The organism is Pseudarthrobacter chlorophenolicus (genome assembly GCF_000962805.1).
GTDB lineage: Bacteria > Actinomycetota > Actinomycetes > Actinomycetales > Micrococcaceae > Arthrobacter > Arthrobacter chlorophenolicus_A.
Map to the genome: position 1 here is coordinate 57,447 of NZ_JZTW01000001.1, position 112,147 is coordinate 169,593.

The following is a 112,147-nucleotide window of genomic DNA, read 5'->3' on the forward strand; positions in this document are numbered from 1 at the left end:
GCGTACGCCGAAACCCCGTTCTCCGGGGACCCGCTGCGCGAAGAGACCGTGAAGATGCTCTCCGGCAGCCAGGATGCCAAAACCACGGTGGACAACATCGTGAAGCTCTACAACGGCGCCTAAACCAGTGGCCAACCCAACCATCAGCACTACGGCGGCTCCCGCGAAGCCCCCCACAGGGACGGTCCGGAGCAAGTCGCAGCAGAAGCGCCGCAACCGCTACGTCATCGCACCGCTGGTCCTGGTGGGCGTCAACGTGGTGCTCTTCCTGGTCTTCTTCGTCTGGCCGGGCGCCCTGGGGATGCTGTACTCCTTCACGGACTACCGCGGGGTGGGCAAGCTCCACTTCATTGGCCTGGCCAACTTCCAGAAGCTCCTCGCGGACAGCACGTTCTACGCGGCGCTGGGCAGGACATTCGTCTACACGGTCCTGTCCGTGCCGCTGGTGTACCTGTGCTCGCTGGGCGTGGCCTCGCTGCTGGTCAGCAAGGCCGTCCGCGGCCGCACGGCGGCGAAGATGGTGATCTTCCTGCCCTGGCTGATCTCGCCCATCGTGGTGGGTGTCATCTGGAAGTGGCTGTTCGGCCAGGACTTCGGCTTCGTCAACTTCCTGATCACCGGCGCCGGCGGCAACGCGCTGCCCTGGTCCAGCAACGGCAACCTGGCCCTCGCAGTGGTCATCTTCGCCTCGGCCTGGGGCGGCACGGCCTTCAACATGCTCCTCTTCATCGCCGCGCTGAAGAACATCCCCGAAGCCCTGCTGGAGGCAGCCGAGCTGGACGGGGCAAACGCGTGGCAGCGCTTCCTGCACGTCACGCTTCCGGGCATCGCGCCGACGTCGTTCATGGTCATCCTGCTCTCCACCATCCATGCGATGAAGGAATTCGCCATGATCCAGGCCCTCACCAACGGCGGCCCCGGTACGGAGAACACCCTCATCGTGCAGTACATCTACAAGACCGGCTTCGAGCAGTCCAAGGTGGGATACGCCAGCGCCGCCTCCATGGTGCTGATGGTGGTCCTGCTGGCCATCGCGCTGATCCAGCTGCGGTTCAACCGGAAGAAGGGCTGACCCATGGCAACAGCTGCCAACCTGCCTCCCGCCGTCGCCGGGGAAGCGGCCATCGGGGCGGGCCAAACCCCCGCTGCGCCGCCCGCCGACCCGCGGAAGAAGCCGCGGGGAAACCGGGAGGCCCGCGCCAAGGCATCCGTCCCGCTCACCGTAGTGACGTGGCTGATCGCCGCGATTTATGCTTTCCCGCTGCTCTGGTTCCTGCTCAGCTCCTTCAAGCCCGGCAGCGAACTCTTCAGCTACCCGCTCTCCATGATTCCGCGCGAATGGACCTTCCAGGGCTTCGTGGACGCCTGGGAACGGGTGGACTTCGCCCAGTACTTCCTGAACACGGCGACGGTTTCCATCGTCACCACGGTCCTCACGGTCTTCTTCAGCGCCTGCACGGGTTACGCCCTGGCCAAGTACAACAACAAGGGCACCCGGCTGTTCTTCGTGTGCATCCTGGCCACCACCATGCTGCCCACCGAGGTCATCCTGAATCCCACGTTCTCGGTCATCCGGGATTTGGGCCTCTATAACTCGCTGGCCGGCATCATCGTGCCCTCAGTGCTGACGGCCACCGGCGTCTTCATGTTCCGGCAGTTCTTCCTCACCGTCCCGGACGACCTGCTGCACTCCGCCAGGATCGACGGCGCCAGTGAGCTGGCCATCTTCTTCCGGATCATGCTCCCGCTGTCCAGGCCCATCCTGTTCACGCTGGCCATCTTCTCGTTCCAGTGGCGCTGGAACGACTACATCTGGCCCTTGATCGTGCTCAACGATCCCAAGTGGTACACACTGCAGGTGGCGCTGCGCAGCATCGTCGGCGCCGAAAACATCGACTGGCCGGTGCTGCTGGGCGCCTCGGTGATTTCCCTCCTGCCGCTGGTGCTGGTGTTCTTCGTGTTCCAGAAGTACGTGCTCAACGCCGATGTCAGCGCCGGACTGAAGGATTAGGACCGTGGAAACAACAACGACCGACACCGCTTTCCGCACCCGGGTGGTGGAAGCGGCGGACAGGAGCGTTGCAGCGTTCCTGGCCACGCACGACGACGACGCCACGGCCCTTCCGCACCGCGCCGCCATGGGCAGGCTGCTGGCTTTGGCCACGGTCACCACGGAGCCCGGCTCCGGCTTCTACGCCGCCGGTGGGAAGGGTGCCGGGGAACCCGGCTCCGCTGGCGGATCCGGTGCTGACGGCACCGGTGCCGCGATGCGCCGGTGCCTGGACCGGCTTGAACAGCTGCAGGGCCCCACCGGCCTGTTCGACGGCACCAACCTCTGTTCGCCGCCGGATTCCGCCTTCACCCTCAACGATGCGTGCATCGCCCTGGGCATCATTCGTGCCCTGGAAACGCCTGGAGAGGCACTCGCGGACGCGGAGGCCCGGCTGGCCGGCATCATTTCCCGCGCCACCGAGGCGCTGGTGGCCGGCGGAGTCCACACCCCCAACCACCGCTGGGAACTGAGTGCCGCCCTGGCCAGGATCAACGCGCTGCAGCCGCGGCAGGACATTGCGGACCGGATCAGCGAATGGCTGGCCGAAGGCATCGACCAGCTGCCGGACGGCATGTACTCCGAGCGCAGCGCGCTGTACGCCTCGGCCGTGACCAACCCGTCCCTGCTGGCCATCGCGGACCATGCGGGCCGTACTGAACTGCTGGACCACGTCCGCCGGAACCTCACGGCATTCCTGCCCTGGTTCAACCCGGACGGAACACTGGAATCCGTGTTCTCCCGACGGCAGGACCAATGGATGGATTTCGGGGCGGCCCCCTTCCTTCCGCTCTACCGGCGCCTGGCCAACCAGGATGCCAACCCGGACTTTGCCGCAGCGGCAGCCTGGCTGGGGACGCTCCCGCTGCATGAACCCGCCAAACTGCTGGCCCTCCTGCGGCTGGACCCCTGGCTGCAGGCCGTACTTCCGGACGCGCCGCCGTCGGACGCCATTCTCGCGGACGTCCTCACCCCGGCGGCCGCCGCACTGGAAACCTGCGGCGCCTACCGGTTCCGGGCAGCCGGGTCCGCCACCACCGTGTTCGGCGGCTGTGATGAGCTAATCCCGGGCGTAGTGTCCGGGCTGGCGAGCAACCCCACGTTCCTGCGGTTCGCCCAGGGAGCAGCGGTCCTGTCCGATGTGCGGCTGTCCCGCAGCTTCTTCGACCTGGGCCCGTTCCGCAGCCAGCACACGGTACGGGACGGCGCCACTGTCCGGCTGTCCGAGGAGCTTTCAGCGAACTTCTACCTGCCACTGCCCGCCGCCCGCAGGCGGGAGGACGGCATCTACGCCCTGGGCCACGAAGGCCGGTTCAGCGCCAGCATGGACTTTCCCGGCCGGCCTACGGTGGTCCACCGGCTGGCCACGGAGATCACCGTCCGGGCCGAGCCGGGGCAGACCGTCCTGGAGCTGGACTTCGACGGTGCGGACACCGCCTTTGCGCTGGAATTGACCTTCCGGCCCGGGGGAGTGCTCGACGGCGTGATCCCGGCGTTGGGCACGCCCGGAGCCTTCCAGTTGGTACAGGAGACCGGCAGTTACCGGGTGGGCTCGGACACCATCGAATTCGGGCCCGGACTTCCGGCTGATCCGGACGCTCCGCCCGCGTACAACCCGGGTGAAAATTACCGCTACCTGGCGGGGACCAACGCCTCGGAAGGGGTCAAGGTCTTCATCACGGGACGGACCGCGGGCAGCCACCTCCTGATACTGCGGGGGAGCAGCGGAACGTCCTAGGAACCAGGCTTAGAAATCAGGCCTGGGCCTGCTGGAGCTGTTCAAAGAGCTCCGGCGGGATGGCGTAGATGAAGACCACCGCCAGCAGGTTCTTGGCAGCGTGGACGAAGTAGGAGAACATCACGTTCCGGCCGGTCCAGACGTAGACGAACACCAGGGTGGCGCCCATGGCCAGGTAGGGGAGCAGGGCGGTCAGGGTGATGGCCTCCTGGCCGGCGATATGGATGCCGGCGAACACCACCACGGACAGGGCGCAGCACAGCCAGATGTTCAGCCGCCTGCTGAGTTTGCCGATCAGGAGGTGCCGGAAGATGTACTCCTCCACGAACGGGCCCACCACCACCAGGACGGGCACGATCAGCCAGGCCGGGACCTGCTGCATCAGCGCCTGCAGGCCTGCCTGGTTGGCGGAAGTCTGTGCCTCACCGCCCGCAGCCACCACCACGGCGGTGAGGATCATCATCACGATCACCGAGGCCGGAACCATCAGCAGCGTGAACCACGGGCGGGTGGCCAGGACCCTCAGGTCCCGCGCTACCACCCGGCGGGCAGCTAGGAACGCCAGGACTGCCACGGAGCCGTAGAAGATCAGGTTGACCAGGTAGGACGCTGCCGCCGGGGAAGGTGCCAGCTGCTGAAGCGCCGGCGCCAGGAGCTCGCCTGCAACGGTGAACGCGCCGGCGATGGCCACATAGGTGGCAAGTGCGGCGAAATCCAGGGGAGCGAACCGGTACAGCTCCGGCTGCGGTGCGGGCGGGCGGCGGTGCATGGTAGCCATGGCTTCAGCCTAGCCTTCGGAGGCTACTTGAGGGTTTCTGGAGGGAGCGCCCCGGGCCGGCCGGTTCCTAGGACTGCCCGGCGATGGTCAGGGCGATCAGGACGCAGTTCAGTCCCACGATCAGCGTGGCGCTGGTCCAGCCGGCGATCTTCAGCGCGCGGGAGTCAACGTGGATGCCCATGATCTCGCGCTTGCCGGTCAGCCGGATGAGCGGGATCAGTGCAAAGGGAATGCCGAAACTGAGCAGCACCTGGCTGAGGACCAGGGCGAGCGTCGGCTCGATTCCGGCCCCGAGGATCACCAGGGCGGGGATGAGGGTGATGACCCGCCGGACCAGCAGCGGAATCCTGACCTTCAGCAGGCCGCCCATGATGGTGGCGCCGGCGTAGCAGCCCACCGAGGTGGAGGCCAGGCCGGATGCCAGGAGCCCCACGGCGAACACGACGCCGATGGCGGGCCCCAGGGCGGCGGAGACGGCGGCGTGGGCCCCGGCGATGGTGTCCGTTCCTTCAATGCCGCGCAGGCTGGAGGCAGCCAGCAGCAGCATCGAGATGTTGACCACGCCGGCCAGCAGCAGTGCGCCCAGCACATCGAACCGGGTGGCCCGGATCAGGCGGGTCCGCACGGCCGGGTCCGGGGAAAAGCCGAACCGGTCACGGGCCAGCGCGGAGTGCAGGTAGATTGCGTGCGGCATCACCGTGGCGCCGAGCATGCTGGCGGCGAGCAGGACGGTGTCCGTTCCTTCGAAACGCGGAACCAGTCCGCCCAGGGCGCTGCCGGCGTCGGGCGGGTTGACGAACAGTCCGGACATGAAGCCGACGGCGATCACGCCAAGGAGGATCAGGACCGCGTATTCGAAGGTCCGTTGGCCGCGGGCAGTCTGCAGCGCCAGCAGCAGCATGGAGGCGATGCCGATGATGACCCCGCCCAGCAGGAGCGGCAGGCCGAACAGCAGGTTCAGCGCCACTGCGCCGCCAATGACTTCGGCCATGTCGGTGGCGCCGGCAACCACCTCGGCCTGCACCCAGTAGAGGCGCCGGGAGCGGGTTCCCAGCCGCTTGCCGAGGATTTCCGGCAGGCTCAGGCCGGTGGCAAGGCCCAGTTTCGCGGACTGGTACTGCACCAGGACCGCCATGGCGTTGGCCATCACCAGCACCCAGACCAGCAGGTAGCCGTAGTTCGCGCCGGCGGTCAGGTTGGCGGCGACATTTCCGGGATCCACGTAGGCGATGGCGGCGACGAACGCCGGTCCCAGCAGCAGGAGCCGTGACCACAGCCTGCCTGCCACCGGCCGTACTTGCAGGGTGGGTGCTGCCATGATCATCTCCTCGCCGTTGCGGTAATGACATGAGAATAGCGCAAATTTAGGCATGCCGAAAAGTATCTTTACGGGTGCCCGTAGCAGAGCCGGTGTAGTGCGCGTCACGTGGCACCCGGATGGATCTTGTACGATGGATAGGCCGCGCGAAGCTTCGGCAAGACGAGGACTTACGCTCACAAACGGCCGCCCCAACGGCTGAAGGCCGAATTATGTGAGCTGGATCATTCGCTTCCGAATGCGGCCAACCCCCAACCCACAAGGAACCGTTGTGCCTCAAAGTACCCCGCCCGAAATCAAGAACAGCACGGCAGCATCCACCGCCGTCGACCCGTCCCTCAGCGCCGAGGGCTACAGCAAAACGCTGGGCAGGCGCCACGTCACCATGATCGCCATGGGCGGCGCCATCGGCGTAGGCCTCTTCATGGGAGCCGGCGGCCGCCTCGCCTCCACCGGCCCGGCCCTCATCTTTTCCTACGCCATTGCCGGCGTCATCGCCTACCTGCTGATGCGGGCCCTGGGCGAACTCATCATGTACCGCCAAACTTCCGGCTCGTTCGTCAGCTACGCCGGTGAAATGTTCGGCCGCAAGGGCGCCTACCTGTCCGGCTGGATGTACTTCATCAACTGGGCCATGACCGGCATCGCCGAACTCATCGCAATCGGCCTCTACTTCCAGTTCTTCTTCCCCAACGTCCCCGTTGAACTGTCCGCCATCGCCGCGCTGGTGCTGCTGGTGGCCGTGAACCTCTTCAGCGTCAAAGCCTTCGGCGAATTCGAATTCTGGGCCTCCTGCCTCAAGGTCGCCGCGATCGTCATCTTCCTGGCCGTGGGCACCTTCATGGTGGTCACCAACGCCAAGGTGGGCGACGGACACGCCTCCGTGGCAAACCTCTTCCATGACGAGGGCGGCATGTTCCCCAAGGGCGCGCTGGTCATGATCCTCGTGCTGAACGCCGTCATCTTCGCCTACAACGCCATCGAGCTGGTGGGCATCACCGCCGGTGAAATGCAGAACCCGGAACGCGAAGTCCCCAAGGCGATCCGCGCCGTCGTCTTCCGCATCGTGGTGTTCTACGTCGGATCGGTGTCCCTGCTGGCCATGCTGCTGCCCTCGGACCAGTACGTGGCCGGGACCTCCCCGTTCGTCACAGTCTTCGGCCAGATGGGCCTGGGCTGGATGGGCGACGTCATGAACATGATCGTTATCACCGCTGCCCTGTCCTCCTGCAATTCGGGCCTGTACTCGATCGGCCGTATTTTCCGCACCATGGCCAACAACGGCCACGCACCGCAGTGGCTGACCCGTATGTCCACCCGCAGGGTCCCGTACATGGCCATCCTCGCCATCGGCGCCGTCTACCTGGTCGGCATCCTGCTGAACATCTGGCTGGGCGGTTCACACGCCTTCGATCTCGCCCTGAATACCGCCTCCATCGGCGTGATCTTCACCTGGGGCTCCATCTTCGCCAGCCAGATCGCGCTGCGGAAGAAGAAGGGCAGCGTGTCCACCCTGCCCATGCCCGGCTCCCCGTGGACCAGCTGGGCCGGCCTCATTGCCCTGCTCGTTATCACCGTCCTGATCGGCTTCGACACCATGACCAGCAAGGACGGCGAGGTGTTCTACCTGGGCCTGTGGACCCTGGCCACCATCCCGTTCTTCGCCCTGGTCCTCTGGCTCGGCTGGCAGAAGGTCAAGAACAACGCGCCCAAGAGCGAGCTCTACAGCTAGCCCTTCCGCTCCAAGCAGTACGACGACGGCGCCGGCCACCTTCCCCAGGTGGCTGGCGCCGTCGTCGTTCATTGCGTGCTTTCCTGCCCAGTTTGTCCGCCCGGCCGGCCTTTCGCGCCGGCGTGTCCGGGCCCGTTCGCGGGTATGCGGCCACTAACCGGGCGGGAACGCACGAAAAGATGGGGCCGTCAGTCCTTCAAGTACCGCGCAAAGTAGTCCTCGATCCGCCGCCACGCCTCCGGGGCGGAGTCCGGATCGGGGCCCACTCCCATGACGCGCATCAGGGGCCGGAGGAGTGCCGGGCCCATCTCTTCGTCATTGAGGAAGCTGTGGCCGGCGCCTGGGAATTCCTGCACGCTGTGCTCTATGCCCAGCTGGTCGAGGGCTGAGTTCAGCCGCGCTGCCGCTCCTTTCAGGGACCTGTCGGCGCCGCCGTAGTTGGCCACGATGGGGCAGGCGCCGCGCAGGGCTTCCACCAGGTCCTTTTGCTCTCCGGGGAGCCGTCCATAGTTGACCGACGCTGCCTGGAACCCGTCCTTGGCTGCCAGCAGGGCGAAGCCGCCGCCCATGCAGAACCCGATCACGCCGGTCATGCCGTTGCTGAGGTCCGATGCCGCAAGCCAGGTGCGGGCCGTGGCGATGTCGGTGAAGGGCCGGCCCGTGCGGGCCGCCATGGCGCGCATGGTTCCCACCAGGCACCGCCGCGCCCCGCCGTCGCTGTACAGGTCCAGCGCCAAGGCGAGGTAGCCGGCCCGGGCCAGCCGGTCCGCATGCCGGCGGGTCTGGTCATCCAGGCCGAAGGCTTCATGAATCACTACGACGGCGGGAAACGGGCCGTCGCCCTCGGGTACGGCAAGGTAGCCGCTAAGGGAGGGTGATCCGCCGGCGGCAATGCTCTCGGTGCTCAGGTCCACGTTCGTCATGGCCCAAGGCTAGCCGCCCGTGGGGAAGGCTGGTGCCGGGCAGCGGCGCGGGGCAGACTGGGGCATGTGGGCGAACCCTGGGTGCTGCATGTGGATCTGGACCAGTTCATCGCGGCTGTGGAAGTGCTCCGCCGCCCCGAGCTTGCCGGCAAGCCCGTGATCGTGGGTGGACGTGGCGATCCCACCGAACGGGCCGTCGTCTCCACCGCCTCCTACGAAGCCCGCGCCTATGGCGTCGGATCCGGGATGCCGCTGCGCATCGCCGCGCGGAAAGTTCCTGACGCCGTCATTCTGCCCGTGGACCAGGAGGCCTACCTCCAGGCCTCAGGGGCGGTGATGGGCGTACTGCGCTCCCGGCCCGGCGCAGTTGTCCAGGTGCTCGGCTGGGACGAAGCGTTCGTCGGCGTGCAGTCCAGTGATCCCGAGGCCTACGCCCGTCAACTGCAGAAGGCGGTACTTGAGGCCACGAGTCTGCACTGCAGCGTGGGCATCGGCGACACTCTGGTCCGCGCCAAGGTGGCGACGACATTCGGCAAACCTGCCGGTGTCTTCCGGCTCACGGCGGAGAACTGGCTGGACGTCATGGGAAACCGGCCCACCATCGACCTGTGGGGAGTGGGAACCAAGGTGTCCCGCCGGCTGGCAGCGCTGGGGATCACTGTGGTTTCTGAACTGGCGGCAGTGGATCCGGACTTCCTTGTCCCCGAGTTCGGTCCCAAAATGGGGCCCTGGTACGCGCAGCTCGGCCGGGGAGACGGTTCCTCGGAGGTGGACGACACCCCGTGGGTGGCGCGCGGCCACAGCCGGGAGACCACGTTCCAGCGCGACCTCACCGAAGCGGCACAGGTGGATGAAGCTGTCCGGGAACTGGTGGCGGCGGTGCTGGAGGATGTTGCCGCTGAAGGAAGGCCCGTGGTGGGGCTGACCCTCAAGGTCCGCTATGCCCCGTTTACTACCAAAACCTATGCCCGCAAGATTCCCGAGACTGCCGACCCCGCGGAAGTACTGGCCCGCGCCCTCGACCTCAGGGGCAAGATTGAACCGGAACGGCCCATCCGGCTGCTGGGGCTGCGGGCTGAGATGACGATGCCTGACGACTCGCGGCAGGGGCATACGCCAACCCGCAGCGGCTGGTGACCCGCCAGGTGACAGTGGTTCCCGGGCAGCAGAATGGCGGCGGATCCGGGGGATCCGCCGCCATTGTCTACCGGTTCAGCACGCCGTTCGCTGCGGCTGCCCCGGCAAAGGACTAGTTGCGCTTGAACTCGTCCTTGACATTTTCGCCGACCTTCTTTGCATCAGCCTTGACCTGGTCGGTCTGGCCTTCTGCCTTCAGGCGGTCGTTGTCGGTTGCGTTGCCAGCAGCTTCCTTGGCCTTGCCGCCCATATCTTCTGCTGCGTTACTGATCTTGTCTCCGAGGCCCATGGTGTGGCCTCCTTTCGTTTCCGTCGACCAAACAATGCCCTTTCACACTAACACGAAGCATGCTTACTAAATCAAGCCGGCCTGCCGCGGGAGTGCCGCGGGCGGCTGGCCGGCCTGCCTTTGTCCGCCTGCGGCGATAGGCTCGACGTCATGGACCAAAGCCTCAGCCTGACCCAGCACATCCATGCTTCGCCGGAAACGGTGTGGGCGGTGATCACGGATATCCGGAACGCGCCCGGGACGCTGTCCGGGGTGGAAGCGGTCCAGCTCCTGACGGACGGTGCCTACGGCGAGGGCACCCGCTGGAAGGAAACGCGCAAGATGTTCGGCAGGTCTGAAACCGTCGAGATGTGGGTGGACAGCGCCGAACCGCCCCGCACCACCACCGTGAAGGCCGCCCAGGGCGGGGCCGATTACAGCACCAGGTTCAGCCTGGCCAGCCGCGACGGCGGAACCGACCTGACGCTGACCTTTGGTGCCACAATGTCCAAGCCCACGGCGGCCGGCCGGGTCCTCGCCGCGGTGTTCGGGAGGCTGGGTATGGCGGCAAGTCGCAAGGCACTTGCCAAGGACCTGGCGGACATCGCGGCAAAAGCGGAATCCGCCCGGTGAGCGGGTCCGGAACCAGGCGGCCCAAGGCTGCCGTCACCTCCCCGCGGCTTTCGCCGGTCCGCCTTGAGGACCTTGAGGACCGCGGCCTGGACTTCCGGCGCGGCGGGCGCCATGAGGGTGCCCGCTACAGCCGCCTGGACGCGGACGGGCTGGAACTTTCCGGTGCCGACTTCTCTGAGTGCGAACTCCAGGGGGTCTCCCTCAATGAAGCCCAACTCCGGGGCGCCGGATTCCGCGACACCGTCATCACCGAGTTGTACGCTCCTGTTTTCCGGGCCGCCCGCACCACCTGGCGGGACGTTGAGATCAGCAACCCCCGGCTCGGGTCGGCCGAACTCTACGAATCGGGGTGGCAGTCCGTACGGATTGAAGGCGGCAAGCTGGACTACCTGAACCTCCGCGGAGCGAAGCTGACGGACGTGGTCATCACCGACTGCATCATCAACGAACTGGACCTCGGTTCGGCAGCGGCAACCAGGGTGGCCCTGAAGGGCTGCACCATCGGAGCGCTGGACCTTACCGGCGCCAGGCTCAAGGACTTCGACCTCCGCGGCGCTGACTTCCGCAGCGCCAGCGGCATCGGCAACCTGGCCGGCGTCGTCATCGACCAATACCAGCTGGGACTGCTGGCGCCGCTGCTGGCCGCGCACCTGGGCGTGACGGTCCTCTAAGCGGGGCTACGCGCGGCCGTGCCTGCCGTGTACTATTTACAGAACGAACGGTCGGTAAGTGGCGCACTTCGCCATGCCGGCCGCCGGTGACAGAGCTGTTAATCGCGTGAAGGGTGTTTCCATGGCTGCAAGCGCAGGTCCGCAGGCTTTCCTGGTAGGCGGGGTCCGGACTCCGGTGGGCAGGTACGGAGGTGCACTCTCCGCAGTCCGCCCTGATGACCTGGCTGCGCTGGTGGTCCGCGAAGCCGTGCAGCGCGCCGGCCTGGACCCTGACAGCATCGACGAGGTGATTCTTGGCAACGCGAACGGCGCCGGCGAGGAGAACCGGAACGTCGCCCGGATGGCCGTCCTGCTGGCCGGGTTGCCGCTGCACATCCCCGGAATAACCGTCAACAGGCTCTGCGCGTCCGGGTTGAGCGCCATCATCCAGGCCAGCCACATGATCAAGGCCGGCGCCGCGGACATCGTGATTGCCGGCGGCGTGGAATCAATGAGCCGTGCGCCGTGGGTCCAGGAGAAGCCGACTGCCGCGTTCGCCAAACCCGGGCAGATCTTCGACACCTCCATCGGGTGGCGCTTCATTAACCCCCAGTTCCAGAACGGTGCACTGTCCCGGGACGGCAAGATGACCTATTCAATGCCCGAAACCGCTGAGGAAGTGGCACGGGTGGACGGTATCTCCCGCGACGATGCCGACGCCTTTGCCGTCCGCTCGCACGAACGTGCGCTCGCCGCCATCGACGCCGGCCGGTTCAAGGACGAGATCGTCCCGGTCACCGTCAAGACCCGCAAGGCCGAAACCGTGGTGGACACCGATGAGGGTCCCCGCGCCGGCACCACCGCAGACGTGCTGGCAAAGCTCAAGCCAGTGGCGCACGGTGGATCGGTGGTCACCGCCGGGAACTCCTCGTCGTTGAACGACGGCGCCTCCGCGATCATCATCGCGTCCGAAGCCGCCATCGAGCGGCTCGGCCTCACGCCGCGTGCCCGGATCATCGATGGTGCGTCGGCGGGGTGCGAGCCCGAAATCATGGGCATCGGCCCGGTCCCGGCCACGCAGAAGGTCCTGAAGCGGTCCGGCCTGAGCGTCGGTGACCTGTCCGCCGTCGAACTCAACGAAGCGTTCGCCACCCAATCCCTCGCCTGCATCCGCCGGCTTGGCCTTGACCCGGAGATCGTGAACAACGACGGCGGCGCCATCGCTTTGGGCCATCCGCTCGGTTCCAGCGGCTCACGGATTGCCATCACCTTGCTGGGCCGCATGGAACGCGAGGACCTCAAGGTGGGACTCGCCACCATGTGCATCGGCGTCGGCCAGGGCACAGCCATGCTGCTGGAGAAGATCTGATGCCGGGCGCAGTGGATCTGGCGGCCGAGAAGTTCTCCGCGCTCCTGGTGGAAGAGCAGGGCGACCGTGTGGTGGTCCTGCTGAACCGGCCCGAGGTGCGCAACGCCATGGACCAGCAGATGGTGGATGAGCTGCACACTGTCTGTGCTGCGCTGGAACAAAATCCCAAGGTCCTGATCATCGCCGGCGTGGAGGGGGTGTTCGCCTCCGGCGCGGACATCGCCCAGCTCCGTGAGCGGCGGCGGGATGACGCCCTGCAGGGGATCAACTCCACCATTTTCGTGCGGATCGCCAAGCTGCCCATGCCCGTCATCGCAGCCGTGGACGGCTACTGCCTGGGTGGCGGCGCGGAGCTGGCGTATGCGGCAGATTTCCGGATCGGAACCCCGGATGTCCGGATCGGCAACCCGGAGACCGGACTGGGGATCCTGGCCGCCGCCGGTGCAAGCTGGCGGCTCAAGGAACTGGTGGGGGAGCCGGTGGCCAAGCAGATCCTCCTGGCAGGCAAAGTGCTGGGCGCCGACGAAGCCCTGGCCGTCAACCTCATCACCGAAATCCACAGCGCCGACGCACTCCTCGGAGCCGCGCACAGCCTCGCCGACAGGATCGCCCGGCAGGACCCGCTCGCCGTCCGCATCACCAAATCCGTGTTCCACGCCCCGGCCGAAGCGCACCCGCTGATCGACCAGCTGGCCCAGGGGATCCTGTTCGAATCGCAGGCCAAGTTCGACCGCATGCAGAAGTTCCTGGACCGCAACGCGGCCAAGAAGGCTGCGTTCTCCGAGACCGCTGACGGAAAGTAGAAACCCATGAGCAACTCCGAACTTATTGCCGGCCTGCCCGCCAGGGTGGGTGTCCTGGGCGGTGGCCGCATGGGCGCCGGCATCGCGCACGCATTCCTGATCAAAGGTGTTCACGTCCTGGTGGTGGAGCGTGACGAGCAGTCTGCCGAGGCCGCCCGGGAACGGGTGGAGTCCGCAGCGGCCAAGAGCATCGAGCGCGGCGTCGTGGACGCAAACCTGGATGAGATGGCTTCGCGGCTGACCGTGGGCGTGGATTATGACGCGTTCAAGGACCGCCAGCTGGTGGTCGAGGCCGTGCCGGAGGACTGGGATTTGAAGGTTTCTTCGCTGCGCGGGATCGAGGAGCGGCTGGCTCCGGAGGCGTATCTGGCGTCCAACACGTCCTCGCTCTCCGTGAACGGGCTGGCGAAGGAGCTGCAGCGGCCCGGGAACTTCCTGGGGCTGCACTTCTTCAACCCCGTCCCCGCCTCGACCCTGATCGAAGTGGTGCTCGGCGAACAAACCGCACCGGGACTCGCTGATGCGGCGAAAAGCTGGGTGGCGGCACTGGGGAAGACCGCCGTCGTCGTCAACGATGCTCCCGGGTTTGCGTCGTCACGGCTTGGCGTGGCGATTGCCTTGGAAGCGATGCGGATGGTGGAGGAAGGCGTGGCGTCCGCGGAGGATATCGATAACGCCATGGTCCTGGGTTACAAGCACCCCACGGGTCCGCTGCGCACCACCGACATCGTGGGCCTGGACGTGCGGCTGGGCATCGCCGAGTACCTGCAGTCCACCCTCGGTGACCGGTTCGCCCCGCCGCAGATCCTCCGCGACAAAGTGGCCCGCGGTGAACTCGGCCGCAAGACCGGCAAGGGCTTCTTCGACTGGTCCAGCTAGGACAACCCCGGAGTGGCGTGGCGCCTAGTCGAAGAAGCCGACGATGTAGCCGATGAAATACAGCAGGAACAGCAGCACGCCCGCGCCGATGGCCCCGATCCAGAAAATCTGCTGGCCCCTCCCGGAACCGGGCTGGCGGGGCTCTTGGGTGCCCGCCACCGAGCCTTCCCCGGGCGGGGTTTCGCCCGGGGGAACTCCGCCGCCGGGTTCCAGTCCGGTGATCTTGTCGTCTTCCGGGTCCGGATTGGTTCCTGACACGTTAACTCCCTTGCTCGCGGTCTGGGGCTTTCCCAGCGTAACCGGCCCGGCTGGTTGGTCCTAGGCTGGTGCAGTGACTTTCCTTGAACCCCTTACCCTGACCGGCCGGTACGTAATCCTCGAGCCCCTCGACCCAGCCCACCACGACGGGCTGGTGCGGGCGGCCGAGGACGGCGAGCTGTGGAAACTCTGGTACACCTCCGTGCCGTCTCCAGCCGGGATGGCGGGCGAGATCAGGCGCCGCCTGACGCTACAGGAGCAGGGGTCCATGCTGCCGTTCACCACGCGGCTGATCGACCCGGAGACCGGCGGCCCGGGTCGCATCATCGGCATGACCACCTATATGAATATCGACGCCGGCACTCCCCGCGTGGAGATCGGTTCCACGTGGAATGCGGCGTCAGCGCAGGGGAGCGGAACGAATCCTGACTCCAAGCTCCTGCTGCTGCGGCACGCGTTCGAGACGCTGGGCTGCCCGGCCGTGGAGTTCCGCACGCACTGGCTGAACCACCAGTCCCGCGAGGCCATCGCCCGGCTGGGCGCCAAGCAGGACGGGGTCCTCCGCAGCCACTCCCGGACCAGCGACGGCCTGCTGCGTGACACCGTGGTGTTCTCCATCCTGGAACACGAATGGCCCATGGTCCGCGCCGGGCTCGAATACCGGCTGGACCGGCGCGGGTAGGGAGATGGCTGCGGCTAGGGGCGTGCCAGTTTGTTGAGGTCCACCGCTTCGGACAGCGCGTCGACGTAAGCCTGGTGGCCGGCAGCGGTTGGATGGAAGTTTTGCAGGGAGAAGGGATCTGCCGGGTTGAAGTTGATCCACGGATAGGCGGAGTTAACCGCGTGGTTTTCGAAGGCTTGCGTGACGTCGACATATACCGCTTTGGCCTTCACCCTCGGGGCATCGGTGGCTTGGGCAATGGCGCTGTCAAGGGCCAGCGTGCCTGCGTTGACCAGCTTTTGCGCGTCCCTGCCCAGCAGTGTCTGCCGGCCGTAGGGATCGAACAGGAGCGGATAGCCGAAGACCGCTATGGTGGCGTGCGGAGCAGCCTTGCGAATGGCAGTCAGGGCTTCCACCAGGCTGGCCTGCATGGCGGGGAACTTGGCCTTGACTGCCTGTACTGCCTGCGCACAGACGTCGAGCGGTGATCCTGCACAGGCTTTCAGCGGCATGGTGAAGTCAATGTCGTTCGCACCCGCGGTCACGGTGACCAGTTCGGTCCGGACAGAGAGTGTGCCGGACGCCGTCAGGGCGGCAATCTGCTCCAGCACGCTGGGTGCAGTGTCGGCCGGTTTGTCAATGATGACCGCCCCCGCGCATGCTGCGTTCGTGCTGCTGTCGTCCACCATGGGCAGGGCTTTAAGCAGGGTCACGTACCCGCCGTTGGTCTGGGTGCAGGACGAAAGTGTGGTGTACCCGGCTCCGATACCGGCCGTGTACGAGTCGCCCACCGCCACAAGGTCCACATCCTTGTCCGGCGGCGCCGCTCCGGCGGGAAGGGCCGTGGAACCAAGTGCCATGGCCAGGGCGGCGAGGCTGGCCGCGAAAGCAGTGCGCCGCCGTCGTAATGCTGTAGTGCCCATCGCAGATCTCCCTTGAACATGCCCCGGAGCGGGGACAGACACATGTGAGGCTACGCCAGGCCAAGGTCCGTTTCATCCGTGCCCGGTACCCACCTTTCGCAGTTCCCGTACCTGTTTGTGACATGCGGGGTTCACAGGCTTGTGGTTAGCTGTGCGGATGAAGAAAGCTGGCGGACCCATGGACTGGGATGGTGCTGTCAATGCGTGGCATGTTGCCGGCGGCGTGTACCGCATGGGCCGGCGGGAATGGCTCACGGAAGACGGCTGGCGGCAGGCCTACGACGACGGCGTCCGTACGGTGGTGGATCTCCGTAACGCGGCAGAAGCCCGGCGCCGGGACACCGATCCTGTGGTTCCGGCGGCTGCGCTGCAGGGCCTGGCTGTGGTGTCGGCTCCTACAGAGGAGGCCAATCACGAGCAGTTTGCCGCGCTGACCGGCCCCTACCTGAACGACCCCGCTTACTACGCGGACAACGCCCGGCTGTTCCCGGACAGGATCGTGGGAGTCTTCCGCGCCCTCGCAGTCGCCGCAGGCCGGGGGAGCGTGGTGCTGCACTGCGCTGCCGGCCGCGACCGCAGCGGCCTGGTGGCCGCCATGGTGCAGGACCTTGCGGGGGACTCGGACCACCAGATCGCCGAAGGCTACCGGCGCGCAGCACGCGGCATCAACGAGCGGTACCGGACCCATGGGCCGCCGCACAGCCGGGAACGCTACCTTGCCGACGACGAACTGGCGCCGCTGCTGGATCAGCGCGGGAAAGCGGTGGTGGACTTCGTCCGGACCCTGGACACCCGTGGCTACCTCCTGAAGAACGGACTCAGCGACGCCGAACTCGACGCAGTGCTGTCCCTGTGTGGAGCGGGTGTGGCCCGATGACCCCGGCGTCAGTGCGCAGGTACCTCTCCCTGGGTGCCGTTGCAGGCATCCTGGCGTCCTCGGCCTACATGGCTGCGCCAGCCTGGGCTGCCGATGGTCAGGCCGCAGCCACCGACTCAACGGAGGTGCCCGCCGGTACTTCTGGGGGTGGACAACCAACCGCTGGAACACAGGGCTCCGGCCTGTCGGAGGAAGCCCTCGACGACGCCGTCCAGCGGGACCTCGGACTCACCCCTGGGCAGTTCGCCGCTGCCGGTGAGCTCGGCGCCCAGGCGGCAGCCGCGGCAGCCCAGTTGCGTGACGTCCCCGGTTACGCCGGGATCCGGCTGGACGACGGTCACGTGGTGGTCACCGGATCCGGTCCGGATTTCCTCGCCAAAGTCGCAGCGCTGGCCGGCACACTTCCGGACCTCGCCGTGGAAGCCCCGCAGGCCCGGCGTGCCAACGGAGGCGCAGAACCGTCCGGCGGGCTAGCTGATGGCTCGCAGCTGGCGGTCAGCACCGAGCAGCTCTTTCAGGCGTACGTGCGCGACGTCGGTCCCGAAGGCCTGCAGGCAATCATGGCCGCGGACGGGAAGTTCGTCATCCGCACCGGGGCGCTGAACGTACCCGAGGCAGCGGGACCGTCCGGTGCTGTGGTGGTTGAGGCAACAACCGCCGAAGCAGCAACCGCGCCGGGAACGACGCCGGCCGGCGGCTCCGGGAGGGTCTCGCCGGCTGATTTCGTGGCCCGGTACGCCAACGTGGAGCTCGACGGTGCCGCTCCCCTCAGGTCCGAAGCCGATGTACCCGGCGGCGTGGGCTACATCGCCGATACCGGCTGGATCTGCTCCACCGGGTTCTCCGCCTTCGACCCCGCCGGACTGCCTGCCGTCCTCAGCGCAGGGCACTGCGCCTCGGACGGGCAGGCGGCAACGGCAACCCTGGAGTTCCAGTTCGTCCGGAAGGACCAGCTGGGCGACTTCGGGTTCAGCCAGTTCGGCGGACCCGGAAACTCCCGGATTATCGAGAACCCCGTGGACCCCGACAAACCCGGAAACGTGGGCACGGACATCTCGGTGATCCACAACATCCCGAAGGGCCTGGATCCGCTGCCCGCCGCCAGTACCTGGGGCGATCCTTCGCAGCCAGGCCCGGACGTGAAGATCATCGGCACCGCCGCTCCTGTTCTGGGCATGCCCATCTGCCGCTCCGGCCGGACCTCGGCCTGGTCCTGCGGCACAGTGGACGCCGTGGGAATCTTCGTGGTGCCCGGCCCGGACTTCGCAGCAGACCCCACAGACCTCCGCGCCTTCCGCGGATTCCTCTCCTACGGTGTCCAATCCAGCGGCGGCGACTCCGGAGGCCCCTACGTCAGCGGCAACTACGCCGTGGGAACGCACGCCGCCGGTGACGCGCCCCCCGCGCCAGGGGAGCCGGCTCCCGAAAACTTCGCCGTGGGGGCCACCCTCTCGGAAAGCCTGGCCGTCCTCCCCGGCTACCAGCTGGAACTGTTCCTCAACAAGCCGGCCGTCAGCTCGCCCGCCCCTGGCGGAACCTACGAACCAGGGCAGGCCATCAACGGCAACGTCCCGGCAGCCCCGGCCTCCGCCGTCGCCGCAGGCTCCACGGTCAGGATCACGGTTGAGGGCGAGGACCCGGTGGAGGCTCCGGTGGACGCCGCGGGCAACTGGAGCTTCACCGCACCGGAAAGCAACGGCGCCCTCCGCTTCACGGCCGAGACAGCTAACGGCTTCAGCACATCGGGCGCCGCTGAGTTTGAGTTCGCCAAGGCAACCGCTCAGCCGCCTGCGCCGGAGCAGCCTGCCCCCGGCAACCCGGGTCCCGTTGTTCCTGCCCCCGAACCGCCCGCACCGGAACAACCCAATCCAGTGCCCGCGGACCCGGCAGCCGTTCCAGCCGCTCCCGCTGACCCCGCCCCGGCTGTGCCAGCCCCCGCGGCGCCGCAGCCGCCCGCGGCAGCCGGCATCGTCGTCGTACCTTTCGATGCCGGTCCGGGCCCGGCCGACCTGGCGAACACCGGAGCCTCGGGGCTGGTTCCCGCAGCCCTCGCAGCGGCCGCGGTGCTCGCCGTCGGGGTCATACTGACAGTCCTGGTGCGCCGCAGGGGCCGGCGTCCGGCCAAATAAACAGCGGAAGGGCGGGATGCGTAAAGCACCCCGCCCTTCCGGCATAGATAGCGGTTTGGCTGGCGGTCAGTGGCGGCCGTGCCACCGCTTTTCGCCGTCAACCACCTGCACCGCCACGCCCAGGGTGCCGTCAGCCAGGCTTCCCCACGCATAGACGATGGTGTTCTTCCCGCCCTCGACGGTGACGTCCGCCGGGCCGATCACGGGATCGGTGGTGCCGGCCGCAGCCACCGAAGCCGAGTAGGTGCCAGCCTTGAGCTTCAGCGTGGCCTCGTCAGGATTGCTCAGGCCTTCGACGATTGCTTTCCCGCCGGCCAGGACGTCGACGGCGGGAGCTGCCGCTACGTGCCGGACCGTCAGTTTGCCCTTGCGGTCGTTGCGGGGAGCCCTGGTGTCGTTGTCGAAGAGCGTAGCGGTGGGGGCACCATCGGCACTGAGGTGGGCAACGGCGGTGTAGTTGCCGCCTTCTTCGAGCTCCACGTCCACAGGCCCGATGACAGGATTGTCGGCACTGGTGGCGTCGGCGGCGGTGATGGCGATCTGGTAGTCGCCGGCGGCCAGTTCCAGCGGCCCTGCCAGGGTGCCGGGCTTGAAGTCATCCAGCGTGAGGGCCCCGTTAACCCACACATCCACGGTCAGGCCGGGAACGCCGTGCAGGACGGACAGCTGGGCGGGATCGTCGTCATGGTGCCATCCGCCGGCATTGGCGGGGGCGGCAAAGGCCAGCGAAGCGGCAAGTGAAAGTGCTCCGGCGGCGTAACCCATTTTGCGCATGTCAAACTCCTTGATGGATGCCCGGTGGCCGGGCTGTTTGTACTTACGCGGTTAATACCTCGGGAACGGCGTTCTTGGATGCAGGGCCGGGAACATTCTTGTGGCCTAGTGTTTGTGCTTCCTCAGCAGGTTGGTGATGCGCAGGGTGCAGAGCCGCTGGCCGGCCTCGTTGGTGATGAGGACTTCATGCGTGGTCAGTGTGCCGCCCAGGTGGATGGGCGTAGCCGTGATGGTGATCTGGCCTTCCCGGGCCGAGCGGTGGTGCGTCGCGGAGACGTCCACGCCCACCGCCGTCTTGCCCATGGTGCTGGCGTGGATCACCGCCGCCCAGGACCCTACGGCTTCGCCCACCGCCAGCGAAGCGCCACCGTGCAGCAGGCCGAAGGACTGCCGGTTCCCTTCCACGGGCATGGTGGCGACTACCCGCTCCACGGACTCCTCCAGGATCTTCACCCCCATCTTCTCGTCGAGCTCACCGAGGGTGATCTTCCACAGTTCATGCTCTGTGGGGGAGTGGTGCGGGGCGGCGTCGCTCATGTGCTCTCCTAGTGCGCAGCGGGGACATTCCTGTATGGTACTTATATTACCGAACGGACGGTCAGTAATCATTGCTGTATCCACTGCCCGTTTGTCTGCCCCTTTTGTTGGAAGGACCCGTCAACGATGACCACCACTGCCACAGCGCCCCACGCCACGCTCGATACCGTGGAGACGGTGCCCAGCTTCATTATGGACTCCTGGTGGACGCCCGAAACCGGCGCCGCCGCTGCCACTCCGGTGCGCGACGCCAGCACGGGCGAGCTCCTGGCGAAAGTGAGCACCGAGGGGCTGGACCTGGCGGCGGCTGTGGAATTCGGCCGGACCACCGGGCAGGCCGAGCTGGGCAAGCTGACCTTCCACCAGCGCGCCCTCAAGCTCAAGGAACTGGCGCAGTACCTGAACGCCCGGCGCGAACACTTCTACGGCTTCTCCTACCAGACCGGCGCCACCAAGATCGATTCCATGGTGGACATCGACGGCGGCATCGGCGTCCTCTTCACCTTCGGGTCCAAGGGCCGGCGTGAACTGCCCAACTCGCAGGTGGTGGTGGACGGCCCCATGGAGGTGCTGTCCAAGGACGGTTCCTTCGCCGGCGAACACATCTACACCCGCATCCCCGGTGTCGCGGTACAGATCAACGCCTTCAACTTCCCGGTCTGGGGCATGCTGGAAAAGTTCGCCCCCGCGTTCATTGCCGGCGTCCCCACCATCGTCAAGCCCGCCACCCCCACCGGCTACGTTGCCGCCGCCGTGGTGAAGGCCATTGTGGAGTCCAACATCCTCCCCAAGGGATCGCTGCAGCTGGTCTCCGGTTCGGTCCGCGGACTGCTGGACGTGCTGGACTACCGGGACCTCGTGTCCTTCACCGGGTCCGCCGCCACCGCCAAGTCCCTGAAGGCGCACCCGAACGTGGTGGAGGGCGGCGTCCGGTTCACCTCCGAAACCGACTCCCTCAACGCCGCCATCCTGGGCCCGGACGCCGTGGAGGGCACCCCGGAATTCGAAGCCTTCGTCAAGTCCGTGGTCACCGAGATGACCGTCAAGGCGGGCCAGAAGTGCACCGCCATCCGCCGCGCCATCGTGCCGCAGGAGCTTGTGCCCGCGGTTTCTGCCGCGATCGGCAGGCGCATCCAGGAGCGCGTAGTGGTGGGCGATCCGCGCGCCGAGGGCGTCACCATGGGTGCGCTGGCGTCGGTGGAACAGCTGGAGGACGTCCGGGCCGCCGTGCAGTCCATGCTCGACGCCGGCGGCGAGCTCGCGTACGGAACCCTCGATTCGCCGTCGGTCACCTCCGCCGACGGAACCACCGGCGTGGTGGACGCCGGCGCATTCATGGCACCTGTGGTCCTGACCTGGGACAACCCGGAAGCTGAGGCCATCCACTCGCTCGAGGCGTTCGGGCCTGTGTCGTCCGTGATTGGCTACAAGGACCTGGCCGATGCCGTCCGCCTCGCCGCCCGTGGCGGCGGCTCGCTGGTAGCGTCGGTCTGCACCAACGATCCCGACGTGGCGCGTGAACTGGTCACCGGCATCGCCGCGCACCACGGCCGCGTCCTCATGCTGAACCGCGAGGACGCCCGCACCTCAACCGGCCACGGCTCACCTGTTCCGCACCTGGTGCACGGCGGCCCGGGCCGTGCCGGCGGCGGCGAGGAACTCGGCGGAATCCGCTCCGTCCTGCACCACATGCAGCGCACCGCCATCCAGGGCTCACCCAACATGCTCACCGCCGTCACCGACGTCTGGCACACCGGGGCGGACCGCAACTTCACCGTCGACACCGAAGGAACCCACCCGTTCCGGAAGCACCTGTCCACCCTGCGCATCGGCGATGCCGTCCGCTCGGACCTGCGGCAGGTCTCCCTGGAGGACATCACGGCGTTCGCCAACACCACCGGCGACACCTTCTACGCCCACACCAACCAGGAGGCCGCCGAGGCCAACCCGTTCTTCCCGGGCATCGTGGCGCACGGCTACCTCCTGCTGGCCTGGGGCGCAGGCCTGTTCGTTGAACCCGCGCCGGGCCCCGTCCTGGCCAACTACGGGCTGGAGAACCTGCGTTTCATCACTCCTGTGGCCGCCGGCGACTCCATCCGGGTGACCCTCACCGCGAAGAAGATCACGCCGCGGGAAACTGACGAATACGGCGAGGTGGCCTGGGACGCCGTCCTGACCAACCAGGACGACGAGACCGTGGCCACCTACGACGTCCTCACCCTCGTCGAGAAGTAGCCGCCTCCCAAACCCCGCACGTCCTCGTTGCCCTATCACTTTTGGTCCCTAAACCGCGGGTTTAGGGACCAAAAGTGATAGGGCAACAGGGGTGTGGGATTAATGGGGGAGGGTGTTTCGCGGCTCGCCGGCGTAAGATTCTGCCTCGTAGGAGGTGGCCACATGACCCTCAAAATGAGCACAGCCACAACCATCCTGCCGGTCGATGACGCATCGCGCGCCCGCAGTTTCTACACCGGGAAACTCGGACTTCCGCACCGCGGCATGACAGACGATGGAAGCGAATTACTCGGCACCGACGGCGGCCCGATGCTGCAGCTGATGCCGGTTTCGGACGGCAAGCATTCCGAGCACACGGCTTTGAGCTTCGAGGTGACTGACATCGAACGGACCGTCCGCGACATGGAAGCCATGGGCGTGCGGTTCCAGGATTACGACCTGCCCAACCTTCGGACCGAAAACCACATCTGCACCACCGACTCGGAAAAGTGCGCGTGGTTCATGGACACCGAGCACAACATCCTCTGCGTCCACGAGCGGCTGACCGGCCAGCCGGAGTACCAGGTCTAGGAAGCGTTAACAGCAGCAGGGACGCTCCGGTCGGATCGGGGCGCCCCTGCGTTTGTTTTTGCCAAGCCCGATGGCGGGCCGGGCTGGTCCCTACTTGGACCAGACGATCGGGTTCTTGCGGTACGGGTTGTCGCTGGAGCTTGCGTAACTGAAACCAGAATCGGCGTAGTCAGCGGAGACGATCTCGTCGCCGGCGGGGGCGAGGAAGACCTGGCAGGAGATCATGGTGCTGCCCACCTTGTAGCTCAGGTTGTCACTCGAACCGGTGGTCTCAAACCGCTTGGTGGGGCACTGGTCCAGGGAGCCGAGAATGATCAGCTTCTGGGCATCCGTCCCATCCTTCAGCTGGGCGTTCAGGCGGGGCTCGCTGATGCCTGCGGAGGGCTTGCTCAGGCTGTCCAGGGTGTGTTCGGTGAAGACGTAGTAGGGCGTCTGTCCGGCGAACTTCGCGGCGTCCTTCAGTGCGGCGAGATCGGCCTCGGTTCCCGCGGTGATCTTCGTGACGCTGGTGGTGTAGGTGGCTTCGGTGTACTTGGCGTCAGCCGGATCCTTACCCGTGTTGGTGTGGGTGACTGCCTTTTCGCCCAGGCCGAGCTTTGTCCCGGGAGCTGTCAGCTCCTTGGCCGTTCCGGAGGCGCCGGCCGGGGCGGCAGCAGAAGCGCTTGCTGACGCGCTGGCGGAGCTGCTGGGTGACGCCGAAGCAGCTGTGGCCGCCTCGGTTGACGGCTGGGTTTCTGAAGCCGCAGGCGCCTCCGCGGCACAGGCGGACAGGCCGAGGCCCAGGACGGCGGCGACGCCGAGGGCAATAAATGGGCGCGAAGAAGTGTGGTTCCGGATCATGGTTTCCCCCTGAAGATGTGATGCGAACACGGTAACTATAACGTATGGATTTATTGCACCGTAAGCGTGCTGGGCAGTTTCAGCGATGCTCGGTGGATTGGTTCAATTCTAAGGCGCAGCAGAAAGCCCCGCGATGGGCAGTGCTGCCCATCGCGGGGCCTTGTGGCTACGCTGCGCGCGCTCCGTGCAGGGCTGCGCCGGTTACGTGTCCGTCAGGACTCGGCGCCGCCGTGCAGCCCGTCGTCGCTGCTGTCATCCTCGCGCCCCGTGCCCTTGCCGGCTTCGCTGCGGTCGGAGAGGTCCATGTTGCCGCGGGCTTCGTCCATGGTGGGGCCGCCGGCGGGGACGCTGTAGGTGTCCGGCCGGATGCCGTGGGCCTGCTCCTCGATCAGTGCCTGCTCCTCGCTGAAGCGGATGGCGTTGGCCTCGTCGCCGGCGTCGCCGGGGATGTCTTCCCGGAGCTTCGACGGATCCGGAACGATGAATCCTGCGTCGGGCTCTTCCTTGTGGGTGCTCATCTTCCCTACCTCCCTGTAATCAGTGGCTTTCTACCACCGTAGCCGTCAAGCGGAGAAAATACCAAGCACCCTTATTACTTGCTGGGGTGCGTCAGGGCGGGGCGATGACCGTCGTGTCAGGCGGTGGGGGAGGCGTGCCCGTGCAGGCCGTCGAACGCCATGGTGATGACGTCGTCGGCGAGTCTCTGGGGCGAGAGGGAACCGCCCGGCTTGTACCACTCCACGATGGAGTTGATCATGCCGAACAGAAGGCGGGTAACCGTGCGCGGGTCAATGTCCTGGCGCAGCGATCCCTCATCGCGGGCGGCGGAAATCAGCGCGGCAACCTTGTGGTCGAATGTTCGGCGGCGTTCCAGTGCGTCCCGCTCGATCTCCGTGTTGCCCCGCAGCCGGAGCAGCAGCGTGACGAACGGCAGGCGCTCCACGAGGACCGCCACGGTGCGCCGCAGCACGAACTCCAGCCGGGCATCGGCAGCCCCTGAAGTTGCCTCGGGCTGTTCGAGAATGGACTCCAGCCCGCCCAGTGCGTGGTCCAGGGCGAGCTTGAGCAGGTCGCCCTTGGACGGCACATGGTGGTAGATGGCCGACTTGGAGATGCCCAGGTTGTCAGCGAGGATCCCCATGGAGGTCGCATCGTAGCCATGGCGGTTGAAGACGTCGACGGCGATGCGCAGCACGGATTGCTGGTCGTAGCCGGGGCGGCCGCGCTTGGCCGCGCCGTTGGCTGACGTGCCGTTGGCGGCTGCGCCGCTGGTGCTGGTGGTCTGGCTGGGCATAGTGGCTAGTTTCTCATGAACGGTCGGTCGGCCCGGACCGGAGCCCGGACCTGCCGGCTCCGTCTAACCCTTGGGCCGCATGTCGTAGATGCGGCGGAGCTTGCCGTTGGAACGCTCAAGCGACCCGGGATCCACCACGTCCACCGTGCACGAAGAACCCACGTGGATCTTGATCTGTTCCTTCAAGGCGCGTGCCGCCGTCGTGCTCTGCTCAATGGTGACGGCGTCCCGCCGTTCGATCCGGACGGTCAGCTGGTCCATCCGCTGCCCTTCCGGGCGGGTGAGCTCGAGCTGGAAGTGCGGGCTGAGCTCGGGGATGCGGAGGGCGATTTCCTCGATCTGGGACGGGAAGAGGTTCACGCCGCGGAGGATGATCATGTCGTCGCTGCGGCCGGTGATGCGGCCCATCCGGCGGTGCGCCGGGCGGGCGGTGCCGGGCAGGAGCCGGGTGAGGTCCTTGGTGCGGTAGCGGATGATCGGCAGGGCTTCCTTGGTGAGCGAGGTGAAGACGAGTTCGCCGTGCTCGCCGTCGCGCAGGACATTTTCCTTGCCCGCCAGCGGGTTGAAGGGGTCGATGATTTCCGGGCGGAAATGGTCCTCCCAGATGTGGCTGCCGTCCTGCGTCTCCACGGCCTCGCCGGCCACGCCCGGGCCCATCACCTCGGACAGGCCGTAGATGTCGCAGGCCTTGATGTTCATCATGACCTCAAGTTCGTGCCGCATTTCCTGGGTCCACGGCTCGGCGCCGAGTACGGCGAACTTCAGCGACGTGGAGGCGGGGTCGATGCCCATGTGCGCCATGGCGTCGGCGATGGTGAGCAGGTAGGTGGGCGTAGCCAGGATGGCGTCCGGCTTGAAGTCCTGGATGAGCTGGATCTGGCGTTCGGTCTGGCCGCCGGACATCGGGATGACGGTGCAGCCCAGGGCTTCGGCGCCGGCATGCGCGCCCAGTCCGCCGGTGAACAGGCCGTAGCCGTAGGCGTTGTGGACCTTCATGCCGGGGCGGATGCCGGAGGCGCGGAAGCTGCGGGCAACGAGCTTGGCCCAGTCGGCCAGGTCCTGCTTGGTGTAGCCGACGACGGTGGGGCGGCCGGTGGTGCCCGAGCTGGCGTGGATGCGGGCTACTTCGCTTTGCGGCACGGCGAACATGCCGAACGGGTATTCGGCGCGGAGGTCGTCCTTGGTGGTGAAGGGGAAGTTGCCGAGGTCGGCCAGCTCGCGGAGGTCGTTCGGGTGGATGCCGGCCTCGTCGAACTTGCGCTTGTATAGCGGCACGCGCTCGTAGGCGTAGGAGACGGTGTGCTGGAGGCGGCTGAGCTGGAGCGCCTCGAGTTCGTCGCGGGAGATGGTTTCCTCGCGGTCCAGGACGGCATCGGTGCCGGTGGCTGCGGTGTCCACGGCGGCGGCAGGGGATTCGGGGGCATGCAGGGTCATGGTTTTCCTACTTCTTGGGGATGGTGCGGCTGCGTCCGCGGAACTCGGCGATGAGCTCGCCCGGGGTGCTGGTGGCGGGGTCCGCGCCGGGGGTGTGGGCGTCGGTGGCGAAGATCTGGATGTCGTAGAGGCCGCTGCGGCCGGCGCTGGAACGGCGGTCTGCCACGGCGGTGAGGACCTGGCCGCGGAAGGCCGGCTTGAGGAAATTGATATCGACGCCGGAGGCAACGGTGATGGTGTTTTCCTCGCCGGGCGCGGGGCTGATCGGGTTGCACGCGAGGGCGAAGGCGGTGTCGCCGAAGGCGAAGATCATTCCACCGTGGGCCATGCCGAAGCCGTTGAGCATTTCCTGCCGGAGCGTCATCCGGATGGTGGCGTGGCCGTCGCTGAGCGCCAGGACCTCGATGCCCATCCACTCGGAGGCGTAGTCGTTTTCCAGGATGGGGTGGGTGGCCCCGGAGAGTGTTGCTTCAGCCATGCGTCATTGCCTCCAGCTTTATTTACCGAATGTTCATTAGGTAATCCCATAAGGGGGTCCGGTGTCAAGGGTGGGGCCGCCCGGCCCGGGCCTTCCCGCCCAGTTGCTCGGCCGCTCCGGGCGCCTAAGCGGGGGACACGCCGTCGTCCGCGGCGCGCCGCTCGGTGGGAGGGAAAGCAACCGGGCTGGAACGCACGACGGCGGCGCTCACCTTTGTTCTTTGGGGCGCCGGAGGTGCAAGGATGGGAGGACCGGCACCAGCAAGAACAGCAAAGGGCGGACCATGGCCAAAGGCATCTACGTCAGCGCAACCACCCCGGGCTCGGGCAAGTCCCTTGTGGCACTCGGCCTGGCGGACACCCTGCACCGGCACGCGGACCGGATCGGCTTCTTCAAGCCAGTGGTCCAGGGCCCGGCGGCCAGCGAGGATCCCATGGTCACGCTGATGAAATCCCGGTTCGCCCTTGAGGATGAACGCTGCCGCGGCGGCCTCACCTTCGAGGAAGTCCGGACGCTGCTGGCCGAGGGGCAGCGCGAGGAGATCGACGCCCGCTGCGTGGAAATCTTCGCCGACATTGCCCGGCACTGCGACGTGGTGATCGTGGAGGGGACGGACCTCACGGGCCAGGACGCCGCCGTCGAATTCGACCTCAACGCGCGCCTGGCCAACAACCTCGCTGCCCCCATCGTTGCCGTGGTGGGCGCCAAGGGAAGGACCGTCGCGGAGGCTGCTGCCGCCGTCGAGGTTGCCCGCAAGGAACTCGCCGCGGAGAAATGCTCGCTCCTGGCCATCTTGGTCAACCGGGCGGACCCGGACGACCTCGACGCCATCGCCGCCGCCATCAAGCCGGGGGCCTCCAAGCGTCCCGTCTACGTCCTGCCGGAGCTGGAGGAGATCGCCCGGCCCACCACCGGTGAGGTGGCCGCCGCACTGGGCGTCCGGCAGATCGCCGGCCGGGCGGACATGGAACGCGACGTCAAGGACATCAAGGTCGCCGCCATGAACGTGGGCAACTTCCTCAACGTGCTGGACGAGGGCGCCCTGGTGATCGTTCCGGGGGACCGGGCGGATGTGATGGTGGCCTGCCTGGCGTCGTCGTTCTCGCCGGAGTTTCCGGTGGCCTCAGCCCTCATCCTCACCGGCGGCCTGGCCCCGGACGCCAACATCTACCCGCTCCTGGCCCAGGCACCCTTCCCCGTTTTTGCCGCCGGTGCGGACACCTACACCACCGCCCGGCGTGTGTCCGAGGTCCGCAGCGAGATCTGGTCCGGGCACCGCCGCAAGGTGGCCTCGGCATTGGGCCTGTGGTCCCGGCGCGTGGACGAAGCCGAGCTGGTGGAGCGGCTGCACCTGCCCCGGCCCGAACGGATGACGCCGCTGCGCTTCCTGCACGACCTGATCGAACGTGCCCGCGCCCAGCGCCGCCACGTGGTCCTGCCGGAGGGCACGGACGTCCGCATCCTGCGCGCCGCCGAGATCCTGCACCGCCGCGACGTCTGCGACCTCACGGTCCTCGGCCCGGAATCAGACGTCCGGGAGCTGGCGGCTTCCCGCGGGATCGACCTCACCGGCATCAACATCGTGGACCCGGCAACCTCCGAGCTGCGGCAGCAGTTCGCCGAAAAGTACGCCGAACTCCGCGCGCACAAGGGCGTTGACCTGGCCAAGGCGCTCGAAATCATGCAGGACGTCAGCTACTTCGGCACCATGATGGTCCAGCTGGGCGTGGTGGACGGCATGGTGTCCGGTGCCGCGCACACCACCGCCCACACCATCCGGCCGGCCCTGGAATTCGTGAAGACCCGGGAGGGCGTGAAGATCGTCTCCTCGGTGTTCCTGATGCTCATGCCGGACCGGGTGCTGGTCTACGGCGACTGCGCCGTCAACCCGGACCCCAACGTGGAGCAGCTGGCGGACATCGCGCTTGCGTCGGCGGAGACGGCAGCACAGTTCGGGGTGGAGCCCAGGGTGGCCATGCTGTCCTACTCCACCGGCGGGTCCGGTTCAGGCGAGGCCGTGGACGAGGTGCGGCAGGCCACCGAGCTGGTGCGGGAGCGCCGGCCGGACCTCGCCGTCGAAGGGCCCATCCAGTACGACGCCGCTGTGGACGCCTCAATCGCCGAGTCCAAGATGCCCGGCTCGTCCGTGGCGGGGCAGGCGACCGTTTTCATCTTCCCGGACCTGAACACCGGCAACAACACGTACAAGGCCGTTCAGCAGAGCTCCGGGGCTGTCGCCGTCGGGCCTGTCCTGCAGGGCCTGCGGAAGCCGGTCAACGACCTCTCCCGCGGCTGCACGGTGGAGGACATCGTCAATACGGTGGCCATCACGGCCATCCAGGCGCAGGCCTGACGGTGGTTGAGCTTGTCGAAACCGCGTTCCAAGGGTTTCGACAGGCTCAACCATCGGCAATGGTGCCTAGCTGTTGTCCGGCTTGGCGAGGCTGTCGCTGTCCTCTTCCTTGGCCGGCTCATCGGAGAGCCCCTGCGGGGTCAGGTCCAGGCCTTCGCGGTCCTCGGGCGCTTCGGGGGCGTCGCCGGTTTCGGAAGCCTTCAGGCCGCCCGTGTCATCCAGTGCCGGGTTGGCGCCTTCCACCCCGGTGGGGTCCTTGGAACCGGAGCCTGAGCCCTGGTCGGAGCCAAGCGGCGCGGTGCTGCTGGATCCGGTGTTGGTGGGATCGTTCTCTTCGCTCGGAGTGGGGTCGTTCGTCATTGGGGAAGTCCTCTCGACGTGGTCCAGCCTGTCCGCCGACCATAGGCACAGCCGGGGTCCAGGCGCAAGGAACCCGGCAGCGGCAAACCGCTGTCAGTGCCGCCACCTATAGTGGGGGTTGAACTGCAGAAGCAAGCCCCAGGAGGCCCCGCATGCTCGTGCTCGTCATCAACTCCGGTTCGTCCTCGCTCAAATACCAGGTGCGCGATGTGGCCGCCGGGACGGTGCTGACCGAGGGGCTGATCGAGAAGATCGGCATGGGCAATGGCGGTGACGGTGACGGTGAAATCGTGGGCCCGAGGGACCACGCGGAGGCGTTGGAACAGGTGGAAGCTGCCATCCATGACGAGCTGGGCGACCTGGAGCTCGGCGCCGTGGGTCACCGGGTGGTGCATGGCGGGGAGCGGTTCGCCGAACCGGTGCTGATCGATAACGAGATCACCCGCGCCATCGAGCGCCTCAACCCGCTGGCACCCCTGCACAACCCCGCCAACGTCCTGGGCATCCGCGCCATCACCAGAAAATGGCCGGACATGCCGCAGGTGGCCGTGTTCGACACCGCCTTCCACCGGACGCTTCCCGAACACGCCTGGCGGTACGCCGTCCCGGACGAGCTCTACACCAACCACGGCATCCGCCGGTATGGCTTCCACGGCACCTCGCACGAGTACGTTGCACGCCGCGCCGCCGCGCTGCTGGACCTGCCCGTGGAGGAGTTCGACGCCGTCATCGCCCACCTGGGCAACGGCGCCTCCGTCACGGCCATCCAGGGCGGCCGCTCGGTGGATACGTCCATGGGCTTCACCCCGCTCGAGGGCCTGGTGATGGGCACGCGTTCCGGCGACCTGGACCCGTCCATCCTGGTGTTCCTGGGCCGTGCCGGCTGGACCCCCGAAGACCTGGATTCCATGCTCAACCGGGAGTCCGGGCTCAAGGGCCTGGCCGGCAACAACGACATGCGCTCGGTGGTGGAGGCCTCCGAGGACGGCGATGCCAAAGCCACCATGGCGCTCGCCGTCACCTCCTACCGGCTGGCCAAGTACGTCGGCGGCTACCACGTGGCCGTTGGCGGGGCCAAGGCGCTGGTGTTCACAGCGGGCATCGGCGAGAATTCCCACCAGTTCCGCGCGCTGGTGGCCGATCGCCTGGGCGCGCTGGGCATCGAGGTCGACGCCGGCCTGAATGCTGCCCGGTCCAAGGAACCGCGCATCATTTCCACGCCGCAGTCCGCCATCCCCGTCCTGGTGGTTCCCACCGACGAGGAACGCGCCATCGCGGAGGCCACGGCCGCCGTCGCAGGTGCCGGCCGGTAACCGCCACCGTGGTGGACATCGCGCTACCCATCCATACGGAGCGCCTGGTCCTGCGGCGCTTCGAAGCCGGAGACCTGGAGGCCTTCCACGCCTACCACTCGCTGGCGGAGACCGCCCGTTTCCTGCCCGGGCCGGCCAAGAGCTACACCAAATCGATGGAGTCGGTGGGAAAGTACGCCAACTTCGTTTATGAGAAGGAAGGCGACTGGCTCTGCCTGGCCATCGAAGCCAACGCTGAGCCCGGGCTGCTCGGAGAAGTGGTGCTGAAGTGGCTTCCAGGCCGGGGCCAGGCGGAAGTCGGGTGGTCCATGGCGCCGCAGGCACGCGGCAAGGGCTACGCCACCGAAGCCGCGGCGGCGGTCCTGGACCTCGGCTTCGGAGAGCTTGGCCTGCGCCGGATTGAAGCAAGGCTGGACGAACTCAACACCGCCTCCGCCGCGCTCTGCAAGCGCCTGGGCATGCGGCTGGAGGGCCGCCACGTGGACAAATGGTTCTACAAGGACCAATGGGCCACGGAGATGATCTACGCGGTCCTCGCCGACGAGTGGCGTGGAGGTGCTGCAGGAGGCCCTACGCCCGCCCCTTGAGGATCAGGTTCCAGTAGACCTGCGGAAAGATGTCGCGGTCCACCACCCAGGACGCTTTGCTTTCGTTCCAGGTGGGGATCCGGGGAATGGTGGGCATGGGCCGGTACCGGTCGTCGAATTCGGCGAACACCACGGTGTCGCGTGAAACGGTGAACGGGCAGACCGAGTAGCCGTTGTACTTCTGCGTGAGCGGCTTTCCCTTCCGGGCGGCCACCAGGTTCTTGGCCAAGACCTTGGTCTGCTTGCGCAATGCCCCGCCGGACTTTGAGTTGGTGGTGCCGGCGGCGTCACCCAGGGACCAGACGTTGGGGTACCGCAGGTGGCGGAGGGTCTGCCGGTCCACCTCCACGAAGCCGCCCTTGTCCGCCGGGGCCGGGAGGTCGGTGGCCTTCAGCCAGTCCGGGGCGGACTGCGGCGGCACTGCGTTGAGGACGTCGTACTGCAGGGTCTCGCTGCCGCCGGTGGAAACGTTGCGGATGGTCGCTTCCCTGCGTGCTGCATCCACGGACACCAGTTCGCTGTCCGTCCGCAGTTCGACGCCGTACTCGGCGATCTTCCGGTCCAGCTCGCGGTCCACTTCCGGCACACCGAACACGGTGGGGTAGGGCTGGACCATCACCACGCGGATCTTGTCCAGGACGCCCTGCTGCCGCCAGTAGTCGCAGGCCAGGTACATGGGCTTCTGGCTGGCTCCGCCGCATTTGATGGGCCCGGCAGGCATGGTGAAAACGGCCGTCCCCGAGGTCAGGCCGCTGAGGAGCGTCCAGGCTTTCGACGCCAGCTCGAACTCGTAGTGCGTGGCGCCATGCGGCGAATGGACAGCATCAGCCAGGCCCGGCACGGCGTCCCAGTCATACTGCAGCCCCGGGCAGACTACCAGCTGCCCGTAGCCAACCGTTGAACCGGATGCCAGCGTGACGGTGTTGGTGTTCGCGTCCACGTCCACGGCGGCGTCCCGGATCCATTCGACGCCGGGCGGCGTCACCGCGGCCTGGCTCCGGACGGCCTCCTTCGCCTGGGCGCGGCCGCCGGCAATGTGGGAGAACAGCGGCTGGTAGAAGTGGTGGTCCTTGGGCTCGATGAGGGCCACATCCTCCACCCCGTAACGCTCCAGCCGCGCCGCCAGCGATACCCCCGCGTTGCCGCCGCCAATGATGACCACTTCATGCAAAGCGGCCACGGCGCTACTTCTTTTCGGTCAGTGCCGACGCTTTGTGCGCTGCCCGGGCGCCGGTCTTGTCCGACTCCACCACGTACTGCGGCTCATCCTTGCTGGCACGGTGCGTGTTGCCGTCCAGTTCAAAGTCGCTGGTCTTCTTCTCCACGATCTTGCCGTGCGTCTTGCCCTGGGAGGTGTTCCACTCCACGTGCGTTCCCTTGCTGAGTGACATTGCTTGCTCCTTCGGATGCCGACGGCGGAAAACAACTGCCCAACAATAGTAAGCATGATGATCTTTTCTCGGGTACCCAAAGTTGGCGCACAGATATCCGCGCGGCCGGCTTTCCCCGGGCGCGGCGCCAAGGCCGGCATACGACGGCGGCGCCCACCCGCCGTCGTACGCCCTGCTTCAGCTGGACTGCTCCAGCCGGACTACTTCAGCCCGGCCCCCGGCAGCAGTTCCGTGGCGCCGAGCGAATCGGCGATGAACGCGTAGTCCCAGGCCCGTTCGCGCCACTGCACGTACCGCCCGGACGCGCCGCCGTGGCCGCCGTCCATTTCGATCTTCATGAGGATGGGCTCGGACCCGGTGGTGCGGGTCCGCAGTTCCTGCACCCATTTGGCGGGCTCCACGTAGAGGACCCGGGTGTCATTGAAGGACGTCACGGCGGCGATCTTGGGGTAGGCCACCTCCCGCACGTTTTCGTAGGGGGAGTAGGACTTCATGTACGCATACACATCGGCGTCGGTAATCGGGTTGCCCCATTCCTCCCACTCAAGGGCCGAGAGCGGCAGGTCCGGGTCCAGGATGCTGGTGAGCGGGTCCACGAACGGCACCTGGGCTACCACGGCCGCGTACTTTTCCGGTGCCATGTTGGCGATGGCGCCCATCAGCAAGCCGCCCGCCGAGCCGCCCAGTGCCGCGATCCGCGCCGGGTCCACCCACCCGGAATTGGCCAGCCAGTCCGTGGCGTCCACAAAATCCGTGAACGTGTTCTTCTTGGTGAGCTTCTTGCCGTCCTCGTACCAGTGCCGGCCCAGCTCACCGCCGCCGCGGATGTGGGCGATCACGAACACCACGCCGCGGTCCAGCAGCGAGAGCCGCGCGATGCCGAAGTTCGGATCCATGCTCAGCTCGTAGGAGCCGTACCCGTACACCAGGCCAGCCGCCGTCGAATCCTGCCTGACGCTTTTGTGCCGGAGGACGGACAGCGGGATGCGGGTGCCGTCCGCCGCCGTGGCCCATTCCCGGGTGGCCACGTAGTCGCTGCCGTCGTAGCCGCCTAGCACCGGGCTCTCTTTGCGCAGCAGCTGCTCGCCGGCGGGCTGCTCCGCGGTGGGCAGGACGAAGTCGTAAATGCGCGACGGCGTGAAGTAGGACGTGTAGCCCAGCCGGATCACGGGTGCCTCATAGTCCGAGCCGCCCACCCCGGCGGTGTAGAGCTCCTCGTCAAACGCCGGCTCCACCGGTTCCTGCTGCGCGGCCGTGCCCAGCCCGGCGAGTCCCATCACCTGGACGCGCTCGATGGTGTCCTTGCGGATGGAGACGATGAGGTGCGTGGAGGTGACGCCGGCGCCGTTGACGCGGACGTCGTCGGAATGTTCGACGACGGTCTGCCAGGCCTGCTCCGCCAGCGGCTTTGCCAGCTCGGCCGGGTCGGCCAGGGAGACCATGGAGTTGATGGCGCCGCGGTTGTGGGCGAGGAGGATCTTTTCGGCCTTGACGCCGTCCGGGCCGTCGAGCAGGAACGGCTCCGCCTCATACAGGACGCGCTCATCCCGGGAGATGACAGTGGTGACTTCCTGCGCGGGATCATCGAACCGGAGCAGGCGGGTTTCGCTGTACTCGGAGCAGCCGATTCCCAGTACCAGGTAGCGCCGGTCAGAGGAGAGCTCGAAGCCCAGCCACATGGCGGTGTCGTCCTCCTGGTAGATCACCGTGTCCTCGCTGACCGGGGTGCCCAGGACGTGCGCCTTCACCTGGTACGGGCGCCACGAGTCATCCACCACGGTGTAGAAAATACGGGTGCCGTCGGGGGAGAAGCTGACGCCGTAGAAGATGTTCTCAATGACGTCCGGCAGCAGCTCGCCGGTGCGGAGGTCCTTGATCCGGAGGGTGAAGCGTTCGTCGCCGGAATTGTCCACGGCGTAGGCGTAGAGGGTGCCGTCCACTGTCACAGCGGTGCCGCCCACGGAGAAGAAGGGCTTCCCCTCGGCCTCGATGTTGCCGTCCAGCAGGACTTCCTCACCGGGGATTTCGACGCCGGGCTCCACGGCCGGCGGGGTCCAGTCGGCGATCCTGTCACCGGTGTCGCTGGCGCGGACACGGCACTGGATGCCGTATTCCTTGCCCTCCACCGAGCGGCTGAAGTACCACCAGCCGTCCTTGCGGTGCGGAACCGAAAGGTCCGTTTCCTGGGTGCGGCCCTTGATCTCCTGGAAGATGGCTTCGCGCAGTGGCTCCTGGTGGGCGGTGACCGCTTCCTGGTAGGAATTCTCAGCCTTCAGGTGCGCTACCACCTCGGCAGACTCCTTGTCCCGCAGCCACTCGTAGTTGTCCACGAAGGTGTCCCCGTGGTGAGTCCTTTCGGTGGGCACCTTTTTGGCCACGGGCGGGGTGGCGGTTGATGCGGGCGTGCTGGCGGAATCGTGCAGCGGAGTGGAGGTCATGGACTCAATATATAGACCGGGCACCCCGCTGTGGCCGGCGTTCGCTACCGGGGAAGAACGCCCAGCAGTCGTGTTGCTCCATCACTTTTGGTTCCTAAAACCCGGGTTTAGGGACCAAAACTGATAGAGCAACCGGGGAGGGGAAGGGGGAGGGGAGCCTGTTGGGAGGGAGGGTGCAGGCGTATCGTGTTCAGTTCAAGGCACATCCGCCCAGCCTGAGAAGGGAAGTTCCATGACCATCCCGCCAGTGCACGAACCGTCGCCGTTCCCGCCGGAGCCCGGCCCGGATCCAACAGCGCCCGATCCCACGCAGCCCGGACACCCCGGTCCGCCTGCCCCCAGCCCTTTCCCGACGCCCGAACCGCCGGGGCCGCTGCCCGTGCCGGATCCGGGCCCGGCGCCGCTCCGCCCTGATCCCACCCGGGATTAGCCAGCACCACGAACCTGTCGAAGGGGCCCTCTGCACAACGTGCGGAAGGCCCCTTTTACTTGCCCCGGGGAGTACGGGCAGCGCTAAAAAATTGTCACCGGACGGGCTTGCGAACCTTCGCCGCTGGTGCTAAAAAATCTATATCAGCCACCATAGATCGGCTGAGAGAATCAGTGTTGGACCACCCTAAGAGGAGGAAAGCCATGTTGATGCGAACCGATCCGTTCCGCGAGCTGGACAGGCTGGCCCAGCAGGTCCTCGGCACAGCAGCCCGCCCGGCAGCGATGCCGATGGACGCCTGGCGGGAGGGCCATGACTTTGTTGTCGCATTTGACCTTCCCGGAGTGTCGCCCGAGTCGGTGGACCTGGATGTGGAACGGAACGTCCTGACCGTCCGGGCAGAACGGCCGGACCCCACCGGCAAGGACACCGAACTGATCGCTTCCGAACGGCCCCGCGGCGTCTTCAGCCGCCAGCTGATCCTCGGCGACACCCTGGATACGGAGAACGTAAAGGCCAGCTACGACGCCGGTGTCCTGACGTTGCGGATTCCTGTCGCAGAGAAGGCCAAGCCGCGCAAGATCGAGATTGAGACGAAGGGGACCAAGCAGGAAATCGCAGCCTAGTTTTTCCAGGATCGGGACGTCGGGGCCTTTGTGTTGACTGCCTCTTTGGGCGTTTCGCCACTCTGTGCACGCCACCGCGCCAGACAGCGCACCGGCAGCATGTGCGCTGATGTCCCGAGGCGGCGGCCCTCCGGCTCCGGCCGGGGGGCCGTCCAAGTTACCGGCGGGGATGCCTTGTGGTGACGGGCCCGCCGGTGTAGAACGAATGGACCGGGAGGATCCGAACGCGTTGTATCTGCCAGTCTTGGGCGGTTTGCCGTTAAGGAACGCCACAGCGCCGGTAGCGCATCGGCAGTTGCGAGTGATCCCCTCCGAATACGGTGGCCCTCCGCGATAACGCTGGGGGCCATCGCTTGCCCGGGGCGGAATCTAGGTGCCCAGCTCCAACATCAGTGCCGGCAATTCGAAGGCCAGTTCCCGGGCCAGGAAGCCCAGTGGCCCCATCCTGCTGGCCAGGCGGTCCGCCGCTGCCGCATGCAGGTGCGTTCCCCAGCAGGCGGCCTGAGCGGCGGTGGTGCCCCGGGCCCGCACGCCGGCGATCGCCCCGGCCAGGACATCCCCGCTGCCCGAGGTGCCCAGGCCGCCGTAGCCCGTGGTGATCTTCCACAGTTGGGACTCCTCCGGGCCAACGCCTGGCGGCCGCGCGATCAGCCCCTGGCAGCTCACCACCGCGCCGAACCGGCGGGCGATTTCGGCCACGTCCTTTTCCAGGTCATCGGCGTCCCGGCCCAGCAGGATCCCGGCCTCGGTGGGGTTCGGAGTCAGGAGGAGCCGTCCCCGCCACGGGTCAATCTGATCCTCCAGCTCCGCGAGCGCGGCCAGCGCGAACGCGTCGAGGACGACGGCGGGGCCTCCTTCGCTGCGGGCGGCGCCGGAGCCGGTGCCGCCGTCGTCGTTGTCGCCGGCTTCCTCCCGCGCGAGGAGGGCTTCAAGAAGCTCCCGTGCCAGGTCCGGGTGGTCAAGTCCGGGTCCCACCAGGATGGCATCGGCGGAGTCGAGGGAGGACCCGATCCTGTCCACACCGTCCGCGGTAACCGATCCGCCGGCGGTTTCCGGCAGTCCGATGGCGCCGCACTCGGGCAGGGCAACACCCATTTGGACCGCCACGGATTCGGCCACGGCGAGCGTCAGCTTCCCTGCGCCGGCCCGCAGTGCTGCGGTACCTGCCAGGAGCGCAGCCCCCGGGGTGTTCCGTGCACCGCCCACCACCAGAACCGAGCCGCGCGAGTACTTGTCCTCGCCGGGGGACGGCAGCGGCCAGTCCCGCAGCAGCGACGGCGTAACCAGCTGCGCACCGGAGTCAGCGCGGGCGGACACTGGCATCCCCGGCATGTTCGGTGACGGCAACGCCCTGCTCAGCCAGGTGGTCAGCCACATTGAAGCTCTCCAGCGTCCACGGCCCCTCGCCGGTAGGCCGCACATAGCGGGTCATCGACGCGTTCAGCACCGAGGTGCTGGACGCGAGATCCAGCAGTTCCTGCTCGGACATGCCCTCCAGCACGTAGCGGAACAGCAGGATCACGGCGTCGTGGCAGACCAGCATGACGCGGTGTCCGGTGCCCAGGTTGTTCAGCTCATCCAGCACGGAGCGAAGCCGGAGCGCCACATCAGCCCAGGATTCCCCGCCCGGCGGCCGGTAGTACAGCTTGCCCTGCCAGGACCGGCGCTCGGCTTCCTCCGGGTATCGGGTCTCCACACCCAGCCGGGTCAGTCGGTCAAGGATGCCCAGCTCACGGTCGCGCAGCCGCTCATCCACCTGCACCTTCACGGGCCAGCCCGCCGTCTCCACCGCGATCTGCGCCGTCTGGTGGGCCCTTTCGTAGGGGGAGGACACCACCGCATCCGGCCGCGATTCCTCAGCGATCCGGGCCAGCGCCATACCCAAGGCGGTCGCCTGCTCCCGGCCCACCCCGGAGAGGTTCACGTCGGCGTCCCGCGCCGGAACCTCGATGATCTCCGCGCCCGCCAGGTTCGCCTCCGTGGCGGCCACGTTGCCTTCGCTCTCGCCGTGCCGCATGAGCAGCAGCTCCACCGCCCCGGCCTCCTGCACCGCTTCGGTCAGTCCGTCGTCGTTCACGAATACCCACTCCCGTCCGCTTGTGCGCCGAATCGAGGAACACTACCAGCGGCGTACCCAGTGGGCGGAAGAACTAAACGGACGACGTTGGCGGCGCACCCGGGTGCGCCTGCCGCACCTGGGGTGAAGCTACCGCTCCGGGGTCAGCACCTTGGAGAACACCGTGGCGCCGTTGGCGTTCCGCAGGCTCACCGTGAAGCTGTTGTCCTCGCCGAGCTGGACGTGCCCGAAGAACTGGTTTTCGCCGTCGCGCGGTGATTCGCCGGCAAAGCGGCCCGCTTTGGAAAATACCACCTCGGGGCCGAATGTGCCGTCCATGGCGTTGGGCCCGAAGGAGCCGGCGGCGATGGGCCCGGCCACGAACTCCCAGAACGGATCGAAGTCGGTGAACGCGGCCCGCCCGGGCGAGTAGTGGTGGGCGGCGCAGTAGTGCACGTCGGCGGTCAGCCACACCACGTTCTTCACCCGGTTCTTCTTGAACGCGCTCAGCACCCCGGCGATCTCGAGCTCACGGCCAAGGGGAGCTCCGTCGTCGCGGTTGGCCAGGCTCTCCTGGTTGACGGCGCCGTCCGGCACGATGATGCCCAGCGGCAGGTCCGCAGCAATGACCTTCCAGGTCGCCTTGGACTTGGAGACCTCCCGGATCAGCCAGGCCACCTGTTCCTGGCCCAGGATGTTGGTGGCGTAGGTTTCCTTGCCGTCCGTGTTGGGGGACTTGAAGGTGCGCATGTCCAGGCAGAAGATGTCCAGCTGCGGGCCGCGGGAGATCTTCCGGTAGATCCGGGCCGGCTGGTACTGCCCGGCATCGTCGAACGTTCCGGGCCGCCACAGCGCGCTGCTGTCCGCGATGGGCATGTTCTCCTGCCAGGCCTGCCGGCCGCGCGCCGCGAGGGTGTTGACGTTCCGGACGGTGTACCGCGGATCGTCCAGGATCTCGCCGGGGTACCAGTTGTTGGTGGTCTCGTGGTCGTCCCAGTTGGCGATCACCGGCACGTCGGCGAACATGGCCCGCATGTTGGCGTCCATCATGTTGTAGCGGTGCCGGCCGCGGAACTCGGTGAGCGTCTCGGCCACCTTGGACACCTCCTCGGTCACCAGGTTCCGCCACACCCGCCTGTCCTTTTCCACCACAGTTTCCGTGAGCGGGCCGTCCGCGTACACGGTATCGCCCGAGTGGATGAAGAAGTCCGGCCGGGTCTGGTGCATGGCCCGGTAGCCTCGCATCCCGCCGATCTCCTCGTTGATGCCCCAGCCCTGGCCGGCGGTGTCTCCGGTCCAGACGAAGCTTTGCGCGTACGACGCCGGGACGTCACCTCCGTTGCTTGTGCCACCGGTGCGTCCCTTGCCGTTGACGGCGCCCCTGTCCGGTGCCGTGCGGAAGGTGCCCCGTGCGGCCTCACCAGCCGCGCCGCCGTCGTCCTCGAAGCTGATCTCCAAGGCGAATCGGGTGTTGGACGGGAGGTTGCCGGCATGGATCTTGGCAGTGAAGTCGGACGCCTGGGTGGCCCGGGGCCCGCGGATGACCCGCTCGAAGGCGCCCCGCCCGCGGAGGACCTCGCCGCCGTCGTCCACTGCCCGCAGCACCGCCGTCATGCGGCCGGCCTCCGAGGACCGGGACCACAGGACGGCCGAATCGGACGTGACGTCGCCGGTGGCGATGCCGCTGGGGAGCGTGAGCCGGTTGCGGACCAGGGCCACCCCGGCGGGTGACAGGGTGGGTGTGGCGGGCCCAGCGGCGTTTGCTGCGGCCGGGGCGGAAGCCAGTGCGGCGGCGAGCACGGAGCCCTTGACCATGGTGCGGCGCGAAATGTCAGTCATGCCCTCCACCCTTCAGGTGCCGTGCGCACAGGGCTTTTCGGCAAGGTGAACGGCGGGTAAGCCCGGGCTGAACAGCGCCCGGTTCGGTCCGCACCCGGAGTCTCGACCTGCACCTTCGGGTTAGACGCGCAGGTTCGTTGGCGCACCCCATATCTGGTCCGCGCCAGCGAACGTGCGCGTCGGCATCGGATTTGCGTGTCGCTGGAAGCCCGGCCGGCGCTGTTACTGCCTCGCGAGCTCGCCGATCCGGCCCTCTCGCAGGGCTGCACCCACCGCCGCGATGCCGCCGTAATCCGGGAACAGCACCGACTGCCCGGCAACGAACCCGGACCCCGCGGTGGGAAGCGTCATGCTGCGGATCGCGTTGGCATCCAGGTTCCTCAGGCTGTAGGCCAGGATGGCGGCCTGGACCGGGTCGAAGCCCTTGTCCACGGTGAGGCAGCAGGACGCGAACTCCACGAGGGACCGCACCGCCGTGACGTCATTCAGCGCCCCGCCGCCGGTGAGGCGGGCCAGGATGGCGCGGAGCATGATCTGCTGGTCCCGGACCCGCTGGAAGTCGCCGTCGGCAAAGGCGTAGCGCTCGCGGACGAACTCCAGCGCCGCCTGCCCGTCCAGGTGGTTCATGCCCGCGGGGAACACATGCTGGGTCTCGATGGTGGACTGGAAAGCGATGGGCACGTCCACGTCGATGCCGTTCAGGCCGTCCACCAGGAGCTTGAACCCGCCGAAGTCCAGCATCAGGGTGTGGTTGATGGTGATGCCCAGCAGTTCCTGGACGGCGGCGGTCTGCATGTCGATGCCGCCGTATTCCAGCCCGGCGTTGATCTTGGCGCCGCCGTAGCCGGGGATGTTCACCCACGTGTCGCGGTTGATGGAGATGAGGTAAAGCGTGCTGCGGTCGGCCGGGACGTGGACCACCATCAGGGTGTCCGCCCGGTGGTCCTGCGCTTCGCCGGTGGCCGCCGTGTGCGCAGCGGCATCTTTTGCCGGTGTGCCGCCGCGGATGTCGCTGCCGATCACCAGGATGTTCATGGCCCCGGGCGGCAGTTCCGCGATGGGTGGGGGCGGCGGAGGAGCCGCCGGTGCCGGCGGCGGGGGCGTTTCGGACGGGGTCAGTGACGGCGTGGGGGAGGCGGATTCGCTTTGGGTGGCGGTGCCCTGGGCGGCTGGCGGCGTGACGTTGCCGGCCCGGTTGAGGCTCACCACAGCCACGACGGCGGCGGCCACCAGGACCAGGGCCAGCAACGCGGCGATCCACCGGCGGCGGCCGTGCGCCACCATCCAGCGGCCGTGCTGTGAGGTGCCCGGGTTGGTGGGTCCTGCAGGACCTGATGGGTCAGAACCGCCTGGTGTGCTCATAGTGCCCCTCATCTCACCGTGACTGTGGTGGGATCAGTGTCCGCCCGCCGGTGCCCGGTTGGCTACAGCCGTGGCCAAACTGTCACCTGCGGGGTGGTCACGTGCCGGACACAGCCGGGTGCCGCCGTCGTCATAGCAGCTGTATATCAGGAGCCAGGCCTTGCGGGAACGCTACAGCGAGTTGGGGACGTTCCCGCGAACCGGAGAGTTGAGGCGGGCATGCCGCAGGATGGACACGATGGCGGGGGCCAGCTCGTCCTCCATCTGCCGGTACACCTCGGGGGAGCGCCGGTACGGGTCAATGATGTCGTTCTCCGCGGAATCCGCCGGCAGGGCCAGGTGGCGGACACCCGCGGCACGGGCCGGAAGGGTCCGCCAGTACGCGGTGTTCGCGGCCAGCGGGTCGGCGCCGTGATTCTCGGCGGGGGGTTCGGTGGCGCGGCCGTCCAGCACGTCGAGCATCCTTGCGAACTCGCGGATGGTGAACGTCCGTTTGAGCATCGACGCGTCCTGCTGCAGCACCTCACCGCGGTGGCCGGACGTCATGGTGAGCACCAGGTCAACGCCGCGAAGGATCCTGGAGTTGAGCTGCCGGGCCTCGAACCCGTCCGGAGTCCCGCCGTAGGTCCGCACGATGTCGGCCGAAATGGGCTGCATGGGGTCTCCCACCATGGCCCGGGTTCCGGCACTGGCCACCTCGAACCCGCCGGGCACCACCTGGTTGAGTCCTGTTTGCAGCAGCCGTTCGGCCACAGGGGAGCGGCAGATGTTGCCCGTGCAGACGGTCAGGATTCTTACTGGTGCGGGGATATCCAAGGGAAGTTACTCTTTCCAGCCGGTGCCGGGACCGTACAGTCCGTGCCTCTCAACTTAACACGCACACGCCCGACGGCGGCCGCCCCACCCCGCACGCGCGCCCACCACTGGCGGGCGCGCGACGGAGCAAAGTAGTCATAGGCCGGCCAGGAGTTCTTTCATCTCAGTGATTTCGGCTTCCTGGGCTTTGATGATGTCCCGGGCCAGCTGGATGGTCTGCGGGTACTTGCCGGAGCCGATTTCCTGCCGGGCCATGTCGATGGCGCCCTCGTGGTGCCCGGTCATCTGCTGGAGGAAGAGGCGGGCGGCGTCGGTGCCCTGTGCGGCCTTAAGGCGGGCAATGCCGTCGTCGTCAACCATGCCGCCCATGCCGTGGCCGGAGTGGTCGCCCATCATGGTGGGCACGTTCCAGCCTTCCAGCCAGCCGGTCATCTGCTTGATCTCGGGCGTCTGCGCGTCCTTGATCCGGGTGGCCAGCGAGGCCACCGGGGCGGGGATATCAGGCTTTGCCAGCAGGATGTCGCTCATCTCCACGGCCTGCTGGTGGTGCGGGATCATCATCTGGGAAAACATGATGTCCGCCTGGTTATGGTCCGCGTTGGCGTCCGGCATCATGCTGGACATCGGCGCGGAGCTGCCGTGGTCCATGGGCATGGTGTTTCCGCCGGAGCTGCCGGATCCGGTGGCACAGCCTGCCAGGCCAAGGGAGGCTGCAAGGGCGGCGGCGAGGGTCAGGGTCTTGAATTTGGTGGTCATTGGTGGTCCTTCAGGGGAGTAGTTGAACTGGCTTGGTGCGCGGGGGGGGCCGCGCGGCGCAGTCGGCTTACGTCCGGCTGATGGACAGCTCGCAGGGCGACGGGCTGGGAGCGATGTGGGAATAGCCGGTGACAGTGCCGGCGCTGGCTGGCCGTCCGGCACTGTGACTGTGCATTGCCGTGGGCGGCTCGGCAGAGAGCGACCCCGTCTTGGCCAGCGGGGTGCAGGAGGCCGCGGCATCCTGGCCGCCGGGGTGCGACGGCGTGCAGGCTGCCGGCTCGGCCACGTACGGGCGAGCCACTAAATCTCCGGGGACGGAACGCTGGTCAGCGGAGCGCACGGCATCAGGGGAAGGCGCGACGCCGGCGTTCCCGGCCAGGTGCGCATGGTGCCCGGCCGGATGCCTGTCAGCGGCGGGCATCCCGGCGTCAACAGCGGACTGTGCAGCGCCGGGATCCGGTGCGGCACCGGCGTGCGCCGCATGCGAGGTGTGGCCCGCCGTCATGACGTGCATTCCGAAGATCCCCGCCACCACCGCCAGCACCGCAGCCAGCAGCGTCGAGCGGCGGAGCAGCGCCGCCACGCGACGGGAAACCGGAAGACCGGACGGCATCAGCGCACCTCGGCGGGGTTGAGCCGGAGCCGCCGCAGCAGCTGGGCGTTCAGCGCCACCACGATGGTGGAGGCGCTCATCAGGACGGCGCCGGCGGCCGGTGAGAGGACCACGCCGGCGAAGGCGAGCACGCCGGCGGCCAGCGGCACGGACAGGATGTTGTAACCGGTGGCCCACACCAGGTTCTGCCACATCTTGCGGTAGCTCGCCCGGGAGAGGTCCACCATGGACAACACCGCACGCGGATCGTTGCCGGCCAGCACCACGCCCGCCGACTCCATGGCCACATCCGTCCCGGCGCCGATGGCGATGCCCACCTCGGCGCGGGCCAGCGCCGGGGAGTCGTTCACGCCGTCGCCCACCATGGCAACCTTGAGTCCGCGGCCCTGCAGCTCCGCCACTTTCTTGTCCTTGTCCGCCGGCAGTACCTCGGCGAACACCTCGTCGATCTTCAGGTCCGCGGCCACGGCCTGCGCCACCTGCCGGGCGTCGCCGGTGATCATGGCTACCTTGACGCCGCGGTTCTGCAGCGCCGCAACTGCCTGCCGCGATTCCGGCCGTACGGCGTCCTCCAGGCTGACGGCACCCAGGACGCGGCCGCCGTCGAGCACGTGCAGGACAGAGGCGCCACGCTCCCGCCAGCCGCGCGTTGCCTCGGCCAGGCCGGAAGGCTCGACGGCGCCAAGCTCGCGCAGGAGCGCCGGCCCGCCCACGTACAGCGGGCGGCCGGCCACGGTTGCCTGTACCCCGCGGCCCGCCAGCGCCGAGAAGCCGGACGCGGCAGGGACGGTGAGGCCGCGGTTCCGCGCCGCGCGGACGATGGCCCGGGCGGCGGGATGCTCGCTGTCGGATTCAACGGCGGCGGCGAGGGACAGCAGGCTGTCAGCGTCCAGGGACCCTGTTGTTGCGATGTCCCGGAGCTCGGGCTCGCCCTTGGTGAGGGTGCCGGTCTTGTCGAAGAGCACCACATCAATGGTCCGCATGCGCTCCAGCGCCATCCGGCTCTTGATCAGCACCCCGGCGCGGGCGGCCTGTTCCGTGGAGATCGCGATCACCAGCGGGATGGCCAGGCCCAGGGCGTGCGGGCAGGCGATGACCAGCACCGTCACCGTCCGGGTGACCGCTTCCGGCACGCTGCCCAGCAGGGTCCAGGCGATGAACGTCAGGACACCTGCGCCGGCGGCGAAGTAGAAGAGGAAGGCTGCGGCACGGTCGGCCAGGGCCTGGGCGCGGGAGGACGACGCCTGGGCTTCGGCCACCAGCCGCTGGATGCCGGCCAGCGCGGTGTCTTCCCCCACGGCTGTGACGCGGACGCGCACCCCTGAGTCGGTGGCCACGGTTCCCGCCACCACGGCGTCACCGGGTCCGCGCGGAACGGTCTTGGATTCGCCGGTGATCATGGACTCGTCGAACTCGGCGCGGCCCTCAGCCACCGTGCCGTCGGCGGGCATCCGGGCTCCTGGGCGGACCAGGACCAGGTCGCCTGGCCGCAGTTCGGACACGGGGACGGTCTCGGTGCCGGATGCCGTGACGCGTTCGGCGTCGTCCGGCAGCAGTGCGGCGAGGGCGTCCAATGCTCCCTGCGCCGATCCGAGGGCACGCATCTCGATCCAGTGGCCCAGCAGCATGATGGCCACCAGGAGCGCCAGCTCCCACCAGAAATCCAGGTCGAAGCCGCCCAGGCCCAGGCTGGTGACCCAGGAGGCGGTGAACGCCACTGTGATGGCCATGGCGATCAGCAGCATCATGCCGGGCTGGCGGTCCTTCAGCTCCTGCAGGCCGCCCTTGAGGAATGGCTGGCCGCCGTAGAGGAAGATGACGGTTCCCAGGACCGGCGGGATCCAGGCCGAGCCCGGAAACATGGGCGCCATGTAGCCCAGGAGATGGCCCACCATGGGGCTGAAGAAGACCACGGGAACCGACAGGGCAAGCGTGAGCCAGAACCTGTTCTTGAACATGGCGGTGCTGTGCCCAGCGTGCTGGCCGGAGGTATGGACGGTGTGGCCGTCATCGGGGTGCGGGTGGGCGCCGTCCTGCAGGGATGCCGCAGCGTTGGTGTGGCCGGGAGCTTGCCCGTGCCCGGCAGGGGCAGCAGCAGCCCGGGCATCGGTGACCGTGCCGGCGGATTCACGGCCGGCGTCGTGATGGTGACGGGAATGGTCTTGCATGGGAGTCAGGTCCTTTTCTTGGCGAAGGAAGAATCCTTATGGACAAGCAGGCGCTGGGGTTGAACGGCTGTGAAAGCGGAGCGCTTGGAAACGCCGGCCGGGACATACCACTTCACTGACAACACACACAACATACCCCTAGGGGGTATTTCAGTCAAGCGTTCCGTGCAGCGTGTGACCGAGGGGAGGGGCGCCCCGGCCTACCAACTTAATCTGGCTCTTGTCATACTGGTATAAAGGCCCACACGGGCGGAGCATGCCTGTGCGGCGGAACGGATGCTACACGGAGGTGGCCCCTGTGAAGGACGTGCCCGGCCCTTACACGTACTCGAGCGCTTTGGGGGACGACGACTGCATCGCCGGCACCTACACGGCCGAGGTGGACGGCTGGAAACTCTCTTGGTCCGACGGGATGTACCAGCTGCATGGCTACCGCCGCGGGGACGTGGTTCCCACCCTGGACCTGCTGTTCGCCCACAAGCACCCCAAGGACCGGCCGCGCTGCGAAGCCATCGTGGCCCAGGTTGCCCAGACCGGCGGGTATTTCTGCATGTACCACCGGATCATCGATGCCAAAGGCAAAACCAAGCGCGTGCTGTCCTCCGGCGAGGGCATCGTTGGCCCGGACGGCAAGGTCACCGTGATTGAGGGAGTGATGGTGGACCTCACCTCAACCCTGCAGCGCGAAACCGAGCAGACCGCACGCGATGCGGTGGCGGGCGCCACCGCATCGCGAACCGTCATCGACCAGGCGAGGGGAATCCTCATGGGCCTGCTCGGCATCGGCTCCGATGAAGCGTTCCAGCAGCTGGTGGCCACCAGCAGCCACCGGAACGTCAAGCTCGTGGCAGTGGCGGCGGAGCTGGTGCAGCTGGCCAACTCGGAGGATGCCCGGGAATACCTGGTCAGGGCCGTCAGGGCAATTGCCGACCGGTTGCCCGCAGCGTCGGGGAGCCAGGACAAGTCCAGGGAACACCAGGCTGCCCGGGATCGCCGGGCAACACCGGAGCGCCGGGCCGCACCCGCACCGTCCGCGGTAGCTGCCGCGCGCTCCGCCGTCCCCGGGCCCGCGCCCCGCCCTCCGGCGGTACGCCCGGGACCCGGGCGCCGCCCCGCAGGCTGACGCCGGGCGGGCGTTCCCGGGGCGGGCTGAAACCCCAATGCCGCACCCATCCGAAGGTCAGCATGCTGCCGAATGACTGGAGTTCGGACTTCAACCGAAGCCCGGAAACCGCATATCGGAAGGTCAGCCATGACCGAAGTTACCGCCCACCACGGGCTGTTCAAGGACACCAACCTGCATGTGGACGATGCCGGCGGAGCGGGCCGCCCGGTGGTCCTCATCCACGGATGGCCGCTCTCCGGGAAATCATTCGAGGAGCAGATCCCGGCGCTGCAGGAGGCCGGTTACCGCCCCATCACCTATGACCGCAGGGGGTTTGGCCTCAGCAGCAAGCCGCCGGCAGGCTACAACTACGATGTCCTGGCCGAGGACCTGCAGAAGGTCCTGGTGGAACTGGACCTGACGGACGTGACCCTGGTGGGCTTTTCCATGGGCGGCGGTGAGGTGGCACGCTACCTCGGCCTGTACGGACCGGCGAGGATCCGCAGCGTGGTCTTCGCCTCCGCCGTGACGCCCTACCTTCTGCAGACGGACGACAACCCGGACGGTCCCCTGACCCCTGAGCAGGCGGACGGCATGGCCGAGGACCTCGTCAAGGACGAGACAGCTTTCTACGATTCCTTCACCCGCGAGTTCTTCTCAGTGGACGGAGTCCTCAAGGTCAGCGAGGTGCAGCGAAAAGAAGCCGGTGCCATGTGCGGGCAGGCTAACCAGAACGCGGCCCTGGCCTGCATGGCGGCCTTCGGCGGGACCGACTTCCGGGGCGACCTCGCGGATGTCACCGTCCCGGCATTGGTGATCCACGGCGACGGCGATGCCACCGTACCGTTCGAAGGTTCCGGCCAGCGGACGCACGCCGCGCTGGCGAACAGCGAGGTCCATGTCATCAAGGATGCGCCGCATGGCTGCAACGTGAGCCACGCGGCGGAGTGGAACAGGGTGCTGATCGAATTCCTGGCGAAATAGGCCGGCTACTGGCCCACGTACACGTTCTGGTGGATACGCCTCAGGCCTTCGGATTCCAGTTGGACGGCGTCGGCATAGTCCGGCACCAGGACGGCGGGCCTCTTGTCGGTTCCGCTGACGGTCACGATCTTGTTGCTGGAGCTGCCGGCTGCCACCGCGCATCCCGCGTAATCGGTGACTCGCTGGTTCACGTTGACCACGGCAAGGCAGGCCTGGGCGCCATCAGAGCTCTGCGCTGCAAAGAACTTCCGGCCGTCATCTTCCACCAGGAAACGCAAGGTGGCGGGATCAACCTGTTCCAGGAAGTTGGCATCGTACGGGAGCACATCCTCAGGTCCGGCAGGTGCTTTCAGCGCATCAATGCCGTATCCGTCGCTCGCGCAGCCGCCGAGCAGCAGCGGAACCGTCAGCACGGCCACCGTCGCCGCGGGTTTGAGCTTCATCATCTGTTCCCCCAGGATCGTGAATACCGTGCCAATGACGCTAGCGCACCGTTTCCGGCAGGTCTTGTCATACGCAAGCAGGCCGTTTCGTGTGCACCGCCCAAAGGCCGTTACGATGGTTGAAGGTGCGCCGGGAAGTCTGGTCGGCATAGTTTCGCCGACCCCCAAAGTCAGGACCCTGCCATGACCTCCGCCCCGCAGCCCCCGCACAAGCACCAACCCCAGCCCCGCCGTCCGATCCTGGCCCGCGGCTCCTACGCCGAGGCCCTGCGGATCGGCGAGATCCTGCGCAAGGAAACGGTGGGCGGTGCCCTGCTGGTGGCCGCTGCCGTGATAGCCCTCATCTGGGCCAACTCACCTGCGTCGGACAGCTACTTCGCCCTTCGTGACATCACCGTGGGCTACGCGCCCTGGCACCTCGAGCTGAGTCTTGGCGCCTGGGCGGCCGACGGGCTCCTGGCGGTCTTCTTCTTCCTGGTGGGACTCGAGCTCAAGCGCGAATTCGTGGCGGGCGACCTCCGCCAGATCAGCACGTCCATCGTCCCGGTGCTGGCCGCCGCCGGAGGTGTGCTGGCCCCCGCGGTGATCTATGTCGTCGTCAATGCCGCCAACCCGGACACGCTCCGCGGCTGGGCCATCCCCACCGCCACGGACATCGCGTTCGCCGTGGCCGTGCTGGCCGTCATCGGATCGCACCTGCCCAGCGCGCTGCGGATCTTCCTGCTGACCCTGGCCGTGGTGGACGACCTGATCGCCATCAGCATCATCGCGTTCTTCTATTCCAGCGACCTCCAGATTGTGCCGCTGCTCCTGGCGCTGGTCCCGCTGGGCATCTTCACATTCCTGGTCCAGAAGTACCGCCGGTTCTTCGGCACCCATGCCGCCGCGGCCTGGCTGATCCTGCTGCCGCTGGGTTTCGCCGCCTGGGCGCTGGTGCACGCCTCCGGCATCCACGCCACCGTTGCCGGCGTGCTGCTGGGCTTCGCGGTGCCGGTGCTCCGGTCGCAGGCCAGCGGCGGGCCGGAGGCCGGCCCGGGGCTCGCGGAAATCTTCGAGCACCGGTTCCGGCCCATCTCCGCTGGTGTTGCCGTCCCCGTGTTCGCCTTCTTCTCGGCCGGGGTAGCGGTGGGCGGATGGGACGGTTTCGTGTCGGCGCTCGCGGACCCGGTGGCGCTGGGCATCATCCTGGCGCTGGTCCTGGGCAAGCCGATCGGCATCCTGGGCACCACCTGGCTCGTGACCAAGACCACCAAGGCGAAGCTTGACGATTCCTACCGGTGGATCGACATCTTCGGCGTGGCACTGCTGGCCGGCATCGGCTTCACGGTGTCGCTCCTGGTGGCCGAGCTCAGCTTTGGCCAGGGCAGCCTCCACGACGACCACGCCAAGGTGGGCATCCTCACCGCATCGCTGCTTGCCGCCGTTCTGGCCAGCGTCATCCTCCGCACCCGGAACCGGCAGTACCGGCAGGCCGAGGAGCTGGAAAAGGTTGACGCGGACCAGGATGGCATCCCGGACGTCTACCAGGGCCGCGCCTGACCGGAGCCTTCAGGAACGCACGACGCCGGCACGCACCCGTGTGCCGGCGTCGTGGTTTATCTGTGGCCGGCTAGGCCGGGGCGAGTCCCAGCAGGGGGTCCGCGGGTGCCTCCACGTGGCGGATCTCCAGGGCCTCCGGGTCCAGCAGCTTGCGCGCGCCGGTCCGGGCGTCCAGGATCCAGAAAAGATCCAGCGCGGGCACCACCCCGGTCACCCGGCCGCTGTGGAACAGCTTGCCCCGGTGCCACGCCTCGATGTTGTCTCCAATACGGAGCTGAGCGGTACTGACTCCCTGTGCCTCCATGCGGGCTGCCTCCTGCTGGTTGTGTCCCCGTACGCCCAGCTTGCCGTAGCGAGGTTGCAGGAGTGTTTCCGCAGGGTGTTATTCCTGTGTCAGCTGAGGTTGGTGCGCCGGATGCTCAGCATGTGGAGCAGCAGGGCCCGCTGGGGCTGGCCCGGATTGCGGTCCACGAACAGGCTGAGGGAGGCGCGGGCACCGGCTTCTGCCGGGTCTGTGCCGCTCATGATTTCTTCGATGATTTCCAGCGCCTGCAGCTGGAGGTCCAGGAGCGCAACTTCCTCATGGACTGACAGCGGAGCTCTTGAATTTCCGGACATGGGGTTGCCGCCTTTGTGCTGGGAGCCCTCCCCGGGGAGGAGCAGCAGCCTCTCCCAAGCCCATCGGATCAATATACTAAGTGTACTTATAGGTCTGTGGGCGGCAAGGCTTTCCCGGAACCAGTTTCCGGGCCCACGCGGGCTGGTGCGGCGTCAGCTGCCCGGGAAGAACCCTCTCCGTTGCTCTATCACTTTTGGTCCCCAAATCGGCGGTTTGGGGACCAAAAGTGATAGAGCATCCGGGTTGCCGTGACGTTGACCCGGGATTGCCCGTGGCCGGCGGGGCGGCGGCGTCAGCTGTGCGTGGGTTCCTCCACCAGGGCGGTGGCGATGCTCGAGGCGTCGTCCAGGGCGGCCAGGTACCGCTCCGCATCCAGGGCCGCGGCGCAGCCGGTACCCGCGGCGGTAATGGCCTGGCGGTAGCGGTGGTCCACGGCGTCACCGCACGCGAAGACGCCGGAGAGGTTGGTGCACGTGGTGGGGGAGTCCACCTTGATGTAGCCCTCGTCATCCAGGTCCACCTGGCCCGTCAGAAGTTCGGTGCGCGGCAGGTGGCCGATCGCCACGAAGATCCCCGTGGCGCCGAGCTCCCTGGTTTCGCCGGAGCGGGTGTCCGCCAGGGTGACGCCGGTGACCTTGGTGTCGCCGTGGATGGCAGTGATGGCGGAGTTCCATTCGAACCGGATCTTGGGGTTGTCCTTGGCCCGCTGCGCCATGATGCGGGAGGCCCGCAGTTCGCCCTTGCGGACCACGACGGTCACGGACTTCCCGAAGCGGGTAAGGAAAGTTGCTTCCTCCATGGCGGAGTCGCCGCCGCCCACCACAATGATGTCCTGCTCGCGGAAGAAGAAACCGTCGCAGGTGGCGCACCAGGACACGCCGTGGCCGGACAGCTTCTTTTCCTCGGGCAGGCCCAGTTCCTTGTACGCGGAGCCGGTGGCCAGGATGACAGCAGGTGCCTCGTGGGTCTCCCCGGCGCCGGTGACCACGCGCTTGACCGAACCCTTCAGGTCAACGGACGTGACGTCGTCGAACACCACCTTGGCGCCGAACTTCTCGGCCTGCTGCTGCAGCCCGTCCATCAGTTCGGGACCCTGGATGCCGCCGGGGAAGCCGGGGAAGTTTTCCACCTCGGTGGTGTTCATCAGCGCACCGCCCGCGGTGACGGAACCGGCCAGCACCAGCGGGGCCAGGCCTGCCCGGGCGGCGTAAATGGCGGCGGTGTAGCCCGCGGGGCCGGAGCCGATGATGATCAGCTGTTCGTTGCTCATGGGGTTCTCCTTGAGAGGTAGCGGGCGTGCGCCCCTCCAGTGGAGCAATGGTCCTTGGCCCGTGTCAATCCGCTGCATAATGGGGCCATGACCCCACCGCCGATGACCGTGGCTGCACCGTGACCGGCGAGCCGGCAACCCCACGCCGCGGCTCGGCCTGGGAAGTGTTCGGCGTGTTCCTCAAACTGGGGGTTACCTCGTTTGGCGGCCCCATCGCGCACCTGGGTTATTTCCGCGACGAACTGGTCCGGCGCCGCAAATGGGTGGACGACAGGGAATACGCGGACCTGGTGGCGCTGTGCCAGTTCCTTCCCGGGCCTGCCTCCAGCCAGGTGGGCTTCGGCCTGGGGCTGCACCGCGCCGGCCCCCTTGGCGCCCTGGCCGCGTTCCTCGCCTTCACCCTCCCGTCCGCGGCGCTGCTGGTCGCCTTCGCGCTGGGTGCCGCGCTGTTCCAGGGCACCGTCGGCACCGGCATTCTCACCGGACTGAAGATCGTGGCGGTGGCCATCGTGGCCCAGGCGGTATGGGGCATGGCCAAAGCCCTCACTCCGGACCGGGAGCGGGCGGCGATCGCCGTGGTCGCTGCCCTGTCCGCCACGCTGCTGGCCGGGTCGCTCGGCCAGATAACGGCCATCCTGTTCGGCGCGCTCGCCGGGCTGCTGGTCTGCCGGCGGGGCACCACAGACCTGACCGGCCACCTGCGCTTTCCCGTCAGCCGGACCGCGGGAATCACCTGCCTGGTCCTGTTCGTGCTTTTGCTGCTGGGCCTGCCGGTACTGGCGCTGGCTACGGGTTCGGCCGGGATCACCCTGTTCGAGGCGTTCTACCGGGCCGGCGCACTGGTGTTCGGCGGCGGCCATGTGGTCCTGCCCCTGCTCCAGGCCGGCGTGGTGGATCCGGGCTGGGTCACCAGCCAGCAGTTCCTGGCAGGTTACGGCGCCGCGCAGGCGGTGCCGGGCCCGCTGTTCACCTTCGCGGCCTACCTGGGCACGGCGTCCGGGTACGGTCCGGGCGGCGTGGCGGGTGCCGCCGTCGCGCTCGCCGGCATCGTCCTGCCCGGGTTCCTGCTGCTCACCGGCGTGCTGCCGTTCTGGAACTCCTGGCGGTCCCGGCCCGGGGCACAGGCCCTGATGCGGGGCGCCAACGCTGCCGTGGTGGGCATCCTGGCCGCCGCCCTGTACAACCCGCTGTTCACCACCGCCGTCACCGGGCCGGGGCCGTTCTGCCTGGGCCTGCTCTGCTTCGTGCTGCTCATCGCGTGGAAGACGCCGCCCTGGGCCGTGGTGCTGGTGGGCGCGGCCGGCGGAGTGCTGCTGGCCCTGGCTGGCTGACGTCACTTCGCGCCCGCCGGCAACGCGCTGATGCGGCTTCGACGCGCTGATCCGGTTTCGACGCGCACATGCGGTTTCGACGCGCTGATCCGGTTTCGACGCGCAAGTTCGTTGACGTACCCCAGATATCCGGGGCGCCCAAGAAGGCGCGCGTCGGTGGCGGGGTTGCGCGTCGAAAAACAGGCAATGACACCGGCAAGGCGGCGAAGCCCTGCCGTGGGAGTAGGCTGGAATTGCCGTCCGGTCCTGGGCGGCTCGGGTCCCGGTTCAGTCCGTGGGAAGGTCTGCCGGGCAGCACCAGGAAGCCCTCCATGGCCACAGACAAAACCGACGAGCCGGTAGCCAAGCGCCTCGGCGAACTGGTCCTCACCAGTTCCCACGTTGAGGAATTCCTCCATGACCTGGCCGTCGAGGCCGCAGCCGAGCTGTCGTCCACCGGGCAGCAGGTGTCCTGTTCCGTTACCGTGGTGCGGCGGAAGAAGGCTGCAACGGCGGCCAGCAGCGATGGCCGCGCCCGGGCCATGGATGAGGTGCAGTACACCTTCAATGACGGCCCGTGCCTGTCTGCCATCCGCCTGGCCACCACCATCCATGTGCCGGACCTGCACAATGAGAGCCGCTGGCCGGAGTACCTGGAGGCCGTGAACGAAGGGACCCTCAAATCCATCCTGGCGGTGCCCGTCCCGGTGGACAGTGATGCCCGGGCAGCCCTGAATCTGTACTCCGACGGCAAGGATGCGTTCCCCGCCGACTCCGTGGCCTCCGCCGAACGGTTCGCCCGGGAAGCCAGTCAGTCCCTGCGTCTGGCACTGCGGATCGCCCACCTGACGGATGCGCGCGACGACCTCGCCGCCGCTATGGCTTCCCGTACCACCATCGACCTCGCAGCCGGGGCCATCATGGGCCAGAACCGGTGCAGCCAGGAAACGGCCATGGCCATCCTCAAGAGCGCCTCCAGCACCCGCAACATCAAGCTCCGGGACATAGCCGCCCGGGTCATCGCCTCAGTAGCCGCCGACGATACCGTCAGCACCCACTTCGACGCCTGAGGCCGCGGTCACAGCGCCGCGGTCATAGCGAACGGCGGGACGTACGACGCCGGCCTGCCGCCGCAGTGCGTCAGCCGCCTGAGAGTCAGGCGCCTTTGCGTCAGATGCCGGGAGGAGCGGGAGGGGCAGCCCCGGCCACCAGCTCCGTGCTGACCTCCGCCAGGGTGCCCCCGGAATTCCTGGCCGAGGCGATCAGCCGGCCCAGGGCGTCATCGTGGCCGATGCCGTGCCGCTCCATCAGCATCCCGCAGGCCCGGTTGATGGTGTCCCGGGTGGCCAGGGTGGTTTTGAGCTCGCCGGCCATCCGCAGCGGAACCTCGGTGCCCTGGATGTGCGCCAGCAGGGTGGCGGCAGTTCCGGCGAACAGGGGCAGCACCCGGCCGGTGGACTCGCCGTACTGGCCCGGCAGTGCGGAGTAGATGTTGAGGGCCCCCAGCGCCTGGCCGCCGGCCATCAGCGGAGCGCTGGCCACGGAACGGACTGCCGTGTCCAGGACAGCTGCACGCCAGTTGGGCCACCGCTGGTCAGTGCGGACGTCCTCCACAATCACCACTTCTTCGGCGGACCATGCGGTGAGGCACGGGCCTTCGTCGAGTTCGTACTGGACGGCGTCCAGCTGCTCCACGAGGGGATGGGTGGCGGCACTGCTGATCCGGTTGCCGCCGGCGTCCAGGATGGACACCCCGGCTTCGGGATTGCCGGGGAGGGATTCCTTGATGGCCCGGGCCATCAGGGCGACGGCGTGGCGTGCTTGTTCCTCGGTCAGCAGCAGCCCGTGGATGCGTGCGATGGTGTCCGAGAGGTCATCGAGGGGGAGCCGCTTCATGCTGGGCAGGCCTGTTCCGCGTCTGCATCCATTGCCGCCGGTGGACTGCAGCGGCTACTCGCGCCGGCCTGTGCAGAGGGAGCCGGGGAGGACAGGCCCTGGTGCCCGTCACGTTCCAGAAATGTACCGGCGTTCGCGGGGGAAGTACAGCGGGAAGCGGCCGGGGACAGCAGTGCACCCGGAGCGGAAGCCGCCCCGGGTGCACCATGCGTGAAATGCCGGGCTACGCGTGGGCGTAGGTAAGGCAGTCCGCGTTGTCCCTGCCCGGGCCGACATGGACCTCGGGCGCCTTGCACATCAGGTGGTCGTTGTGGACGCATTCGCTGCGCTGGCAGGCCCCGACGTCGGCGAGAACCTTGGGCAGGCCGCCGTGGACGCCCACCTCGATGAACGTGGCGCAGTGGGCGTGGTTTTCGTCGCCGCCCACGGTGATGGCGGCGGCGTTGCAGTTCGTGTGGTCGTTAAAGGAACAGTTCGTTACGCTGCAGTCCGCGACGTGCGTTGTCATGGAAAGTCCTCCTTGGCCGGCCACCCCGGGCGGGCAGCTCCGTTTGACCACCGTAGACCCGCGCGGGCCAATCAAAAAGACCCAATTGTCTTGCCTAATTGGCCGCTCACAGCGGGTGTTGCCAGCGGCTGCCCTGGCCTGCGCGCCCTTCCCGGCGGCCAATCCTCGTGCTTATCCTGTACTTCTCGGCGGCAAGCAGCGACCGTCAGCAGGTACCCACGGCGTGGCCAACGGGAAGGCTGGCATGAACGGGCAGGAAGCAGCAGGGCAGAACCCGCGGCAGCAGGACGGCACGACGGCGGCAAACAGCGTCCGGAGCAACGGCGCCGGGCGTCCCGCGCCCAGGACGTTCGGGGTTGAAGAGGAACTGCTGCTCGTGGACCCGGGCAGGGGTGACGCGGTGCCCATGGCCGGCGCGTTGCTGGACCTGTACGTCCGGCCGTTCGAATCCAGTTCCGGGCCGGTGCTGACGGCCGAGTTCCAGCAGGAAATGATCGAAGTGGTCACCCCGCCGCACTCCACTCTCGCCGGTCTGCGGGCTGACATCGTGGCGGGCCGGGACATTGCCCGGCAGGCCGCGGAGGATGTTGGCGTCCGGGTGGCCGCGCTGGGCACCTCGCCGCTGCCCAGCGATCCCCATCCGGTGCGGCTGCGCCGGTTCGCGGCCATGGTGGAGGAATACGGCCTGACCGCCCGGGAACAGCTGACCTGCGGCACCCACATCCATGTGTCGGTGGAGTCTGACGAAGAGGCTGTAGGGGTGCTGGACCGGATCCGGAACTGGCTGCCGGTGCTGGTGGCCCTCAGCGCCAACTCCCCGTTCTGGCACGGCGAGGACACCGGATACGCCAGCTACCGGTCCCAGGTGTGGAGCCGCTGGCCCTCCGCCGGGCCGCTGGACATCCTGGGCACCCCCGACGCCTACCACCAGCTGGTGCACGACATGGTGAGCACCGGCGTCGCCATGGATGAAGGCATGATCTACTTCGACGCCCGGCTGTCCCGGCACTATCCCACCGTGGAGGTGCGGATCGCCGACGTCTGCATGATGCCGGAGAACACAGTGCTGCTGGCCGGGATCGTCCGCGGGCTGGTGGAAACGGCCGCCCGTGAATGGCGGGCCGGGACGGACCCCGCCCCGGTGCCCACCGCCCTGCTTCGGCTGGCCGCGTGGAAGGCCAGCCGCTGGGGGCTGCGCGGGGAACTCCTGGATCCGGTGAGCAGCAGGCCCGGGCCGGCCCTCGGCGTCGTCAATTCCCTCCTGCACCATATCCATGGGGCGCTGGAGGACATGGGCGACCTGCAGCGGGTGGAGGAACTGACGGACCAGCTCCTGCACACCGGCACCGGAGCCGTCCGCCAGCTTGAGGTCCTGCACCGGACCGGTGACCTGGAGGACGTGGTGGACGACGCCGCCAACTGTACGGTGGGGTCCGAAATCCAGGGTGCACGGCGGGGGATCCCGGGGGATTGACAGCGGCCCCTCCCGGGCGCACGCTGTTACCGCTGGGGCCTGCATTGGTGCGGCCTGGATGCCGGCGCGGCTGATCAAAGCCCGGCGTGGAACCTGTGGCGTTGAACCCCACGGGCGGGCGGCCAACCATCCCGGAGCTGCCCCGGCGCCCCGGACGAACAGTTGAAAATGCTCCCTGTCTGGAGAACGAAAATGGCCGGAGAAACTGCCGCAGCGCTTGAAGCGAAATCCTTTGATGAACCCGACGAAAAGCGCCGTCCCCCGAACACCGTGGTGGATGTGGTGCACCTTGGCGGCACCACCCTGGCCCGGCTTACCTTTGAGCGCGGCTGGCGCTGGTCCGAGACTGTCAAGACCGTGGTCCACACGGACAGCTGCCAGGTGAACCACGTGGGCATCTGCACCGCGGGGACACTGACCGTCCAAATGGACGACGGCTCACGGACCACCATCAGCGCAGGCCACGCCTACGCCGTTCCGCCGGGGCACGACGCCTGGGTGGAAGGCGATGAGACCTTCGTGGGCTACGAGATCCTGAGCGCAGCCGCGTACGCCAAGCCCGAATGAGCCGCGCCTGATTCCCGCCTGATCCCGCCCACCGGGCCGTCCGCGCATGTTCCGCCTCAGGGGAGCCACCGACGCCGAGCTTCGGAAGAAGCCCCGGCGCGGGTTGCGCCGGGCCGGGTTGGTCCTGCTCGCCGTCGTGGGCCTGCTTCTGGCCTCCACGCTGCTGAACCTGTTCCTGGAGTCCCGGGAGCGGGCCACCGTCCAGCCGTACGGGGAACGGGTGGCGGTGGCCGGCGGCAGCCTGAACGTGGTGCGGAACGGTCAGCAGGGCCAGGCCATCGTGCTCCTGAGCGGGCTGGGAACCCCGGCCCCCGGCCTGGACTTCCAGCCGCTGGTCCGTGAGCTCAGCGGCTTCGACGTCATAGTGGTGGAGGGGTTCGGCTACGGTTACAGCGACATGGAGGCCGGGCCGCGGAGTAACGGGAACATCAGCAACGAACTCCACCAGGCGCTGGAGTCGCTCCAGGTTCCCCGGCCGTATGTCCTGGCCGGCCACTCCATCTCCGGGTTCTACCTGCTGGACTATGCCAACCGGTACCGCAGCGAGGTGGCGGCCGTGATCGGCATCGACGCCTCCATCCCCAAACCCGGGGACGGGCCTGTCGCGGAGCCGGATCCGGGCGTCAACTGGGCCCGGATCCTGTCCGCCACCGGGCTGGTGCGGGCCGTGGCCTCGGTGGCTCCCGCCGTCGTGGATCCGGACAGCACCGCCTTTACCGATGACGAACTGAAGCGCATGCGCATGATGAGCTCGTGGAATTACGGCAACCCCGCCGTGGCGGATGAGACCGCCCGGATCGCCAACAATGCCGCGGCGCTGCGGGGCGTCACCTACCCGGATGACCTGCCGGTCCAGGCCTTCATTGCCGATGAACACACGGACCGGACCGCGGAAAAGGTTTCTGCCGCCGAGAACTTGCTCAAGAACGTGGCGCGGCACCAGGTGCTGCCCCTTGAGGGAGGGCATTACCTGCACTGGACGCAGGCGCCGCGGATGTCCGAGGCTATCCGGGAGTTCCTCGGCCCGGCCGGCTGAAGGACATCACGGACTACCGCACAGGCCGGACGGGGTGCCCCGCGCCGGGCCGTGGGGCCGCTTCCGTGGACGCACGGTGGCGCCGTTCAAGCACGACGACGTCACGGCCAAAGGAGAACAGGAGCAGCGGGAGTGCCACGGCCGGAGCGGCGGCAGCTAAGGCGGGCGGCATGCCAGGGACCTGGGCGATGACCAGCGCAAGAAGCAGGGCCAGCGGCTGGACGGCGCCGATCACCTTGCGTGCCGTGCTCCGCGGCAGCGGCTCACGCAGGTGCGGCCGGACAATCCCCGCCGCCGCCACCAGGTAGTACATGGCGCCGATGGCCAGCGTCCACGGGCCCACCACCGTGACGGTGGCAATGGACAGGACCAGCACCAGGAAGGCATCCGTGGCGGAATCGAACCGGGCTCCCGCGTCCGAGGCGGTTCCGGTCCGCCGCGCCACCGGACCGTCCACGGCGTCGAGCAGGAGTGCCGTGCTGCCCAGCACCACCAGAAGCAGGCCGGGCACCTGGCCCGGAACGTCCCCGGTGAACAGCGGCGGGATGGCCAGCACGGCGCAGACGGCGGCGAGGGTGGCACGGACCAGGGTGATCCGGTCGGCCGGCGTCGGGCGCCAGGTAGTGATGGTCTCCACCACTCAAGTATCCCGGCGCAGAGTTCCCGGACGCGCGGCCTCCGGAATGCTGCTTCGGTTGCCGCCGTGCCGGCCCCGGCTGCTGCGGGCAAGGCCCACCGCGGCCAGGATAGTTCCGGCGCCTTCGGCAACAGCGCTGAGGGTCTTCGAGAAAAACCAGACGGGATCGTACATGGCAGGGAACGGGCCGAACGCCGGGACATCAACGTACCGGTAGAGCATCACGGCGGCGAACGCGCTGAAGGCCACCACCAGGGCCGCGGCATAGGAGGCGCGGCTGCCGCGGACCAGCACCCACAGCCCCACCAGGACTGCGGCGGCGGCCTCGAACAGGAACAGGGTGCCTTGGCTGATGACGCCGGACGGCGCGTCCTGATGGCCCGGGGCGAGGAAAAGGTGCACCCCGGCGTCGATGAACAATGCCACAGCCGTCAGAATTCGGAGGACCACATTAGTAAGACGCCCAGAACGCCGAAGTGGTTCACCGCGGGTAGCGGTGAACCATTCCAACCGGCTGTGGTCAGCCGGACTTCCTGCGGTAGATGAATGTCGCGAACCCGTAGGCGACGGCCAGGATGCCCACCAGCCAGGCCAGGGCAACCCAGATGCCGCCGCCCACCGGTTCCTGGGCGAGCAGCGCACGGATGGTGTCCACAATGGAGGTGACCGGCTGGTTCTCGGCGAACCAGGCCACCGGGCCCGGCATGGACGCAGTGGGGACGAACGCCGAGCTGATGAACGGGAGGAAGATCAGCGGGTAGCTGAAGCCGCTGGCCCCGTCCACGGTCTTGGCCAGCAGGCCGGCGATCACGGCGATCCACGTCAGCGCCAGGGTGAAGAGCGCGAGGATCCCGACGACGGCGAGCCACGCCGCCACGGACGCACCGGACCGGAAGCCCATCACCAAGGCCACGCCCACCACAATCGCCACGGCGGCAAGGTTTGCGGCCAGCGAAGTAAGCACATGGGCCCAGAGGACGCTGGGCCTGGCCACGGGCATGGACCGGAACCGTTCGAAGATGCCGCCCTGCAGGTCCAGGAACAGCCGGTACGCGGTGTAGGCCACGCCGGAGGAAATGGTGATCAGCAGGATGCCGGGCAGCAGATAGTTGACGTACGGTCCTCCCGCACCGGTGCTGATGGCCCCGCCGAACACGTAAACGAACAGCAGCATCATGGCCACCGGGGTCACCGCCGTGGTGATGATGGTGTCCGGGCTGCGGAGGATGTGGCGCAGCGACCGGCCGGTGAGGACGCGGGTGTCGCTGAGGACGTGGGTGCTCATCACAGTCGCTTTCCGACGAGGGCCAGGAAGACGTCCTCGAGGGAGGGCTGCTTCTCGACGTATTCCACCGTGGCGGGCGGCAGGAGTTGCTTGAGCTCGGTGAGCGTGCCGTTTTGGATGATGGTGCCCTGGTGCAGGATGGCAATCCGGTCTGCCAAATGTTCTGCTTCGTCAAGGTACTGCGTGGTGAGCAGCACCGTGGTGCCCTGCCCGGCGAGCTGGCGGACGGTCTGCCACACCTCCAGGCGGGCCTGTGGGTCCAGGCCGGTGGTGGGCTCGTCGAGGAAGATGACGGGCGGTTTGCCAATCAGGCTCATGGCGATGTCCAGCCGGCGGCGCATGCCGCCCGAGTAGGTGGCGGCCCTGCGGTTCCCCGCCTCGGTGAGGGCAAACCTGGCCAGGAGTTCCTCCGCGACGGCACGCGGTTCGGTCAGGTGGCGCAGCCTGGCCACCAGCACCAGGTTCTCCCGCCCGGTGAGCACCTCGTCCACCGCGGCGAACTGGCCCGTCAGGCTGATGGACCCGCGCACCCCGGCCGGCTCCGCGCCGACGTCGCACCCGTTCACCGTGGCGGTGCCCGTGTCCGCTGCCAGCAGCGTGGACAGGATACGCACCAGGGTGGTTTTGCCCGCGCCGTTGGAGCCGAGGAGCGCGAAGATGGTCCCCGGCGCCACGTCGAAGTCGACGCCCCGGAGGACCTGCAGGTCCTTAAACGACTTTTCGATGCCCCGCACCCGGATGGCGGGTTCCCGGACTGCGGGTTCCGGGACGGCTGCCGCGGTCATGGTTTGGATTCCTTCCTCTTCGCATCGTCCACGGCCTCGATCAGCCGGGCGCGTTCCTTGTCGATCCAGCGCTTGCCGCCGTAAGCCTGGGCGAAGGATTCGGCAAATTCCACGGGGTCGCTGCCCACGATGTCTCCTACCGGGGTCCCGTCGATGGCGGCGCGTTCCCAAAGGTCGGCGAGGTCGGAGATCATCTGCACCATGGTGTCGCCCTCGGTGACCCCGCCGTAGTACATGAGGTACCTGTTGAAGGCCGCGGCGGCGGTGAGGTAGGGCTCGGGCAGCGCGTCCAGGCGTGCCTTGGCCTGCTTGTACTGCTTCTTCTGCTCGAGCGGGCCGGTGAGTGCTTCGATCCATTTGGCGGCCATGTCAGTTACCTTCCTGGTGGAGCTGTTCGATACGTTCTGCGAGGAAGCTCCACGTCCTCCAGAACTCTTCAAGTTCCCGGGTGCCCACGGCGTTCAGCGAGTACACCTTGCGTGGCGGGCCCTTCTCGGACGGGACCTTCTCCACGTCCACCAGGCCGCGCTGTTCGATGCGGACCAGCAGTGCGTAGACGGTGCCCTCCGCAATGTCCGCAAAGCCCTGGTCCCGCAGCCGCGTGGTGATCTCGTAGCCGTAGGCCGGCCGGGTGGCAAGGATCGCCAGGACGATGCCTTCAAGGGTGCCCTTGAGCATTTCCGTCATCTGTTTGCCCATGTGCCGCTCCTGCTACTTAGTGTTGCTGACTACCACTACATAGTAACACTGGGTACTGGCGGCGCAAGAGGTTTTTTCGGGCTGGTCCGGCGGGCCCTTTTGCCCTTGAAGATGGCGTCCCCGAGGCGTTGACTTAAGTTGCGGGCAGCAGTGTCCGCGGGGCGGGAAGGCAGCGGGCCCCACCGTTCCGGACAGAAAGGAAATTCAGTGACTAAGTGGTATCGGTGGCAGGACTGGGCAACAGTTGCCGCCGGACTCTTCACTGCGGTCGCGGTCCTCTGGACCCGGCAGCTCAACTTGTCCACAACCTGCATGCTCGTTTTCGGCGGGCTGCTGGTGGTCAGTGGCCTGATCAACCTGGCCATGCCCGGTATGCCGGCCATGGAATACGTCCAGGCCATCCTGGCCGCAGGACTGGTCCTCTCGCCATGGCTGGGGACCTACACAGGCGCCACGGGAGCGGCGCTGACATCGTGGATCGCAGGTGGAGTGGCGCTGGTGGTTACAGCAGCCGCCATCAAGCCGAGCACCGACGTCCGCCACGCCTACCGCGTCTCGCATTAGCACCGGAATCCGCCACGGCCGGAGCGCCGCGGAGCGGGGTTGGGCCCGCCACCAGCAGCCGAGGCCGTGGCGAAGCTATGTCCGCAGGCCTTTTCCGGGCTGCTCCGGGCGTGCGCCGCGCGGTCAGGGAATAGCCGGCCGCACCTTCACGCCGCGCAGGGAGCGGAGAAGTACGACGGCGGTGACGGACCCCGCTGCCATGATGGACGCGAGCACCACCACCTGGAACCGGCCCGCCTCCAAAGGTGAGGCACCGCCGAAGATGGCGCCCACGAACGCGCCGGGCAGGGTGACCAGGCCTGTGGTTTTGGTCTGGTCCGTGGAGGGGATCAGGGCCGAATGCACGGACTGCCGGGCCTGCGCCAGCGTGGCAACACCCGCGGTGGCACCCAGCGCCAGCCAGCCTTCCACCTGGTCCCACTGCTCATTGACGGCCTCGTAGAACCGGCGCCCGGCCAGGGTGGCAATGCTCATGCAGTTGCCGATCACGATCCCGCCCACCGCCAGCACGTACCGCGGCGTGAAGTCGATCGCGCCGGTTGCGAACACCACGGCCAGGGTCACCGTGATGCCCAGGGCCATCGTCCCGGCCACCACGGCAAACCGGTGCCACTGCCAGCCCAGCCGGCGGGCCGCCGTCGTGGCCGCCACGCTGAACATGACCAGCAAAGCCGCGCCCACCCAGAGTGGATCGCTGATGATTCCGCCCAGGATGAGGCTGATGAGAGCCAGTTGGGCGGCGCCGCGGAGGATGGCCACGGCGGGGGCAAGGTAATGCGGAGTCCGGGAGCCCCACAGGACGCCCACCGTGAGGGCCACCAGGATGGCGAGCGCCGCCAGGGTGGGCAGCAGGTCGGTGAGGTGGGGCATCAGGCCAGCGTATCCCGCCCCAACTAGGTAGCAGCAGATGTCGTTATGGGGCCTCAAAACGACATCTGCTGCTACCTAGTTGGGGAAATTAGAATCGCGCCGCCGGTCAGGAGCAGGTGAAGGAAATCAGCAGCATGCGCTCGAAGGGCCGGTGGCCCGTTTCCCGGCAGCCTGCTTCTGCGAAGGCGGCGAGGTTTGCCGGCGCCCCGCCCTGGCCGACATAGAGGACATTTCCGCGGCGGGCCAGGTCCCTGGCCGAAACGGGCGAGTTCACGCCCCACAGCGTTCCGGACTCGGCAGGGCTTTCGGCGAGTGCGAGGTCAGCTACGCCGTCGAAGTGTTCCGGGTAGGCCAGGGCGAGGTCGCGCAGGTACGGTTCCCCGAATACGACGGCGGCGGGCCGGGGGAGTTCCCCGTCCAGCATGCGGGCGATGCGGCGCTCTGTGTCGGCGGGTTCGTTGACCACGCTCTTGATGGTCAGTTGGGGAACCAGGCTGCAGAGGACGACGGCGGCGAGCGCCACCGGGCGCAGCCAGGCTTTCCGGGCGGGCAGCTGGGAGATGCCCAGGCCCACCAGAAGGGCGAAAGCGGGGGCGGTGAAGGTCAGGTACCTGGCCACGTAGACCGGCTGGGCCACCAGGGTGACCAGCAGGAGCCCCAGGGCCGGGAGGATGATGATGGAGAGGCCCAGGACGATGAGCGTCCTGTGCCGGCCGTGGCGCCTTGCTGCCCAGATGCCCCACACCACCAGCCCTACCTCGAGTACGCCGAGCACCAGCATGGACCCGAGGACCCACTGCGGCGGCGCGTTGTTGGTGGGCCTGTCATCGCCGTAGAAGAACTGCTTCACGGCGGCGGTCATGAGAATCTGGGCGAGGGACCGGTTTTGGATCCAGTCCACCTGCGCCTTCTGGCCCAGCGTGTGGAGGAGGAACGGCAGCACCGTGGCCCCGGCCAGGGCGGAGGCTACCAACGTGCCGATCACCCGGCGCCGCAGGATCACCGCTGCCGCCGCGTGCGCCATCACGGCGAGGACGAAGAACATGAACATCCAGACGCCCACCGCCGCGCACAGTCCGTACAGCACCCAGTCGAGGACGCGGTTGGATTCCCAGGCCCGCAGCAGGAGCAGGGTGAGTGCCACGGCCAGCAGGGCTGTGAATGCGGACTGCCGGGCCTCGGTGCCGGCCCAGACCATGCGGGGCAGGAAGGCCAGGACCAGGCCGGCGGCGATGCCAGCGGTGGGGGAGCCCAGCTTGCGGCCAATGACGGTTGTTCCGGCGCAGGCCAGCCCCACGGCCAGGGCGGACGGGATCCGCATGGCGATCTCCGAGAAGCCGAACACGGACGTCCAGAAGTGCATGAAGAGGTAGTACAGCCCGTGCACCGCATCCACGGACTGCAGGAGCAGCAGCAGTTCGCCGGGTGTGCGGCGGGCGGCGGAGATGGTGGCGATCTCGTCGTCCCAGAAAGAGGGGATCCACAGGCCCACGAAGGCGACGCAGAATGCGAGGAGCCCCAGTGCGGCCGGGAGCTTCCAGCCACTAGGTGCTGCGGCGGAGTCCGGGGCCTGCCGGCGGCTCCCGAGCTGGTCCGGTGTGCCTGGGTGCGTCGCAGTCCTCTGAGTTTCCACCCGTTGACCCTACACGGGGCGGCGCACCCAGTTTCCCGTCCTCCAACTAGGTAGCAGCAGATGTCCTTATGGGGGCTCAAAACGACATCTACTGCTACCCAGTTGGGGAGGGGAGCGCGGCGGCAACGTCCACGGCTTCTTCGAGGGTGGCCGGCATGGCGGAGTGGAAGGCAGCCAGGGCGTCGGCTCCCCGGACTCCGGAGGCAAGCACCACCACGTGGACCACGTCATCGAACGCTGCGCTGCAGGCGAGGACATCGCCCAGCCCGTGCTGCCAGTGGGGTCCAGGTTCTCCGTGAGGTTGGAAGACCACCCACCAGCCGGCATTGCCCGCGTCCAGGAAGACGTACCCGCCGGCCGGGTGGAGTGCATACCCGTTCACGCCGCGGCCGCCGTAACCTTCCACTTCGTCGGGAGCGGCGGCGAACCTAACCCCGCTGTCCCGTTGGGGTAGATCGTCCCAGCGCATGTGCCCTGCCTTTGCCCGTGCCAACCCCTGCACGTCCATCACACGCCCGGAGGCCGGAAAAGGAGCCAGCTTGCCGGTGATTTTGACGGGTTCTTGACGCACCCCTGCAACTAGGTAGCAGCAGATGTCGTTATGGGGGCGCAAAACGACATCTGCTGCTACCTAGTTGGGCGAGCCTGCGGGGCAAGGGGGGCTAGCCGGCGATGTCGGTGCTGGTGCTGAGATCCTTCCACTGCTCCCGCTCGGCCAGCTGGGCGTCGGCCACCATGCCGAACGCGCCGTAAGCGTCCGTGCCCAGGAGCAGCAGCGCCGGCGGATTCCCGGATTCCGCCACCGTGATGATGGCTTCCGCCGCCTTCGCAGGATCTCCGGCCTGGTTGCCGTCCATCGTGTCGTTCTCCTTGCGCCGCTTGCCGGCCGTGTCCGCGTAGTCCCCGATCGGCGTCGCGGACTGCGTAAGCGAGCGGCCGGCGAAGTCGGTGCGGAAGGCGCCCGGTTCCACGGCGGTGACGCTGATGCCCAGCGGCTGAACCTCGTTACGGAGCGATCCGCTCAGCCCCTCCAGCGCGGCCTTCGTGGCGGAGTAATAGCCGGACCCGGCCGGGGTGATGCGAGCGCCGATGGAGGAGATGTTGAAGATCGCACCGGCTTTCCGTGCCCGCATGCCGGGCAGGACTGCCTTGATCATGTCCACCGCGCCGAAAAAGTTCGTGTCGAACAAACTCCGGATGTCGCCATCATCCGCTTCTTCAACGGCCGCGCGGTACCCGTACCCGGCGTTGTTCACCAGCACGTCCACGCTGCCGAAGCGCTCCTCGGCCTGCCGCACCGCGTCCGCCACCTGCGCCGTGTTGGTGACGTCCAGGGGGAGGACCAGGCTGGTGTCCGGGTGGGCCGCCGCGATGTCCTCCACCGCTGAGGCGTTTCGGGCGGTGACGACGGCGTTGTGCCCGGCCGCGAGCACGGCCTGGGCCAGGGCACGGCCAAGTCCGGTGGAGCATCCTGTGATGAGCCACGTTGCCATGAGGGGTTCCTTTCGAAGGGTATGTGGGGTGGGATCAGGCTTCGGGGATGGGCATCGCGAACCGTTCCAGGCGCGCTTCGTCCGGGTCCGGCCCGCTGCGCCTGCCCGTATCCAGTGCGTCGATGGCCGCGATGTCCGCAGCGCTGAGTTCGAAGTCGAACACGTCGAAGTTCTCCGCGATGCGCCCCGGGTTGGTGGACTTGGGAATGGCGGAGCGGCCCTGCTGCAGGTGCCAGCGGAGCATCACCTGGGCGGGTGTCTTGCCGTGGGCCTGCCCGACGGCGGCAATCACCGGGTCTTCCATGACGTTCCGCCGGTTTTCATCGCCCCAGCCGGGGTAGAACGTGATGCCGCCGATGGGCGACCACGCCTGGGTGAGGATTCCGCTGGCCGCATCGGCCGTCTGGACGTCCGGCTGGGCGAAGTAGGGGTGCAGCTCGATCTGGTTGACGGCCGGGACCACGTCGGTTTCCTCGAGCAGCTGCTTGAGGTGGTGCGGCATGAAGTTGCTGACGCCGATGGCCCGTACGCGTCCTTCCGCCAGCAGGGTTTCCAGGGCTTTGTACGCGGCGATGGTCTTGGCGAACCGGTCCGGCGCGGGCTGGTGCAGGATGAGCAGGTCCAGCTGTTCCACCCCGAGCTTCCCCACGGCCTTGTCCCAGGCGTGCAGGGTTTCGTCGTAGCCGTAGTCGCTGACCCACACCTTGGTTTCGATGAACACCTCGGAGCGGTCCAGGCCGGAGCGGCGGATGCCTTCGCCCACCTCGCGCTCGTTGCCGTACGCGGCGGCGGTGTCAATATGCCGGTAGCCGGCCTGGAGCGCGGACTGGACTGCCGCCGTCGTCTGTTCCGGTGGGCTTTGGAAGACGCCGAGGCCCAGGGCGGGCATGGTGACGCCGTTGTTGAGGGTGAGTTCCATGGTCATGCCTTTCACGGTATTTCGGTTTGCTGGGAAGTGGGAGGGTGTGCGGGTACCTCCCTGACATGCCGGGCCGGCGCGTACCGTGGAGGCCATGACACACAGCGACGACGTGCGGAAGTTCCTGACCTCCCGCCGTGCCCGGATCACGCCGGAGGAGGCCGGGCTGCCTGCGTACGGCGGGAACAGGCGGGTGGCGGGGCTGCGCCGCGAAGAGGTGGCCATGCTCGCGGGGATGAGCATCGATTACTACATCCGGCTGGAGCGCGGGAACCTGTCCGGTGCGTCGGACAGTGTCCTGGAAGCCCTGGCACGGGCGCTTCAGCTGGACGACGCCGAGACGGCCCACCTGTTCGACCTGGCCCGGGCAGCCACCGCGGCGCCCCGGGTTCGGCGCAAGCGGAGCCCGCAGACGGTGCGGCCCAGCGTTCAGCGCATCCTGGATGCCATTACGACGGCGCCGGCCTGGGTCCGGAACGACCGCGGCGATGTCCTGGCCTCCAATGAGCTTGGCCGGGCGCTGTACCAGGACATGATGGCCGAGGAAGTCACGCCGCCCAACAGCGCCCGGTTCACGTTCCTGAATCCGAAGGCGCGGACCTTCTTCCGGGACTGGGAGCGCAGTGCCGATGACATTGTGGCCGTGCTGCGGTCCACAGCCGGGAAGAACCCGTACGACAAGGACCTCACGGACCTCATCGGCGAACTGTCCACCCGCAGCGAGGAGTTCCGCACCCGCTGGGCCAAGCACGACGTCAAGTACCACCGCACCGGCCGCAAGCGCCTGCACCACTCAGCGGTGGGGGACCTGGACCTGACCTACGAGGCGCTTGAGCTCCCGGCCGATCCGGGCCTGCGGATCAACGTGTATACGGCCGAGCCCGCCACGCCATCGGAGGACGCGCTGAAGGTCCTGGCCAGCTGGGCCGCCACGCAGCAGAGTTTGGACGTGGCTGGCGGGGCTTCCGGGTCTTCCTTAGGGGTGCGGGACCAGCTTCGGCCCTGAGCTTCGTTGTTTCGGCGGCGCTGCGCTGCGCTGATTCGTTTCCGACGCGCATGTCCTATCTCGCGGCCCATATATCCGGGGCGCCAGCGAATCTGCGCGTCATGGTCGGATGTGCGCGTCGCCAACGGCAGACCGCGTACGACGGCGGGAGGCCAGTTTCGCGGTCACGCCCGGTCAGGCGCGGGCCAGGGGCGTGGCCAGGGCCGTGGTTGGATGGTTGGCATGGGGAAACGGTTGGATGGCGGCGTCTTGATGGTCTTTGCCGTCACCTTGCTGTTCCTGTCGGTGTTGTCGACGTTTATGGTGTTCGGCTCCGGATTCGACTGGGACCCCGATGACTATTCACCCCAATATTGGGAGGCCGAGATCCCCAAGCGCCAGTGGATCATGGCCATCGGCGTTGCCGTTCCCGCCGCCTCCATGGCAACCGCTGCCGCGTCGATGTTCGCCCTGCCCCGCCGGCGTGTACGCATCATTTTCGGCGGACTGGTGGCGGTACTGGCGTTGGTGCCATTCGTTGTCAGCTGGTACCTCGGGGACGACGCCGTGAGCAGCGCGCAGTACTGGGCCTACAAGAGCCAAGGCAGCTACCCGCGGTAACGGACCTCGCAAGCCCCGTCCCGCCGTCGTGCTTCCTAGTTGGAGCCCGGGACGCGCGGAGTGCGGGCGGCATAGACGTTGTCGTGGATTTTCTTGAATCCGCCCTGCTCGAGCTCACTGGCGTCGTAGCCGTCCGGCACCAGCACCACGGAGACGAGCCCGTTGGAGCCGGTCCGCACAATTTCCCGGTCGCTACTGGTTCCCGAGCCGCAGGCCGTGCCCCACTGCGTGGGGTGGTTGTCCGGGACGAAGGTCACGCACAGGTTTTTCCGGTCCTGGTCTCCGCTGAGGAAGTAGCGGATGCCTGCTTCCTCCGCGGCCAACCTCACCGTGAACCCTTCGATTTGCAGGGGCGAGACACCGTCGGGAAGGGCGTCAGCCGCAGTGGCTGGGCGGTCCAATATGGCCAGCTCCGCGGACTTGGGAAGCGGGTTCAACCAGACGCCCAGTGCCAACGCGACGACGATCGCGAGGATGATGAGGACTGGCACGTTCAGGGTCTTGCCTGCAACCCGCGATGCCCTTAGTGTCGATGGCCCCTGCTCGCGGGATGCGTGATTGTTGGCCGCGTCAGTGCCTTCGTGTTCCATGCGTCTGCCCCCTCAGGCGTTGGTCCCCCGAGCCTACAGGAACCGGATCCGGCAGTTGCGGGTATTGCAGCCTTCCCGGAGGCGGGGCTACGTTGTGGCGATGGAACGCAAGGCCAAGCCCGAAGACATCGACGCCATCTGCAGCGGCCTGCCCGAGGTGGAGCTCGGGGTTTCCTGGGGTGACCGGCCCACGTACAAGGTGCCGCGGGGACCCAAGGGCCGGGGCTTCGTGCTGTACCGCGCGCCGCACAAAACGGCTGTGGACCCGCAGACGGGGGAGCAGTACCAGGACCTGCTGGTCATTGTGGTCCCGGATGACGCCGCCAAAGCAGCGCTGGTGGAGGACCCGACCGTTCCGTTCTTCACCATTCCGCACTTCGACGGATACAACGCCGTCCTGGTGCAGGAATCGCGGCTCGGGGAGATGGGGCGGGACGAACTGGCCGAGATCATCGTGGAGGCGTGGGCCGCCCGCGCTCCGAAGAAGCTGGCCGCCGAGTTCTTCGCCGGCCGCTGACTCTTGGTGTGCGCTCCAGCCCAGTTACCTTTGGGGACGTTGGGCAGGGAGCCGCTGACACGCCGTCGTCCCGGGCGTGTTGGGGTGGCGGGGATCCACTAACTGGGCGGGAACGCACGACGGCGGCCGCACCGTCCGGACCACCGCGCCGGGTATCGTGGCCGGGTGAGCGCTGAAGAGCAGGAACTGGCCGGCGGGAACGCTTCCGGAAGCGTTGTCCGGGTGGGTGACACGGTCCGGAAACCCTGGCTGGACACGTCGCCGGCGGTTCAGGATTTCCTGGCCACGCTGCGGCAGGCCGGCGTGGACGTTCCCCAGCCGCTGGGCCGGGACAACAAAGGCCGGGCCGTGGTCGAATTCGTTAGCGGCCCCTCCGCCATGGACCGCCTGCCCATGAACCTGCAGGACCTGGTCCGGGTGGGCGGCATGATCCGGCAGATCCACGACGCGAGCGAAGCCTTTGCCATCCCCAACCCGGACTCCTGGGAGATGCTGCTGCCCGCCGAGCAGCCGGACCTGATGTGCCACAACGACCTCGCGCCCTGGAACCTCATCACGGGCGAGCGCTGGGTTTTCATCGACTGGGACGGCGCCGGACCGAGCACACGGCTGTGGGACCTGGCGTATTCCGCACAGTCATTCGGGCTCCTCATCGAAGGCGAACCGGTGCAGGACGCGGCACTCAGGCTTCGTGCTTTGGTGGACGGGTACGACGCCGATGCCTCCTTGCGTGCCGCGCTTCCTGCTGCGATGGTGCGGCGGACGGCGGCCATGTACCAGCTCCTGGAGTCCTCCCACCAGTCGGGCTTCCAACCCTGGGCGGACATGTTCGTGAACGGACACGGCGCCCACTGGCAGGCGGCCGCCCGGTATGTCGAACGGAACCAGCAGGCCTGGGCGGACGCGCTCGCAGCAGGCGACTGACCGCCGTCGTACTTCCCTTGTGGCCGCGGCCGGAATTCCCTGTCGCTGCGGTCGCGCACGTGGCACCATCGAGCGATGACCAAGTACCTGATTTCCTTCCCGGGCAAGGGCCAAGCCATGAACCTCACGGAGGAGGAGTTCCCCATCGTGGTGGCGGAGTCCCATGCCGTGATCGAGGAGGCCAAAGCTGCCGGTGTGTACGTTTTCGGCGGCGGGATCGCGGAGGATGTGGCTCCCGTGCTGGTGCAGGCTGACGGCTCCGTGGGCACGGACATCTACCCGGGCTCGGACCTCACCGGCGGGTTTACCGTGCTGGAGGTGCCTACCCGGGCGGAGGCCGAGGAGTGGGCCCGGAAGATCGCAGCGGCCTGCCGCTGCGCCCAGGAGCTGCGCGAGTTCATGTACGACCCCGCCAGCTGACCGCCCGGCCGCGACCCGCATATCCGTTCTCGACCCGCATATCCGCGGGCGCACCCCACATACCCAGTGCGAAATCGAGGATGCGCGTCGCAGACGGAGATCAGCGTCGGGGACCGGCCCAAACCTCAGAAATGGGCCAGCGGAAGGGCTAGCCGCATGGTGGTTCCGTCCGGCCCGGTGCGGGCCACCTTCACCGTGCCACCTGCACCGGAGGCGATCTCGCGGACCAGGGCCAGCCCGATCCCAAAGCTCCGCTTGCCCGGGGAGTTGCCCGGCCCCGGCGCACGGACAAAACGGTCGAAAATCCGGTCAGGGTCAACGCCGGTGATTCCCGCTCCCGTGTCCGCCACCTGAAGCACCGCAAACGAACCCTCCGCCGAGGCGCTGATGGTGATGGTCCCGCCGTCGGGCGTGTGCGTAAGCGCGTTGTCCGCCAAGGCCAGCACCGCGCGGCGCAGGGAACCGGGATCGATCCGCGCAAGCGGCGCCGCACTGGAGGTGAACTCCAGCCGGACCCCCTGCTGCTCCGCCAGGTCCTGCAGGTCGGCCGTCACGGAACGGGCCACCGAGGCCACGTCCACCGGATCGGCAGCTTCCGCAGCACCCCCGGTGGCCGCCAGGAGGAGCTCGTTGACTATCGCGGTCATGGTGCCCGCGTCCTCCCTGATGCGTGCCAGGGCCTGGCCGGTTTCGGAACCCGGCTCGGCCTTGCGCTGCGCCAGCTGGATGCGGGTGTCCAGGATGGTCAGGGGCGTGCGCAGTTCATGGCTGGCGTCCTGCACGAACTGCCGTTGGCGGGCCAGCGCTTCACCCAGGGGGCGGATGGCGCTGCGGGCGCTGAGCCACCCCACCACGCCGGCCAGCACCACGCCTGCCAGCCCGGCCAGGATCATCCCCTCGATCAGGTCCGTCGAATCAAGGTACGTGTAGGCCTTGCCGGGTGCCGTGGACCCGGGCTGCACCGGGTTGGCGAGCCTGTACATGAGGAAGGCGGTGGCGGCGGCAAGGAGGCAGAGCACCAGCACCGCGCACGCGGCAGTGATCCGCAGGCCCACCTTCAGCGAGGCGCGCCGGAGGGTCTCGGCATCCCCGGAGGCGGGAGCCCCGGTCACGTCGGGTCGCCGATCTGGTAGCCCACGCCGTGCACGGTGCGTATCACCGTCCGGGAAATCTTCCGCCGCAGATGATGGACGTAGGTGTCGATCACCCCGGGCTGGTCGGTGGGATGGAAGTGGCCCGTCAGCAGTTCGTCGCGGGTGAACACCCGGCCGGGTTCCGCCGCGAGGGCCGCCAGGACTTCGGCCTCCTTCGCGGTGAGGGACACCGTGTGCCCGTACACGGAACGCACCGCGCGCGAGGCCGGGTCCAGCTCCCAGGTGCCGATGCCCACCAGGGCGGCGCCGCCGTCGTCGGGCGTACTGTACGTCCGCGTGAGGGCGCGCAGCCGCGCGGCCAGCTCGCCGGCGTCGAACGGCTTGGTCATGTAGTCGTTGGCGCCGGCGTCCAGCCCCTGAACCTTCTGGTCGGTGTCGCCCAGGGCGGTGAGGATGAGGATGGGCGTAGCCACGCCCTTGGACCGAAGGGCCGCAATCACGCTGACCCCGTCCATCACGGGCAGGCCGCGGTCAATCACCATCACGTCCCACGGCTGGGTCAGCCCCAGGTGCAGGCCCTCCTGCCCGTTGGCCGCCAGCCGGACCGCATAGTCCGGTTCCAGCAGCTCGGCGATCAGCGGACCCAGCACGGGATCATCCTCAATGAGCAGCAGGGCCAGCCGTTCCGCGGTTGTCATGCGCCTATTCTTTCTCAGCCGGCCCGGCGGCGGTGCCGGCGGTGCCAGCAGCCGCGGCAGCCTTGCGGCGGCGCTTCACGAACTCCACCACCCACGGCACCACTGAGACCAGCACCATCACCACGGCAATGACGTCGATGTTCTTCGCCACGATCTCGTAGTGCCCCAGCCACGTCCCCAGGAGCGTCACCGACGTTGCCCAGACGGCCGCGCCAACAATGTTCCAGAGGGCGAAGGACCGGTACTCGTAGCGGGCGGCGCCGGCGGTGAGCGGGGCGAAAGTGCGCACCATGGGCACAAAACGGGCGAGCACGACGGCGGCGCCTCCATGGCGGCGGAAGAAGTCTTCCGTGGCGGTCAGGTGCGCCGTTTTCAGGATGCGGGCATCGTCCTTGAACCAGCGGCGGCCGAACTTCCGCCCGATGATGTAGCCCACCTGGTCGCCGGCAATGGCGGCCGCGGTGATCACCCCGATCAGCACGGGCAGTGCCAGTTGCAGCTGCTGGTGCAGGAGCCCGGCCGTGAAGAGCAGCGAGTCGCCGGGCAGGAACGGGAACAGGACGCCGGATTCGATGAACACCATCGCGGCGATCACGCCCAGCGCTGCCGGTCCCAGGCCTTCCAGGAGGCTGGCCGGGTCCAGCAGGGACGGTGAACCGGCGGTTGTCACGGCCGCCAAAGCAATCATGTTGTGCATATCCAGTCCCTTAGATCCGGCCCGAGCGGGGCATAGCGGCGGCGGGCAGGCGCTCCACAAGCTGCGGGGCGAAGCGGTTCCAGAGTCCGGCGAGCAGGACCGCTGCGGCGCTCGCTGCCAGGAAGGACGCCGCCACATCCGTGGGGTAGTGCACGCCGATGTAAAGCCGGGACCAGGCCACCACCACGGCCATCACCGCACCGGCCACCGCCACAACTTTCGCCCAGCGGGTGCCGCGGGCCAGGAAGTACAGCGCGAACGTCAGTGCGACGGCAAAGGAGGTGTGGCCGCTGGGGAAGCTGTTGGAGCCGGTCTCCGGGGCGAGGGGATCGAAAAGCAGCGCCGGGTTGGGCCGCTGCCGGGCGAAGATCAGCTTGAAGGCCTCGCTGGCCACCCAGCCCGAGCACGCCGTGAGGCCGAACGCCACGGCTTTCAGCAGGTCCCGCCGGAACACCCAGATGCCCAGTGCGGCTGCGGCGACGATCAGGAGGCCCGCTGCTGGGCCGAACAGCAAATTGATTCCCATGGCCACGACGGTCAGCGCGGCGGCGTGGTGCAGGCTGAGGGTTTGGTCTACGCCCAGTTCCGCGGCGGTATCGCCGGGCACCAGCTGCACGGCCAGGCCAATCACCACGACGGCGGCGCACAGCAGTGCTCCCACCGGCAGCCAGTGGCGGGGCTGGGGGAGTGCCCGGAACCGGGTGCCGACGGCCGGGGAAGCCGAGGGTGCGGGGTGCTGTTGACCGCGTGTGTTGTCTGGTGGCTGGTGCATCGGCTTCCTTGGGGAGGGGACGGGCCGCTGTCCGGCCCACGTTTCAACCTTCCCAAGGCGCCCTTAAGAAAGGCTTAAGAACTCCTGTGCCCGCCGCAATCGGGTTTCTCGAAGCAGCTTCCACACAGGCTGACTGGCGCACCCCGCCGGCCGGGAGTCCGGTCCCGCTGCGCATGTGCGTTTTCGACTCGCACATTCGTCGGCGCCCCGGAGATATCACGTGCGTCGTTGAGGATGGGGGTCGAAAACAGGGTTGTGCGTCGCGTTCGGAGATGCGCGTCGAAAACGGGGGAGCGCGTCATGGCCAGGTCAGCGCGTCGAGGGACCCGGAACGCGTACGACGGCGGGGCACTCCTGCCGCTGCGCATGTGCGTTTTCGACTCGCACATTCGTCGGCGCCCGGGAGATATCACGTGCGACATCGAGGATGCGCGTCGAAAGCGAGGATGCGGGTCGAGTTCGAGGGTGCGCGTCGAAAACAGGGGCGCGCGTCATGGCCAGGTCAGCGCGTCGAGGGCTCCGGAACGCGTACGACGGCGGGGCACGCCTGCCGCTGCCAGTTTGCCTTCCAGAACTCCCGGCTTCATGAGTTCGTCCCAGTCCCACCTCTCCACGTGCAGACCGGTGGCGCGGATCCGGTTCTCGCGGTTCTTTTCCGCCACGACTGCCTGGGACGCTGTTTGCCCCTTGAGGAACTCGGGCTTGACGTACTTCTCCACGCCATCGAACTCACCCACAACTTTCGCGCCCTTCCAGAAGAAGTCCGCGTAGCCGATCAGGTTGCCAGCCGCGTCAACGATCGGTGCCTGCAGGAGCGGGGCCTCGAACCCCGCCACGTGTATCAACGCTCGGCTGAGTGATTCCCCCGCAGAGCCGGATGCAGGATCCGCAAAGTTGATGACCGCCCGGATCCTCCTGCCCGCAGCAGCTGTGTAGTTCGAGCCGATACCGGCTTCCAGTTCAGCCTTGGTCAGTGCCGGCAGTCGGCGTCCCCTGTCCGGGCGAAGTACGTGGTCCATGGGCGCCACGGCATGGGTGAACGGTACCGACGCCGCCAGGTCCAGGACTGTGCGGACGCGGTCCGTGACCAGGAGCCCATCCCGGGCCACGACGGATAAGCCGGCCGGCGGCGCAAAGTGGCGGCTGACGCCGGCACGGGACCGGCCGCCGTCGTTCTTGAATGTGAGGGCCTGGACCGGGTGCTGCTGCCCGATGGTGGGGACGCCCCACACGCTGGCCGCTGAGTGCCTCGAAAACACGGCGGGCTTCTGGAACGTCTCGGCCGCGGCCTGGATGCGGAGACGGTACTGCTCCCACTCCTTCAGGTTCCGCCATGCCGGCCCGTCCGTGTAGACGCCGTGCCGGATCCGGACAAGGTGGCCGGCCCGTACACGTTTGGCCAGGTGGTCCGGGCTCAGCCCATGGAACAGGCGGTCACGGGACAGGAGGAGCGGTGGCAAATCGGGCATGATTCGAGGCTGCCAGCCGCAGGGTGCCCGGCGGAACCAGCACCTGCCGCTATGTGGAGAACTGCTGAGGACGCGCGGGTTCGTTCTCGACCCTCTGGTGAGATGGCGCACCGGATATCTGGGCCGCGCCATCGAATGTGCGCGTCGAGAACGGGTAGGGGTGTCGAGGGCGGCCGCGCGGCCAACTGAGCCCGCGTTCGTGTGGAGAACTGCTGACGACGCGCAAGTTCGTGCTCGACCTGCAGGTGAGATGGCGCACCGGATATCTGGGCCGCGCCATCGAATGTGCGGGTCGAGGACGGGTAGGGGTGTCGACGGCGGCCGCGCGGCCAGGTGAGCGCGCGTCGCAAACGCAGCCGCCCAGCCAGAAGGGACAGGCGGCACGGGCGGCAGGCTTGACGGCCCCAAACGCTTCCGCATATCCTGAACGAACGGTCGGTAAATAATTCGAGCCGCGTCCCAGAAGGTCATTGCATAGGAGCAACCATGGCAGCGCAGAACCTGCAGTCAGTGCCCGCTGAGCCAGCAGCCAATCAGGCCCAGGCCCAGGCGGCCCAGCAAGAGGCAGACGCAGCCGGGCAGGCCCACTTCGACCGCGTCATCGCCGAGGATTCGCGCATTGAACCCAAGGACTGGATGCCGGCCGCCTACCGCAAGACGCTGCTGCGCCAGGTGTCCCAGCACGGGCACTCGGAGATCATCGGGATGCAGCCGGAGGCCAACTGGATCTCCCGCGCCCCCAGCCTGAAGCGCAAGTCCATCCTGATGGCCAAGGTCCAGGACGAGGCCGGCCACGGGCTCTACCTCTACAGCGCCGCCGAAACCCTCGGACAGTCCCGCGACAAGATGATGGACGACCTCATCGCCGGCAAGGCCCGCTACTCGTCCATCTTCAACTACCCCGCGCTCACCTGGGCGGACATGGGCGCCATCGGCTGGCTTGTAGACGGCGCAGCCATCTGCAACCAGGTCCCGCTGTGCCGTGCCTCCTATGGCCCCTACGGCCGCGCCATGGTCCGCATCTGCAAGGAAGAATCCTTCCACCAGCGCCAGGGCTTCGAGATCCTGCTGGAACTCTCCAACGGAACGGCAGCGCAGAAGCAGATGGCGCAGGACGCCGTGAACCGCTGGTACGCCCCGGCGCTGATGATGTTTGGCCCGCCGGACGACGATTCACCCAACTCCAAGCAGTCCATGGCCTGGAACATCAAGCGGTTCAGCAATGACGAGCTCCGCAGCCGCTTCGTGGGCATGATGGTGGAGCAGGTCCGGGTCCTGGGCCTCACCCTCCCCGATGACCAGGTCCGCTACAACGAGGACACCAAGAAGTGGGAACACGGCCCGCTGGACTGGCACGAGTTCCAGGAAGTCCTGGCCGGGCGAGGCCCCTGCAACGCCCAGCGCCTTGAGCGCCGGAGGGAGGCGCACGACGACGGCGCCTGGGTCCGCGAGGCAGCCGCCGCCTACGCAGCCAAGCAGCTTAACAAGCAGAAGGAATACGCAGCATGAGTCCCCACGGCAACCCGGAAGCCCCCGCAAGCGGCGCCGCAGAAATCAACCGCGAAGCCCCGAAGGCCAGCCCGGTGGTTGAGTCTCGCGAGGTTTCGACAAGCTCAACCTCCGACGGCCGGCCGGTTTCGACAAGCTCAACCACCGACGGCCGGCCGGTTTCGGCAAGCTCAACCACCGCCCATGACCGCTCCGCCTGGGGCCTCTGGGAGGTCTTCGTCCGGTCCAGCCGCGGCCTGAGCCACGTGCACGCCGGATCCCTGCACGCCCCGGACGCCGCCATGGCCCTCCGCAATGCACGGGACCTCTACACCCGCCGCAACGAGGGCGTCTCCATCTGGGTTGTCCCGGCCGACGCCATCGCCGCCAGCGATCCCGATTCCAAGGGCAGCTTCTTCGAGTCCCCGCAGGGCAAGGACTACCGGCACGCCACGTACTACACAAAGAGCGAAGGGGTAAAGCACCTGTGAGCACGCCCCAAACGAACACCGAAACCACACACACAGAAGGCCACGGCGACATTTCCACCGGCATGGCCGCGCCCATGGGAGGCGGCGATTCCAGCGCCTCCGCCACCCGCATCACCCCCGGCAACGCCCTCCGCCCTGAGGACATCGCCCTCGAGGTACGGACCGGCCTGGCCAAGCCCACCGAGGACGTGGCGGAGTACGCCCTGCGCCTCGGTGACGACGCCCTGATCCTCGCCCAGCGCCTGGGCCACTGGATCTCCCGTGCCCCGGAGCTGGAGGAGGACATCGCCCTGGGCAACATCGCCCTGGACCAGCTGGGCCACGCCCGCAGCTTCCTCACCTACGCCGGCGCAGCCATGACCAACGATGACGGCACGCCCAAGTCCGAGGATGACCTCGCCTACTTCCGCCGCGAGCACGAGTTCCGCAGCGTCCAGCTGTTCGAGCAGCCCAACGGGGACTTCGCAGCCACCATCGCCCGGCAGTTCGTGGTGAGCTACTACCAGTTCGAGCTGTACCGCCGCCTTACCGAGTCCACTGACGCCACCCTGGCCGCCATTGCCGCCAAGGCCGTGAAGGAAGTGGATTACCACCGGGACCACAGCGCCCAGTGGATCCTGCGCCTGGCCGGCGGAACCGACGAATCAAGAAAACGCATGATCCACGGCCTCCGCACCATGTGGCCGTACGTGGGCGAACTGTTCCGCGACGACGACCTGACGGCCAGGCTCGCGGAGGCGGGCGCCGCCGTCGCGCCTTCCAGCCTGAAAGAAGACTTTGACCGCCTCACCGGCGAAGTCCTCGAAGAAGCCGAACTCGAGGTGCCGGACGTTCCCGTAGCACCCGGCGGCGGCCGCGAGGGCAGGCACTCAGAGCACCTGGGCTACCTCCTGGCGGAGATGCAGGTGCTGGCGCGCGAGCATCCCGGTGCGAGCTGGTGACAGCCGTGTACATCTCGGACTTCGAATCCCGGACCATGACCCCGCGCCAAAAGGCCTGGGACATTGCCTCCACCGTGTGTGACCCGGAGATCCCGGTGCTCACCATCGAGGACCTGGGAATCCTTCGGGACGTGCAGATTGAGAAGAACGACGACGGCGGCGCGGCCTCCGCGGGCACGGCGCCGAAGGTGCGGGTCACCGTCACGCCCACGTACTCGGGCTGCCCGGCCATGGACGCCATCCGCGACGACGTAATAACAGCGTTCGCCAAGGAAGGCTACGCGGACGTCGCCGTGGACCTGGTGCTCGCCCCGGCGTGGACCACGGACTGGATGACGGAGGCAGGGAAGGCGAAGCTGCAGGAGTACGGCATCGCCCCGCCGTCGGGCATGTCCAACGCAGCACGGCACGCCGGCCCCATCCGGCTGAGCCTGGCCGTGAAGTGCCCGCAGTGCGCCAGCCTGAACACCAAGGAACTCACCCGCTTCGGGTCCACGTCCTGCAAGGCGCTGTATGTGTGCCAGGACTGCAAGGAACCGTTCGACTACTTCAAAGTCCTCTAAGGAACTCCCCATGACTGTTGTCCGCCAGACCGCCGCCGAGGAGGCGCAGGCCACCGGCCGCCGTCGTCCGTCCTTCCACACACTCGCCGTGAAGGAGGTGCGCCGGCTCACCGAGGACGCCATCGAAGTCTCCTTCCATGTGCCCGCGGAGCTCGCCGGCCAGTTCGACTACCTGCCCGGCCAGTACGTGGCGCTGCGCACCACGCTGCCGGACGAGACCGGCGAGCCGAAGGAAATCCGCCGCAGCTACTCCATCTGCGCCGAGCCGCGCAGCTTCGAGGACGGCAGCAGCGAGATCCGGGTGGCGGTGAAGAAGGACCTGGGCGGGCTGTTCTCCACCTGGGCCAACGCCGAGCTGAAGGCCGGGGACACGCTGGACGTGATGAGCCCCATGGGCGCGTTCATCTCCAAGCACGGCCGGGACGGCAAGGCCGTGGAGCAGAACCGGATGAACTCGATGAACAACCCGGAGGCACTGGCCGGGGATGTGGCATCCAGCGGTGAGGCGAGCTTCGTGGCCATCGCGGCGGGCTCCGGCATCACCCCGGTGATCGCCATCGCCCGGACGCTGCTGGCCGCCAACCCGGAGTGCCGGTTCGACCTGATCTACGCCAACAAGGCCGCCATGGACGTGATGTTCCTGGAGGAGCTGGCGGACCTGAAGGACAAGTACCCGCAGCGGCTGGCCCTGCATCATGTGCTGAGCCGCGAGCAGCGGATCGCGCCGCTGCTGAGCGGCAGGATCGACGCCGAGAAGCTGCAGCAGCTGCTGGGCACCGCCATCCACGCGGACGATGTGGATGAGTGGTTTCTGTGCGGGCCGTTCGAGCTGGTGCAGCTGTGCCGGGACACCCTGGCCGAGCGTGGCGTGCAGCCGGAGAACGTCCGGTTCGAGCTGTTCACCAGTGGCAAGCCGGACCGCCCGGAGGGCCACGCAGGCCGTCCCGTCATCGTGGACGAGTCCCAGGAGACCTACAAGATCACCTTCAAGCTGGACGGCCTGCAGGGCGACGTTTCCAGCCCCACGCATGCCCGCGAGTCCATCCTGAACGCTGCGCTGCGGGTGCGCCCGGATGTGCCGTTCGCGTGCGCCGGGGGAGTGTGCGGCACGTGCCGGGCCAAGGTGGTCACCGGCACCGTGACCATGGACGAGAACTACGCGCTGGAGCAGGATGAGCTGGACAAGGGCTACGTGCTGACCTGCCAGAGCCACCCCACCAGCAAGGAAGTCACCGTCGACTTCGACGTGTAAACACCCGGTGGTTGAGCCGGTCGGTGGTTGAGCTCGTCGAAACCCGAGCCCGTCGAAACCCAGAACAAAGGAGCCAGATGATTTCCCTTTCCATCAGCAACGGCATCGCCGAGGTGGTGCTCAACGCGCCGCACAAGCTGAACTCGCTGGACGAGCAGGCGCTGCGGGATTTAACCCAGGCGTACGACGACGCTGCTGCCGCCGCCGAACGCGGTGAGGTGCGGGCGCTGCTGCTGAGGGGAGAGGGACGCGCCTTCTGCGCGGGCCGGGACATTGCGGGGGTCACGCCGGAGAGCGACGACGCCGCCGCGTACCTGGGCGGGCTGGTGGAGCCGCTGCTGAAGAAGATGGCCGCGTTCCCGGCGCCGACGTTTGCTGCAGCGCAAGGTGCCTGCCTGGGGGTGGGGTTGGGGCTGCTGCTGGCCACGGATGTGGTGTACGTGGCGGAGAACGCGAAGTTCGGCTCGCCGTTCGCCAAGCTGGGCGCCACGCTGGACTCGGGCGGGCACTGGTACTTCGCCGAGCGGCTGGGCATGCACCGGACGCTGGACCTGATCTACACGGCGGACCTGATCTCGGGCACCGAGGCCGTGGCGCAGGGAATGTTCAGCCGGGCCATGCCTGCGGACTCGCTGCTGGAGTCAACCCGCGCGATCGTGGAGAAGGTGGCCTCCGGCGCCACGGGCGCGTTCGTGGCCTCCAAGGAGCTGGTGGCGCACATCCGCGACCAGCGGCTGGGCCTGTGGGAGTCCATGCAGGAGGAGAACGAGGAGCAGGCACGCCTCTGCAAGACCGACGACTACGCCGAGGGTTTCACGGCGTTCCAGGAGAAGCGCGAGCCCAAGTTCACCGGCCGGTAAACGAGGCTTAGCGGCGAAGGCGCGGATGCTTCCAAATTGGCCAGTGCCCTCTGGCTGACTGTGCGGTGTTCGACGGCGTCGGGCTACCGCCCTTGATTGGCTCCATTTAGCTGAGTCTTTGCTAGTCGTGGAGAATGTCATTCATGGGTGGACATTCTGACGATTTTTCCGCATGGACTGATGTGGAAGCTGCGGGTGTAATTGATCGGCCGGATGGCATCGCCTTCTGCTGGGTTTGGCTGTAGCCCGTGGTCGATTTTCCCCCTTGCGACGATGTCTGCGGAACCCTCGAGCAGCATGTCCGGAACTTCTTTGATGGGCGCGAAATTGAAGCGTTCACCTGGCCTTCTGGCCCGATCCTGGAGCAGAACCCACACTTCCGAGTGTTGAGAGTGGCCCCATCAAATCCCAAAGGGCTCTGGACTTACGTTTCTGTTGGTGGTTGGGCTGCGACCGAGGCAGAGAACGTTGGGACAGAGTTCATACTCTGCTCGGCTATTGAAGACATCCGAACTGTCGAACTGCTTGCAATGACTGTCTTTTACCACGAAGGCGGCAAGCTGGGCCTGGGACATACCCTCCCTTTGGGGGAGCCGTGGGTGGCGGGGTCCCAATGTGATCACTTTCTGGTGTCCTTGCCCTACCCCTTCGGCCCTGACCTGGAGATCGCGCACGTCGGTGACCGCCACGTGCAATTCCTTTGGCTGCTACCGATTACGAAGGCAGAACGGGATCTCAAAGTCGCCGACGGTCTTGAGGCTTTGGAGTCACGCTTCGAGGAAGCCGGTCTTCGCTACTGGGAAACTAGTCGGGCTTCCATCGTGTAGCTAGCCTTTTGGGCTGCCCCGGCGATACTGATCTGTCGGGTGATGTATCGCTTGACGCTGCCAATGATTTCTTCTTGGTACGGCCTTAGCCTGTCCGCCTAGCTACCTTCTTGTGGGCGACGGCACCAGACTGCCAGCCGCATGCAGAGCAAATGGGTGACGGCATGGCCCCGTGGGAACTTCCCGCGGGGCCATTTTTGTCCCCGCGAGGCCAGCAGGATGAAAAGTGATTCAGGCAACAGGATGGGGTGCACCTAACGTTTCCGCAGGTCAGACCCTCATTGAAAGTTCAAGAAATAGAGGAGACCTTGGCGCAACCTTGACTGAATGGCGGGGCGAAAGTTGAGAGGCCTTTTGAAGAATGACTGTGCGGCCCAATGGGGGGCCTCACAACATTCGAGGAGACCTCCATGCAGTCCACCCTGCTTCCCACCCCAACTGACACCTTCGGTTCCGCCGGCATCGACGCCGGCGCGGAAACCACCCCGGCTCCCGCCAACGAACCCGCCGCCCCCGCCCCCAAGGGGATCCTGCGGGTGGTCGTCCTGGTGCCGGCCTACAACGAAGCGGGTTCCATCGGGTCCACCCTGGACGGCCTGATGGGCCAGACCCGCCCGGCGGACCTGGTGGTGGTGGTCCCCAACGGCTGCACCGACGGCACCGCCCGGGAGGCCCGGAAGTACCCGGTCACCGTGATGGAGCTGCCGCGGCTGGAGCACCGCAAGTCCGAGGCCCTGAACCGGGCCTGGGCAGAATACGCGTACGACGCCGACGTGCTGGTTTGCCTCGACGCGGACACGGTGCTTCCCCCCAACGCCCTCGAGGCCTGGGAGCGGGAGTTCGCCGGGCGGCGCTCGGCACGGCTGGGCGGGTCGTCGTCGAAATTCACCATGCAGGACCCCGGCTTCCTGAGCCGGCTGCAGAAAGCCGAGTTCGCCACCTGGACGGACACCGCGCTCCGCCGCAAGCAGACCAGCGTCCTCGCGGGAACAGGCTGTGCCATCAACAATGCGGTGCTGCGGGAGATCGCCGCCCGGGACGACCGTGAAGGTCCCTGGGTGTACACCTCGCAGGTGGAGGATTTCGAGCTGACCTACCGGATCCGGGAACTGGGCTACATCTGCCAGGTCTCCCCGGACGTGCGCGCCTACACGGACTCGATGAAGACCATTAAGGCGCTGTGGGGCCAGCGGATGAAGTGGCAGGTGGGCACCGTGGAGGACCTGCTGGACCTCGGCATCAACAGGCTGACCCTGCGCGACTGGGGGCAGCAGGCCATGGGACTGCTGGGCGTGTTCCTGAAGGCACTGTGGATCTCCGTGATGATCCTGTCGCTCGCCCTGGGCGTCTTCAAGTTCATCCTGTTCTGGTGGCTGGTGCCCGTGCTCTTCGTGGCGCTGGACATCAAGCGTGCCCTGCGGATCCCGCACCGGGACTGGAAGGACGTGCTGCTGGCAGCAACCTTCTTCCCCCAGGAACTGTTCATGTGGCTGCGCTCGGGCTGGTTCCTTGCCTCTTGGTGCGCTGTCCTGAAAACCAAGATCACCCGGCGGCGCATCGACCGCTGGGAAGCCCAATACACAGCAGAGGATATCTAGTAACCATGTATGGAATGACCACCGCAGTTCCCGCCACCGGAGCAGCCGCCCTGGCCTACACAGGCCTGAATGTTGGCTCGTCGCTGCTCACTGCCCTGGGCGTCATGCTCATCGGTGTGGCGTGCCTGGCGCTGCTGCGCAAGAATCCCAAAGTCCGGCCCTGATGGACACACCGCCGGCCCGGCTGAAAGTATCGGCCGGGCCGGCGGCGTTTACGCGCAACCCGTCAGGAGGTGCGGCGTGCCTGCAGTGCGTTCTTGAATGCGGTTGCTGAGGCGGCGCTGCTGTTGATCCTCCAGTCAGCTTCTTTTTGGATGTGGAACCACACGAAGCCCATAACGTCCGGCTGCGCGGCGAGGTAGGAGATCAGTTGCGTGTTCCAGGCGGCTTTGTCGCCGCCGGCTTCGCTGGACGCCGTTTCGGCGATCAGGATGGGGGTTCCGGGCGCCAGCTCCCGCAGCTGGGCGATGCCCGGGGCGAAGAGGTCCTGCGGCGAGATCCAGCCGCTCCAGGACGCGGACGTGCCCCAGTTGTAGCCATCCAACGCAACTACATCCACGTAGCCGGCGCCCGGGTACAGGCCGGCGAGATCGGTGGAACCCCAGTAGGGGACGTTGGGGCTCCAGACCCAGGACACGTTGGTGGCTCCCTGGGCCTCGACCACGTCGTGGACGTGCCGCCAGGCCAGGACGTAGTCGCCGGGCTGGTTGCCGTTGACGCTCTCGGCCCAGGGGTACCAGTCGCCGTTCATTTCGTGGGCGAAGCGCAGCTGGACCGGGTAGCCCCAGGCGGCCAGTGCCTGCCCCCACTGGGCGATGTGGGCGTCAAAGTCGCCGGCGGCAATCCGGTCCAGGCTGTAGGCGGGCTGGTTGACGCCGCCGCCCCAGGCCCAGGGCTCCCAGGTGACCAGCGGCACGGCGCCGCGCGAGCGGACGGCGTTCATCTCGGTGATGGGTGCGGGCTGCAGGAAGTCCTTGTAGAACAGCACGCTGGACGGTGCTTCGCCGGCCAGCGCAGCAACCTCATCGAGTTCCGCACTGGCGAGCGGACCGCCGTTGGTGGCGGCACCGAACTGGAGCCGTGCGGTGCTGACCGTGGGCGCCGGGGCCGGGGCCGGGGCCGTCGTCGTGGTGGGTGCTGTCACGGTGAACACAGCGGAGGCCTGCACGGACGACGTTTTGGCGGTCACCGTGATCTTGCCCGTGGCGGCCGCCGGGATGGTGGCGGGGGCACTGAACGTGCCCGTGCTTGTGGTCTTCAGGGGGAAGGTGGTGGATCCGATGATGACGGTTCCGTTGGTGGAGGCTTTGAAGCCGCTGCCTGTCACCGTGATGGCGGATCCGGCCGGGCCGGTGGTGGGGCTGAGGGAAATCTGGCCCGCGGCGGCCTGCGCTGCGGCGGGTTGCACCACTGCCAGGGCGAGGGCCAGGCCAAGGGCTGCGGCCACTGCCGAGAGGAATGTCTTGAAAGTTTTATACACGGCGATCTCTCCCCAGAACCGTCATGGCAGCAACGCTGGCTGCCGGTCACCTGCGCCGGGCGGCACACGGATGATCGTAAAGGCCTTGCGCTGGCATTGAGCTGGCCTTGAGCGAATCCTGCGGGAAAACTCGGCGAATGCTGCGAAAAGTTGGCCTTGAGGGCCGAAATCGACATCATTTGGGTGCTTTATCGGCAGGTTGAAGCCCGGTCCGGCGTACGACGGCGCTGCTGCCGCCGCCTCGGGCGGTCACGTGCGGGCGGGGCGGCCCTGGAAGACGGCTGCAGAACGTATTGCCGCAGGTCAAGAGCGATTCGCTCAAGAATTACAAGAGTTCTTGAGTGAAACTTGTGTCTCGTTTGCAGAAACCTTAATCAACGTTCGCGACAGTAGGAGCAGCCGGAAGTCACCGGCGTCATCACGGGCGGCCTCTGATGCCGGCCCGTAGCTGAAACCTACTGTGGGGGCACATTTGTCTGAGATGTTGAACGAAGAGATCGAGTCGAAAGAAAGCGGTTTCAGCCGTAGGCGCGTAGTGAAGGGCGTTGCCTGGTCCGTGCCGGTCATCGTCACCGCTGTCGCATCTCCGGCAGCTGCGGCATCGCCCGGGCAAGTGGATCCTCTGCTAGATCCCAACACCGCAATCAAGTTCGTGCTCTCAACCAAGCCGGGCTCCCCAGGCCAAGCACGCAACGGGCTCGGGCCCAAGGGCTTCTACATACATAACTCGGGCGGAGCCCCTACTGGTGCCATCAGCGGCAGGATTACTGTCACTTCGTCAGACTCGTCCGCTCCACGAGTGGGAGTTCAGATTCTGAGCGAGGGGGTGCTCGACCAGATAGGCGCATCTGACACGGGATTCACCATCGCTGGAGGAGTCGGTGCTGGGGTCAATAAGTTCTTCTCGCTTACGTTCAACCACACTGAGCCACCTAGGAACTGGGTGGGACCTAAGTCTTTTGAACTCGCCATCTCGTTCACATCGCCTGTAGGCCTGGACAAGCGGTTCCTTGGCGGAGCGTTGGAGCTCAGATAGGTCATGGTCTGGAAACGGGGAGGACTCGTGGCGGAAGCGCGTACAGGGGGCCAGCGGGTTGCCCTGCTCCATCTCGATGAGTCGCAGCCAGTCGTATTGGAAGGCCCGGCAGCCGTCATCTGGGAACTGATTGACGGTCATCGTTCCGATCAGGAGATTTACGGCCGGCTTGAGGAGACCTTCGAGGACGAGTTGGGGCAGATGCAAGTCCAGGCCGAGCTCTTCCTGGCCAGCCTGGAAGCCCGCCGCCTGATTGAACCGGCCAACGCCGCGTAGCGGCACCGGAGTTTGGGGGAGGCATGGGGGAGGTCCTGACCGCGGCGAGACGACACCAAAGCGGACTGGCTGCTCGCGGTGATCTGCTGTGGCTGCAGATCCTGGGCGTCGAGTTCGTCGTCCGGTGGGGCGAGGGGGTCAACCGGGAGCAGCGACAGGGCATGGCCACAGCCTGGTCGCGCTGCACCAGCAGCGTCGCGCTGGAAGCCACCCCGTTGCCTGCCGCACCGGCCACCGTTCAGCCGGTCTCTGCATGCGTGGCCTTCCAAACACCGATGCAAGGGGTTGAGGAGTTCGAACTCGGAGCTTCATCCTTCGAAGAGTTGGCCGAAAATCTGACATCCCGCCTCACGGTCGCGGCCATTCTGGCCAACGCCGGAAAACTGACCATGCTGCACGCCTGCGCAGTAGCGGACCTCACCACGGGTGCGGTTGTCGCGCTCGTCGCAAAGTCGGGTACAGGCAAAACAACGGCAGCCTCAGTGCTTGGAAAGACCTACGGCTACGTTACGGATGAGACGGTGGCTATCAGGCCGGATGGTTCGGTGGTCCCCTATCCCAAACCGTTGTCGGTGAAGCAGGGCGCGGGAGCACCCAAGCGGCAGGTGGGACCGGCTGATCTGGAGCTCCTGAAGGCCCCGCCAGGGCTTCAGCTCAGCTCAATGGTGTTGCTGGACCGTGTAGTAGCTGCGGAGCCAGTTACGCCGGTTCTGCGGCGCGTCCCACTGGCAGACGCAGTGATGGCCCTGATTCCGGATTCGTCCTCCCAGGGAAAGATCGACCAGCCGCTTCAGTCGCTCTGCCGCCTGATCGGCAGCATCGGGGGAGTGTGGCAGGTGACGTACTCGGAAGCCACGGACCTGCCAGAAGCCTTGGCACCCCTGTTCGGGAAGCAGCTGCACACGGAACAGGAATGGGAACCACGGGCAAGCCTTGCAGCCACGGCCGGAGAGCTTCCGGCCAACTTCGTCCGGCGGGCAGGCCACAAGGATGCCGTCGCTATCGGGGATCAACTGCTCGTCATGCTGGACAGCGGCATCGTGCAGCTCGCGGGGATCGGGCCGGCCATCTGGGAAGCCGCCGTAGAACCGCTCACGCCGCCCCGGCTCACTGAAGCAGTGGCCAAGGTGCACGGCACGCCGGAAGGATACAGTGACGCCGTCGTACGCGCTATGAACCGCCTGATTTCCGAAGGCGTCCTGAAACAGGGCACCTGATCCTGGCCGCAAGGCCCACCAACCTTCTGCGCAAGCGCACCGCGCAACTCAGACGAAAAGACGTAAGTTAGGAACCCCAAATGAGCACTACGGCAGCTCCTGCAGAGGCGCCGGCTGGCCTGGATCTCAGGGACTACCTTCAGGTGGTCCGGACGTACTGGAAAGGGATCGTCAGCCTCACGCTGCTGGCCACTATGGCCGCCATGGGCTGGACTGTCCTGCAGCCGAAGGTCTACGCGTCAGATTCCAGCGGGATTGTGGTGACGCCCGGCTCGGACAACGTGAGCCTGTCCCTCGCCGGCGACAGCCTGGCCAAGGCCAAGGTCAAAAACTACGAATCCGTAGCGAAATCGAGGCTCGTGGCGGACCGGGTCATCTCGGCTCTGCAGTTGAACACCACCGCGGACGCGCTGCTCGGCAGCATCAGCGTGAAAGTGCCGCTGGACACCGCGGAGATCCGGGTCACCGCAGAATCCACGGATCCGGCCACGGCCCAGCGCGTGGCCGATGCCTGGGTCAACGGGCTCGCAGCCCAGGTTGAAGCCATAGAGACGGCGCCGCCCACCGAGGGCGGCAGCGAAGCAGTGTCCGACGCCGGCACGGCCGCGGGTGCGACAGCCACGGCGGTCCGTGTGCTGCCGTTGGGCAAGGCGGTGCTGCCCGCGAGCCCCACCTCGCCGAACACCAAGCTGAACCTCGCCCTGGGCGCTCTGGTGGGCCTTGCTCTCGGCGTAGCGTACGCGGTGATCCGCCGGTACCTGGACCGGCGCATCCGCGATGCCGCCGAGATTGAACAGCTGTTTGGGGTTCCGGCCATTGGCACCTTGCCGCTGGATCACCGCCTGGATGCCCGAAGTACGGTCCTGGACGCGGGCATGTCCGCCAATACCCACGACGGCGGGGGAGCGATGGCCGAAGCCCTCCGCGAACTGCGCACCAACCTCAGCTTCCTGGATGTGGACCAGCCGCCGCGGATCATCGTGGTCACCAGTTCCGTGCAGTCGGAAGGTAAGTCCACCGTCACCGCGAACCTGGCGGTCACCATGGCCGCCGCCGGCGAGAAAGTGGTAGTGGTGGACGGCGACCTCCGCCGCCCCACACTGGTGGACGTCTTCAATTTGGTTCCGGGCGCCGGCGTCACCGATGTCCTCGCGGGTACAGCCGAGCTGGAGGACGTGCTGCAGCCATGGAGCGCGCTGCCCAACCTCTCAGTGCTGGGTTCGGGCCGTATCCCGCCCAACCCCAGCGAACTGTTGGGATCGCGGGCCATGAAAAACATGCTCACCGCCCTGGCCCAGAACGCGACGGTGCTCATCGACGCGCCGCCGCTGCTGCCGGTGACCGACGCCGCCGTCCTGTCCCGGGTGGCGGACGGCGCCATAGTGGTGATCCGGACCGGGAAGACCACACAGGACCAGCTGGCCCAGTCGCTGGGAAACCTGGACAAGGTGAAGGGCCGCGTCCTGGGAGCGGTGCTGAACTACGTCCCCACCCGCGGGGCCGGCTCGTACTCCTACTACGGGACGTACACGGCGGCACCGGACAATACGGCCGGAACTGCTATAACGCCGCTGGCTGCCTTCAAGGACGAGGCAACGGACGGGACGCTGGAGGCGGCGCTTAGCGGACGCCGGGCGAGGGTCTAGGTGTCCCATGAACAACCCGAACGAAAATACCGAACTGAGCGTTGCTGAAGGCGTGCTCCTGGGGCATGCCCTCGTGGCCCGCGTGGCGGCCGAATTGGGCGTCAGGGCCTTCTTCATCAAGGGGCCCGTCAGCGTCCTCCAAGGGTTGCGCAAGCCAAAGACTTCAGGTGATGTGGACGTGTTTGTATCCCCCCAGGACCTAGATGCAGTGGTGGGGGCATTGCAGGAGAAGGGGTGGCGGAAGCGGCCGGTTGATCCTGACAGCAAGACGTTTCCCAAGCACTCTGTGACGGTGGACCACCCGGAGTGGCCCTGCTGCATCGATGTGCACTTCCGCTTCCCCGGAATGGAAGCTCCGGCCGCTGATTGCTTTGAGACGATGTGGGCCAACACCGAGCAATTTGCCCTGGCCGGCCAGGACATTCGCGTTCCATCCAAACCGCTGGCCATTCTGATCCTGGCTCTGCATGCGCTGCGGTCGTCCCAGTTGCCCGCCCGCAGGGACGAGCTCAACCTTCTTTCGGGCTTCGTTTCTCAGCGATCAATGGCACTGCCGGTTCTGGATCTGTCGGTGAGGACGGGAAGCTTGGCGGCGATGCGTCCTCTCCTTCAAGACGTGGTTCCGAACAGCGAGGGGCTCGTCTGGCCGGAGCCGTCTGCGGAGTGGCGTAACCGACTTCTGGTGCAAGAACTCGGGAGCGCACGGATCATGGCACTGGTCCAGGCCCGTTGGCAGGACAAACCGCTTTTGCTCTGGCGCGCAGTCTTCCCGCCTAGAGCAGCCTTCCTAGCCGGAAACATCTACTCAGATATGTCCTTGAAAGGACTCCTTGTCCAGCATGCTGCCCGGTGGAGCCGTTTTCTGCGTGCCCTTCCGAAAATTGCACGCGACCTAAAGCGCTACCGCGGTTGATCCTGTCGAGACCACACCCGGCGGTAGAGCTTGAAGACCACACCCGGTAGTTGACCTGATCGAAATATCACTCGATGGCTGAGCTCGTCGAAACCTCACTCGGTGGTTGAGCTTGTCGAAACCTTGAGGCTTCAATTGTCATTAGTGCCAGAGAATTTATAAAGTTCAGCTATGACTATGGGGAGAGCCGTAACTAAAGCCGTCATTCCTGCTGCCGGATTGGGAACTCGCTTCCTGCCCGCCACCAAGGCAATGCCGAAGGAAATGCTGCCGGTGGTTGACCGCCCGGCCATCCAGTACGTCGTCGAAGAGGCCATCAAATCCGGCCTGGACGACGTCCTGATGATCACTGGCCGCAGCAAGCGCGCCCTCGAAGACCACTTCGACCGGGCACCCGGCCTGGAGCGCCTGCTGGAACAGAAGGGCGACAAGGACCGGCTGCAGTCCATCCAGGCCGCCTCTGAGCTGGGTCCTATCCACTACGTGCGCCAGGGCGAAGCCAAAGGCCTGGGCCATGCGGTGCTCTGCGGCAAGCAGCACGTGGGTAACGAGCCGTTTGCCGTACTGCTCGGTGACGACCTCATCGATGAGGCTGAGTCGCTGCTGGCCACCATGATTGACGTGCAGCAGAAGACCGGCGGTTCGGTGATTGCCCTGATCGAGGTGGATCCGTCCCAGATCAGCGCCTATGGCTGCGCGGACATCACGGCCGTTGAGGGTGAGGACTTCGTCCGGGTGAACAGCCTGGTGGAGAAGCCGGCTGTTGCCGATGCGCCCTCCAACTTAGCCGTCATCGGCCGGTACGTGCTGCACCCGTCTGTTTTCGGAGTGCTGGAGAACACCGCGCCTGGGCGTGGCAATGAAATCCAGTTGACGGATGCCCTGCAGACCCTTGCTGCCGGCGAAGGCGAAGGCTCCGGTGTGTACGGCGTGGTCTTCAAGGGCCGCCGCTTTGATACCGGTGACAAGCTCAGCTACCTGAAGGCCGTCATTACCATTGCTTCCGAGCGTGTTGAGTTCGGCGAGGATCTGAAGACCTGGATGAAAGGCTTCGTCAACTAGCTTTTGAATCCGGCTTACTGGAGGTTCGTTGCCGCAAGGTGATGGGCCTCCAGCCATTTACCGGCCAAAGCCGATATAAGGGCTCCAATGACAGTGCCTGACATGTTGGTCACAATGTCCGTGGGGCTCGCAAACCTGTCATGCAGGAAAATCAGTTGACCCAGTTCAATGCATCCAGAAACGAGCAGTCCGAAGGCGCCAACTTGCCACCAGCGCTTTTCGGGAAAGGAGAGCGCGCTGACGAAGCCTACCGGGACGAACAGCATGACGTTGGCGGTTGCTTCAACAAACTGGTAGTTGAACCAGTCGGGGATTCCATGGCGGTGAAGGAAGCTCAGAGTGTCGGCGAGCAGTCCTTGGACCGGGCGGTCGACCGGGGTTGGCCAGAACGCGATGAGCGCGAGGGGGATCAGCATGGCGGCCAGAACGGTTTGCCAGATTCGCCGATTGTGAAGATGCTTCACTCGCCCCGTTCCCATAGCTCTACTTGATATCACAAGGCTTAACGCAGAAGGTGGGTGGTCTCCGTTTGGAGACCACCCACCTTCTTTGGTGCTATTGCTCGATACTCTTAGGCAGTGGCTTCAGACTTGGCGCGGCGGCGGACTACCACAACGGAGGTTGCGCCAGCTGCCAGTGCGCCGGCACCAACCAAGGTCCAGAGGACCAGGCCGGAGTCAGCGCCGGTGTTGGCCAGGCCAGAGCCGGTGTTGGCCAGAGGAGCTCCACCGGCGTTACCGCCGGTGTTTGCCAGCGAAGCGGCTACGGTGACCGTGATGGGGCCAACGGTGACACCGGAGACGTCGCCGGTGGCGGTGAGGGAGTAGGTACCTGCTTCGTTGATGGCGATGGGCAGAGAGAACGCGCCTTGGGCGTCAGCGGTGGTCTTGAGAGTCTGAGCCTCGGTAACCACGCTAATGCGTGCTGCGACGGACCGACCGCCGGCGATGTTGGCGCCGTTCGAGGCAGGAGCCTGACCCGGCGTGACCCGGATGGTCAAGGATTCGCCCGCCAGAAAGCCTTGGCCGCGGAAAACAAAGGTTTCGCCCGGGCCAACGGTACCGTCGGAGACGGCTGCCTGCGGCGGGAGGGCCGGGTAGGTTGCGGCCATGGCGGGAGCCGAACCGATAAGAGCGATGGAGCCTGCAAGCGCGAGTGCTGCGAGTGTTTTCTTCATGTGTGTCCCCCCGGAGACGTATAAGTGTTGATACCCGATGTGGGGAATTCCCCTCCGCACGAGACCAAGTGCAGACCTACGGATAGATATCCCAGAACGAAGATATCACTTGACAGAGAGTGTGACCAACCTCAATCCAGTCGGTTTACATAGTGTTAACGAGGCCTTCACTCCGCTTCTGGGCATCCAGCGTTTTCCGTCGTCAAGATAACGTCCTTCACCGCCTGTACGGTCGGCGTGACAATCAGGCGTGGTTCATTGTGTTGAACTATTTTGCCGAAGGTGAAGTCGACCGTCTTGGTTTCGCCTGGTGCGAGTTGCTGAGCGATAGTGCCTACCGGTCTGCTTGCGTGCCGATGAGGCGCAAACGGCGTCTTCTGGCCCTCGATCGTCACCGATTCCACGTTAGCCTGGGCCGGGCCATATGAAACGATATTCGTCTGCACAGTGCCAGGTGGGACTCCGAACATACCGGCTCCTGTCACGTAGGACGGTAGCGACGTTGCTGCGTCCAGGGGAGCCGTGTTTGTACTCGTCACGCGAACTACAGTCTGCTCGTAGCCATCTACCGGGCATTTCTTGATAAGTTGAACAGTGCGTTTGACATAGTAGTCCATTTTTGCGCCTGTTCCGTCATTGAAGTAGACGGCGAATTGGGCGGGCGAGACGCTCGGCCCTGAGATGGCGCCGCCAAGAGGGTAGTTGGCGATTACGGATTGTTCAGATTCGTGTGACGACCATATGAGGACCCTTCCTTCTTCCGTCCCACGGACGAGGCCACTGATCAGACCCTGAGCCTCTCCATGAGCACCGGAAAGAACTGAGAAAACTTCCCTAGCCACACCTGCGAAATACGCATCTTGAAGCTCTGGGGCTTCAATTTTTTTATACACGTCTGAAAGAAGGGTGGGAACGACATTGTTTCCATCCAATTTGACTGGCAGCCCGGCCGCCTTGGCTACATCGAGCTCGTCCCCAGTGATTGCAATGGGCCCCGTAGACTGCAGAATGTAGCTGAGAACTATCGGGTCGATGGAAAGCACTCCGTCGACCTTTTGTCCTGTCTTTTTCTCCCATATCGCCTGAGCAGTAGCTGCCGCCGTGGGAAAGTCAGGAGTTAAATTTACGTCCTGCATGTACTTTCCAAGCCGAGTCGAATAGATATGTTGTTGCTCTGCATCTACGGAGATCGGTGGCGATACCGAACCAAGCCCGGTAGCGCTGCTCTGGGATCCGAGTGAAAGTCTTCCATTGTCGAGTGTCAGGACGGCAAGGGCGCCGGGGATGCCTCCGGATGCGCGCGCCTCTGCGTTATTTTGAATCATGAGCAGGTAGCTCTTGGCCGACTCCGCCCCCAGCATTCCCGGAGCAACAGTTGCAACATCAGCGGCGGAAGCTAGCGCCCCGCTGGCCTCATTTAGCTGTTGTACCGCCTGCCGAAGCGGATCCGCTACCTGCGGTAGGAGCATCGTTGCGTCGATGTCCTGGAGCCTCTCAGATGAAGCCCGAACAGTATGAGCTGCTGAAGCAACAGTCGGAGCCGCTGTAGTAAGAGGCCTCAAGTCAGTTCCGGAGCCGTTGGGCATAAGCGTGTCCCAGTCGAGTGATCCGTAGACGTTTACCAAGGGACTGATCCCGAGGCCCGCCACGTCGTCAGCGGACCTTGCCATTTCAGAGACTGCCCCGAGATTCGGACCTAGGATTGGTAGGCCAATTGAAAGCATCCAGATCGGATCATCGGCAGCCACACGGGCGGCCGAAGTGTGCTCCCTCAATTTGGCTGCGGTAACCTTTGCCGCATCGGCGTCTGATGCGCGAATTTCTTCCTTCAATACTGGGATTAGCGCAGTAGCGGACTCCAACTCAGCTTTGATAGATGCAGCTTTTACTCCAAGCCAGCCCAACGTGACGGCAGATAGCAACATGAGAACAAAAATTGGCAACCCTATTTTGACGAGCTTGTTTGTTCGAATGCTTCCCGTATTTCGATCTCTTCCAAGGCGGGAACCGAAGGATTCCGGATTCGGTGATGTGTCGCCATTCACGATCAGGGACGTCCGAGTCCGCGATACGTCCACCCAGCGGCGCGCCATTTCGCTGCATCAAGTACGTTCCGGCCATCCAGAAGCTTGGCCGATGAGACGAGCCTCGCCGCATCGAAGGGATCTATCTCGACGTACTCGCGCCACTCCGTCAAAAGCAGCACTGCGTCAGCCCGCCTAAGGGCCTCCTCAGTGAACTTTTCGTAGTGCAATTCTGGAAAACGTCGAGCGGCGTTCTCAAGTGCTTCGGGGTCCGTAACTGTCACCACTGCCCCCTGAAGCTGCAGTTGGGCTGCGATGCTTAGCGACGGAGAATCCCGAACATCATCGCTGTTGGGCTTGAAAGCGGCGCCCAGCACCGTGATCCGTTGTCCCATCAGAGAACCGCCGCAAAGTTCACGAGTGAGTTCTACGACCCGAGTCCTTCGCCGCATGTTGATGGCGTCAACCTCCCGAAGAAAGGTCAGCGCTTGGTCGGCGCCCAGCTCACCGGCTCGTGCCATAAAAGCTCGTATGTCCTTTGGCAGACAACCGCCACCAAATCCGATGCCCGCATTGAGGAACTTGCGTCCGATCCGGTCGTCCAGCCCAATCGCATCGGCCAAGAGTGTGACATCGGCGCCAGCGGCATCGCATAGCTCCGCCATGGCGTTTATGAAAGAAATTTTGGTGGCGAGAAATGAGTTAGCGGCGGTTTTTACTAGTTCGGCCGTTGGCAGATCTGTCACTAACCGAGGCGTACCGGACTCTATGGGTCCTGCGTAAACGAGGTCGAGGAGCTGTACCGCTTCGTGCTCCTCAGAACCGTCCGCCACGCCGTAGACCAGCCTGTCCGGGTGCAGTGTATCTGAGACAGCGTGTCCTTCGCGTAGAAACTCTGGGTTCCAGAGTAAATGAGCTTCGAGCTGAGCCTCTTCGATGGTACCGGCGAGTCGTGACGCTGTTCCGACGGGCACTGTCGATTTGCCAACAATGATATCGCCCGGAGCTATATGGGGGATCAAACTCGTTATCGCCGCGTCGACATAGGTCAGATCGGCGGCATTCTCCCCCTTTTTTTGTGGCGTTCCAACGCAGATGAAATGGACACTGCTTCCCCTGGCAGCTGAAGCGTCAGTGGTGAACGACAGCCTCCCAGTTTCCAAGACCTCTTCGAGCAGTACTCCTAGGCCCGGCTCGAAAAATGGGGCGCGTGCAGCAGATAAATCAGCAATTTTGCGTTCGTCCACATCGATCCCTACCACCTCGTGTCCTAGCTTAGCCATGCACGCAGCGTGGACGGCACCAAGGTAACCGCAACCAATAACCGTTATTCGCATTTCTTTGTCCTTCCAGGGTCAATCATCTGACCGCCAGCGAATCAATAGGCTCCGGCACTCTTGAAAACAGCGCGGAAGGTCTTTATTAGAATGAGCAGGTCGCCCGCGAGCGACCAATTCTCGACGTAGTAAAGGTCAAGACGAACAGAGTCTTGCCAAGACAAGTTGGAACGACCGCTTACTTGCCAAAGCCCGGTGAGGCCCGGTTTGACCAGCAGCCTGCGCCGAACATCTTGCTCGTAGGCCTCCACTTCGGACGGTAACGGGGGGCGGGGACCCACAAGGCTCATGGACCCAGCTACCACGTTTACAAGTTGGGGAAGCTCGTCGAGGCTAAACTTCCGAATGAACCGACCTACTGGGGTAACCCGGGGATCGTTCTTCATCTTGAAAAGAAGACCGCTACCTTCGCTGCGGTCCTTGAGCAATTCGAGCCGTCCTTCTGCGTCCACTACCATTGACCGAAATTTCAGCATTTGAAAGGGCGCTCCTCCGATGCCAACCCGGTCCTGTTTGAAGAGGATGGGGCCGCCATCGTCCAGCTTGATCAATAAGGCGACGACAGCCATGAGAGGAAGACTGAGGACCACAAGAACGCTCGTGACCAGGACGTCGAAGAGACGTTTCGCTACCCTTTGACCCCCCTCAAGCGTCGGGGTGGTCACATGTATGAGTGGAAGTCCTGCAACCTGTTGTGTATGAATTCGTGGGCCTGCTACATCCGTGAGAGCTGGAGCCATGATTAGCCCGATGTTGCGAGCGGCCAGTTCCCAACCGAGGTGCCGAAGAGTCTGAGGGTGCAGTTGAACCCCCGCGGAAACAGCAACCGCGTCAGCATTACAAGCCTCGATTGCTTCAACAATTGAAGGTGCGTCTGGCAAATTTCCAACGACGGGAAGCCCCGATTCAGGCTCGAAAGACGGTATCTCGGATGTGTTGGGAGTATAGACAGCAACAGGAAGATACCCGGCATGTTTCGCTGTACCAAGGGACCGCGCCAAGTGCGCTACTGCGCTCGGCCCACCAAGCAGCAGCAAGCGGGACATACTCTTTCCCATTTGTCTGTTCACGTTGAGGTGTTGCCTGATGAGCCATCGCGCGAGTATCAGGCCAAACAGCCCTGCGGGCAATGCAACTCCGACGTAACCACGGGCCGTGTCAAGTCGTAGTACGTACGAAACTATGGCTACAAGACCGAACAACCACAGCGACGCAGCAGCCACTCGCTTGTATTCGTCTGGACCAGCTCCCAACAGACGGCTTTGCCGGCTATTCCATGCGCCAAGCATGGTCCACCACGCTACAACCAGGGCAATGGAGAGCCACAGATAAATTCCGTCTTGGCCCGTTTCGAGAGGGTCGGACGCCCAACCAAAACGGATGACATATGCGCCTGCAACCGCCCAGATTATGACGAGCGCGTCAACGACCCGCAATTGGCGGCTGCATCTGGAACGCCAGTCCCGCACCTCTTTCAAAAAAATCCCCCAGCTCTGAGCTTCATCACCCAGCCATTCTGCGCAATTAGCTGCGAATGCTCTCGATGTTTTGCCGGTACCACTCAACGGTGGAACGTATGCCCTCTTCCAGAGGAATGGACGCCTTCCATCCCGCTTGGGTCAACATTGAAACATCCAAAAGCTTCCGGGGTGTACCGTCCGGCTTGGTCACATCCCATTCAATCTTCCCCGTATATCCAACAGCCGAAGCGATAACCGCAGCCAGGTCCTTGATGGTGACATCTGAACCGGTTCCAACATTTACCTGCGATGAACCGTCATAGTTTTCTAGCAAGTGGAGACAGGCGTCGGCCATGTCGTCTACATGCAGAAATTCGCGCATAGGGGCACCTGTGCCCCAGTTCGTAACCGATGCTTGGCCTGCCTTTGCAGCTTCGTCGTATCGACGGATGAGCGCGGGCAACACATGAGACCCTTGGGGCGAAAAATTGTCACCAGGACCGTACAGGTTAGTTGGCATTGCGGAAATCCAAGGCAGACCGTACTGTCGACGCACTGCTTGAATCTGCATGATTCCGGCAATCTTGGCAATGGCGTACGCGTCGTTTGTAGGCTCCAAGTGGCCAGTCAATAGCGAGTCTTCGCGGATAGGTTGTTCGGCAAACTTGGGGTAGATGCAGGAAGAACCGAGGAACAGAAGGCGTTCAACACCCCATTGCCTCGCTGCATCCAGAACGTTCACCTGGATGCGTAGATTCTCGCTGAGAAAATCTACGGGATACGTGTTGTTCGCTAGAATCCCACCTACCTTAGCCGCCGCCAAGACCACATAGCGTGGCTTATTTTCGCGGAAGAAATCGAAAACTGCTTCGCGGTTCTTGAGATCCAGCTCAGACGACGAACGTCCGATCAGATTCGAGAATCCTTCATCTTGCAGTTTCCGCCAGATAGCGGATCCGACTAGCCCATTGTGACCCGCCACATAAAATGCTGAAGCCCTATCAAGCGGCGCCGGTTCAAAGGAGACGTCTTCAGCCACTAGTTCTTCCAGCTTTCAAGATTAACCGTATCGATCCAGTGATTACCAGCATGCTTCAACGCTTCAATATCAGCATCAACCATGATCCGGGCCAGCTCTGGAGTATGAACCGACGCCTTCCAGCCCAGTTTTTCCTGCGCCTTTGATGCGTCGCCGACGAGTGCGTCTACTTCTGTGGGACGAAGGTAACGTTCGTCGAAACGAACGTGGTTTTCCCAATTCAACCCGGCGTGTTCGAACGCAATTTTAAGGAAATCTTTAACGGTGTAGTTTCCGCCCGTTGCCAGGACGAAGTCATCAGGCTCTTCAGCCTGAAGCATCCGCCACATTCCTTCGACATATTCAGCGGCGTACCCCCAGTCGCGCACTGCGTCGAGGTTACCCATATACAAAAGATCCTGTTTACCGGCTTTGATTGCGGCCACGGCGCGCGTTATCTTCCTCGTGACAAACGTTTCACCGCGCCTTGGAGACTCGTGATTAAACAAAATTCCGTTGACAGCGAACATTCCGTAAGCTTCACGGTAGTTTTTCGTTATCCAATAGCTATAAACCTTGGCCGCGCCGTACGGTGACCGCGGGTAAAACGGGGTTTCCTCGTTCTGTGGAGGAGGCGTTGCGCCGAACATCTCTGAAGACGACGCTTGGTAAAACTTTGTTTCGATTCCGGACATCCGGACTGCTTCCAGAAGGCGAATCGTTCCTACACCGGTTGTGTCGCCTGTGTGCTCTGGCTCGTCAAACGACACCCGAACGTGAGACTGGGCGGCTAAGTTATAGACCTCATCAGGTCGGATTTCAGCAAGCAGTGTGACCAGCCGAGCCCCGTCACTCAGATCACCGTAATGAAGAAAGAGTTTGGCCTGCGGATCATGAGGGTCAACGTATAGGTGATCGACGCGGGAGGTGTTAAAGGTCGAAGCCCGGCGAATCAGGCCATGAACTTCGTAACCCTTCATCAAGAGCAGTTCTGCGAGATAGGACCCGTCCTGCCCGGTGATGCCTGTAATAAGTGCTCGCTTTGTCATGGTGCCCCCAAGTGCGAAAAAAATGCCGCGGGCGCCTGAAGGGCCGCGACAATGCCAGTGAATACGCACATCATAGCTCTCCCTCAAGACTCGACGCACATGTTGCGCGCTGCTTCGCTGCGTGACAAGCCGTATGGCCCTTGTCCACGGGACACGAGCACCTGTTCGAAAACGAACTTGCACTGTTGCCGTGAGCTTTAGGGGACCCCAGAAGAGGTAATCTTGTGGCACTCCACTACGAGCAAATCCGCCTCCGACAGCTGTGGAGCGACCTGGGGCGTCTAGCTGGAGACCCAAACGCGAGAGCGTTCGGGGCTTTATTCGAATATGGGCAGTTACTGGGGGGACGTTTGGACTACAAAGCAGGGTGGTACGGCGCAGCGCATCGAGGTCTCCGGACCATAGATGTGGGTGGTGTCCCTTTCGCGGTTTCCGACCTTGACCATGCCGTGGAGTGGCTTGTCTCTACTGCAGCGTCGGAAAATCCCGGCGTGGCCGTAAGGCTCGCAAACTCATACTGTGTAGCTCTGGCCGGCCAGGATGACCGATACCATCGGCTCCTGAACGATAGTGGGGTCAATTTCCCGGATGGTGCGCCGGTTGCGGCCGTCATGAGAGCAGTTCCTGGACGCATGGAGGGGCTGAGGAAACCGGCTGGTCGCGTGAGGGGTCCAAGCTTTTTCGAAATGACCCTCGATAAGGGGCGAGAGGATAGCCTCAAACACTTCTTTCTTGGAGCGACGCCTGAAACTCTCTTCCGCCTAGAATCGGCCGTTAAAGCCAGATATCCGGGTGTGCAAGTTGTCGGGACTTACGCACCCCCTTTTGGTCCCCTCGATGAAGACTTCATTTCCGAATGCGCAGCTGCCACTGAGCCAGCATCACCCGATGTTGTTTGGGTTGGTATAGGAACGCCAAAGCAGGATTTCCTGGCTAGTGAATTGGCTACCAGAACCGGCAAAGTCTGTGTCGGCGTCGGCGCCGCCTTCGACTTCTCTGCGGGTACGGTAACTGAGGCCCCAGTTTGGATTCAAAATAGCGGCTTTGAATGGCTGTATCGCCTTACAACTGAACCCAAACGACTTTGGCGGCGTTATCTTTTTGGTAACGCTAAATTCGTTGGACTCGTAGTGAGGCATCAGACTCCAGTCTTGCTGAAGCAGCAAATGCGAAAGAAAGCTAAGCAGGGGGTATCCCGATGAAAGAAATTGCAAAGAGTATAGTTTCTCGACTCATAAACTATCGGTCCGGTGGGGCAGCTGCTGCCCGATGGATGGGCGTCACAGTAGGGGAAAACTGCCGAATCCTGAGCTTGCTGTTCGGTTCCGAGCCCTGGCTGGTATCGGTGGGAAGTAACGTGACGATCAGTAGTGGCGTGCGCATTCTCACGCACGACGGGGTCGGGTGGCTCTATCGTGATCAAGAGGGCCGCAGATTCCGCTATGCCAGAGTAGAAATCGGTTCAGATGTTTTCGTGGGCATAGGATCCATAATAATGCCGGGCGTGAAAGTCGGTGACCGTTGCGTTATTGGGGCGGGCTCGGTCGTAACCAAATCTATTCCCGACGGCTCCGTGGTCGCCGGTAACCCCGCACGTCTTCTGATGAGTTATGACTCCCTGATGGAGAAGGTCTCTACGTGGCCCAGCGAAGCTTCAATTAAAGGGCTTTCTTACGAAGACGGCATAAACAGCATTGTCGATCGTAGTTTTGTGTCAGCCCTATTGCGATCAAATAATCTTGTATGAAACCGTGTTGAGTCGTCAATAGGCTCCACGAGATCTCTGTCCCGAGTGACTCAAGGGTGATGTAATTGGAAATTAGATCCGAACCAAAAATATCGGTTGTAACAGTAGTATGGAACAATCTTGAGGGCCTACGCCAAACGGCCGCCAACGTGCAGGCCCAACAGTACGCAAATATTCAGCACGTAGTCGTTGACGGTGCTTCTAGTGACGGTACGCCAGAGTGGCTGAGAGCTTATGCGCCGCGTTTCGAAACTAGAAAGCTAAGCGAACCGGATGATGGTCTATATCAGGCTATGAATAAGGGCCTTGATATGGCGACGGGCGATTTGGTCGTATTTCTGAACGGCGGAGACACTTTCACCGACGACAGGGTTCTCTCATATGTGGCGAACCAATGGGCAGAAGGCTCCTGGCTTTGGGGTTACGGTGGTATCAACTACATCGACGCCGATCGTCACAAGCTAAGCTCATTTAATCTGGTCCCTTTCCAGCGCCGGAAGGTGCAGTTGGGCCTCTCGTACGTCCCTCACCCGGCGACCTTTATGAGCCGAAACCTATTGTTGGAACTCGAAGGATTTCGTCCCGAATTCGGATGGTCTGCCGATCAGGAACTGGGCGTCAGAGCTGCTCTCCGGTCGGCTCCTGTGGTGTGGGCGCGTCCCCTCACGGATTTCTTGGTAGGAGGTGCTCACTCCCAAGGAAGTCTCGGCGATGTTGCCAAACGGTACAGCAAGATTCGAACCGAAAATGGTCTGGCGGTTTGTCGATCAGAAACGATCGACAGTCTATTCACCTCACTGGTGGCGAGATACTGGTCGGCGCGGGCGTGGGCCAGCGCTAGGTTTAAGTCGCGGAAAGGGATAGATGTTACACGTAGTTCTTAAACGAGGATTAATCTCGAGCAAGGGATTTAAGAAATGAACTACGATGATTATCAGCTACTTTTGAAGATGGATCTGGCAGCCCACAACCTCGAGCGATGGCACTTCTTGTCCGTCTTCCGGAAGCCGGAAGTGTATTATCAGCGTCTTCTGAGGCGCGTGGAATACTGGAACTCAAAAACGGGTCGTCTAGCGCGAGTTATTGCCACGTTGTCAAAGTTCAGACTTCAGCGTTTGTCGGTGCGAACGGGCCTCTCTTTCCCGCCTGGAGTTGCGGCAGGCGGTCTTTCAATCGCGCATTACGGCAGTATTGTAGTCAATTCTCGTGCGCAAATTGGAAAATTTTGTAGAATACACTCGGCGACAAATATCGGTGTGGCAAATGGGGGCGTTCCGACGATTGGTGATTACGTCTACATTGGTCCGGGTGCAGTTATCTATGGCGACATTCGAATCGGTGATGGCGTTGTTATTGGAGCAAACTCGGTTGTGAACAAGAGTTTTCCGCCTGGAGTAACGATCGCTGGCTCTCCTGCTCGCGTGATAGCGGCTCGTGACTCGTCAACTATAATGCCTATGTGGTTTCCAAACTACAAAGCATCTTCGAAATCGTGAGATGTCGGGAACATCGATGCGACAGAGCGTCCGTTGAGTTTTTAAATTTCTGGAAGAAACGGGTAATCAGTTGAGGGTTTGCATTATTGTTCCCAGCCTGAGTGGCGGAGGCGCGGAGTTTGTAGCACGAGAGTGGGCCAGATGGCTCGTAGGCAATGGTGATTCGGTCACACTTGCATTGACACATCCGAAGCCTTCGGATGTACATCCGTCAGGTGCTGAGGTCGTAAACCTTGGCGGGCACGGTCCAGTCGATCACGTACGTGAGGTACGGAAACTGGTTCGCCACAGGCAGTTTGATACGGTGATCGGTCTTTTGCCGTACTTTAACCTCCTAGCAATTTTGGGGGGAAGGGGGCACGTATTTAGGCGGCGACCGAAGGTCTTTATTAGCGGCCGAAACGTAGAAGTACCCTTCCCGCATGTGCATGGCAAAAGCGTCCACCTCACGAGAGCCATTTCGAAGGCGCTCTACCCGCTTGCCGACGGTTACATTGCGATCTCACATCCAGTTGCTGCCGAGGCAGGAGCTTTGTACCGCATTAAAAGCGATAAGATGCGTGTCGTCCCGAACCCTGCGACTGCGAAAGTGCAGATGTGGCAGAGGGAAAGAGCCGACAGCTCCTCTAGTTCGCTTGCAACTGCTGCCCACCAGGTGGATGACGGAGCTTTGAACATAATCGTTCCGGCCCGGCTGGCCGATCAGAAACGTCCACTGGTGGCGCTGGAGGCGGCGAAGTTGTTGTCTAATATCTCGCACGCAAACGCGAAGGTGGTGCTTCACTTCTTTGGCGACGGCCCACTGCGAGCAGAAGTTGAGCAGGGGGCACGCGACGCAGGCGTTGAAGCCAAGTTCTATGGTTGGGTTGAGGATTGGTTTGCAGCGGCTCCGGCTACTGGTGTTGTCCTCCTAACATCACTTGCCGAAGGATTTGGAAATGTGCTGGTGGAGGCCGCGGCAATAGGCTTGCCTAGTGTGGTTTCGTCCAGATGCCTAGGCTCAGCCGATGCGATTGTCCCGGGTGTGACTGGTGAGTTTGCTGCTGGAGATTCTCCGAAGGACTACGCCGAGGCCATTTTGAAGGCCAAGGCTTTGGAGATGGACCTCAACCAACTCGAAAAGTGGCTCGAGCGATTCTCCCCGGAAACAAGTGGAAGGTCGTTGCGATCCTATCTGGAGAGCCTGGCCGGTTAGACTCATCGTTCCGTGCACGAGAGCAAGGAATCGCTGCCGATTGGTTGCCATGGTGGCTGCTTTTGATCCTGCGCTGACGCACAAGGCTCGGACCGATGGCTGACGCTTCCAGGAATTGAGGAAAGGTCGGGGAGCCTCGACGTTGGTGCGCGGTCGACTCAAAGCCTACCCGGCTCTTCGCGGTTCGTGGGGAAATGGATTTCTGGCGTGGGCGCCATGCCGCCGTTCGGACAGCACTCTCAACAGAATAACCGACTTGTAGTTGGCGGCGTTGCGTGTCGCCCCCGCGCAGCAGGACCACCCGATGGTTCCAAGCCTTGTCGGTCGTCCGTCCGCGGCGGCCCTTGACCTGCTGTGAGAGGTTCTGCCGGGTCTCGGTCATGGCTGGTTCGCCAGCGAGATCAGATGGACGTGATCGACCGCGGTGCGCGGGAGCCACATTCGCAACGCTATGCGGAACGCCGCAGAAGGGGCGATCGCCACGACCTGCACCGCCAGCCGCCACTCCAACGGCCGGGCGAACAGCCAGTCTCCGACGCCCTTGTGGTCTCGGCCGTCAACGACGCCGAGGACCTGGCCGGTTTCCAGGTCAACGATCGTTGTCATCCACGGCTCGAACCGGGTCCACGCGTTCGTTGACGGGTCCTGGAAGTAGCGAACGGACCGGAACCGGTGCTCATCAATGCCCAGTGCTCTGGGCTGAGCTTGTCCACGTCCGGCAGTTGCAGCAGGCAGGCCTCGGTCACCGCGGCCCGGACCATCCACCAGGACACAGCGAAGCCGGCCGCTGTTTCCGATACCGCCCTGCCAGAGCGGATGACCGCGTCCACGAGATGGTCCCTCAGCCTGCCCGTCGAGCGGGCACGGCGTGGGACCTGGGGCGTGGATTCGGAAAACGAGAGCCGGTCACACGCTTGCTCTTCACAGTACCAGCGGTACTTGGACCAGAGAACGTCTACCGGGCCGGCGACGGGAATATCGCGGAGCCGCTGGAAGCGGCGCTTTTCCCACCTGGACGCGATAACACCGCAGCTCGGCACCCTGGCAGGGTCGGCTGCGACCCCGGTAGGCTCGATCACGGCTCGTGGTCCTTTTCCAGGTTGAATGTTTAGACACACTCATCCAGGCAGGGCCACGGGCCCCTTTGCCTTCAGAGAGACGAACTCAATTCCCTACCAAACGTGAAGAGCCGGTTACCAGCGTCTAAGCGATCAGGCCTCATAACGGAAGTCGGGGCTGGTCAAAGTCCGGATAATCCTGGCAGGGCTTCCTGCGACCACAGAATTAGCCGGAACGTCACTAAGCACAACGGCATTCGCTGCAATGCTGGCACCATCGCCAACCGCAAGATTCCCTAGCAGAATGGCTCCCGCACCGATGACGACACCATTGCCAATCTGAGGATAGTCGTGCGGAGCTCTGCCATCAGCAAACTTCTCCCCAATAGTCACACCTTGGAGAATCGTGCAACTGCTTCCAATGCGCACACCATGACCTATAACAACTCCGTTTGGGTGGGGCAGCAGCAGGCCCGCCCCAATACTGGACCCTGGAAGAATATCGGCGCCCGTTAGTGAATTATTTGCCACCCTCGCGAGGCCCGCCAGCCGTCTGTAACCACGGTCGAATAGTAGGCACTGAAGCCGATATATTAGTGTCGCCAGCATGCCAGGGTTTGTCGTAGTGGCATCCAGAGCTCGTAAAACGGAGTACTTGCGTCCAGGCTGGATGCGTGAATAATCAGTGCGGATCGCATCGCCGAGTGAGGTCATTTTGATATCCCTTTCTTGATTCTCCGTAGGGCTACGACTTTTGTTGGCATCACCATGCAGAGGAAGAGGGGCAACAGCGTTGCCGCCACGGCCCCAGTTGCTCCAAAGGTCGGGATCAGTAGAAGGCTCAACGGAACTTTGGTCGCCAGCATGACGACGGCGCCTGTAGCTTGAATCTTCCTACCGGAGTAATCCATAAGGAGCATCCCCGATGTTGCATTCACTCCGAAGAGGAGCAACATGACTCCAAAAACAACGTATAGGACCAGCGGCGCACTGCCAGCGTTGTTGCTGACGATCTGAGTTGCGACCGGACCTAGGAGGATCAGCCCCGCCATCATTGCTGCTGAAATGCCTAGAAATAGTTTGTCTGCACGTTTATATTGCCTCTGCAGCCGTCGCGGATTCTTCAGGTTCCGCATGAATAGTGGCCAAAGAGCTTGGCTTCCAACCGTGATTATCGACAACAGCGGCATATAATACATGCTGACGTACGAGTAGTTGGCGACCTGAATTAGGTCGGAGGAATGCGCCAGCAAAACTCGATCTGTCTGATATGTGAGCGGCAACGCAATAGAGAGAACCGCCATTGGAACCGCCAGTTTCAATACCCTGATTTTAGTCTGTGCTTGGTCGGACCGTCGTCTCCATGGTTCTCTGCCTAGTTTTCTCACTGCTATGAGAAATACCAGGAGCTGCATCAGAAGAGGACCTGCGCCGTACGCAGCCGCCAGTTGAGCGTAGCCGGACGGATTCGTTTGTAACACGAGCCAAACTAATCCAAGCGAAACGCAACCCGAGGAGGAGTTCAGAACCGTCGCCAGAGTCTGACTCCCCATCCCGAGAAGGACCCGTTGTCCCGCGCCCAGGGGAATCCCCAAAGCCATAATGGTCATCATCAATAAGCCGGCGAATTCCGTGTCCTGGCTTGCGGGCAGTCCAAGAATCTGCGACCAGCATCCCGTCACGGCAAGTATCGCCGCGGCGACCACGGCAAGCAAGCATATGAGGCAGAGGACAGTCAGCGTTCTACGCCAAACGAATCGAAACTCGGGACTCTCCTTACCTTTTGTTGCCAGGGTGTCTGTGACGGAAACAGATATTCCGAAATCCGAAACCGGGACCATATAAGGCAGAGAAATAAATATTGCAAAAAGAGCAAATCCTTCAATGCCCCTCTGCTGTGTGATTATCGTGGAGGAATATAGCACGGCGATGGCAGACACGGGCATTACTATGGCGCGGGCGGCAGTTGAGCCTGTTACGTCTGATAGGGCTCGACGCCGCCTCGGCGTTATTGTCTCTTCTAAGGCCTGCGGACTTCTCACTTAGGCGCGTCCTTCTCTGCATTAGCCGCGGTGTGAGCTTCGGCTTCCATTCGGATTACCGCGACACACACCACGAGTGCGAAGGCAAGTGTCCAGCTGTTCACCGGGCTAAATAGGATGTCCCAAATTGCCCCTGTGAAGAGTACGGCCAATGCACCGACCGGAATCCCGATTCGATTGGACGTGTATGTGTGAAGCGAAAGAACTGCCTTGAACAGAAAATATATTGCAAACCCCGATAGGGCCGCTCCAGCAAGGCCGAAGTAGCTCCAGTAATTCCAGAGCGTTGAGTGAAACTCAATTCGACCGGCGCGAAAACTGTCGGCTACGTTGCTTCTGTCTTTAAGGCCTTCTGTAAGGCTGAGTGAGCTAATTGTGGTCGCCCAGTCGCTGCTTGATGGTGCGATGCCCACACCCATGCCAAGCGGTTCTGTCTGAGCTAGCGCTACGGCGCCTCCCCATTCAGCCCGGCTTCCGAAAAATGGGTTTCCAGAGGCCTCTATGGATTGCTGTGTTCTTGTCTGAGCATATTCACCTAGGCGACCTTGAAGGGCAAGGTCTGACATGAGGTTTCCCCCGAATACCGTCGCGGTACCCAATGCAATTACTATTCCTATTTTTCGCCATCTGCCGTTCGAGGCTGGCGCCTTGACTTTGGAGCTCCGGAAGAGGTGGATAAGGAGCGCCATCCCCAGTACAAGGAGCCAGGAACGAAAGGACAATGAAGCGCTAAGTGCCATGAGAGCTACGATCGCTAATGTAACCATTTTCGACGAGTAGTAACCCGCAATAATGATGGCAAGCAGTGAAAGCGGAAGGGCCAGTCCGAACTTCCACGGATTCTCGAGAAAGCGCCCTCCCATCAAAGGGGCGAAGAGAGCAGCAGAAATAGACCACAAAACCAAGAACTGCTTTGCCCCGAGGACCCTATATGACCAATAAAAGCTAGCTGCTGCTATGACAAGGATTAGAGGCAGCAACGACTCCGATAACGCGGCACGAGAATCGAAGCTTCGGGACTGATCGGAATTTTTCAAAGCCAGCAGTAGTCCGGAGACAATGCTGGATATAACGAGAGCTATGATGCACTTTTCCCATTTTCCCCGGCTCCATCCAGAAAGAAAGACCGGAAGCAAGGGAATTATGGCCGCCAACGATATTCTGAGATACTGACTGCTCCCAAGCGGGATCTGACTTCCTACGACAATGAAATAGGCTAATGCGCGCTCTAGCCCCGCTGCCCGACCTGCACCGGGATACTTGCCGACAGTGCGTCGAACGTTGCGAATGCCAGAAAGATCGTTTCCGCTACTCCTGGGGTTCATCCCTCATCCTCGCAAGCAATGGCGATGAGGCGTTGCAGCAACAAGCCCCAGAGGGCCAACTTCTCGCAGGTGCCGACTCCCCGCAGCCGAACCGTATTCACCTGCTACTGCTCGATGGCTTCGATTAGCGTCGGAACGCTGGACTTGGCAGACCTGTCCACGACGGACTTACGACACAGGTCGGAGGAGAGGCCTTCGGAGCGCAATATTGCCTCAGCGAGTTCGCTGGCATCGCGGCTTGTGACGCGTTCCCCATTGGTTCCCCTTTGAAGCGCACTGTCTGGGTCTGAACCCGAGGTTGCGACCACCGGGAGCCCGGACGCGCCAGCTTCAAGCAGTACCACCGGAGAACCTTCGTATCGTGACGTCATCAAGAGAACGTCAGAATTAGCCATGCGCCTTGCAACCTCGGCCCGTGGTAGTGCGCCAGCAAGTTCAACGTTGTTGATCAGATCTAGACGCGGGAGAGCTTCTTGGATCATTTCCCTCAAGGCACCGTCCCCGATCATCACCAACCGCGTTCGGCGTCCCAGTGCCTTTAGTGACTGTACAACTTGGAGGGCAAGGAATGGATCTTTCTGATGGTCCAGGCGCCCAACCCAGCAGACCCGGAGATCCTCATCCTTTGACTTAAGAGACTTTGTAGTAGCAAGAAAGATATCGGTATCGAACCAAGTGCGGCTGACGATCAGATCTTGTCTTTGCTCGCGAAGTCGTTCACTATCGGACACGTTGAAAAGCACTATGCGTTTGGCTACGCGAGCCACCGCGCGCTCGATTGTTCTGTAGGCGAAGGGAATCCGCCGCCAGACGGAATCAGACTCGTTGCTGAGTAGACCTGCCGAATCATTGTGTATGAACTGGACAGGCTTTCCTAGCAGCATCATGGCAAGTAGTAGCCCAGTTTCGATGCGGTGGGCATGGTATTCACCGAGAGGAAGGCGGCGTCGAAACAGGAGGAGCCCGAGCGCAAATTGAAGCGAATGAGGCAACCTCGATCTCAGCCCCCCGGTCCGAAAACGATCAAGCTGTGCGACCGGGAGATAAGAGATTCGCCGCCCAGCAAAATCGATTTCTGTCCATTTGCCGAGTTGCTTGCTTTTTGATGTAGCAATTCCAACCACCGCGAACTGAATTCCATCGGAGTATTTCACAATATCGTGAATGATCGAATCTATTCCGCCCGGCGTAAGGTTTTCCGGATCAAAGTGCTCCACTATTACGACTCTACGAAAATGCGTTTCTGCTTTGCTCATTTTATTCGCCTATAACCCGGTAATTTGAGATGAATAAAATACTAGGTCTATTCAAGAGTTGGAAATTTTGACAGTTTGGATCTAATTGCTGTCGTGAACAGGGAAGACTCGGGGAGGTCGTTCCTCCACAACCCGCTGAGGTTCCGAGGACGCCAAGTTCTGCAATGGGGGGAGTGCTGCCTGCTTTTGGGAAGCGCTTCTGGTCCCCGATCGGTTCCATCGCTTTGGCGTCTCGGCGGCGTGTTCAGTCGATTCATAGCCATATCCGTAGGAGTAGGCGTCTGGCCCCTTCGCAGGGACACGGTTCAGCACGACACCGAGCATGTGAGCGCCGACCAATTCGAGCGCCGTCAGGGATTTCTCCAGGTCACGTTGTTTAAGTTTTTGGGTGCCGACGACGAGGACAACGCCACCTACGCTCTGAGAAAGTACGGCAGCGTCGGTGACTGGTAGGAGTGGTGGCGCGTCGACGATTATGACGTCGAAGGCCAGTTCCAGCCGTTCAAGTAAAGTCCTCATCTGGGACGAGCCGAGAAGTTCACTTGGGTTGGGTGGCAATTGTCCGGACGTCAAAACGTACAAACCGTCCTCTCCCCAGTGTTGCAGGAGATCATCGATGTCGGCTTCGCCGACTAACGCCGTTGTCAGGCCGACGCTTCGGTCCAGGCCTAGATAGTCATGAATCATTGGACGACGTAGGTCGGCGTCGATCAGGCACACTACTTGCCCGGACTGGGCAAGAGCTATAGCTAAGTTTGCGGCGGTAGTGCTTTTTCCTTCGCCTGGTAGGGAAGACGTCAGCAGGATCGTCTTGGCTTGACCCGACACATTGGCGAACTGGAGGTTGGTTCTGAGCTGCCTGAAGGACTCAGCGCGGGGGCTCTGGAATCCCGTCTGAGTAAGCAGGGGTTTCTTTACTGCGCTTTGGTCGAACGATATGGCCCCGATAATGGGCGCATCCGTTACCTTCCTCAAATCCGAGTCACCGCGTATAGCGCTGTCGAGCGTCGAACGGAAAAGTGCACCTGCCACACCAACAGCGAGTCCTAGAAGCAGTCCAGCCAATATATTAAGACGTGTATTCGGTGACGACGGGGCTGGGGGCGCCAAGGCTGGCTTTATGACCGAGAGGCTAACTGGAGAGGCTCCGCCCGTTTTAGGTTTTTCCAAATTATCGACAGTTTTGATCAAACTATCAGCCACGGCCTGAGCGATCGCGGAAGCCTGCACTGCCGAGTTGTCAGATACTGCGACATTTATAAGGACTGTGTTTGGCTCAGTGCTCGCCTTTACTGCTGCGGCCAGTTCGCGGGCGGTGAGATCTAATCCTAACGAGTCGATCGCTGGTTGTAGTACTGCGGGCGAATTCACGGTTTGGACATAGGATTCAACGCGTGCTTGACTGAACGTATTTCCCTGCTGAAGTTCCTGCACAGAGCCGGAACTCTGAATTGCAACAAAAAGCTGTGTTTCGGCTGTATAGGTGGGCTTCGT

Annotated in this window: 117 protein-coding genes (2 of these 117 only partly in view); 54 read left to right on the forward strand and 63 right to left on the reverse strand. The window is 65.1% G+C overall.

The genetic code is table 11. The features are described 5' to 3' along the window. The 4 genes in view from UC32_RS00250 to UC32_RS00265 are tightly spaced (at most 4 nt apart) and all read left to right on the forward strand, a layout consistent with a single transcriptional unit that may run on beyond the window. Positions 1-123 carry the 3' end of an extracellular solute-binding protein gene (locus UC32_RS00250; RefSeq protein ID WP_052690479.1) on the forward strand. Its footprint begins 1,149 nt before the window's first position, so only the last 123 of its 1,272 coding nucleotides appear in the window; its start codon lies beyond the left edge, outside the window; the stop codon is at positions 121-123. A gap of 4 nt (positions 124-127) precedes the next feature. After that, on the forward strand, positions 128-1,072 hold the full coding sequence (locus UC32_RS00255; protein ID WP_200896287.1) for a carbohydrate ABC transporter permease: 945 nt from the start codon (positions 128-130) through the stop codon (positions 1,070-1,072). A gap of 3 nt (positions 1,073-1,075) precedes the next feature. Next, positions 1,076-2,011 (forward strand): carbohydrate ABC transporter permease, encoded by a 936-nt coding sequence (locus UC32_RS00260; protein WP_045729312.1) that lies wholly within the window; start codon positions 1,076-1,078, stop codon positions 2,009-2,011. A gap of 4 nt (positions 2,012-2,015) precedes the next feature. Beyond that, positions 2,016-3,788, forward strand: a complete 1,773-nt coding sequence (locus tag UC32_RS00265; RefSeq protein WP_045729313.1) for a hypothetical protein — start codon at positions 2,016-2,018, stop codon at positions 3,786-3,788. Between the two features lie 16 nt (positions 3,789-3,804). Here the strand turns inward: UC32_RS00265 and UC32_RS00270 are convergent, their stop codons facing one another. Next, a complete protein-coding gene (locus tag UC32_RS00270; protein ID WP_045729314.1) occupies positions 3,805-4,566 on the reverse strand; it encodes a CPBP family intramembrane glutamic endopeptidase in 762 nt (253 codons plus the stop codon). Between the two features lie 67 nt (positions 4,567-4,633). Then, positions 4,634-5,884, reverse strand: coding sequence for an Nramp family divalent metal transporter (locus UC32_RS00275; protein ID WP_045729315.1), 1,251 nt, complete (start codon positions 5,882-5,884; stop codon positions 4,634-4,636). A 271-nt stretch (positions 5,885-6,155) separates the two neighbouring features. Here UC32_RS00275 and UC32_RS00280 point away from each other — a divergent pair, with 271 nt between their 5' ends. Continuing rightward, positions 6,156-7,616 (forward strand): amino acid permease, encoded by a 1,461-nt coding sequence (locus UC32_RS00280; RefSeq protein WP_045729316.1) that lies wholly within the window; start codon positions 6,156-6,158, stop codon positions 7,614-7,616. Positions 7,617-7,804: 188 nt separating this feature from the next. Here the strand turns inward: UC32_RS00280 and UC32_RS00285 are convergent, their stop codons facing one another. Then, complete coding sequence (locus tag UC32_RS00285; RefSeq protein ID WP_045729317.1) at positions 7,805-8,539, reverse strand: dienelactone hydrolase family protein; 735 nt, start codon at positions 8,537-8,539, stop codon at positions 7,805-7,807. A 66-nt stretch (positions 8,540-8,605) separates the two neighbouring features. On the opposite strand from UC32_RS00285, the gene UC32_RS00290 reads away from it, so the two are divergent. Beyond that, positions 8,606-9,676, forward strand: a complete 1,071-nt coding sequence (locus UC32_RS00290) for a DNA polymerase IV (protein WP_459542910.1) — start codon at positions 8,606-8,608, stop codon at positions 9,674-9,676. Between the two features lie 112 nt (positions 9,677-9,788). Here UC32_RS00290 and UC32_RS00295 read toward each other — a convergent pair whose 3' ends face one another. Further along, positions 9,789-9,965 carry a CsbD family protein gene (locus tag UC32_RS00295; RefSeq protein WP_045729318.1) on the reverse strand — a complete coding sequence of 59 codons (177 nt, stop codon included), beginning with the start codon at positions 9,963-9,965 and terminating at the stop codon, positions 9,789-9,791. Positions 9,966-10,115: 150 nt separating this feature from the next. On the opposite strand from UC32_RS00295, the gene UC32_RS00300 reads away from it, so the two are divergent. From UC32_RS00300 to UC32_RS00320, 5 genes are all read left to right on the forward strand, one after another. After that, the gene (locus UC32_RS00300; protein ID WP_045729319.1) at positions 10,116-10,577 is read left to right on the forward strand and encodes an SRPBCC family protein; all 462 of its coding nucleotides are present in this window, start codon (positions 10,116-10,118) and stop codon (positions 10,575-10,577) included. Continuing rightward, positions 10,574-11,248, forward strand: a complete 675-nt coding sequence (locus UC32_RS00305) for a pentapeptide repeat-containing protein (protein ID WP_045729320.1) — start codon at positions 10,574-10,576, stop codon at positions 11,246-11,248. Before UC32_RS00300 ends, UC32_RS00305 begins: the two co-directional genes overlap by 4 nt. Positions 11,249-11,369: 121 nt before the next feature. After that, entirely contained in the window at positions 11,370-12,596 is a 1,227-nt protein-coding gene (locus UC32_RS00310) for a thiolase family protein (RefSeq protein WP_045729321.1), read from the forward strand. Beyond that, complete coding sequence (locus tag UC32_RS00315; RefSeq protein WP_152642516.1) at positions 12,596-13,399, forward strand: enoyl-CoA hydratase/isomerase family protein; 804 nt, start codon at positions 12,596-12,598, stop codon at positions 13,397-13,399. Before UC32_RS00310 ends, UC32_RS00315 begins: the two co-directional genes overlap by 1 nt. A gap of 6 nt (positions 13,400-13,405) precedes the next feature. Continuing rightward, a complete protein-coding gene (locus tag UC32_RS00320) occupies positions 13,406-14,278 on the forward strand; it encodes a 3-hydroxyacyl-CoA dehydrogenase family protein (protein ID WP_045729322.1) in 873 nt (290 codons plus the stop codon). A 24-nt stretch (positions 14,279-14,302) separates the two neighbouring features. Here the strand turns inward: UC32_RS00320 and UC32_RS00325 are convergent, their stop codons facing one another. Further along, positions 14,303-14,536 carry a DUF6480 family protein gene (locus UC32_RS00325; protein WP_015938217.1) on the reverse strand — a complete coding sequence of 78 codons (234 nt, stop codon included), beginning with the start codon at positions 14,534-14,536 and terminating at the stop codon, positions 14,303-14,305. Positions 14,537-14,609: 73 nt separating this feature from the next. Here UC32_RS00325 and UC32_RS00330 point away from each other — a divergent pair, with 73 nt between their 5' ends. Continuing rightward, complete coding sequence (locus tag UC32_RS00330) at positions 14,610-15,218, forward strand: GNAT family N-acetyltransferase (protein ID WP_045729323.1); 609 nt, start codon at positions 14,610-14,612, stop codon at positions 15,216-15,218. A gap of 14 nt (positions 15,219-15,232) precedes the next feature. Here UC32_RS00330 and UC32_RS00335 read toward each other — a convergent pair whose 3' ends face one another. After that, on the reverse strand, positions 15,233-16,120 hold the full coding sequence (locus UC32_RS00335) for an SGNH/GDSL hydrolase family protein (protein ID WP_045729324.1): 888 nt from the start codon (positions 16,118-16,120) through the stop codon (positions 15,233-15,235). Between the two features lie 157 nt (positions 16,121-16,277). Here UC32_RS00335 and UC32_RS00340 point away from each other — a divergent pair, with 157 nt between their 5' ends. Next, a complete protein-coding gene (locus UC32_RS00340; protein ID WP_045729325.1) occupies positions 16,278-16,997 on the forward strand; it encodes a tyrosine-protein phosphatase in 720 nt (239 codons plus the stop codon). Further along, positions 16,994-19,126 (forward strand): S1 family peptidase, encoded by a 2,133-nt coding sequence (locus UC32_RS00345; RefSeq protein ID WP_045729326.1) that lies wholly within the window; start codon positions 16,994-16,996, stop codon positions 19,124-19,126. The genes UC32_RS00340 and UC32_RS00345 overlap by 4 nt, the downstream gene beginning before the upstream one ends. 66 nt (positions 19,127-19,192) lie before the next feature. Here UC32_RS00345 and UC32_RS00350 read toward each other — a convergent pair whose 3' ends face one another. Together UC32_RS00350 and UC32_RS00355 are read right to left on the reverse strand one after the other, a co-directional pair. Beyond that, positions 19,193-19,900, reverse strand: a complete 708-nt coding sequence (locus tag UC32_RS00350; protein ID WP_045729327.1) for a DUF4397 domain-containing protein — start codon at positions 19,898-19,900, stop codon at positions 19,193-19,195. A 105-nt stretch (positions 19,901-20,005) separates the two neighbouring features. After that, positions 20,006-20,437 (reverse strand): PaaI family thioesterase, encoded by a 432-nt coding sequence (locus tag UC32_RS00355; protein WP_045729328.1) that lies wholly within the window; start codon positions 20,435-20,437, stop codon positions 20,006-20,008. 126 nt (positions 20,438-20,563) lie between these two features. Here UC32_RS00355 and paaZ point away from each other — a divergent pair, with 126 nt between their 5' ends. Both paaZ and UC32_RS00365 read left to right on the forward strand, forming a co-directional pair. After that, positions 20,564-22,672 carry a phenylacetic acid degradation bifunctional protein PaaZ gene (paaZ, locus tag UC32_RS00360; RefSeq protein ID WP_045729329.1) on the forward strand — a complete coding sequence of 703 codons (2,109 nt, stop codon included), beginning with the start codon at positions 20,564-20,566 and terminating at the stop codon, positions 22,670-22,672. A gap of 162 nt (positions 22,673-22,834) precedes the next feature. Beyond that, positions 22,835-23,242, forward strand: a complete 408-nt coding sequence (locus UC32_RS00365) for a VOC family protein (protein WP_045729330.1) — start codon at positions 22,835-22,837, stop codon at positions 23,240-23,242. Positions 23,243-23,332: 90 nt separating this feature from the next. Here the strand turns inward: UC32_RS00365 and UC32_RS00370 are convergent, their stop codons facing one another. The 5 genes from UC32_RS00370 to UC32_RS00390 all read right to left on the reverse strand — a co-directional run bounded on the left by UC32_RS00370 (position 23,333) and on the right by UC32_RS00390 (position 27,288). After that, a complete protein-coding gene (locus UC32_RS00370) occupies positions 23,333-24,082 on the reverse strand; it encodes a hypothetical protein (protein WP_045729331.1) in 750 nt (249 codons plus the stop codon). Positions 24,083-24,294: 212 nt separating this feature from the next. Beyond that, positions 24,295-24,600, reverse strand: a complete 306-nt coding sequence (locus UC32_RS00375; protein WP_045729332.1) for a hypothetical protein — start codon at positions 24,598-24,600, stop codon at positions 24,295-24,297. 116 nt (positions 24,601-24,716) lie between these two features. After that, on the reverse strand, positions 24,717-25,376 hold the full coding sequence (locus tag UC32_RS00380; protein WP_235423541.1) for a TetR/AcrR family transcriptional regulator: 660 nt from the start codon (positions 25,374-25,376) through the stop codon (positions 24,717-24,719). 63 nt (positions 25,377-25,439) lie between these two features. Next, positions 25,440-26,810, reverse strand: coding sequence for a phenylacetate--CoA ligase PaaK (gene paaK / locus UC32_RS00385; protein ID WP_045729333.1), 1,371 nt, complete (start codon positions 26,808-26,810; stop codon positions 25,440-25,442). 7 nt (positions 26,811-26,817) lie between these two features. Beyond that, positions 26,818-27,288 (reverse strand): hotdog fold thioesterase, encoded by a 471-nt coding sequence (locus UC32_RS00390; RefSeq protein ID WP_045729334.1) that lies wholly within the window; start codon positions 27,286-27,288, stop codon positions 26,818-26,820. 283 nt (positions 27,289-27,571) lie between these two features. On the opposite strand from UC32_RS00390, the gene pta reads away from it, so the two are divergent. Continuing rightward, the gene (pta, locus tag UC32_RS00395) at positions 27,572-29,641 is read left to right on the forward strand and encodes a phosphate acetyltransferase (protein ID WP_045729335.1); all 2,070 of its coding nucleotides are present in this window, start codon (positions 27,572-27,574) and stop codon (positions 29,639-29,641) included. Positions 29,642-29,707: 66 nt separating this feature from the next. Here the strand turns inward: pta and UC32_RS00400 are convergent, their stop codons facing one another. Next, complete coding sequence (locus UC32_RS00400; RefSeq protein ID WP_015938202.1) at positions 29,708-30,001, reverse strand: hypothetical protein; 294 nt, start codon at positions 29,999-30,001, stop codon at positions 29,708-29,710. Positions 30,002-30,153: 152 nt separating this feature from the next. Between UC32_RS00400 and UC32_RS00405 the strand changes: the two genes are divergently transcribed. Both UC32_RS00405 and UC32_RS00410 read left to right on the forward strand, forming a co-directional pair. Then, positions 30,154-31,314 (forward strand): acetate kinase, encoded by a 1,161-nt coding sequence (locus UC32_RS00405; RefSeq protein WP_045729336.1) that lies wholly within the window; start codon positions 30,154-30,156, stop codon positions 31,312-31,314. Between the two features lie 8 nt (positions 31,315-31,322). Then, the gene (locus UC32_RS00410; protein WP_045729337.1) at positions 31,323-31,901 is read left to right on the forward strand and encodes a GNAT family N-acetyltransferase; all 579 of its coding nucleotides are present in this window, start codon (positions 31,323-31,325) and stop codon (positions 31,899-31,901) included. On the opposite strand, the gene UC32_RS00415 is transcribed toward UC32_RS00410, so the two are convergent. The 3 genes from UC32_RS00415 to UC32_RS00425 all read right to left on the reverse strand — a co-directional run bounded on the left by UC32_RS00415 (position 31,885) and on the right by UC32_RS00425 (position 35,730). Next, on the reverse strand, positions 31,885-33,081 hold the full coding sequence (locus tag UC32_RS00415; RefSeq protein WP_045729338.1) for an NAD(P)/FAD-dependent oxidoreductase: 1,197 nt from the start codon (positions 33,079-33,081) through the stop codon (positions 31,885-31,887). The genes UC32_RS00410 and UC32_RS00415 overlap by 17 nt on opposite strands. A 4-nt stretch (positions 33,082-33,085) precedes the next feature. Further along, a complete protein-coding gene (locus UC32_RS00420; protein ID WP_015938198.1) occupies positions 33,086-33,292 on the reverse strand; it encodes a hypervirulence associated TUDOR domain-containing protein in 207 nt (68 codons plus the stop codon). A 200-nt stretch (positions 33,293-33,492) separates the two neighbouring features. Then, complete coding sequence (locus UC32_RS00425; RefSeq protein WP_045729339.1) at positions 33,493-35,730, reverse strand: S9 family peptidase; 2,238 nt, start codon at positions 35,728-35,730, stop codon at positions 33,493-33,495. A gap of 633 nt (positions 35,731-36,363) precedes the next feature. Here UC32_RS00425 and UC32_RS00430 point away from each other — a divergent pair. Beyond that, a complete protein-coding gene (locus UC32_RS00430; protein ID WP_045729340.1) occupies positions 36,364-36,786 on the forward strand; it encodes an Hsp20/alpha crystallin family protein in 423 nt (140 codons plus the stop codon). A gap of 369 nt (positions 36,787-37,155) precedes the next feature. Here the strand turns inward: UC32_RS00430 and UC32_RS00435 are convergent, their stop codons facing one another. The 8 genes from UC32_RS00435 to UC32_RS00470 all read right to left on the reverse strand — a co-directional run bounded on the left by UC32_RS00435 (position 37,156) and on the right by UC32_RS00470 (position 46,396). Then, entirely contained in the window at positions 37,156-38,109 is a 954-nt protein-coding gene (locus UC32_RS00435) for an ADP-dependent NAD(P)H-hydrate dehydratase (protein WP_045729341.1), read from the reverse strand. Next, positions 38,087-38,863, reverse strand: a complete 777-nt coding sequence (locus tag UC32_RS00440; protein ID WP_045729342.1) for a histidine phosphatase family protein — start codon at positions 38,861-38,863, stop codon at positions 38,087-38,089. Before UC32_RS00440 ends, UC32_RS00435 begins: the two co-directional genes overlap by 23 nt. A gap of 129 nt (positions 38,864-38,992) precedes the next feature. Then, complete coding sequence (locus UC32_RS00445) at positions 38,993-40,681, reverse strand: alkaline phosphatase D family protein (protein ID WP_045729343.1); 1,689 nt, start codon at positions 40,679-40,681, stop codon at positions 38,993-38,995. A 222-nt stretch (positions 40,682-40,903) separates the two neighbouring features. Then, positions 40,904-42,043 carry an LCP family protein gene (locus UC32_RS00450; RefSeq protein ID WP_045729344.1) on the reverse strand — a complete coding sequence of 380 codons (1,140 nt, stop codon included), beginning with the start codon at positions 42,041-42,043 and terminating at the stop codon, positions 40,904-40,906. 171 nt (positions 42,044-42,214) lie between these two features. After that, positions 42,215-42,859, reverse strand: coding sequence for an arsenate reductase/protein-tyrosine-phosphatase family protein (locus UC32_RS00455; RefSeq protein WP_045729345.1), 645 nt, complete (start codon positions 42,857-42,859; stop codon positions 42,215-42,217). Positions 42,860-42,994: 135 nt separating this feature from the next. Then, the gene (locus UC32_RS00460; RefSeq protein WP_045729346.1) at positions 42,995-43,615 is read right to left on the reverse strand and encodes a DUF305 domain-containing protein; all 621 of its coding nucleotides are present in this window, start codon (positions 43,613-43,615) and stop codon (positions 42,995-42,997) included. A 67-nt stretch (positions 43,616-43,682) separates the two neighbouring features. Beyond that, positions 43,683-44,228, reverse strand: a complete 546-nt coding sequence (locus UC32_RS19965) for a hypothetical protein (protein WP_052690481.1) — start codon at positions 44,226-44,228, stop codon at positions 43,683-43,685. Continuing rightward, a complete protein-coding gene (locus UC32_RS00470) occupies positions 44,228-46,396 on the reverse strand; it encodes a heavy metal translocating P-type ATPase (RefSeq protein ID WP_045729347.1) in 2,169 nt (722 codons plus the stop codon). Before UC32_RS00470 ends, UC32_RS19965 begins: the two co-directional genes overlap by 1 nt. A 298-nt stretch (positions 46,397-46,694) precedes the next feature. Here UC32_RS00470 and UC32_RS00475 point away from each other — a divergent pair, with 298 nt between their 5' ends. Both UC32_RS00475 and UC32_RS00480 read left to right on the forward strand, forming a co-directional pair. Continuing rightward, positions 46,695-47,519 carry a PAS and ANTAR domain-containing protein gene (locus tag UC32_RS00475; RefSeq protein ID WP_045729812.1) on the forward strand — a complete coding sequence of 275 codons (825 nt, stop codon included), beginning with the start codon at positions 46,695-46,697 and terminating at the stop codon, positions 47,517-47,519. Positions 47,520-47,648: 129 nt separating this feature from the next. Next, complete coding sequence (locus tag UC32_RS00480; protein WP_045729348.1) at positions 47,649-48,485, forward strand: alpha/beta fold hydrolase; 837 nt, start codon at positions 47,649-47,651, stop codon at positions 48,483-48,485. Between the two features lie 5 nt (positions 48,486-48,490). On the opposite strand, the gene UC32_RS00485 is transcribed toward UC32_RS00480, so the two are convergent. Next, the gene (locus UC32_RS00485; protein WP_045729349.1) at positions 48,491-48,928 is read right to left on the reverse strand and encodes a hypothetical protein; all 438 of its coding nucleotides are present in this window, start codon (positions 48,926-48,928) and stop codon (positions 48,491-48,493) included. A 183-nt stretch (positions 48,929-49,111) separates the two neighbouring features. Here UC32_RS00485 and nhaA point away from each other — a divergent pair, with 183 nt between their 5' ends. After that, a complete protein-coding gene (gene nhaA, locus UC32_RS00490) occupies positions 49,112-50,467 on the forward strand; it encodes a Na+/H+ antiporter NhaA (RefSeq protein WP_045729350.1) in 1,356 nt (451 codons plus the stop codon). A gap of 70 nt (positions 50,468-50,537) precedes the next feature. On the opposite strand, the gene UC32_RS00495 is transcribed toward nhaA, so the two are convergent. From UC32_RS00495 to trxB, 3 genes are all read right to left on the reverse strand, one after another. After that, complete coding sequence (locus UC32_RS00495; RefSeq protein ID WP_045729351.1) at positions 50,538-50,771, reverse strand: hypothetical protein; 234 nt, start codon at positions 50,769-50,771, stop codon at positions 50,538-50,540. Between the two features lie 89 nt (positions 50,772-50,860). Then, positions 50,861-51,085 (reverse strand): hypothetical protein, encoded by a 225-nt coding sequence (locus UC32_RS00500; RefSeq protein WP_045729352.1) that lies wholly within the window; start codon positions 51,083-51,085, stop codon positions 50,861-50,863. A gap of 293 nt (positions 51,086-51,378) precedes the next feature. After that, positions 51,379-52,356 (reverse strand): thioredoxin-disulfide reductase, encoded by a 978-nt coding sequence (gene trxB, locus UC32_RS00505; protein WP_045729353.1) that lies wholly within the window; start codon positions 52,354-52,356, stop codon positions 51,379-51,381. Between the two features lie 119 nt (positions 52,357-52,475). Between trxB and chrA the strand changes: the two genes are divergently transcribed. Together chrA and UC32_RS00515 are read left to right on the forward strand one after the other, a co-directional pair. After that, complete coding sequence (gene chrA / locus UC32_RS00510) at positions 52,476-53,687, forward strand: chromate efflux transporter (protein ID WP_045729354.1); 1,212 nt, start codon at positions 52,476-52,478, stop codon at positions 53,685-53,687. A 311-nt stretch (positions 53,688-53,998) separates the two neighbouring features. Further along, the gene (locus tag UC32_RS00515; RefSeq protein WP_045729355.1) at positions 53,999-54,736 is read left to right on the forward strand and encodes a GAF and ANTAR domain-containing protein; all 738 of its coding nucleotides are present in this window, start codon (positions 53,999-54,001) and stop codon (positions 54,734-54,736) included. Between the two features lie 100 nt (positions 54,737-54,836). Here UC32_RS00515 and UC32_RS00520 read toward each other — a convergent pair whose 3' ends face one another. Beyond that, positions 54,837-55,562 (reverse strand): GAF and ANTAR domain-containing protein, encoded by a 726-nt coding sequence (locus UC32_RS00520; protein WP_045729356.1) that lies wholly within the window; start codon positions 55,560-55,562, stop codon positions 54,837-54,839. A gap of 223 nt (positions 55,563-55,785) precedes the next feature. After that, positions 55,786-56,070 (reverse strand): DUF1540 domain-containing protein, encoded by a 285-nt coding sequence (locus UC32_RS00525; RefSeq protein WP_045729357.1) that lies wholly within the window; start codon positions 56,068-56,070, stop codon positions 55,786-55,788. A gap of 244 nt (positions 56,071-56,314) precedes the next feature. Here UC32_RS00525 and UC32_RS00530 point away from each other — a divergent pair, with 244 nt between their 5' ends. The 3 genes from UC32_RS00530 (at position 56,315) to UC32_RS00540 (ending at position 59,147) form a co-directional block, all read left to right on the forward strand. Then, the gene (locus UC32_RS00530) at positions 56,315-57,544 is read left to right on the forward strand and encodes a carboxylate-amine ligase (RefSeq protein ID WP_082071831.1); all 1,230 of its coding nucleotides are present in this window, start codon (positions 56,315-56,317) and stop codon (positions 57,542-57,544) included. Positions 57,545-57,736: 192 nt separating this feature from the next. Further along, entirely contained in the window at positions 57,737-58,111 is a 375-nt protein-coding gene (locus tag UC32_RS00535; protein ID WP_045729358.1) for a cupin domain-containing protein, read from the forward strand. Between the two features lie 46 nt (positions 58,112-58,157). Continuing rightward, positions 58,158-59,147, forward strand: a complete 990-nt coding sequence (locus UC32_RS00540) for an alpha/beta fold hydrolase (RefSeq protein WP_045729359.1) — start codon at positions 58,158-58,160, stop codon at positions 59,145-59,147. A 13-nt stretch (positions 59,148-59,160) separates the two neighbouring features. Here the strand turns inward: UC32_RS00540 and UC32_RS00545 are convergent, their stop codons facing one another. The 6 genes from UC32_RS00545 to UC32_RS00570 all read right to left on the reverse strand — a co-directional run bounded on the left by UC32_RS00545 (position 59,161) and on the right by UC32_RS00570 (position 62,553). After that, positions 59,161-59,784 (reverse strand): CDP-alcohol phosphatidyltransferase family protein, encoded by a 624-nt coding sequence (locus tag UC32_RS00545; RefSeq protein ID WP_235423542.1) that lies wholly within the window; start codon positions 59,782-59,784, stop codon positions 59,161-59,163. A gap of 3 nt (positions 59,785-59,787) precedes the next feature. After that, on the reverse strand, positions 59,788-60,210 hold the full coding sequence (locus UC32_RS00550) for a hypothetical protein (protein WP_235423543.1): 423 nt from the start codon (positions 60,208-60,210) through the stop codon (positions 59,788-59,790). Between the two features lie 94 nt (positions 60,211-60,304). Next, entirely contained in the window at positions 60,305-61,069 is a 765-nt protein-coding gene (locus UC32_RS00555; protein ID WP_045729361.1) for an ABC transporter permease, read from the reverse strand. After that, positions 61,069-61,854, reverse strand: coding sequence for an ABC transporter ATP-binding protein (locus UC32_RS00560; RefSeq protein WP_045729362.1), 786 nt, complete (start codon positions 61,852-61,854; stop codon positions 61,069-61,071). The genes UC32_RS00555 and UC32_RS00560 overlap by 1 nt, the downstream gene beginning before the upstream one ends. Beyond that, a complete protein-coding gene (locus UC32_RS00565) occupies positions 61,851-62,222 on the reverse strand; it encodes a DUF1048 domain-containing protein (RefSeq protein ID WP_045729363.1) in 372 nt (123 codons plus the stop codon). The genes UC32_RS00560 and UC32_RS00565 overlap by 4 nt, the downstream gene beginning before the upstream one ends. A 1-nt stretch (position 62,223) precedes the next feature. Further along, a complete protein-coding gene (locus UC32_RS00570; protein ID WP_045729364.1) occupies positions 62,224-62,553 on the reverse strand; it encodes a PadR family transcriptional regulator in 330 nt (109 codons plus the stop codon). Positions 62,554-62,760: 207 nt separating this feature from the next. Here UC32_RS00570 and UC32_RS00575 point away from each other — a divergent pair, with 207 nt between their 5' ends. Then, a complete protein-coding gene (locus tag UC32_RS00575; protein WP_015938169.1) occupies positions 62,761-63,117 on the forward strand; it encodes an SPW repeat domain-containing protein in 357 nt (118 codons plus the stop codon). A 123-nt stretch (positions 63,118-63,240) separates the two neighbouring features. On the opposite strand, the gene UC32_RS00580 is transcribed toward UC32_RS00575, so the two are convergent. The 5 genes from UC32_RS00580 to UC32_RS00600 all read right to left on the reverse strand — a co-directional run bounded on the left by UC32_RS00580 (position 63,241) and on the right by UC32_RS00600 (position 68,032). Then, on the reverse strand, positions 63,241-63,987 hold the full coding sequence (locus UC32_RS00580) for an ABC transporter permease (RefSeq protein ID WP_045729365.1): 747 nt from the start codon (positions 63,985-63,987) through the stop codon (positions 63,241-63,243). Between the two features lie 106 nt (positions 63,988-64,093). Next, a complete protein-coding gene (locus UC32_RS19970; RefSeq protein ID WP_052690483.1) occupies positions 64,094-65,620 on the reverse strand; it encodes a glycosyltransferase family 39 protein in 1,527 nt (508 codons plus the stop codon). Positions 65,621-65,714: 94 nt separating this feature from the next. Beyond that, a complete protein-coding gene (locus tag UC32_RS00590) occupies positions 65,715-66,089 on the reverse strand; it encodes a hypothetical protein (protein ID WP_052690484.1) in 375 nt (124 codons plus the stop codon). Positions 66,090-66,282: 193 nt separating this feature from the next. After that, positions 66,283-67,113 (reverse strand): oxidoreductase, encoded by an 831-nt coding sequence (locus UC32_RS00595; RefSeq protein WP_045729366.1) that lies wholly within the window; start codon positions 67,111-67,113, stop codon positions 66,283-66,285. Between the two features lie 34 nt (positions 67,114-67,147). Further along, positions 67,148-68,032, reverse strand: coding sequence for an aldo/keto reductase (locus tag UC32_RS00600; protein ID WP_045729817.1), 885 nt, complete (start codon positions 68,030-68,032; stop codon positions 67,148-67,150). Between the two features lie 94 nt (positions 68,033-68,126). Between UC32_RS00600 and UC32_RS00605 the strand changes: the two genes are divergently transcribed. Then, positions 68,127-69,038: a helix-turn-helix transcriptional regulator gene (locus tag UC32_RS00605; protein WP_045729367.1), complete on the forward strand. Its 912-nt coding sequence runs from the start codon at positions 68,127-68,129 to the stop codon at positions 69,036-69,038. 222 nt (positions 69,039-69,260) lie between these two features. Further along, a complete protein-coding gene (locus tag UC32_RS00610; RefSeq protein ID WP_045729368.1) occupies positions 69,261-69,638 on the forward strand; it encodes a hypothetical protein in 378 nt (125 codons plus the stop codon). Positions 69,639-69,673: 35 nt separating this feature from the next. On the opposite strand, the gene UC32_RS00615 is transcribed toward UC32_RS00610, so the two are convergent. After that, on the reverse strand, positions 69,674-70,228 hold the full coding sequence (locus UC32_RS00615; RefSeq protein ID WP_152642517.1) for a hypothetical protein: 555 nt from the start codon (positions 70,226-70,228) through the stop codon (positions 69,674-69,676). A gap of 100 nt (positions 70,229-70,328) precedes the next feature. Between UC32_RS00615 and UC32_RS00620 the strand changes: the two genes are divergently transcribed. From UC32_RS00620 to UC32_RS00630, 3 genes are all read left to right on the forward strand, one after another. Then, on the forward strand, positions 70,329-70,745 hold the full coding sequence (locus UC32_RS00620) for an MmcQ/YjbR family DNA-binding protein (protein ID WP_045729370.1): 417 nt from the start codon (positions 70,329-70,331) through the stop codon (positions 70,743-70,745). A gap of 165 nt (positions 70,746-70,910) precedes the next feature. Then, positions 70,911-71,669 (forward strand): phosphotransferase, encoded by a 759-nt coding sequence (locus tag UC32_RS00625; protein WP_045729371.1) that lies wholly within the window; start codon positions 70,911-70,913, stop codon positions 71,667-71,669. A gap of 75 nt (positions 71,670-71,744) precedes the next feature. Beyond that, complete coding sequence (locus tag UC32_RS00630; protein ID WP_045729372.1) at positions 71,745-72,089, forward strand: YciI family protein; 345 nt, start codon at positions 71,745-71,747, stop codon at positions 72,087-72,089. A 125-nt stretch (positions 72,090-72,214) separates the two neighbouring features. Here UC32_RS00630 and UC32_RS00635 read toward each other — a convergent pair whose 3' ends face one another. The 5 genes from UC32_RS00635 to UC32_RS00655 form a co-directional block, all read right to left on the reverse strand. Next, a complete protein-coding gene (locus UC32_RS00635; RefSeq protein WP_045729373.1) occupies positions 72,215-73,201 on the reverse strand; it encodes a sensor histidine kinase in 987 nt (328 codons plus the stop codon). After that, positions 73,198-73,881, reverse strand: coding sequence for a response regulator transcription factor (locus tag UC32_RS00640; protein ID WP_045729374.1), 684 nt, complete (start codon positions 73,879-73,881; stop codon positions 73,198-73,200). Before UC32_RS00640 ends, UC32_RS00635 begins: the two co-directional genes overlap by 4 nt. A gap of 4 nt (positions 73,882-73,885) precedes the next feature. Then, a complete protein-coding gene (locus UC32_RS00645) occupies positions 73,886-74,569 on the reverse strand; it encodes a DedA family protein (protein WP_052690485.1) in 684 nt (227 codons plus the stop codon). A 19-nt stretch (positions 74,570-74,588) separates the two neighbouring features. Continuing rightward, the gene (locus UC32_RS00650) at positions 74,589-75,350 is read right to left on the reverse strand and encodes a phosphatase PAP2 family protein (protein WP_082071833.1); all 762 of its coding nucleotides are present in this window, start codon (positions 75,348-75,350) and stop codon (positions 74,589-74,591) included. Between the two features lie 491 nt (positions 75,351-75,841). After that, on the reverse strand, positions 75,842-76,819 hold the full coding sequence (locus UC32_RS00655) for a type IV toxin-antitoxin system AbiEi family antitoxin domain-containing protein (protein WP_045729376.1): 978 nt from the start codon (positions 76,817-76,819) through the stop codon (positions 75,842-75,844). A gap of 486 nt (positions 76,820-77,305) precedes the next feature. Between UC32_RS00655 and paaA the strand changes: the two genes are divergently transcribed. The 9 genes from paaA to UC32_RS20470 all read left to right on the forward strand — a co-directional run bounded on the left by paaA (position 77,306) and on the right by UC32_RS20470 (position 85,003). Beyond that, positions 77,306-78,328, forward strand: a complete 1,023-nt coding sequence (gene paaA / locus UC32_RS00660; protein ID WP_045729377.1) for a 1,2-phenylacetyl-CoA epoxidase subunit PaaA — start codon at positions 77,306-77,308, stop codon at positions 78,326-78,328. After that, positions 78,325-78,798 carry a 1,2-phenylacetyl-CoA epoxidase subunit PaaB gene (gene paaB, locus UC32_RS00665; RefSeq protein WP_045729378.1) on the forward strand — a complete coding sequence of 158 codons (474 nt, stop codon included), beginning with the start codon at positions 78,325-78,327 and terminating at the stop codon, positions 78,796-78,798. The genes paaA and paaB overlap by 4 nt, the downstream gene beginning before the upstream one ends. Then, positions 78,795-79,739 carry a 1,2-phenylacetyl-CoA epoxidase subunit PaaC gene (paaC, locus tag UC32_RS00670; RefSeq protein WP_200896288.1) on the forward strand — a complete coding sequence of 315 codons (945 nt, stop codon included), beginning with the start codon at positions 78,795-78,797 and terminating at the stop codon, positions 79,737-79,739. Before paaB ends, paaC begins: the two co-directional genes overlap by 4 nt. 35 nt (positions 79,740-79,774) lie before the next feature. Then, complete coding sequence (paaD, locus tag UC32_RS00675) at positions 79,775-80,302, forward strand: 1,2-phenylacetyl-CoA epoxidase subunit PaaD (protein ID WP_045729820.1); 528 nt, start codon at positions 79,775-79,777, stop codon at positions 80,300-80,302. Positions 80,303-80,312: 10 nt separating this feature from the next. Continuing rightward, positions 80,313-81,554, forward strand: coding sequence for a 1,2-phenylacetyl-CoA epoxidase subunit PaaE (paaE, locus tag UC32_RS00680; RefSeq protein ID WP_045729379.1), 1,242 nt, complete (start codon positions 80,313-80,315; stop codon positions 81,552-81,554). Between the two features lie 77 nt (positions 81,555-81,631). Further along, positions 81,632-82,414, forward strand: a complete 783-nt coding sequence (locus UC32_RS00685) for an enoyl-CoA hydratase/isomerase family protein (protein WP_045729380.1) — start codon at positions 81,632-81,634, stop codon at positions 82,412-82,414. A gap of 248 nt (positions 82,415-82,662) precedes the next feature. Then, positions 82,663-83,241: a suppressor of fused domain protein gene (locus tag UC32_RS00690; RefSeq protein ID WP_045729381.1), complete on the forward strand. Its 579-nt coding sequence runs from the start codon at positions 82,663-82,665 to the stop codon at positions 83,239-83,241. 410 nt (positions 83,242-83,651) lie between these two features. Beyond that, positions 83,652-84,839 carry a glycosyltransferase family 2 protein gene (locus UC32_RS00695; RefSeq protein WP_045729382.1) on the forward strand — a complete coding sequence of 396 codons (1,188 nt, stop codon included), beginning with the start codon at positions 83,652-83,654 and terminating at the stop codon, positions 84,837-84,839. Between the two features lie 14 nt (positions 84,840-84,853). Then, entirely contained in the window at positions 84,854-85,003 is a 150-nt protein-coding gene (locus UC32_RS20470; protein WP_152642518.1) for an LPXTG cell wall anchor domain-containing protein, read from the forward strand. A 62-nt stretch (positions 85,004-85,065) separates the two neighbouring features. Here UC32_RS20470 and UC32_RS00700 read toward each other — a convergent pair whose 3' ends face one another. Further along, positions 85,066-86,319, reverse strand: a complete 1,254-nt coding sequence (locus UC32_RS00700; protein ID WP_045729383.1) for a glycosyl hydrolase — start codon at positions 86,317-86,319, stop codon at positions 85,066-85,068. Positions 86,320-86,803: 484 nt separating this feature from the next. On the opposite strand from UC32_RS00700, the gene UC32_RS20725 reads away from it, so the two are divergent. The 6 genes from UC32_RS20725 to galU all read left to right on the forward strand — a co-directional run bounded on the left by UC32_RS20725 (position 86,804) and on the right by galU (position 92,469). Continuing rightward, positions 86,804-87,355, forward strand: a complete 552-nt coding sequence (locus UC32_RS20725) for a hypothetical protein (protein ID WP_152642519.1) — start codon at positions 86,804-86,806, stop codon at positions 87,353-87,355. A gap of 27 nt (positions 87,356-87,382) precedes the next feature. Then, positions 87,383-87,631: a PqqD family protein gene (locus tag UC32_RS00705; protein ID WP_235423544.1), complete on the forward strand. Its 249-nt coding sequence runs from the start codon at positions 87,383-87,385 to the stop codon at positions 87,629-87,631. 23 nt (positions 87,632-87,654) lie between these two features. Beyond that, positions 87,655-88,848, forward strand: coding sequence for a hypothetical protein (locus UC32_RS00710; protein ID WP_235423545.1), 1,194 nt, complete (start codon positions 87,655-87,657; stop codon positions 88,846-88,848). Positions 88,849-88,928: 80 nt separating this feature from the next. After that, entirely contained in the window at positions 88,929-90,494 is a 1,566-nt protein-coding gene (locus tag UC32_RS00715) for a tyrosine-protein kinase domain-containing protein (RefSeq protein WP_045729385.1), read from the forward strand. A 7-nt stretch (positions 90,495-90,501) separates the two neighbouring features. Beyond that, positions 90,502-91,407 (forward strand): nucleotidyltransferase family protein, encoded by a 906-nt coding sequence (locus UC32_RS00720; protein WP_045729386.1) that lies wholly within the window; start codon positions 90,502-90,504, stop codon positions 91,405-91,407. Between the two features lie 171 nt (positions 91,408-91,578). After that, positions 91,579-92,469: a UTP--glucose-1-phosphate uridylyltransferase GalU gene (galU, locus tag UC32_RS00725; RefSeq protein WP_045729387.1), complete on the forward strand. Its 891-nt coding sequence runs from the start codon at positions 91,579-91,581 to the stop codon at positions 92,467-92,469. 14 nt (positions 92,470-92,483) lie between these two features. On the opposite strand, the gene UC32_RS00730 is transcribed toward galU, so the two are convergent. From UC32_RS00730 to gmd, 7 genes are all read right to left on the reverse strand, one after another. Further along, positions 92,484-92,933, reverse strand: a complete 450-nt coding sequence (locus UC32_RS00730) for a VanZ family protein (protein WP_235423546.1) — start codon at positions 92,931-92,933, stop codon at positions 92,484-92,486. A 107-nt stretch (positions 92,934-93,040) separates the two neighbouring features. Then, the gene (locus UC32_RS00735; protein WP_045729389.1) at positions 93,041-93,646 is read right to left on the reverse strand and encodes an LPXTG cell wall anchor domain-containing protein; all 606 of its coding nucleotides are present in this window, start codon (positions 93,644-93,646) and stop codon (positions 93,041-93,043) included. 167 nt (positions 93,647-93,813) lie between these two features. Beyond that, on the reverse strand, positions 93,814-95,691 hold the full coding sequence (locus UC32_RS00740) for a DUF4012 domain-containing protein (protein WP_235423547.1): 1,878 nt from the start codon (positions 95,689-95,691) through the stop codon (positions 93,814-93,816). Positions 95,692-95,693: 2 nt separating this feature from the next. After that, complete coding sequence (locus tag UC32_RS00745) at positions 95,694-97,007, reverse strand: UDP-glucose dehydrogenase family protein (RefSeq protein ID WP_045729390.1); 1,314 nt, start codon at positions 97,005-97,007, stop codon at positions 95,694-95,696. Positions 97,008-97,048: 41 nt separating this feature from the next. Beyond that, on the reverse strand, positions 97,049-98,485 hold the full coding sequence (locus UC32_RS00750; protein ID WP_082071836.1) for a sugar transferase: 1,437 nt from the start codon (positions 98,483-98,485) through the stop codon (positions 97,049-97,051). A 46-nt stretch (positions 98,486-98,531) separates the two neighbouring features. Then, the gene (locus UC32_RS00755; protein ID WP_045729392.1) at positions 98,532-99,506 is read right to left on the reverse strand and encodes a GDP-L-fucose synthase family protein; all 975 of its coding nucleotides are present in this window, start codon (positions 99,504-99,506) and stop codon (positions 98,532-98,534) included. Then, a complete protein-coding gene (gene gmd, locus UC32_RS00760; RefSeq protein WP_045729393.1) occupies positions 99,506-100,534 on the reverse strand; it encodes a GDP-mannose 4,6-dehydratase in 1,029 nt (342 codons plus the stop codon). Before gmd ends, UC32_RS00755 begins: the two co-directional genes overlap by 1 nt. Before the next feature lie 491 nt (positions 100,535-101,025). Between gmd and UC32_RS20145 the strand changes: the two genes are divergently transcribed. From UC32_RS20145 to UC32_RS19975, 5 genes are all read left to right on the forward strand, one after another. Further along, positions 101,026-101,736 (forward strand): WecB/TagA/CpsF family glycosyltransferase, encoded by a 711-nt coding sequence (locus tag UC32_RS20145; RefSeq protein ID WP_200896289.1) that lies wholly within the window; start codon positions 101,026-101,028, stop codon positions 101,734-101,736. After that, positions 101,733-102,281: an acyltransferase gene (locus UC32_RS20150; RefSeq protein ID WP_082071837.1), complete on the forward strand. Its 549-nt coding sequence runs from the start codon at positions 101,733-101,735 to the stop codon at positions 102,279-102,281. Before UC32_RS20145 ends, UC32_RS20150 begins: the two co-directional genes overlap by 4 nt. Positions 102,282-102,346: 65 nt before the next feature. Further along, positions 102,347-103,165 carry a glycosyltransferase family 2 protein gene (locus UC32_RS21130; protein WP_082071838.1) on the forward strand — a complete coding sequence of 273 codons (819 nt, stop codon included), beginning with the start codon at positions 102,347-102,349 and terminating at the stop codon, positions 103,163-103,165. Positions 103,166-103,198: 33 nt separating this feature from the next. After that, complete coding sequence (locus UC32_RS20160; protein WP_082071839.1) at positions 103,199-103,777, forward strand: serine O-acetyltransferase; 579 nt, start codon at positions 103,199-103,201, stop codon at positions 103,775-103,777. Positions 103,778-103,847: 70 nt separating this feature from the next. Continuing rightward, on the forward strand, positions 103,848-104,972 hold the full coding sequence (locus UC32_RS19975) for a glycosyltransferase (protein ID WP_082071840.1): 1,125 nt from the start codon (positions 103,848-103,850) through the stop codon (positions 104,970-104,972). A 378-nt stretch (positions 104,973-105,350) separates the two neighbouring features. Here UC32_RS19975 and UC32_RS20165 read toward each other — a convergent pair whose 3' ends face one another. The 7 genes from UC32_RS20165 to UC32_RS20175 form a co-directional block, all read right to left on the reverse strand. Then, on the reverse strand, positions 105,351-105,578 hold the full coding sequence (locus UC32_RS20165) for a transposase (RefSeq protein ID WP_052690487.1): 228 nt from the start codon (positions 105,576-105,578) through the stop codon (positions 105,351-105,353). Then, positions 105,575-106,051 (reverse strand): hypothetical protein, encoded by a 477-nt coding sequence (locus UC32_RS20870; RefSeq protein WP_052690488.1) that lies wholly within the window; start codon positions 106,049-106,051, stop codon positions 105,575-105,577. Before UC32_RS20870 ends, UC32_RS20165 begins: the two co-directional genes overlap by 4 nt. Positions 106,052-106,183: 132 nt before the next feature. Continuing rightward, a complete protein-coding gene (locus UC32_RS21135) occupies positions 106,184-106,744 on the reverse strand; it encodes a serine O-acetyltransferase (RefSeq protein WP_082071842.1) in 561 nt (186 codons plus the stop codon). Then, positions 106,741-107,970 carry a lipopolysaccharide biosynthesis protein gene (locus UC32_RS00775; protein WP_161797250.1) on the reverse strand — a complete coding sequence of 410 codons (1,230 nt, stop codon included), beginning with the start codon at positions 107,968-107,970 and terminating at the stop codon, positions 106,741-106,743. Before UC32_RS00775 ends, UC32_RS21135 begins: the two co-directional genes overlap by 4 nt. A 98-nt stretch (positions 107,971-108,068) precedes the next feature. Next, the gene (locus tag UC32_RS20480) at positions 108,069-109,397 is read right to left on the reverse strand and encodes a hypothetical protein (RefSeq protein ID WP_152642522.1); all 1,329 of its coding nucleotides are present in this window, start codon (positions 109,395-109,397) and stop codon (positions 108,069-108,071) included. 104 nt (positions 109,398-109,501) lie between these two features. Continuing rightward, positions 109,502-110,653: a glycosyltransferase family 4 protein gene (locus UC32_RS00780; RefSeq protein ID WP_082071844.1), complete on the reverse strand. Its 1,152-nt coding sequence runs from the start codon at positions 110,651-110,653 to the stop codon at positions 109,502-109,504. Positions 110,654-110,734: 81 nt separating this feature from the next. Next, positions 110,735-112,147, reverse strand: partial view of a tyrosine-protein kinase domain-containing protein gene (locus tag UC32_RS20175; RefSeq protein WP_082071845.1) — the 3' portion only. Its footprint extends 102 nt past the window's final position; the window shows 1,413 of its 1,515 coding nt (coding positions 103-1,515); its start codon lies beyond the right edge, outside the window — the gene reads right to left on this strand; the stop codon is at positions 110,735-110,737.

Excerpts from the sequence above, each read along its gene's own strand:
- UC32_RS00260 (WP_045729312.1), top strand. The coding sequence starts at position 1,076 with ATGGCAACAGCTGCCAACCTGCCTCCCGCCGTCGCCGGGGAAGCGGCC.
- UC32_RS00270 (WP_045729314.1), bottom strand. The coding sequence starts at position 4,566 with ATGGCTACCATGCACCGCCGCCCGCCCGCACCGCAGCCGGAGCTGTAC.
- UC32_RS00275 (WP_045729315.1), bottom strand. The coding sequence starts at position 5,884 with ATGGCAGCACCCACCCTGCAAGTACGGCCGGTGGCAGGCAGGCTGTGG.
- UC32_RS00285 (WP_045729317.1), bottom strand. The coding sequence starts at position 8,539 with ATGACGAACGTGGACCTGAGCACCGAGAGCATTGCCGCCGGCGGATCA.
- UC32_RS00295 (WP_045729318.1), bottom strand. The coding sequence starts at position 9,965 with ATGGGCCTCGGAGACAAGATCAGTAACGCAGCAGAAGATATGGGCGGC.
- UC32_RS00300 (WP_045729319.1), top strand. The coding sequence starts at position 10,116 with ATGGACCAAAGCCTCAGCCTGACCCAGCACATCCATGCTTCGCCGGAA.
- UC32_RS00310 (WP_045729321.1), top strand. The coding sequence starts at position 11,370 with ATGGCTGCAAGCGCAGGTCCGCAGGCTTTCCTGGTAGGCGGGGTCCGG.
- UC32_RS00315 (WP_152642516.1), top strand. The coding sequence starts at position 12,596 with ATGCCGGGCGCAGTGGATCTGGCGGCCGAGAAGTTCTCCGCGCTCCTG.
- UC32_RS00320 (WP_045729322.1), top strand. The coding sequence starts at position 13,406 with ATGAGCAACTCCGAACTTATTGCCGGCCTGCCCGCCAGGGTGGGTGTC.
- UC32_RS00335 (WP_045729324.1), bottom strand. The coding sequence starts at position 16,120 with ATGGGCACTACAGCATTACGACGGCGGCGCACTGCTTTCGCGGCCAGC.
- UC32_RS00340 (WP_045729325.1), top strand. The coding sequence starts at position 16,278 with ATGAAGAAAGCTGGCGGACCCATGGACTGGGATGGTGCTGTCAATGCG.
- UC32_RS00345 (WP_045729326.1), top strand. The coding sequence starts at position 16,994 with ATGACCCCGGCGTCAGTGCGCAGGTACCTCTCCCTGGGTGCCGTTGCA.
- UC32_RS00350 (WP_045729327.1), bottom strand. The coding sequence starts at position 19,900 with ATGCGCAAAATGGGTTACGCCGCCGGAGCACTTTCACTTGCCGCTTCG.
- UC32_RS00355 (WP_045729328.1), bottom strand. The coding sequence starts at position 20,437 with ATGAGCGACGCCGCCCCGCACCACTCCCCCACAGAGCATGAACTGTGG.
- paaZ (WP_045729329.1), top strand. The coding sequence starts at position 20,564 with ATGACCACCACTGCCACAGCGCCCCACGCCACGCTCGATACCGTGGAG.
- UC32_RS00365 (WP_045729330.1), top strand. The coding sequence starts at position 22,835 with ATGACCCTCAAAATGAGCACAGCCACAACCATCCTGCCGGTCGATGAC.
- UC32_RS00370 (WP_045729331.1), bottom strand. The coding sequence starts at position 24,082 with ATGATCCGGAACCACACTTCTTCGCGCCCATTTATTGCCCTCGGCGTC.
- UC32_RS00375 (WP_045729332.1), bottom strand. The coding sequence starts at position 24,600 with ATGAGCACCCACAAGGAAGAGCCCGACGCAGGATTCATCGTTCCGGAT.
- UC32_RS00380 (WP_235423541.1), bottom strand. The coding sequence starts at position 25,376 with ATGCCCAGCCAGACCACCAGCACCAGCGGCGCAGCCGCCAACGGCACG.
- paaK (WP_045729333.1), bottom strand. The coding sequence starts at position 26,810 with ATGACCCTGCATGCCCCCGAATCCCCTGCCGCCGCCGTGGACACCGCA.
- UC32_RS00390 (WP_045729334.1), bottom strand. The coding sequence starts at position 27,288 with ATGGCTGAAGCAACACTCTCCGGGGCCACCCACCCCATCCTGGAAAAC.
- pta (WP_045729335.1), top strand. The coding sequence starts at position 27,572 with ATGGCCAAAGGCATCTACGTCAGCGCAACCACCCCGGGCTCGGGCAAG.
- UC32_RS00400 (WP_015938202.1), bottom strand. The coding sequence starts at position 30,001 with ATGACGAACGACCCCACTCCGAGCGAAGAGAACGATCCCACCAACACC.
- UC32_RS00405 (WP_045729336.1), top strand. The coding sequence starts at position 30,154 with ATGCTCGTGCTCGTCATCAACTCCGGTTCGTCCTCGCTCAAATACCAG.
- UC32_RS00420 (WP_015938198.1), bottom strand. The coding sequence starts at position 33,292 with ATGTCACTCAGCAAGGGAACGCACGTGGAGTGGAACACCTCCCAGGGC.
- UC32_RS00425 (WP_045729339.1), bottom strand. The coding sequence starts at position 35,730 with ATGACCTCCACTCCGCTGCACGATTCCGCCAGCACGCCCGCATCAACC.
- UC32_RS00430 (WP_045729340.1), top strand. The coding sequence starts at position 36,364 with ATGTTGATGCGAACCGATCCGTTCCGCGAGCTGGACAGGCTGGCCCAG.
- UC32_RS00435 (WP_045729341.1), bottom strand. The coding sequence starts at position 38,109 with ATGCCAGTGTCCGCCCGCGCTGACTCCGGTGCGCAGCTGGTTACGCCG.
- UC32_RS00445 (WP_045729343.1), bottom strand. The coding sequence starts at position 40,681 with ATGACTGACATTTCGCGCCGCACCATGGTCAAGGGCTCCGTGCTCGCC.
- UC32_RS00450 (WP_045729344.1), bottom strand. The coding sequence starts at position 42,043 with ATGAGCACACCAGGCGGTTCTGACCCATCAGGTCCTGCAGGACCCACC.
- UC32_RS00460 (WP_045729346.1), bottom strand. The coding sequence starts at position 43,615 with ATGACCACCAAATTCAAGACCCTGACCCTCGCCGCCGCCCTTGCAGCC.
- UC32_RS19965 (WP_052690481.1), bottom strand. The coding sequence starts at position 44,228 with ATGCCGTCCGGTCTTCCGGTTTCCCGTCGCGTGGCGGCGCTGCTCCGC.
- UC32_RS00470 (WP_045729347.1), bottom strand. The coding sequence starts at position 46,396 with ATGCAAGACCATTCCCGTCACCATCACGACGCCGGCCGTGAATCCGCC.
- UC32_RS00480 (WP_045729348.1), top strand. The coding sequence starts at position 47,649 with ATGACCGAAGTTACCGCCCACCACGGGCTGTTCAAGGACACCAACCTG.
- UC32_RS00485 (WP_045729349.1), bottom strand. The coding sequence starts at position 48,928 with ATGAAGCTCAAACCCGCGGCGACGGTGGCCGTGCTGACGGTTCCGCTG.
- nhaA (WP_045729350.1), top strand. The coding sequence starts at position 49,112 with ATGACCTCCGCCCCGCAGCCCCCGCACAAGCACCAACCCCAGCCCCGC.
- UC32_RS00495 (WP_045729351.1), bottom strand. The coding sequence starts at position 50,771 with ATGGAGGCACAGGGAGTCAGTACCGCTCAGCTCCGTATTGGAGACAAC.
- UC32_RS00500 (WP_045729352.1), bottom strand. The coding sequence starts at position 51,085 with ATGTCCGGAAATTCAAGAGCTCCGCTGTCAGTCCATGAGGAAGTTGCG.
- trxB (WP_045729353.1), bottom strand. The coding sequence starts at position 52,356 with ATGAGCAACGAACAGCTGATCATCATCGGCTCCGGCCCCGCGGGCTAC.
- UC32_RS00515 (WP_045729355.1), top strand. The coding sequence starts at position 53,999 with ATGGCCACAGACAAAACCGACGAGCCGGTAGCCAAGCGCCTCGGCGAA.
- UC32_RS00520 (WP_045729356.1), bottom strand. The coding sequence starts at position 55,562 with ATGAAGCGGCTCCCCCTCGATGACCTCTCGGACACCATCGCACGCATC.
- UC32_RS00525 (WP_045729357.1), bottom strand. The coding sequence starts at position 56,070 with ATGACAACGCACGTCGCGGACTGCAGCGTAACGAACTGTTCCTTTAAC.
- UC32_RS00530 (WP_082071831.1), top strand. The coding sequence starts at position 56,315 with ATGAACGGGCAGGAAGCAGCAGGGCAGAACCCGCGGCAGCAGGACGGC.
- UC32_RS00535 (WP_045729358.1), top strand. The coding sequence starts at position 57,737 with ATGGCCGGAGAAACTGCCGCAGCGCTTGAAGCGAAATCCTTTGATGAA.
- UC32_RS00540 (WP_045729359.1), top strand. The coding sequence starts at position 58,158 with ATGTTCCGCCTCAGGGGAGCCACCGACGCCGAGCTTCGGAAGAAGCCC.
- UC32_RS00555 (WP_045729361.1), bottom strand. The coding sequence starts at position 61,069 with ATGAGCACCCACGTCCTCAGCGACACCCGCGTCCTCACCGGCCGGTCG.
- UC32_RS00560 (WP_045729362.1), bottom strand. The coding sequence starts at position 61,854 with ATGACCGCGGCAGCCGTCCCGGAACCCGCAGTCCGGGAACCCGCCATC.
- UC32_RS00565 (WP_045729363.1), bottom strand. The coding sequence starts at position 62,222 with ATGGCCGCCAAATGGATCGAAGCACTCACCGGCCCGCTCGAGCAGAAG.
- UC32_RS00570 (WP_045729364.1), bottom strand. The coding sequence starts at position 62,553 with ATGGGCAAACAGATGACGGAAATGCTCAAGGGCACCCTTGAAGGCATC.
- UC32_RS00580 (WP_045729365.1), bottom strand. The coding sequence starts at position 63,987 with ATGCCCCACCTCACCGACCTGCTGCCCACCCTGGCGGCGCTCGCCATC.
- UC32_RS00590 (WP_052690484.1), bottom strand. The coding sequence starts at position 66,089 with ATGCGCTGGGACGATCTACCCCAACGGGACAGCGGGGTTAGGTTCGCC.
- UC32_RS00595 (WP_045729366.1), bottom strand. The coding sequence starts at position 67,113 with ATGGCAACGTGGCTCATCACAGGATGCTCCACCGGACTTGGCCGTGCC.
- UC32_RS00600 (WP_045729817.1), bottom strand. The coding sequence starts at position 68,032 with ATGGAACTCACCCTCAACAACGGCGTCACCATGCCCGCCCTGGGCCTC.
- UC32_RS00605 (WP_045729367.1), top strand. The coding sequence starts at position 68,127 with ATGACACACAGCGACGACGTGCGGAAGTTCCTGACCTCCCGCCGTGCC.
- UC32_RS00610 (WP_045729368.1), top strand. The coding sequence starts at position 69,261 with ATGGGGAAACGGTTGGATGGCGGCGTCTTGATGGTCTTTGCCGTCACC.
- UC32_RS00615 (WP_152642517.1), bottom strand. The coding sequence starts at position 70,228 with ATGGAACACGAAGGCACTGACGCGGCCAACAATCACGCATCCCGCGAG.
- UC32_RS00620 (WP_045729370.1), top strand. The coding sequence starts at position 70,329 with ATGGAACGCAAGGCCAAGCCCGAAGACATCGACGCCATCTGCAGCGGC.
- UC32_RS00630 (WP_045729372.1), top strand. The coding sequence starts at position 71,745 with ATGACCAAGTACCTGATTTCCTTCCCGGGCAAGGGCCAAGCCATGAAC.
- UC32_RS00640 (WP_045729374.1), bottom strand. The coding sequence starts at position 73,881 with ATGACAACCGCGGAACGGCTGGCCCTGCTGCTCATTGAGGATGATCCC.
- UC32_RS00645 (WP_052690485.1), bottom strand. The coding sequence starts at position 74,569 with ATGATTGCTTTGGCGGCCGTGACAACCGCCGGTTCACCGTCCCTGCTG.
- UC32_RS00650 (WP_082071833.1), bottom strand. The coding sequence starts at position 75,350 with ATGCACCAGCCACCAGACAACACACGCGGTCAACAGCACCCCGCACCC.
- UC32_RS00655 (WP_045729376.1), bottom strand. The coding sequence starts at position 76,819 with ATGCCCGATTTGCCACCGCTCCTCCTGTCCCGTGACCGCCTGTTCCAT.
- paaA (WP_045729377.1), top strand. The coding sequence starts at position 77,306 with ATGGCAGCGCAGAACCTGCAGTCAGTGCCCGCTGAGCCAGCAGCCAAT.
- paaB (WP_045729378.1), top strand. The coding sequence starts at position 78,325 with ATGAGTCCCCACGGCAACCCGGAAGCCCCCGCAAGCGGCGCCGCAGAA.
- paaD (WP_045729820.1), top strand. The coding sequence starts at position 79,775 with ATGACCCCGCGCCAAAAGGCCTGGGACATTGCCTCCACCGTGTGTGAC.
- paaE (WP_045729379.1), top strand. The coding sequence starts at position 80,313 with ATGACTGTTGTCCGCCAGACCGCCGCCGAGGAGGCGCAGGCCACCGGC.
- UC32_RS00685 (WP_045729380.1), top strand. The coding sequence starts at position 81,632 with ATGATTTCCCTTTCCATCAGCAACGGCATCGCCGAGGTGGTGCTCAAC.
- UC32_RS00695 (WP_045729382.1), top strand. The coding sequence starts at position 83,652 with ATGCAGTCCACCCTGCTTCCCACCCCAACTGACACCTTCGGTTCCGCC.
- UC32_RS20470 (WP_152642518.1), top strand. The coding sequence starts at position 84,854 with ATGACCACCGCAGTTCCCGCCACCGGAGCAGCCGCCCTGGCCTACACA.
- UC32_RS00710 (WP_235423545.1), top strand. The coding sequence starts at position 87,655 with ATGGGGGAGGTCCTGACCGCGGCGAGACGACACCAAAGCGGACTGGCT.
- UC32_RS00715 (WP_045729385.1), top strand. The coding sequence starts at position 88,929 with ATGAGCACTACGGCAGCTCCTGCAGAGGCGCCGGCTGGCCTGGATCTC.
- UC32_RS00720 (WP_045729386.1), top strand. The coding sequence starts at position 90,502 with ATGAACAACCCGAACGAAAATACCGAACTGAGCGTTGCTGAAGGCGTG.
- galU (WP_045729387.1), top strand. The coding sequence starts at position 91,579 with ATGACTATGGGGAGAGCCGTAACTAAAGCCGTCATTCCTGCTGCCGGA.
- UC32_RS00735 (WP_045729389.1), bottom strand. The coding sequence starts at position 93,646 with ATGAAGAAAACACTCGCAGCACTCGCGCTTGCAGGCTCCATCGCTCTT.
- UC32_RS00745 (WP_045729390.1), bottom strand. The coding sequence starts at position 97,007 with ATGCGAATAACGGTTATTGGTTGCGGTTACCTTGGTGCCGTCCACGCT.
- gmd (WP_045729393.1), bottom strand. The coding sequence starts at position 100,534 with ATGACAAAGCGAGCACTTATTACAGGCATCACCGGGCAGGACGGGTCC.
- UC32_RS20150 (WP_082071837.1), top strand. The coding sequence starts at position 101,733 with ATGAAAGAAATTGCAAAGAGTATAGTTTCTCGACTCATAAACTATCGG.
- UC32_RS20160 (WP_082071839.1), top strand. The coding sequence starts at position 103,199 with ATGAACTACGATGATTATCAGCTACTTTTGAAGATGGATCTGGCAGCC.
- UC32_RS20165 (WP_052690487.1), bottom strand. The coding sequence starts at position 105,578 with ATGACAACGATCGTTGACCTGGAAACCGGCCAGGTCCTCGGCGTCGTT.
- UC32_RS21135 (WP_082071842.1), bottom strand. The coding sequence starts at position 106,744 with ATGACCTCACTCGGCGATGCGATCCGCACTGATTATTCACGCATCCAG.
- UC32_RS20480 (WP_152642522.1), bottom strand. The coding sequence starts at position 109,397 with ATGAACCCCAGGAGTAGCGGAAACGATCTTTCTGGCATTCGCAACGTT.
- UC32_RS00780 (WP_082071844.1), bottom strand. The coding sequence starts at position 110,653 with ATGAGCAAAGCAGAAACGCATTTTCGTAGAGTCGTAATAGTGGAGCAC.